The organism is Natronincola ferrireducens, assembly GCF_900100845.1.
GTDB classification, from domain to species: Bacteria; Bacillota; Clostridia; order Peptostreptococcales; family Natronincolaceae; genus Natronincola_B; species Natronincola_B ferrireducens.
This window is the reverse complement of record NZ_FNFP01000003.1, coordinates 1-115,343: the sequence shown is the minus strand read 5'-3', so window position 1 is coordinate 115,343 and position 115,343 is coordinate 1. Positions and strand designations below refer to the sequence as shown.

Annotated in this window: 110 protein-coding genes, 1 pseudogene and 3 riboswitches (1 of these 114 running past the window's edge); of the genes and pseudogenes, 11 read left to right on the top strand and 100 right to left on the bottom strand. The window is 34.2% G+C overall.

The features are described 5' to 3' along the window. From grdD to BLS22_RS08840, 10 genes are all read right to left on the bottom strand, one after another. Positions 1-158: the 5' end (the start) of a glycine/sarcosine/betaine reductase complex component C subunit alpha gene (gene grdD, locus BLS22_RS08885; RefSeq protein ID WP_090553393.1), read on the bottom strand. Its footprint begins 1,030 nt before the window's first position; 158 of the gene's 1,188 nt are visible here — the first part of the coding sequence; the start codon lies at positions 156-158; its stop codon lies off the left edge, out of view. Positions 159-170: 12 nt separating this feature from the next. Further along, positions 171-1,709 carry a glycine/sarcosine/betaine reductase complex component C subunit beta gene (gene grdC / locus BLS22_RS08880; RefSeq protein ID WP_090553392.1) on the bottom strand — a complete coding sequence of 513 codons (1,539 nt, stop codon included), beginning with the start codon at positions 1,707-1,709 and terminating at the stop codon, positions 171-173. Positions 1,710-1,795: 86 nt separating this feature from the next. Continuing rightward, positions 1,796-3,106 (bottom strand): glycine reductase complex selenoprotein B, encoded by a 1,311-nt coding sequence (grdB, locus tag BLS22_RS08875; protein WP_090553391.1) that lies wholly within the window; start codon positions 3,104-3,106, stop codon positions 1,796-1,798. A 40-nt stretch (positions 3,107-3,146) separates the two neighbouring features. Then, positions 3,147-3,623, bottom strand: coding sequence for a glycine/sarcosine/betaine reductase complex selenoprotein A (gene grdA / locus BLS22_RS08870; protein ID WP_090553390.1), 477 nt, complete (start codon positions 3,621-3,623; stop codon positions 3,147-3,149). 79 nt (positions 3,624-3,702) lie between these two features. After that, complete coding sequence (locus BLS22_RS08865) at positions 3,703-4,989, bottom strand: glycine/sarcosine/betaine reductase component B subunit (RefSeq protein ID WP_090553389.1); 1,287 nt, start codon at positions 4,987-4,989, stop codon at positions 3,703-3,705. A gap of 77 nt (positions 4,990-5,066) precedes the next feature. Beyond that, positions 5,067-5,384, bottom strand: a complete 318-nt coding sequence (gene trxA, locus BLS22_RS08860; RefSeq protein ID WP_090553388.1) for a thioredoxin TrxA — start codon at positions 5,382-5,384, stop codon at positions 5,067-5,069. Positions 5,385-5,411: 27 nt separating this feature from the next. Then, positions 5,412-6,359, bottom strand: a complete 948-nt coding sequence (gene trxB, locus BLS22_RS08855) for a thioredoxin-disulfide reductase (RefSeq protein WP_090553387.1) — start codon at positions 6,357-6,359, stop codon at positions 5,412-5,414. Positions 6,360-6,438: 79 nt separating this feature from the next. After that, on the bottom strand, positions 6,439-6,819 hold the full coding sequence (locus BLS22_RS08850) for a GrdX family protein (RefSeq protein WP_090553386.1): 381 nt from the start codon (positions 6,817-6,819) through the stop codon (positions 6,439-6,441). 156 nt (positions 6,820-6,975) lie between these two features. Further along, positions 6,976-7,053: riboswitch (glycine riboswitch) on the bottom strand. Between the two features lie 3 nt (positions 7,054-7,056). Continuing rightward, positions 7,057-7,158, bottom strand: a riboswitch (glycine riboswitch). Positions 7,159-7,275: 117 nt separating this feature from the next. Further along, positions 7,276-8,121, bottom strand: a complete 846-nt coding sequence (locus tag BLS22_RS08845; RefSeq protein WP_090553385.1) for a DegV family protein — start codon at positions 8,119-8,121, stop codon at positions 7,276-7,278. Positions 8,122-8,275: 154 nt separating this feature from the next. Further along, positions 8,276-8,746 (bottom strand): tRNA (cytidine(34)-2'-O)-methyltransferase, encoded by a 471-nt coding sequence (locus BLS22_RS08840; protein WP_090553384.1) that lies wholly within the window; start codon positions 8,744-8,746, stop codon positions 8,276-8,278. Between the two features lie 350 nt (positions 8,747-9,096). Between BLS22_RS08840 and BLS22_RS08835 the strand changes: the two genes are divergently transcribed. Continuing rightward, positions 9,097-9,906 carry a YfjL-like protein gene (locus BLS22_RS08835; protein WP_090553383.1) on the top strand — a complete coding sequence of 270 codons (810 nt, stop codon included), beginning with the start codon at positions 9,097-9,099 and terminating at the stop codon, positions 9,904-9,906. 38 nt (positions 9,907-9,944) lie between these two features. Here the strand turns inward: BLS22_RS08835 and BLS22_RS08830 are convergent, their stop codons facing one another. From BLS22_RS08830 to BLS22_RS08820, 3 genes are all read right to left on the bottom strand, one after another. Next, a complete protein-coding gene (locus BLS22_RS08830) occupies positions 9,945-10,424 on the bottom strand; it encodes a QueT transporter family protein (protein ID WP_090553382.1) in 480 nt (159 codons plus the stop codon). Between the two features lie 208 nt (positions 10,425-10,632). Beyond that, positions 10,633-11,298, bottom strand: a complete 666-nt coding sequence (locus tag BLS22_RS08825) for a peptidoglycan recognition protein family protein (RefSeq protein ID WP_090553381.1) — start codon at positions 11,296-11,298, stop codon at positions 10,633-10,635. Positions 11,299-11,444: 146 nt separating this feature from the next. Beyond that, positions 11,445-11,639 carry a small, acid-soluble spore protein, alpha/beta type gene (locus BLS22_RS08820; protein ID WP_244269514.1) on the bottom strand — a complete coding sequence of 65 codons (195 nt, stop codon included), beginning with the start codon at positions 11,637-11,639 and terminating at the stop codon, positions 11,445-11,447. Between the two features lie 293 nt (positions 11,640-11,932). Between BLS22_RS08820 and BLS22_RS08815 the strand changes: the two genes are divergently transcribed. Further along, a complete protein-coding gene (locus tag BLS22_RS08815; protein ID WP_090553379.1) occupies positions 11,933-12,781 on the top strand; it encodes a DegV family protein in 849 nt (282 codons plus the stop codon). Between the two features lie 13 nt (positions 12,782-12,794). Here the strand turns inward: BLS22_RS08815 and BLS22_RS08810 are convergent, their stop codons facing one another. Then, complete coding sequence (locus BLS22_RS08810) at positions 12,795-13,727, bottom strand: DUF362 domain-containing protein (RefSeq protein WP_090553576.1); 933 nt, start codon at positions 13,725-13,727, stop codon at positions 12,795-12,797. Positions 13,728-13,920: 193 nt separating this feature from the next. Beyond that, positions 13,921-14,757, bottom strand: coding sequence for a Cof-type HAD-IIB family hydrolase (locus BLS22_RS08805; protein WP_090553575.1), 837 nt, complete (start codon positions 14,755-14,757; stop codon positions 13,921-13,923). Positions 14,758-14,918: 161 nt separating this feature from the next. On the opposite strand from BLS22_RS08805, the gene BLS22_RS08800 reads away from it, so the two are divergent. Beyond that, positions 14,919-15,329 (top strand): transcriptional regulator PerR, encoded by a 411-nt coding sequence (locus BLS22_RS08800; protein WP_090553378.1) that lies wholly within the window; start codon positions 14,919-14,921, stop codon positions 15,327-15,329. A 24-nt stretch (positions 15,330-15,353) separates the two neighbouring features. Here the strand turns inward: BLS22_RS08800 and cobD are convergent, their stop codons facing one another. The 38 genes and pseudogenes from cobD to BLS22_RS15680 form a co-directional block, all read right to left on the bottom strand. Next, the gene (gene cobD, locus BLS22_RS08795) at positions 15,354-16,436 is read right to left on the bottom strand and encodes a threonine-phosphate decarboxylase CobD (RefSeq protein WP_090553377.1); all 1,083 of its coding nucleotides are present in this window, start codon (positions 16,434-16,436) and stop codon (positions 15,354-15,356) included. Position 16,437: 1 nt separating this feature from the next. Then, positions 16,438-17,388 (bottom strand): adenosylcobinamide-phosphate synthase CbiB, encoded by a 951-nt coding sequence (gene cbiB, locus BLS22_RS08790; RefSeq protein ID WP_090553376.1) that lies wholly within the window; start codon positions 17,386-17,388, stop codon positions 16,438-16,440. A gap of 3 nt (positions 17,389-17,391) precedes the next feature. Then, positions 17,392-18,918, bottom strand: coding sequence for a cobyric acid synthase (locus tag BLS22_RS08785; RefSeq protein WP_244269513.1), 1,527 nt, complete (start codon positions 18,916-18,918; stop codon positions 17,392-17,394). Positions 18,919-18,922: 4 nt separating this feature from the next. Continuing rightward, a complete protein-coding gene (locus BLS22_RS08780; protein ID WP_090553375.1) occupies positions 18,923-20,185 on the bottom strand; it encodes a heme ABC transporter ATP-binding protein in 1,263 nt (420 codons plus the stop codon). 13 nt (positions 20,186-20,198) lie between these two features. Beyond that, complete coding sequence (locus BLS22_RS08775; RefSeq protein ID WP_090553573.1) at positions 20,199-21,239, bottom strand: FecCD family ABC transporter permease; 1,041 nt, start codon at positions 21,237-21,239, stop codon at positions 20,199-20,201. 186 nt (positions 21,240-21,425) lie between these two features. Then, complete coding sequence (locus BLS22_RS08770; RefSeq protein WP_090553374.1) at positions 21,426-22,400, bottom strand: ABC transporter substrate-binding protein; 975 nt, start codon at positions 22,398-22,400, stop codon at positions 21,426-21,428. A 22-nt stretch (positions 22,401-22,422) separates the two neighbouring features. Continuing rightward, positions 22,423-23,034 (bottom strand): alpha-ribazole phosphatase, encoded by a 612-nt coding sequence (gene cobC, locus BLS22_RS08765; RefSeq protein WP_090553373.1) that lies wholly within the window; start codon positions 23,032-23,034, stop codon positions 22,423-22,425. 174 nt (positions 23,035-23,208) lie between these two features. Continuing rightward, the gene (gene cobS / locus BLS22_RS08760; RefSeq protein WP_090553372.1) at positions 23,209-23,952 is read right to left on the bottom strand and encodes an adenosylcobinamide-GDP ribazoletransferase; all 744 of its coding nucleotides are present in this window, start codon (positions 23,950-23,952) and stop codon (positions 23,209-23,211) included. Further along, entirely contained in the window at positions 23,952-24,497 is a 546-nt protein-coding gene (locus BLS22_RS08755) for a cob(I)yrinic acid a,c-diamide adenosyltransferase (RefSeq protein ID WP_090553371.1), read from the bottom strand. The genes cobS and BLS22_RS08755 overlap by 1 nt, the downstream gene beginning before the upstream one ends. Positions 24,498-24,510: 13 nt before the next feature. Then, positions 24,511-25,074 (bottom strand): bifunctional adenosylcobinamide kinase/adenosylcobinamide-phosphate guanylyltransferase, encoded by a 564-nt coding sequence (cobU, locus tag BLS22_RS08750; RefSeq protein WP_090553370.1) that lies wholly within the window; start codon positions 25,072-25,074, stop codon positions 24,511-24,513. Positions 25,075-25,174: 100 nt separating this feature from the next. Further along, positions 25,175-25,352: riboswitch (cobalamin riboswitch) on the bottom strand. Between the two features lie 99 nt (positions 25,353-25,451). Then, a complete protein-coding gene (locus BLS22_RS08745) occupies positions 25,452-26,597 on the bottom strand; it encodes a CAP domain-containing protein (protein WP_090553369.1) in 1,146 nt (381 codons plus the stop codon). 297 nt (positions 26,598-26,894) lie between these two features. Further along, entirely contained in the window at positions 26,895-28,199 is a 1,305-nt protein-coding gene (locus tag BLS22_RS08740; protein ID WP_090553368.1) for an esterase/lipase family protein, read from the bottom strand. Positions 28,200-28,285: 86 nt separating this feature from the next. Then, positions 28,286-28,810 (bottom strand): methylated-DNA--[protein]-cysteine S-methyltransferase, encoded by a 525-nt coding sequence (locus tag BLS22_RS08735; RefSeq protein ID WP_090553367.1) that lies wholly within the window; start codon positions 28,808-28,810, stop codon positions 28,286-28,288. Then, the gene (locus tag BLS22_RS08730; RefSeq protein WP_090553366.1) at positions 28,803-29,498 is read right to left on the bottom strand and encodes a DUF2225 domain-containing protein; all 696 of its coding nucleotides are present in this window, start codon (positions 29,496-29,498) and stop codon (positions 28,803-28,805) included. The genes BLS22_RS08735 and BLS22_RS08730 overlap by 8 nt, the downstream gene beginning before the upstream one ends. A gap of 103 nt (positions 29,499-29,601) precedes the next feature. After that, positions 29,602-31,077, bottom strand: a complete 1,476-nt coding sequence (locus BLS22_RS08725; protein ID WP_090553365.1) for a VanW family protein — start codon at positions 31,075-31,077, stop codon at positions 29,602-29,604. Between the two features lie 132 nt (positions 31,078-31,209). Next, complete coding sequence (locus tag BLS22_RS08720) at positions 31,210-33,168, bottom strand: cell division protein FtsA (RefSeq protein ID WP_090553364.1); 1,959 nt, start codon at positions 33,166-33,168, stop codon at positions 31,210-31,212. Between the two features lie 98 nt (positions 33,169-33,266). Continuing rightward, positions 33,267-33,926: an endonuclease III gene (nth, locus tag BLS22_RS08715; protein ID WP_090553363.1), complete on the bottom strand. Its 660-nt coding sequence runs from the start codon at positions 33,924-33,926 to the stop codon at positions 33,267-33,269. A 15-nt stretch (positions 33,927-33,941) separates the two neighbouring features. After that, complete coding sequence (locus tag BLS22_RS08710) at positions 33,942-34,223, bottom strand: DUF503 domain-containing protein (protein ID WP_090553362.1); 282 nt, start codon at positions 34,221-34,223, stop codon at positions 33,942-33,944. A 36-nt stretch (positions 34,224-34,259) separates the two neighbouring features. Beyond that, positions 34,260-37,325 carry an efflux RND transporter permease subunit gene (locus BLS22_RS08705; protein ID WP_090553361.1) on the bottom strand — a complete coding sequence of 1,022 codons (3,066 nt, stop codon included), beginning with the start codon at positions 37,323-37,325 and terminating at the stop codon, positions 34,260-34,262. Next, positions 37,312-38,427, bottom strand: coding sequence for an efflux RND transporter periplasmic adaptor subunit (locus tag BLS22_RS08700; protein WP_090553360.1), 1,116 nt, complete (start codon positions 38,425-38,427; stop codon positions 37,312-37,314). The genes BLS22_RS08705 and BLS22_RS08700 overlap by 14 nt, the downstream gene beginning before the upstream one ends. A 122-nt stretch (positions 38,428-38,549) precedes the next feature. Then, a complete protein-coding gene (locus BLS22_RS08695; RefSeq protein ID WP_090553359.1) occupies positions 38,550-39,737 on the bottom strand; it encodes a glycine C-acetyltransferase in 1,188 nt (395 codons plus the stop codon). Positions 39,738-39,885: 148 nt separating this feature from the next. Further along, complete coding sequence (locus tag BLS22_RS08690; protein ID WP_090553358.1) at positions 39,886-42,231, bottom strand: Lon protease family protein; 2,346 nt, start codon at positions 42,229-42,231, stop codon at positions 39,886-39,888. A gap of 91 nt (positions 42,232-42,322) precedes the next feature. Further along, positions 42,323-43,405, bottom strand: a complete 1,083-nt coding sequence (queG, locus tag BLS22_RS08685) for a tRNA epoxyqueuosine(34) reductase QueG (protein WP_090553357.1) — start codon at positions 43,403-43,405, stop codon at positions 42,323-42,325. A gap of 87 nt (positions 43,406-43,492) precedes the next feature. Then, positions 43,493-44,035, bottom strand: coding sequence for a signal peptidase I (lepB, locus tag BLS22_RS08680; RefSeq protein WP_090553356.1), 543 nt, complete (start codon positions 44,033-44,035; stop codon positions 43,493-43,495). A 45-nt stretch (positions 44,036-44,080) separates the two neighbouring features. After that, a complete protein-coding gene (locus BLS22_RS08675; protein WP_090553355.1) occupies positions 44,081-45,007 on the bottom strand; it encodes a DMT family transporter in 927 nt (308 codons plus the stop codon). Positions 45,008-45,019: 12 nt separating this feature from the next. Continuing rightward, positions 45,020-45,499, bottom strand: a complete 480-nt coding sequence (locus BLS22_RS08670; RefSeq protein ID WP_090553354.1) for a DUF456 domain-containing protein — start codon at positions 45,497-45,499, stop codon at positions 45,020-45,022. A 145-nt stretch (positions 45,500-45,644) separates the two neighbouring features. After that, complete coding sequence (locus BLS22_RS08665) at positions 45,645-47,342, bottom strand: nucleoside kinase (protein ID WP_090553353.1); 1,698 nt, start codon at positions 47,340-47,342, stop codon at positions 45,645-45,647. 180 nt (positions 47,343-47,522) lie between these two features. Beyond that, positions 47,523-47,951, bottom strand: a complete 429-nt coding sequence (locus tag BLS22_RS08660; protein ID WP_176762111.1) for a CBS domain-containing protein — start codon at positions 47,949-47,951, stop codon at positions 47,523-47,525. A gap of 116 nt (positions 47,952-48,067) precedes the next feature. After that, positions 48,068-48,589, bottom strand: coding sequence for a signal peptidase I (lepB, locus tag BLS22_RS08655; protein ID WP_090553351.1), 522 nt, complete (start codon positions 48,587-48,589; stop codon positions 48,068-48,070). A 90-nt stretch (positions 48,590-48,679) separates the two neighbouring features. Then, the gene (gene ytxJ, locus BLS22_RS08650; protein ID WP_090553350.1) at positions 48,680-49,036 is read right to left on the bottom strand and encodes a bacillithiol system redox-active protein YtxJ; all 357 of its coding nucleotides are present in this window, start codon (positions 49,034-49,036) and stop codon (positions 48,680-48,682) included. A 468-nt stretch (positions 49,037-49,504) separates the two neighbouring features. After that, positions 49,505-49,774 (bottom strand): IS66 family transposase zinc-finger binding domain-containing protein, encoded by a 270-nt coding sequence (locus tag BLS22_RS08645; protein WP_090553349.1) that lies wholly within the window; start codon positions 49,772-49,774, stop codon positions 49,505-49,507. Between the two features lie 123 nt (positions 49,775-49,897). Next, on the bottom strand, positions 49,898-50,095 hold the full coding sequence (locus BLS22_RS08640; protein ID WP_090553348.1) for a hypothetical protein: 198 nt from the start codon (positions 50,093-50,095) through the stop codon (positions 49,898-49,900). 43 nt (positions 50,096-50,138) lie between these two features. Next, positions 50,139-51,152, bottom strand: a complete 1,014-nt coding sequence (locus BLS22_RS08635) for a sensor histidine kinase (protein WP_090553347.1) — start codon at positions 51,150-51,152, stop codon at positions 50,139-50,141. Further along, the gene (locus BLS22_RS08630; RefSeq protein ID WP_090553346.1) at positions 51,149-51,820 is read right to left on the bottom strand and encodes a response regulator transcription factor; all 672 of its coding nucleotides are present in this window, start codon (positions 51,818-51,820) and stop codon (positions 51,149-51,151) included. The genes BLS22_RS08635 and BLS22_RS08630 overlap by 4 nt, the downstream gene beginning before the upstream one ends. Positions 51,821-51,918: 98 nt before the next feature. Further along, positions 51,919-53,943, bottom strand: coding sequence for an ABC transporter permease (locus BLS22_RS08625; RefSeq protein ID WP_330386496.1), 2,025 nt, complete (start codon positions 53,941-53,943; stop codon positions 51,919-51,921). Next, the gene (locus BLS22_RS08620; protein ID WP_090553344.1) at positions 53,924-54,691 is read right to left on the bottom strand and encodes an ABC transporter ATP-binding protein; all 768 of its coding nucleotides are present in this window, start codon (positions 54,689-54,691) and stop codon (positions 53,924-53,926) included. The genes BLS22_RS08625 and BLS22_RS08620 overlap by 20 nt, the downstream gene beginning before the upstream one ends. A 127-nt stretch (positions 54,692-54,818) precedes the next feature. Continuing rightward, entirely contained in the window at positions 54,819-55,109 is a 291-nt protein-coding gene (locus BLS22_RS08615) for a transposase domain-containing protein (RefSeq protein WP_090553343.1), read from the bottom strand. Between the two features lie 39 nt (positions 55,110-55,148). Further along, positions 55,149-55,352: pseudogene (locus BLS22_RS15680) on the bottom strand (IS66 family transposase); the annotation flags it as partial. A gap of 245 nt (positions 55,353-55,597) precedes the next feature. On the opposite strand from BLS22_RS15680, the gene BLS22_RS08605 reads away from it, so the two are divergent. Beyond that, positions 55,598-56,083, top strand: coding sequence for a hypothetical protein (locus tag BLS22_RS08605; RefSeq protein ID WP_090553342.1), 486 nt, complete (start codon positions 55,598-55,600; stop codon positions 56,081-56,083). Between the two features lie 25 nt (positions 56,084-56,108). On the opposite strand, the gene BLS22_RS08600 is transcribed toward BLS22_RS08605, so the two are convergent. The 22 genes from BLS22_RS08600 to BLS22_RS15115 all read right to left on the bottom strand — a co-directional run bounded on the left by BLS22_RS08600 (position 56,109) and on the right by BLS22_RS15115 (position 73,409). Continuing rightward, a complete protein-coding gene (locus BLS22_RS08600; protein WP_090553341.1) occupies positions 56,109-56,816 on the bottom strand; it encodes a PrsW family intramembrane metalloprotease in 708 nt (235 codons plus the stop codon). Positions 56,817-57,354: 538 nt separating this feature from the next. Beyond that, positions 57,355-58,080 (bottom strand): glucosamine-6-phosphate deaminase, encoded by a 726-nt coding sequence (gene nagB / locus BLS22_RS08595; RefSeq protein ID WP_090553340.1) that lies wholly within the window; start codon positions 58,078-58,080, stop codon positions 57,355-57,357. 325 nt (positions 58,081-58,405) lie between these two features. After that, the gene (locus BLS22_RS08590; RefSeq protein WP_090553339.1) at positions 58,406-58,981 is read right to left on the bottom strand and encodes a manganese catalase family protein; all 576 of its coding nucleotides are present in this window, start codon (positions 58,979-58,981) and stop codon (positions 58,406-58,408) included. Positions 58,982-59,001: 20 nt separating this feature from the next. Next, the gene (locus BLS22_RS08585; protein WP_090553338.1) at positions 59,002-59,259 is read right to left on the bottom strand and encodes a spore coat protein CotJB; all 258 of its coding nucleotides are present in this window, start codon (positions 59,257-59,259) and stop codon (positions 59,002-59,004) included. Further along, a complete protein-coding gene (locus BLS22_RS08580; protein WP_090553337.1) occupies positions 59,256-59,453 on the bottom strand; it encodes a spore coat associated protein CotJA in 198 nt (65 codons plus the stop codon). Before BLS22_RS08580 ends, BLS22_RS08585 begins: the two co-directional genes overlap by 4 nt. A gap of 193 nt (positions 59,454-59,646) precedes the next feature. Beyond that, positions 59,647-60,753 (bottom strand): tRNA 2-thiouridine(34) synthase MnmA, encoded by a 1,107-nt coding sequence (gene mnmA, locus BLS22_RS08575; RefSeq protein WP_090553336.1) that lies wholly within the window; start codon positions 60,751-60,753, stop codon positions 59,647-59,649. A gap of 300 nt (positions 60,754-61,053) precedes the next feature. Then, complete coding sequence (locus tag BLS22_RS08570) at positions 61,054-61,668, bottom strand: DUF3298 and DUF4163 domain-containing protein (protein ID WP_090553335.1); 615 nt, start codon at positions 61,666-61,668, stop codon at positions 61,054-61,056. Positions 61,669-61,861: 193 nt separating this feature from the next. Next, complete coding sequence (locus BLS22_RS08565) at positions 61,862-62,041, bottom strand: MarR family transcriptional regulator (protein WP_090553334.1); 180 nt, start codon at positions 62,039-62,041, stop codon at positions 61,862-61,864. 208 nt (positions 62,042-62,249) lie between these two features. Next, positions 62,250-63,833 carry a DUF4179 domain-containing protein gene (locus BLS22_RS08560; RefSeq protein WP_090553333.1) on the bottom strand — a complete coding sequence of 528 codons (1,584 nt, stop codon included), beginning with the start codon at positions 63,831-63,833 and terminating at the stop codon, positions 62,250-62,252. A 5-nt stretch (positions 63,834-63,838) separates the two neighbouring features. Then, positions 63,839-64,423 (bottom strand): RNA polymerase sigma factor, encoded by a 585-nt coding sequence (locus tag BLS22_RS08555; protein WP_090553332.1) that lies wholly within the window; start codon positions 64,421-64,423, stop codon positions 63,839-63,841. A 192-nt stretch (positions 64,424-64,615) separates the two neighbouring features. Next, positions 64,616-64,837 carry a YdbC family protein gene (locus tag BLS22_RS08550; RefSeq protein ID WP_090553331.1) on the bottom strand — a complete coding sequence of 74 codons (222 nt, stop codon included), beginning with the start codon at positions 64,835-64,837 and terminating at the stop codon, positions 64,616-64,618. Positions 64,838-65,003: 166 nt separating this feature from the next. After that, positions 65,004-65,780, bottom strand: a complete 777-nt coding sequence (gene aroF / locus BLS22_RS08545; protein ID WP_090553330.1) for a 3-deoxy-7-phosphoheptulonate synthase — start codon at positions 65,778-65,780, stop codon at positions 65,004-65,006. After that, complete coding sequence (folK, locus tag BLS22_RS08540) at positions 65,770-66,255, bottom strand: 2-amino-4-hydroxy-6-hydroxymethyldihydropteridine diphosphokinase (protein WP_090553329.1); 486 nt, start codon at positions 66,253-66,255, stop codon at positions 65,770-65,772. The genes aroF and folK overlap by 11 nt, the downstream gene beginning before the upstream one ends. Further along, positions 66,248-66,613 (bottom strand): dihydroneopterin aldolase, encoded by a 366-nt coding sequence (gene folB / locus BLS22_RS08535; RefSeq protein WP_090553328.1) that lies wholly within the window; start codon positions 66,611-66,613, stop codon positions 66,248-66,250. Before folB ends, folK begins: the two co-directional genes overlap by 8 nt. Position 66,614: 1 nt before the next feature. After that, positions 66,615-67,466 carry a dihydropteroate synthase gene (folP, locus tag BLS22_RS08530; RefSeq protein WP_090553327.1) on the bottom strand — a complete coding sequence of 284 codons (852 nt, stop codon included), beginning with the start codon at positions 67,464-67,466 and terminating at the stop codon, positions 66,615-66,617. Positions 67,467-67,482: 16 nt separating this feature from the next. Further along, positions 67,483-68,049, bottom strand: a complete 567-nt coding sequence (gene folE, locus BLS22_RS08525; protein ID WP_208974685.1) for a GTP cyclohydrolase I FolE — start codon at positions 68,047-68,049, stop codon at positions 67,483-67,485. A 20-nt stretch (positions 68,050-68,069) separates the two neighbouring features. After that, entirely contained in the window at positions 68,070-68,888 is an 819-nt protein-coding gene (locus BLS22_RS08520) for an aminotransferase class IV (RefSeq protein WP_090553325.1), read from the bottom strand. Between the two features lie 46 nt (positions 68,889-68,934). Then, complete coding sequence (gene pabB / locus BLS22_RS08515; RefSeq protein WP_090553324.1) at positions 68,935-70,305, bottom strand: aminodeoxychorismate synthase component I; 1,371 nt, start codon at positions 70,303-70,305, stop codon at positions 68,935-68,937. After that, positions 70,296-70,895 carry an anthranilate synthase component II gene (locus BLS22_RS08510; protein WP_176762128.1) on the bottom strand — a complete coding sequence of 200 codons (600 nt, stop codon included), beginning with the start codon at positions 70,893-70,895 and terminating at the stop codon, positions 70,296-70,298. Before BLS22_RS08510 ends, pabB begins: the two co-directional genes overlap by 10 nt. A gap of 269 nt (positions 70,896-71,164) precedes the next feature. Then, complete coding sequence (locus tag BLS22_RS08505; RefSeq protein WP_090553323.1) at positions 71,165-71,644, bottom strand: HD domain-containing protein; 480 nt, start codon at positions 71,642-71,644, stop codon at positions 71,165-71,167. Positions 71,645-71,797: 153 nt separating this feature from the next. After that, the gene (locus BLS22_RS08500) at positions 71,798-72,943 is read right to left on the bottom strand and encodes an efflux RND transporter permease subunit (RefSeq protein WP_244269511.1); all 1,146 of its coding nucleotides are present in this window, start codon (positions 72,941-72,943) and stop codon (positions 71,798-71,800) included. 115 nt (positions 72,944-73,058) lie between these two features. Continuing rightward, entirely contained in the window at positions 73,059-73,409 is a 351-nt protein-coding gene (locus BLS22_RS15115; protein ID WP_244269510.1) for a HAMP domain-containing protein, read from the bottom strand. A gap of 306 nt (positions 73,410-73,715) precedes the next feature. On the opposite strand from BLS22_RS15115, the gene BLS22_RS08495 reads away from it, so the two are divergent. Both BLS22_RS08495 and BLS22_RS08490 read left to right on the top strand, forming a co-directional pair. Beyond that, positions 73,716-74,015: a hypothetical protein gene (locus tag BLS22_RS08495; protein WP_090553322.1), complete on the top strand. Its 300-nt coding sequence runs from the start codon at positions 73,716-73,718 to the stop codon at positions 74,013-74,015. 159 nt (positions 74,016-74,174) lie between these two features. Further along, on the top strand, positions 74,175-75,302 hold the full coding sequence (locus BLS22_RS08490) for an amidase domain-containing protein (protein WP_090553321.1): 1,128 nt from the start codon (positions 74,175-74,177) through the stop codon (positions 75,300-75,302). Positions 75,303-75,589: 287 nt separating this feature from the next. Here BLS22_RS08490 and BLS22_RS08485 read toward each other — a convergent pair whose 3' ends face one another. The 14 genes from BLS22_RS08485 to BLS22_RS08420 all read right to left on the bottom strand — a co-directional run bounded on the left by BLS22_RS08485 (position 75,590) and on the right by BLS22_RS08420 (position 94,518). Next, on the bottom strand, positions 75,590-77,083 hold the full coding sequence (locus tag BLS22_RS08485; RefSeq protein WP_090553320.1) for an aminotransferase class I/II-fold pyridoxal phosphate-dependent enzyme: 1,494 nt from the start codon (positions 77,081-77,083) through the stop codon (positions 75,590-75,592). A gap of 448 nt (positions 77,084-77,531) precedes the next feature. Beyond that, the gene (locus BLS22_RS08480) at positions 77,532-78,926 is read right to left on the bottom strand and encodes an MATE family efflux transporter (RefSeq protein WP_090553319.1); all 1,395 of its coding nucleotides are present in this window, start codon (positions 78,924-78,926) and stop codon (positions 77,532-77,534) included. A 71-nt stretch (positions 78,927-78,997) separates the two neighbouring features. Next, positions 78,998-79,447 carry a MarR family winged helix-turn-helix transcriptional regulator gene (locus BLS22_RS08475; RefSeq protein WP_090553318.1) on the bottom strand — a complete coding sequence of 150 codons (450 nt, stop codon included), beginning with the start codon at positions 79,445-79,447 and terminating at the stop codon, positions 78,998-79,000. A 228-nt stretch (positions 79,448-79,675) separates the two neighbouring features. Next, complete coding sequence (locus BLS22_RS08470; protein WP_244269509.1) at positions 79,676-81,055, bottom strand: MATE family efflux transporter; 1,380 nt, start codon at positions 81,053-81,055, stop codon at positions 79,676-79,678. Positions 81,056-81,211: 156 nt separating this feature from the next. Then, positions 81,212-81,550, bottom strand: a complete 339-nt coding sequence (locus BLS22_RS08465; protein WP_090553317.1) for a glutaredoxin family protein — start codon at positions 81,548-81,550, stop codon at positions 81,212-81,214. 73 nt (positions 81,551-81,623) lie between these two features. Next, complete coding sequence (locus BLS22_RS08460) at positions 81,624-82,511, bottom strand: cell division protein FtsX (RefSeq protein WP_090553316.1); 888 nt, start codon at positions 82,509-82,511, stop codon at positions 81,624-81,626. 1 nt (position 82,512) lies between these two features. After that, positions 82,513-83,187, bottom strand: a complete 675-nt coding sequence (locus tag BLS22_RS08455) for a cell division ATP-binding protein FtsE (RefSeq protein WP_090553315.1) — start codon at positions 83,185-83,187, stop codon at positions 82,513-82,515. 24 nt (positions 83,188-83,211) lie between these two features. After that, positions 83,212-84,333, bottom strand: a complete 1,122-nt coding sequence (locus tag BLS22_RS08450) for a coiled-coil domain-containing protein (protein ID WP_090553314.1) — start codon at positions 84,331-84,333, stop codon at positions 83,212-83,214. Positions 84,334-84,496: 163 nt separating this feature from the next. Beyond that, on the bottom strand, positions 84,497-86,683 hold the full coding sequence (locus BLS22_RS08445; RefSeq protein ID WP_090553313.1) for a DNA gyrase/topoisomerase IV subunit A: 2,187 nt from the start codon (positions 86,681-86,683) through the stop codon (positions 84,497-84,499). A gap of 297 nt (positions 86,684-86,980) precedes the next feature. Continuing rightward, positions 86,981-88,498, bottom strand: coding sequence for a PDC sensor domain-containing protein (locus tag BLS22_RS08440; RefSeq protein ID WP_090553312.1), 1,518 nt, complete (start codon positions 88,496-88,498; stop codon positions 86,981-86,983). A 27-nt stretch (positions 88,499-88,525) separates the two neighbouring features. Continuing rightward, complete coding sequence (locus tag BLS22_RS08435) at positions 88,526-88,927, bottom strand: hypothetical protein (RefSeq protein ID WP_330386505.1); 402 nt, start codon at positions 88,925-88,927, stop codon at positions 88,526-88,528. Positions 88,928-89,028: 101 nt separating this feature from the next. Next, positions 89,029-90,450, bottom strand: a complete 1,422-nt coding sequence (gene nhaC / locus BLS22_RS08430) for a Na+/H+ antiporter NhaC (protein WP_244269508.1) — start codon at positions 90,448-90,450, stop codon at positions 89,029-89,031. Positions 90,451-90,694: 244 nt separating this feature from the next. Then, complete coding sequence (locus BLS22_RS08425) at positions 90,695-92,101, bottom strand: sigma-54 interaction domain-containing protein (RefSeq protein ID WP_090553310.1); 1,407 nt, start codon at positions 92,099-92,101, stop codon at positions 90,695-90,697. A gap of 437 nt (positions 92,102-92,538) precedes the next feature. After that, positions 92,539-94,518, bottom strand: a complete 1,980-nt coding sequence (locus tag BLS22_RS08420; protein ID WP_090553309.1) for a toprim domain-containing protein — start codon at positions 94,516-94,518, stop codon at positions 92,539-92,541. Between the two features lie 430 nt (positions 94,519-94,948). Between BLS22_RS08420 and BLS22_RS08415 the strand changes: the two genes are divergently transcribed. After that, the gene (locus BLS22_RS08415; protein WP_176762110.1) at positions 94,949-96,013 is read left to right on the top strand and encodes a 4Fe-4S dicluster domain-containing protein; all 1,065 of its coding nucleotides are present in this window, start codon (positions 94,949-94,951) and stop codon (positions 96,011-96,013) included. A gap of 238 nt (positions 96,014-96,251) precedes the next feature. On the opposite strand, the gene BLS22_RS08410 is transcribed toward BLS22_RS08415, so the two are convergent. From BLS22_RS08410 to BLS22_RS08400, 3 genes are all read right to left on the bottom strand, one after another. Further along, complete coding sequence (locus BLS22_RS08410) at positions 96,252-97,226, bottom strand: D-2-hydroxyacid dehydrogenase (RefSeq protein ID WP_090553308.1); 975 nt, start codon at positions 97,224-97,226, stop codon at positions 96,252-96,254. Positions 97,227-97,607: 381 nt separating this feature from the next. Further along, complete coding sequence (locus BLS22_RS08405; RefSeq protein ID WP_090553307.1) at positions 97,608-99,512, bottom strand: YgiQ family radical SAM protein; 1,905 nt, start codon at positions 99,510-99,512, stop codon at positions 97,608-97,610. A 19-nt stretch (positions 99,513-99,531) separates the two neighbouring features. Beyond that, the gene (locus tag BLS22_RS08400) at positions 99,532-99,801 is read right to left on the bottom strand and encodes a hypothetical protein (protein WP_090553306.1); all 270 of its coding nucleotides are present in this window, start codon (positions 99,799-99,801) and stop codon (positions 99,532-99,534) included. A 378-nt stretch (positions 99,802-100,179) separates the two neighbouring features. Between BLS22_RS08400 and trmB the strand changes: the two genes are divergently transcribed. Further along, positions 100,180-100,821, top strand: a complete 642-nt coding sequence (trmB, locus tag BLS22_RS08395; protein WP_090553305.1) for a tRNA (guanosine(46)-N7)-methyltransferase TrmB — start codon at positions 100,180-100,182, stop codon at positions 100,819-100,821. Positions 100,822-100,897: 76 nt separating this feature from the next. Next, entirely contained in the window at positions 100,898-101,596 is a 699-nt protein-coding gene (locus BLS22_RS08390) for a helix-turn-helix domain-containing protein (RefSeq protein ID WP_090553304.1), read from the top strand. 169 nt (positions 101,597-101,765) lie between these two features. Here BLS22_RS08390 and BLS22_RS08385 read toward each other — a convergent pair whose 3' ends face one another. Next, positions 101,766-103,295, bottom strand: coding sequence for a methyl-accepting chemotaxis protein (locus tag BLS22_RS08385; protein WP_090553303.1), 1,530 nt, complete (start codon positions 103,293-103,295; stop codon positions 101,766-101,768). Between the two features lie 309 nt (positions 103,296-103,604). Here BLS22_RS08385 and BLS22_RS08380 point away from each other — a divergent pair, with 309 nt between their 5' ends. After that, positions 103,605-105,869: a PAS domain S-box protein gene (locus BLS22_RS08380; protein WP_090553302.1), complete on the top strand. Its 2,265-nt coding sequence runs from the start codon at positions 103,605-103,607 to the stop codon at positions 105,867-105,869. A 102-nt stretch (positions 105,870-105,971) separates the two neighbouring features. Here BLS22_RS08380 and BLS22_RS08375 read toward each other — a convergent pair whose 3' ends face one another. The 6 genes from BLS22_RS08375 to BLS22_RS08350 form a co-directional block, all read right to left on the bottom strand. Then, on the bottom strand, positions 105,972-106,238 hold the full coding sequence (locus tag BLS22_RS08375) for a hypothetical protein (protein ID WP_090553301.1): 267 nt from the start codon (positions 106,236-106,238) through the stop codon (positions 105,972-105,974). Between the two features lie 81 nt (positions 106,239-106,319). Further along, positions 106,320-107,366 carry a C39 family peptidase gene (locus tag BLS22_RS08370; protein ID WP_090553300.1) on the bottom strand — a complete coding sequence of 349 codons (1,047 nt, stop codon included), beginning with the start codon at positions 107,364-107,366 and terminating at the stop codon, positions 106,320-106,322. Between the two features lie 266 nt (positions 107,367-107,632). Further along, positions 107,633-109,480, bottom strand: coding sequence for an asparagine synthase (glutamine-hydrolyzing) (gene asnB, locus BLS22_RS08365; protein ID WP_090553299.1), 1,848 nt, complete (start codon positions 109,478-109,480; stop codon positions 107,633-107,635). 14 nt (positions 109,481-109,494) lie between these two features. After that, a complete protein-coding gene (locus BLS22_RS08360; protein ID WP_090553298.1) occupies positions 109,495-111,084 on the bottom strand; it encodes a Mur ligase family protein in 1,590 nt (529 codons plus the stop codon). Positions 111,085-111,142: 58 nt separating this feature from the next. Then, positions 111,143-112,327, bottom strand: a complete 1,185-nt coding sequence (locus BLS22_RS08355; RefSeq protein WP_090553297.1) for a carboxylate--amine ligase — start codon at positions 112,325-112,327, stop codon at positions 111,143-111,145. Positions 112,328-112,815: 488 nt separating this feature from the next. Beyond that, entirely contained in the window at positions 112,816-114,222 is a 1,407-nt protein-coding gene (locus BLS22_RS08350; protein WP_090553296.1) for a hypothetical protein, read from the bottom strand. A 489-nt stretch (positions 114,223-114,711) separates the two neighbouring features. Here BLS22_RS08350 and BLS22_RS08345 point away from each other — a divergent pair, with 489 nt between their 5' ends. Beyond that, positions 114,712-114,966, top strand: a complete 255-nt coding sequence (locus BLS22_RS08345) for a TIGR03905 family TSCPD domain-containing protein (protein WP_090553295.1) — start codon at positions 114,712-114,714, stop codon at positions 114,964-114,966. Positions 114,967-115,064: 98 nt separating this feature from the next. Here BLS22_RS08345 and BLS22_RS08340 read toward each other — a convergent pair. Further along, the coding region (locus tag BLS22_RS08340) for an IS3 family transposase (protein WP_143011270.1) at positions 115,065-115,343 on the bottom strand (279 nt) is incomplete at its 5' end.

Here is a 115,343-nt window from a genome sequence, read left to right as displayed (position 1 = left end):
ATTTCTGCTGCTTTTACCAGGTTGTCTATCCCATGTTCACTACCAAGGGTAGTTAGACCTATGGTTATTTTTTTGCTGAATTCCCCGGTTTCGATGGCGTCAGCTATGTTGCTGAATACTTTGCCGATCATTTGTTTTACTGCTTTATTTTCTGACATTGTATTCACTCCTTATTCTGCTAGTAGGTGGCTAGCAAAGTTTCTCATGGCTTCGGCGATCATAGTTTTGACTTCTGTCTCTGATATGCCTGCTGTTTCTGTGGCCTGGCCTTGATTTACTTCCATGATAATGGATACTCCGTCAAATTGGTTGGTCATCCTAGCTAAGAAGAGACTACCTTTTCCTACAATCATCGCTCTTTGGATTTCTTGATTTAAGAAGGCCTCTCTTGCATGACCCAGGTAAGGTACACCACTTGGTATATGACCCTGGGTTGGTGCCCACCCCGGCATACCATGTTTTTCTCCAAAGGTTGCTACGTCTTTTCTATCCATTTCTCCACGTTTTACTCCTAAGGCTGCGATCATTTTGTAATTCGCTTCTGGTACGTCTCCTGCTCCTGCCGGTTTGGTAATATCTGGGTTCTGCATTTCTACCGAGTATTTGTCTACATCGGTGATTTTTAAGTTCCCTTTATCTAATGGTGCTGTAATAAGGGATGTAATGACGGCTTGAGGTGAAGATCCAGTTCCTACTGTATGTCTTCCTAATAAATCAGTTCTTAAGATTGGGCTCACACCATCGTTTTTGCTTACTAATACGGCAAAGCCCCCTATTACATCTTCAAGAATTGGCATTTCTTTTTTTACGTGGTCTTTGCCATTCATACCTAGCTTTGCTGTTGCCCCACCAGCTACCACCACAACGTTTTCATAGGCTCCTGATTTTACTAGAGCCGCTGCTTCGATCAATGCATGGGTTGGTGCTGCACAGAAGGCTCTTGTATCGGAACCGGTGGCGTTTACTGCCCCTGCTACTTCTGCAATGGCTTTTGCAAAGTTTCCTCCACCCCTTTGGTTCATATCACCACAGGCTTCTTCAGAGCATTCAATAACGTATTGGATTTCTGTTACATCTACATTGTTTTTGTCTAATAGATGCAGGAACGATAATACTCCCGATGCCTTTACTACTAAGTTTTCAAACATAATATGAGCGTTTAGATTGGGATCTACTTCATGGGCTCTTTTTACACAGCCTACGATTTTATCATCTTGGTAGATGGCTTCAGCATGATATTCGTTAATGGCTTTTTTAATTTCTTCTAAATCTTCTCCTTCTTTTAGCTTATCCATTAACTGTGGTGTTATTAAAGGATGATTAGCTAATTTTGCTTTTATAGTAGCTGTAAAGCTTTTTTCTAGCTTTACTAAGTCAAAGGCGTCTACGATTTTCAGCAGACCTATAAATTCATCTTGGGGCATAATTTCACCGAATTTACTATATCTATCAGCCCCTTCTACTTTTTTGTCATACCATGGCATATCATAATTTTTTAAGTGTTCTGGTTTGATTTTTCCAATGTAGACTTGGTTTGGTGGATAGCTTACTACATCTTCATATTTTCTTATGTGTTGTGGTAATTTTTTTAGGTATTCTGATTCTGGATTGGATAATTTTTCTGTTGTCTGGGTTGTTCCATTGTGCAGAATCATATCTGGTGTGTGGACCAGTACATAGGATGTCGCTTTTACTACTGCATAGGACATGGGGTTACACCTCCGTAATTTTTTATTATGATTTATTATTTAGTATCAAAGATGCCAGCTGATCAAATCAGCTGGCAAATTCAATTTTAGTCTTCAAAGACAGTTTGACCATCTACCTCTGTAGTTAGTGCCCTTAATGCTTTATCTACGATTTTTCTTCTTAAGGTTTTTTCATCCTTTGCATCCAAAGCAGGGTTGCCTAATGGATGGGGGATAGCTATAGCTGGTACAATCCTATTTGCACCAACCGTCAAGGATATAGGCACTACTGTACAGATATGAACTACTGGTAAGCCAGCTCTTTCAATTTCTTTTACCATTGTTGCACCGCAACGTGTACAGGTGCCTCATGTAGAGGTTAGGATAACAGCTTGCACACCATCAGCCACCAATTCCTTTGCAAATTCTGCTGCAAAGGCTTTGGAACTAGCTACAGATGTACCGTTTCCTACAGTGGTGTAGAAATATCTGTGTAGTTCTCCTATAACCCCTTCTTTTTCTAAATCCCTTAGTACGTCTACAGGTAATACTCTATCAGAGTCTTGATTGGCATATACTGGGTCATATCCACCATGGGCAGTTTCATGATCAGCCTCTGTTAAATCCATAAAGCTTCCGATATCATATTTACCATATTTAGATGCACTTGAAGATTCGATTTTGTCTGGGTTGCCCTTTGGTACAATACCACCAGATGTTACTAAAGCAATTTTTGCTTTTGCTAAATCCTTAACAGCGGGATTTGCTTCCACCCGGTCAAAGTCTGGCATTGGATACTCGGTAACGAATTCCCCGCCCTTTAACTTTTTGATTAACATATCAACGGCTCTCTTAGAACCTCTTTCGGAAGCAAAGTAATTTTTTCTGATTCCTCTTGACATGTATTTGTCTTCTTCTGGGGAGCCTATTTCTTCACCTTTTAATAGTTTTAGAGCAAGTTTTACCATATCAGGAACTGCTTTTCTCATAGCTGCCGCAGAGTTTCCTGTTTCAATGATATAAACACTCTTTTTAAACATATCTGCACCAGGATTTTCTGTATACATACCTGTAATTACAGGAATACCTAGCTGATCTTGAACTTCCTTAGCTATCGTTCCACAAGCTACACCATATCTTCCAGCATTGAAGGCAGGTCCTGCAATAAATAGATCAGGTTTATGTTTTTTTACCATATCAAGAACTTCAGCTTTAGCTGTTTCTAAGTTTTCATTGAAATAAGAGTCGCCACATATTATTGTTGCCACGATTTCTGCTTCTTCCTTTAAAGCAGTATTTAGGGCCATACCAGGTCCTACTACACCTTCTCTTAATTCAGGTTTGATATCAGCCTTTTCTTCTCCACCGATTCCAGCAAAGAATTGGTTGATATAATGAACGACTTTCTTTTTGCTCATACTTTCCCCCCTCTCTAAATTTTTACGGGAATTTTATTGACTAATCATTAAACTTGCTATATTCGCTTCTAATTCCGTTCATTTCTTCTATAATACCATCAACATCAAGCACCATTTCCATCATGCCGATTTGATCGTCATATACTGTAGCATCTACCTCATCTTTAAATTGAGGCTCTACTGCATGATATACTCGAAGTCCTAACTGGACTCCTGCCAATGGACCTGCAAAGGTTGGATCTCCAGCTGTCACAGTTTCAGCAGCCAAGCCTGCTGCTTCTGCTTCTGCTGCTCCTAATAAAACTACAACATTTTCAGCGCTGTATTTTTCTGTAAGATCCTTAACTCTTTTTTGGTTTTCTAGGTCCATTGCTCCTGCGGCGGTTCAGACAAAGCATTCAGTTGAAGAGAATACTACTTCTGCACCAGTGCCTTTTAAGCACTCCTCTATGGCAGGACCAGGGATTCCATCTCTATCACCGATGATGATAACCTTTTTGTTATCAAAACGTCCCATAATATCATCCTTTCTATATATTATATTTGTAGAATTTTATCCTAAGGTAATTTTTTAAACAAATAATCTTATAAAAAGATTAGTAGCCTTTGGCTGTGAGATTTCCAAAGCCTGTCTCATTTGTAGCACCTGTGATTGCTTGTATTTCTACTTCGATACTACCATCAGGTCTTAAGCTTCCATCAAAACCTCCAGCAATAACATTAGTATATTGTGTAGTACCAATGATTTTCTTCATTGGAGGTAAAACAATGGTTTCATTAGCATTCCCATTGGTTACAACTGCATCCGCCTTTGGATCAGCATCTGCTAAGGATTGAGATGCACCATCCCTACCTGCATATTCATCTGTAACAATAACAGTTTTAATGCCTTCATTTTCAATTTTTTTACAGTTCATAATTAAGTCAGTATCTGGATTGCCGAAGCCTTCTTGTGAAACAATAACAGCATCTAATCCTAAATACTTACATAACTTAGCTGTCCAGTTTGAAGATCTTTCTTTGTCGGCTAGGTAAACATTTTCATTGGTAATAATAACACCAACAAAGTTGTATTCTTTACCATGTTTTTCATAAAGGTCTTCAATAATTGAGTTGTTTTGATGTACATAAGTTGGGTTTTTATCACAAGCAGATACGCAGTTACCACTAATAATAGCACCATCCATTACTTCTGTTGGATAAAGAATTGTTGGCACAATTTTCTTTGCATCTACTCCATATACATAGGTGTCATGTAATAACCCTTGGGTTTGAAGCATATATACATATCCAACCTTAGGTAGATCAGGATATTTCTGAATAGATTCTAAAAGAGGCTCTGTTTCATAATATTTCATTTCGTCTGGTTCAAGATTTTTAGCAAATTCACCAAGGTATTGAGCAGCCTTTAAACCTATCATTCTTACAGCTGCTTCATGGTCATGTTGCTTAATACCTTCTACAGGATCTGCAACTATAACAACATTGTGAAGTTGAGAAAACGGAGTATACTCTGCTCCTGGTCCTGTCATGTCAATGATTCCTTCTTGGAAACCAACAATTTTCCCAGCGGTAACAACTGCTACATTCTTTAATGCATGTGTACGACCAGTCCCAACAGTGTCTACTTTGCTTATTACTCCAGGGAATATCCCTCCTGGACCCTCCACCTTAACTCTAGGCTCAATTACATCTTTTACAGGTGTAATTCTTACCTCTTCACCTGGATGAGCTAACTCAATTTCTAAACTTTTAATACGCTCATCTCCACCAATGGTGTTTAACATTTCTTCTTTGTTAATGTAGAGAATAGAATTTTCTATCTTAGTTGTGTCACTAAATTGCACATCTTTAATTAATATATTTCCTAACTCTAATCGCACAAACTTCACCTCCCTTTTTTATACAAGGCCTATAGCCTCCCAGCTCGTTCTAGCTATAGGCCAAAACAATTACAGCGTTATATATATTTCTTAATCATCGTCTCTGTATTGGCTTTGTTGGCTTCGTCCTTCGTTACTTCTTCTACCTTTTCTCCACCTTTGTAAATAGCAATAGTTGGAAGGCCTAATACTTTTTGTTTAATAGCCAGTCTTCTAGCTTGGGTTGTATTGAGTTTAACAAATTTAACCTTATCCCCATAAACTCCTTCAAGTTCCTCAATATCGGGCATTAAAGCTTTACAAGGTTCACATCCATCACTCCAAAAATCAACCAGTACAACACCTTCTGCTTCTAGCACTTCTTTATCGAAAGTATCCTTATCAACTGCTAACATCCATCTCACCTCCTTAAAAATAAAGTTTTACTCATGGAAAGTATTTTCAATATATTTTTCTGCTTGGATAGATGCAATAGCACCATCAGCCACAGCAGTTACTACCTGTCTTAAAGACTTTACTCTAATATCTCCAGCGGCAAACACACCAGGTATATTGGTTTTCATATTATCATCGGTTATTAAATACCCTACTTCATCCATATCTAACAAACCTTTAAATAGCTGGGTTTGAGGGATATATCCCACGAATACAAAGATACCAAATGTACCGTCTTCCTCATCAGCATGATACTCTGTAGTTTCCCCAGTTTTCAGGTTTTTGAAAACAACAGATTCTACCAATCCATCCCCTTTAACTTCTGTTATTGTAGTATCCCATATGAAGTCAATTTTAGGATTTTTGAAGGCTTTTTCTTGAATAGATTTTGCAGCCTTTAACGTATCTCTTCTATGTACGATAGTAACCTTTCTTGCAAACTTAGTTAAATGAATGGCTTCTTCAACTGCTGAATCGCCACCCCCCACTACAAATACTTCTAAATCTGTAAAGAAATCTGCGTCACATGTAGCACAATAGGAAACTCCTTTGCCTGTTAACTTCTTTTCACCAGGTACATCTAATAATCTTGGGCTAGCTCCTGAGGCTACAATTACAGCCCTAGCTTGGTAGGTTTCTTTTTCTCCTACAACTACTTTAATTTTATCTTCAAATTTTACTTCTTTAATTGCATCTTTTTTTATTTCTGCTCCAAATTCCTTACATTGCTCCACCATTCTAGCAATTAGAGATGGTCCTGTAGCATTTTCAATAGAACCAGGATAATTTGCTACTTCATTGGTTGTCACGATTTGTCCACCTGTCTTATCCTTTTCTAATATTAAAGTAGACATCTTTCCTCTTGCAGCATACAATCCTGCAGATAATCCTGCTGGACCAGCCCCAATAATGATTACATCATAAATTTTATCCATATTTTTCACTCCTTATGTGTTTTTTACTTATATATTTTATAAATTTTTATAAATAAATTTTATTATTAAAACATTTCTTCTAATACAACATACTTTGTAATCCACTATCTAGCAATCTATAGTCAATCTCACTAAAGTCCTTGAGAATAGCCTGTGACCATTGGGGTGTCTTTTTCATTGTTTGAAACTTTTTCGCTGTTTGAATACTATCCTCAATAATCATGATGGATTCCATATTCATTTTTCCCTTTATGTTAGAAATTAATGCACTTTTATAGGGGGTTTCATTGGGTTTAATGCTCCCCGACAATGGGTGTGTTAACAGTTCATGACCTTTATGTATAAAATCCCTTATTGTGATTAAAACCTCCATATAGGTTCCGTCGATAAAGACTACTTCATAATCGTTGCTATATTTTTGACGAACCTTAGGGTTATTGGTTATTATAATTGGCTTCAAAGTGGGACCTCCATCATTTTTATACTTTTTATGCAACTTTTTTTAGTTTATGTAGATATATTTTTTTCATGTGCAAAAGAACACTTTTTATGGGGTTTAAATGAACAAAACAAAAACAGAGATAATTTATGCCAACGCCCTGTTGTCACAAATGACCTCTGTTGATTTACCTGAGAGATTCTTTCCTTATAAAAAAAGAAATTGCTCCTTCGGTGCTATAATAGCTTTCCAGAGAACTGTCCAAATACGGTCCTTTTGCCTGAGATATTCCCTAAGAAATGGCGAATTTCTTAGCTTCCTCCTTCGGCGCCCTTGTTGGGTCTCTCCCGCATTCTTCATTCAGATATGTTTATTTATATTTTAAATAATTCCATACTTCATAATAAAATTTTCCTATTATATTCATTATAATAATAAACATTTCCACAATCAACAGTTTTTGGTAAATTTTTTAGTTTATTTCTTAGAATAGAAAATAGCCAAAGTTCCTGGACCTGCATGAGTTCCTATGGTACAACCAATCTCAGTGATAATAACTTCTTTCGGATTAAGCTCTTTTTCAACAGTTTCCTTTAATTCATCTGCTTTTACAGGTGTATTAGCATGGGCAATAGCTACAGTTTTCTGTGAAAAATCTCCACCTCGGTTTTTGGCCAGCTCTACCATTTTCCCGATCACCTTTTTGGTGCCCCTTACTTTATCTAATGATTCTACTAGACCATCCTCCACTGTTAAAATAGGTTTGACATTTAAAATAGTGGCTATAGTAGCCTTCATAGGATTTAGCCTGCCCCCCTTTTTTAAGTATTCTAAAGTATCCACAGTAAAGATATGATCGATATTTGATTTCATTTTATCTAGCTTAGTAAGTATTTCTTCCCTAGTCCCACCTTCTATAGCCATTTTGGCAGCTTCATAAACAAAGAATCCTCCCCCAAAGCATAATCCCATTGTATCAAAAACATCTATTTTATCGGTTTCTAATTCTTGCTTTGCTAAAACGGCTGCTTGATGGGTACCACTGGCTTTAGAAGAACCATTGATACAAATGATTTCCTTTCCTGCCTCTAGCACTTCCCTAAACACATTCATAAAGGTATTTGGTGTTACCTGGGATGTTTGGGGAAGTTCCTTTACTTCTGTGAGCTTTTTGTAAAATTCTTCTCCAGTTAAATCTACCCCATCTCTATACTCACCGTCTTCAAAATGAATGGTCAGGGGTATTACAATAATATTATACTTATCAACAAGATATTTAGGAACATCTGTCATACTATCAGTTATAATTTGAATATTATTCATTTTCAACCTCCTTATCTATTACTTCTTTACAAATCAAGTCAAGGGCAATTTATATTGAAATAATATGTTAAGTATTTATTTCAACATAACATACTTTTTTCCTTCTATCTTTCTTTGTGCTGGTGAATTGATTGAATCTTCACACGATATACCTTTATCGCATTTTGGGATAGTTCCATTGTCGTAAAACCTCGTAAACTCCAATGGCTACTGAATTAGATAGGTTTAAGGAGCGAGCCTTTTCTATGTTTAGCATAGGTATCCTTATACATGTCTCTTTGTTCTTCTCTAGAATATCCTTTGGTATTCCAGCGGTTTCCTTTCCAAACATAATAAATACTTCTTCTTCATAGGTTATATCGCTATGGGCTTTTTCAGCCTTTGTAGTGGCATAATAAACCTTTGCATTGGGATTTTTCTCAAGAAATTCTCCATAACTATCATAGTATCTAAAATCCAGCAGATCCCAATAATCTAAACCCGCCCTTTTGACAGCCTTTTCATCCAAAGAGAATCCCATAGGTCCAATAATATGTAATACAGTATCAGTAATAACACAGGTCCTTGCAATATTTCCTGTGTTTTGTGGAATTTCAGGCTCTAATAATACTACATGTAGCTTCATCTTTTGTCCTCCTGGCTATACTTTATTTTACTTTTATTACTTATATATTATTACATTATATACTTCTTTTATATCATAAAATAGTCTTGTTTTATACCTCTATAAATAAAATAAGACCTAATTTAGGGGCAATTTTACTTAAATGTAGACCAGCTATTACATCCTTGAAGAAAATTGTTTTGTATGCTAGCATATTAATATATCTAATGCATCTTATGGCACACTAAAATGTTTTGGCCGAAGGATTACAGCAAAATAATTTCCATATCCACAGCACTTACAATACTCAGTGTAGTTATAGCAGCCCTAATAAAATTTGCATTTAGAAAATTAGAAAAGAGGCCGTTTAAATGAAAAACAATAAATCAGCTTTGAAAATAGTTGCTCTACTAGTTGGAATATGTCTAATTGGTGGAATACTGTTTATTGCAAATGCTTTTGTAGGTAATCCAATCTCAGCTGCTTTAGCCAACAAAGCTATAAGAGGTTATGTAGCAGAAAATTACTCATCTTTAGACTTGGAAATCGGAAAAGCTCGTTATAATTTTAAGTTTGGGGAATATATGGCAAGGGCAAAATCTACTACAAGTATCGATACCCATTTTGCTATTTATTATCGAGATGGTAAGGTACACCGGGATGATTATGAAGCCTCTGTCTTAGGAAAATACAATACCCTTAGTAGATTGGAGGATGAGTATTCAGAGCTTATCATACCAATCCTATCACAAGTTCCAGGACTTGAAGACAATAGGGCTAGGGTTTTTGTTGAAAAAGAGGAATATGAAAAAATAAATGAGGCTATTGAGCTTGACATGAAGCTTGATAAAGTTCTGCCAATCGATATGCAAGTTGCCCTTAGAGGAAATTTAGATAATATCTCTCTAGATAACATAGCAGGTATACTAGAAAATGCCCATAAGGTATTACTTGATCATGGCTGTTTCTTTACAGGATACGATGTGTTTTCAGAATATGATGGCGTGCTTGTAATGATTAACGACGTTACGCCTTCTGATATTGAAGGCGGTGAGCTTAAAAAGTTATTACAGGAGGCACTTGATTATGAAGATGATGAATTTGATAAGGTCATAGAAAAAGATGGTGAAAAGCCTGTGCCGGTTAAAAGAATAAGGGTATTTATTAAAAATGATAAGTAAAACAAGTATAGAGGGGTCCATCACCCCTCTATACTTATTTATCTAAAAATCTTATCTTTATATTTTTCTAGAATATTCATTAATGGATATCCTAATCCATAGCATGCTACTATCTGTCCTAACCCAACCCATCCCATAATAGGGAGTAATGGCATCTCATCTGGAGTGCCTAGGAAGATAAAATAAAGCATAGCCCCAATAATTACTGCATTTACTAATACTGGTGGTAGAGGCACCAAGGCTTTTTTAGGCATCCTATAGGAAAGATATGCAGCCATGAAGGTTGCCAAGCTTCCAAATACGATGTCTATCATGCCGTAGGGGCCTATAATATTTGATACAATTACACCTATTGTTAAACCTGGAATGGCTGCGGCAGTGAAAAATGGTAGCACGGTTAATGCTTCAGCTATCCTCACCTGCACCATACCATAGGCAAAGGGTTTAAATACCTCCACCATCACAACATAAATGGCTGCAATCATGGCAGCTTGGGTTAAAAACTTTGTTCTTTTCATTCGTTTTCCTCCAAATCCATAGTTTTGTTTAAAGTCAGGATGGTTGCGAACTGACCTTTATATTTTATGAAGTTTGTATCCTTTAACAGATATTGATGTTTCATAAAATACAGATTTAATTAAACCATATATAATCATCCTTTGTCAACATAGTCATCTGTAGGGAGAATTATAAATTGAAATTGAACTTATTTTTACACGCCCCTAATTATTCTCCCTTTAACTTTTTCATTAAGTCCTGGTGTACATTTTTTAGTAATAGGGTTACCCCCCATACTGGCATAGGGTCATTTATTTTTTCTGTCCACCCTTTGAGGTCATTTAAAAGCCCCTTTTCTGCCAAATATTCAATTCCTTCTAATTTCCATTTATCTTTTGTATCTAACTCTATATCCTTTCTTAAGTTGTTTAAAGTCATTTCTACATCTTTTAAAAATTTATCCCATGTACTTAATAATCTCCTGGGACATTCTTTTCCACTCCAGCTTTTATGCGTTCTTAATCTATCAGCGCCCCAATTTCTGTCATTTAACAGCTTTGCAATAAATCCTACTGCATGTTTATAGGTCTTTTCTTGATCACCGGATTCACAAATTTCAATTCCTATACTAGTTCTATTTCCCTCTGCAGTTCCTGTATGCCAAGCTATCTCCTCCTCTGGAATAATGGCAATTGCTTCTTTGTCATCCACTGCATAGTGAAAGCTGGCTTTGTCAGGTCTCCAAGCCACATAATCCCGTTCATTTTGAGCAGTACTATTGGGATTAGCAGTATTATGAACAGTAATCCACTGGATGTCACTAGAAGTTCCTGGTCTATTGGGACTATCTACAGGAACATAATCTACTTTTAACTTGGGTATAATTCCTATCATTTTCTTTTCCCCCTTAATTTTTTTATTAAATTAAATTCATAATCGTAAAGATAATTAGTATCATCTTCTTAAATTATTATTCAATTGAAAAGTTAAAGGTGCAAAAAAAAAGGTAGACAGTACTACCTTTAAAACCATAAGAGTTTCTATTTTTTATTGATTAAATTTTTTTCCCCCATTTCAATTAATCGTCTTGTCATAAGACCACCAATAGCGCCTCCATAATAACCTATTACTCGAGAAGGTAGATCACCTTTATCGATTCCTAGTTCTTTAGCTATTTCATAATTTTTAGCAACAGACTGTTTTCTTTCTTCCTGTTTGATTATTTTTTTATCCACAATATATCACCTCTATTATAGTTTATGTTCTCTTGGGTCTATCATACAATACAATATAAGGATGGTTAGAGTTGCAGATTTTTAATTGTATTTGTAGTATGATATAATCAAAATAGAAGAAAACCTTACTTTGTAAAATTTGTTAAATTATAATAAATTATGAAATATTGTTTTATGGTTTTAAATTAATTATAAAATGAGATTTAATTCAAAAGAGTTTTTGAAGATAATAGTATTTTTTACAAACTATTATTATTGTAGCAATATGTTACTTATCTTTTAGGAGGGATACAATGAGGAATGTACAAATTATTACCGATAGTACCAGTGACCTTTCTTTAGAGCTTCTCAAAACAAATAATATTGATGTTGTGCCTTTATATGTGGTCTTTGAAGAACATACCTATAAGGATGGGATAGAAATTACAACAGAGGATTTATACAAAAAGGTCAATGATACAGGAGAACTCCCCAAAACTTCTGCACCCACCCCAGGTGATTTTCATGAAGTATTTAAATATCATATTGAGCAAAATAAAGATATTTTGTATATGGGATTATCCTCCCAGCTTTCAACAACTATACAAAACGCTAAAATTGCTGCATCAGAGTTTCCTGAAGGAAGAATAGAGATTATTGACTCCCTCAATTTATCTGCTGGTATAGGTTTGTTAGCTTTAAAAGCTGTCGATTTAACTAAAGAGGGATTAAATGTTCAACAGATTGCTGCTAAAATTCGTGAACAGCTTCCAAAGGTAAAAACCTTTTTTGCTGTTAACACATTGGAGTATCTGCAAAAGGGTGGTCGATGCTCTTCAGTTCAAAGCTTTATAGGCAACATGTTGAAGATCAGACCTATTTTAAAGTTAGTAGATGGAAAAATTATTCTTCATCAAAAGACCAGAGGTAAACGAGAAAAAACCCTTAATGCATTAATTGAAGAAATTTTGAAGGATAAAGATCTTATAGATTTAGATAGAATGATTGTTAATCATTCTCTAGCTCCTGAAGATGCAGTTTATTTAAAGGAGGAACTTGAAAAAGCCCTTTCTATAAAGGAGATAGTATTCTTAAAGGCCGGATGTGTTATATCCAGCCATAGTGGTCCTCAAACAGTAGGGGTTATGTATAATGTTAGATAGTTCTATTAATTCATCATTGACCTCCATGAATATTTTTTATAATATTATTTTGATCCAAAACAATCTCTTGACCATAGGCTGCTTTAGAAAATAGCTTTTCTGACTCCTCTAAAGTAAGTCCCCTTATGGTCATATTTGTTGGATCTGCTTCTCCTATGCCCTCTTTGTACAGTTGATAGATATATTGAACAGCTTGAGGTAAAAATCCTAAAAGTCTAGCACCTATGGCATCAGCTGCCACTGCATCTGTTGCTGCTATTATTAACCCTTCCGTGTTCACTGCTTTCCCATCAGAGGGTCCTGTACCTATCATGGTTTTATCTAGGCTTACGAGGGCTAAGTCAATAGGAATTTTTTTTGCCATAGCTACAATAAAGCCATGTAAATCCTCATGTATGCCTAACTTTTTTTTAGGAAACCCATGGATTTCAGCAGGGGGCCAGCCTAACGCAATGTTTTTTATTGAGGCACTGATGGTGGCCTCCTCATGCTGTTTCAACTGGGTGAAGCTTATGAGGACATCGATATTTTCTAAGAGATTATTAATCTTTGTAGTTTTAATAATCCTATGGTCTAACGCTAGCTCTGTATAGGGACCATAGTTTAAATCAATGAATTCTACCTTCTCCGTCTCAATAACTTCATGATAACCTACTGTGTTAAATACCCTTAGTGTATCATCCCCACCAGACCCTGTAGCCACAATAATACTCCCAGGATTTTTGGTTTTTACATATTGTATTAGCTTTTTTAAGCTTTGGGGCCCTACAACCGTAGCAGTGTAGGGGGGGTTTGCCTTTACCCAATTGGGGGTAATTACTACTCTGTCCCCTTCCTTTAAAATGTCATCTATAGGCAATAACTGAAGGGCCTCTACTATGGAAAGCTCCTCGATTTTATTATGGGTGATACTTACAATTGGTTCTTCTACTCTTCTTTTCCTCATATACCTTCCTCCGCCTAAGCTTTTTACTATATTTGTTCCCATTAGCTTTCATCTTATACCCTTCTAAAGCTTTTATAGATATGTAAAAAAACGCAGCTCTCAAAAGAACTACGTTAGTTTAATCATTACTTATGATTACTATTTTTTTACTTGGCAACATTAAATCATCATTTTAAATATTATTCACTTTACCTTAAGGACTTTCCTGCCCAAATACAAGTCTTCTAATTCCTTCAGCTACTCCATCCTTATCGTTGTCAGCCGTAATATAACTGGCCTGTTGTTTCACATATTCCTCTCCATTTCCCATTGCTACAAAGGTTTTTACGTAATCCTTCATAGATAAGTCGTTATAATTATCCCCAAAGGCAATAATTTCTTCCTTAGATATATTTAAAATTTCTCCTAGTGCTTTAATGGCTTGTCCCTTCGATACACCTTTATTCATAATCTCTATATTATCGTACCAAGACTTATTGATTTCTATAGAAGAAATTTCTTCAATGCTCTTTTTCACCTTTGCCAGCTTTTCTAAATCTTCATCCATGATTATCATCTTTAATACTTTTATATCATTTTCCTGTAAATATGTCATTGTATCATCTAATCTTATTATTTGTATTTGATTTTCTCTCTCTTGCTTTAGATTCCATTCATAATATTTTCTAGCACTATATTTTAATTCTTCAATATACATCTTATCCTGGCCATAAAACTGAAAATAAATTTCATGATCTTTGCATAATTTAGCAATTTTTATTACATCTTCTTGCTTCATTGGATTACAGTAAATCACTTTATCTCTATCATCATCCCGTATAAAAGCTCCATTACAGGCAATGATAGGGGTTGCAATTCCAAGTATTTTTGCATAGAACCTTGCTGATGTATAAATTCTTCCAGTAGCAATGGCTACCTTTACTCCCCTTGCCATAGCCTCCTTCAATACTCTTTTATTTTCTTCACTTATATCATGTTTGTTACTTAACAAAGTTCCATCCATATCTACTACAATTAATCTATAGTTCACACCATCACTCCTCAATCTTTTCTATCCCCTTTATTCATGAAACTATTTATTCAAAATTTTTTAAAATAATCAATTTCATTAATTGACAAATTATTAACATTATTTTATAATGGAAATAGAATATTAAATAATAATTTGTTTATATTAGGGGGAATTGGTTTATGGATAATCTTGTAAAAATATTAAAGGATAATAAATGTAAAATCACACCACAACGCATTGCGATATATCATGCTGTCAGGGATAGTAACGATCATCCAAATGCTGAAGCCATCTATAAGAAGCTTGCCCCTACCTATCCTACTATTAGCTTGGCTACCGTCTATAAATCCTTAGAACTTTTTGCAGAATTAAAGCTCATTCAAGTCATTAATATTGGGGAAAACAGCTTTAGATATGATTCAAACACCTCCTGTCACCCCCATGTTGTTTGTAATCAATGTCAAAAAGTTGAAGACCTAGATAATGAGTTTTTTCAACATCTTTCTGGAAGGGTAGAAAGCTTATCTAATTATAAAATTACCAATCAACAGCTTTGTTTTTATGGTACCTGCTCTGATTGTCCATCTTAAACACTTGTTTTTTCAAGTGTTTTTCTATTGCTTCATGACTTCCATTAAAGTTTTTGTAAAAATTTCATTATGTATTCTACTTTTAACCGCTATTCTAAAAAACTTTTTATCAAGATTGTCAAAGGTACTACAATCTCGAATCAAAATATTTTTTTCAAGCATCCTTTGTTTTAGTTGAGGAACGTCAAAACCAGCAACTAAAATTTTAATAAGAATGAAATTAACAGAGGGGGAAAATACCTTTAATCCTTCTATTTTCTTTAATTCTTCTACAAACCTTTTCTTTTCCTGCTGTAACCATTGATGGGTTTTTTCTACATAGGTTGTTTCCGACCGCAACACTTCACCAAAATACCCCGCAAAGGTATTTAAGCTCCAGGGCAGCATTCGTTGATGAAGCTGTTCTATAAGTCCACTATTCCTACAAACCCCAAAGCCTAATCTCAAGCCAGGAACGCCATAGAATTTTGTAAATGCCCGTACAATAATTAAGTTTGTGTAATCCCTATACTTGTCCAGCATACTATAACACTGTTGATCCTCCACAAAATCCATAAAAGCCTCATCTATAATTAAATAAGCATTTACTTCCCTAGATTTTTGCAGAATTTTTTCTAAACCTTTTGTTGTAATCAACCTACTGGTAGGATTATTGGGATTGCAGAGGACGATTAAGTCAATAGAATCATCTATTTCCTTTATAAATTTATCTATATCTAAATCAAAATTTTCCTCTTCCTTCAACTGATGTTTTACAATAGCAGTATTACAGGATTTCAATGCCCTCTCATATTCACTGAAGGTAGGGGCCAGTAAAATACTTTTTTGGGGTCGTAGTGTATGGATACTATCAAAGATGATTTGTGCTGCACCATTACCTACAAAAATATCCTCTATGGAAAGGGAATAGTATGTAGCAATTGCATACTTTAACTCATGATAATAGATATCTGGATAATGCTCTAGATCATTTATCCTATTGGTAATCAGTGTTTTTAAAGTAGCCGGTACCCCTAAGGGATTAATATTTGCACTATAATCTAAAAGGCTATTCTTATCTATATTACATTTTCTTTGAATTTCAAATAGATTTCCACCATGTAACATGTTATAAATCCCCCATCAATATTTTTATTATAACAAATAAAACAATAGCTGTTCCAGAGGTCCAGTACATTAAGTCTATGGTTTGGAGAATATAGGTTCTATTTAGCTTTTCATGAGCCTCTCCTATAGTAGGCTTTTGGACCTTTTGCCCAAAATATGTATTTTCTCCACCTAGCTGTATCCCCAATGCCCCTGCTACTGCAGCTTCAGGATAACCAGCATTGGGACTACTATGTTTATTGGCATCCTTCATTACTGTATTTAAAGCCCTCCTATAATTTTTTCTCCTAAAACCCGCAGCTATTACAATGAATATAGCTGTCAACCTTGCAGGAATATAGTTCACTACATCATCTAGTCTAGCAGAAAACCTTCCAAAATACATATATTTGTCATTCCTATAACCCACCATAGAATCCAAGGTATTGATGGCCTTGTAGGCCATAGCTAAGGGTACTCCCCCTAAGAAAAAATAAAACATAGGAGCAATGATGCCATCAGAAATATTTTCCCCAATGGTTTCAACGGTGGCCCTTACAATTTCCTCTTCCTCTAAATCCTTTGTTTCTCGTCCTACAATATAGGATAAAGCTGTTCTTGCAGATTCTATAGGACTGCCTTTTAATGCCTCATAAACCCTTCTAGTCTCTTTGTCCAAGCTCTTGGTGGCTAAGGTGGTATAACCTAGAAGGATAGAAAGGATAATTCCTAAATATATATTATAAATGTAGGCTAATTTAATGATAGTAAAGGTTATTGTATAGCTTACTGTAACAATGATAATCGTAAGAAGGATTCCCATGATAAATTGATGTTTTTTACTTTTTTCTAAATATAATAATTTATTTTCTAAGTAGGTGATAAAACTCCCAATAAATCGCACCGGATGGGGAAAGCCTTGAGGATCTCCTAGGAATAAATCTAAGATGTAAGCACTTAATAAAATCCCCATCTCCTATTCCTCCATAATTTCATATATTTTATTCATATCTAAATTTTCCTTCACCAGCTTTGCTAGTTTGTCATACTCTTTATTTTTAAATTCCTCAAAGGTCATGGGTTGTGTTGCTGAAGGGGTAAGCCCTTTTTTTGTTAGAATATTGGAGATCATCCTTTGGGTAAAAGCTACTTCATCAAATATACCGTGGAGATAGGTGCCAAAAACCCTACCCTCTTTATCCACAGCCCCATCCTTGTATGCAACTGTTTCCCCCAGCTTTTTATCAATGGTTACCAAAGCTTCTACATCCTTACCTAGCTTTGTTCTTCCCATATGGATCTCATAGCCCTTTATTGATGTGTTTTTACAATGCTTCATCAATCCTTCATCTTCAAAGGTAACCCTTCCCTCCACCTGAGTTGTAACTTTTTCTCCCTCAAAAATAGTTTCTACATCCAATAAACCTAGACCTTTTATCTCTGTGATACTACTTTCAACTCCTAATGGATCTTTAATCTTTTGTCCCAAAATTTGATAACCGCCGCATATGCCAAATACATTACTCCCTTCTTCATAAGCCCTTAAAATCTCCTTTTCCAAACCGCTTTCCCTTAAGTACTTTAAATCAGCAATGGTATTTTTTGATCCAGGAATAATTAGGAGATCAGGGTTACCTACTCTATCCCCACTTGTTATATAACGGAGATAAACATCTGGTAGGGTTTCAAAAACATGAAAATCCGTAAAGTTAGAAATATGAGGTAGTTGAATAACTTCTACAATTACCTTTCCTTCCTTATTGCTCTCCCTAGTAAATCGTTGTGTTACGCTGTCTTCATCTTCAATATTTAAATCTCCATATGGAATCACCCCTATTACTGGGATTCCTGTCAAATCCTCCAGCATTTTTAATCCAGGCTCTAGAATTCTTTTGTCACCACGGAACTTATTAATGATAACCCCTTTAATTCTTTTTCTCTCCTCCTCCGTCAACAGCATAACGGTTCCATAGATGGATGCAAAAACCCCACCTTTGTCAATATCTCCAATTAGGATAACAGGACTATCAGCTATTTCTGCCATCCCCATATTAACAATATCCTTATCCCGCAAATTTATTTCTGCAGGACTCCCAGCCCCTTCAATAACAACAATATCATTGCTATTAATGAGACCATCATAAACCTCTTTAATCATTTCCCGGAGTTGAGGTTTAAATTCATGGTATTCTACAGCTGTCATATTTTTATATACTTTCCCTTTAACAATTACTTGAGCATAACTATCCCCCGTTGGCTTTAGTAGAATAGGATTCATCTTGGCGGAGGGCTTTATCCCTGCTGCCTCAGCTTGAAATACCTGAGCCCGTCCCATTTCTAAACCTTCTTCTGTAATAAAGGAATTTAACGCCATGTTTTGGGATTTAAAGGGTGCAACCCTGTATCCCTCCTGATGAAAAATTCTACATAATGCTGCCGTCAATAGACTTTTCCCCACAGAAGATGCTGTCCCCTGTAGCATAATACTCTTTCCTTTATTCATTGTCTCACTCCTCTAATTTTTTTAGTAACTTATCCTTTGAAGTTAACACCTGTAACCCTTTGTTCAGTAAATTTCCAAAAAGTATTTCTCCTTCTCCATCGGTATAATCAAATTTTTTATTGGATTCATAAGCCTTATAAAAATATACGGGTTTTTCCGTTTCTAGCTGCCTCTGGATTATTGATAAATTTTTAACATTGCCTTTTCCAATAGGAATACTTGTTAGAATGGTTATATCAGCCTTCTCTGCCAGCCTACAGGCCTCCTCAAAGGCATCATCACTTATAGGGGAAAAAGGGCTTTCTTCTGCCATTTCTAACCCTAATATATTTGCTATCTCCCAATCACTATCCCCAATATTGACAACCCCTATAGACATAGTATATCCCTCATCATAAAGACTTTGTATAAGCTCCTTACCTACTCCACCACCACATACAATGTGAAGTTTTTTTTCTTTTGTTTTTCTTTGATAAGAAGTCTTAGTTGTTGATAAAGGTAGTACCTGGAGGGCTCCTGTATAAACATTTCTATCAACAATCATTTCCATATTATAGGCCTTCTTTAAATTCTCCACAGTAATAACTTCTTCTGTTTTCCCCATAGTGATCCTGTTGCCTTCATGTAGGAGGAGAATTTCCTTACTGTATCTAGCCGCAAGGTTTAAATCATGTAGTACCACTACAATGGTAACGCCCTTTTCTTCATTTAGTTGCCTTAAGAGATCCAATACTTCCATTTGATGATGGATATCTAGGGCTGAAGTAGGTTCATCTAACAAAATAATTTGTGGCTCCTGTGCTAGGGCTCTAGCTATAATAACCCGTTGTCTCTCCCCACCACTAATTTCGTTAATTGACCTCTCCTTTAAGTGCCATGTATTAGTTAACTCCATTGCTTCCTTTACAATTTGAAAATCCCTTAACCCCTCCCTTTGAAACCTTTTGAGATGGGGATGTCGTCCCATAAGAACAATATCTTCTACAGAAAAATCATAAGCTACCTCCGTGCTTTGATGGACTACTGCCATCTCCTGTGCTAAGCTCTTGGCAGCATAATCCCTTAAATCTTTATCCCCCAAAAGTATATTGCCTCTATGGGGTACCAGATTTTTAGCAATGATTTTTAACAATGTAGACTTCCCCGAACCATTTGGCCCGATAATACTGGTAAAGGCCTTCTCTTCGATTTTTAAGTTTAGTTCCTTTAAAATTGTAGTTTCGTTATACTTAAATATAATATCCTTGACTTCAATAGATTTTCCCATAAAATCACCTTATCTATATCATTTTCTTGGTTGTTCTTAGTAAATAAATAAAGAAGGGGCCCCCTGCTAAAGCAGTAATAATTCCCACTGGAACTTCTGTTGGTGAGATAATGGTTCTAGCAAAGGTATCAACAATAATAAGAAAAATTCCTCCCACCAATCCACTGGCGGGCATAAGAATTCTATTGTCAGCAGAAATCATCATTCTAGTCATATGGGGAATAATCAATCCCACAAATCCAATAATGCCACTTACAGAAACAGCTACAGCTGTGATAAAAGCACTGGTGACTAAAATAACTTTCTTGGTTTTTTCTACCTCCACCCCCATGTTTTCAGCAGTTTCTTCCCCCAACAGCAATAAATTTAAATCCTTTGCGAAAATATATAAAATTATTGTGCCAATAAAAATTGGTAAAAAAGCTATTTTTACATGATTCCAGCCTCTAGAAGCAAAACTCCCCATTGTCCAGAAAACGATGCTGGTTATATCTTTAGAGGAAATCACCATGATAAAGGACATAATAGCAGTGAAAAACTGTCCAGTTGCAACCCCTGCCAGCAGTAGCGTGGTAACAGGTACCTTGGATTTTATTTTAGCTAAGTTATAAACAATTAATGTTGCTACTAAGGCTCCTCCAAAGGCAAATACAGAAATAAATCCCATCCCTAAAAAAGCTGTATTAAGCTTTAATAAAATTGCAATAGCTGCCCCCAACGCCGCTCCAGATGATGTTCCGATAATAAAGGGATCTGCCATTGGGTTTTTCAGCATACCTTGGAAGGCAACCCCCACCACTGATAGACCATAACCCACCAGAAAGGCCAGTAATATTCTTGGAAGTCTAATACTGGAGATAATAGTAATGTGGGGTGCAGGAACTCCTGATAAATCTATACTGTTTCCTATGGAGGGGATATGGGATAAAAATATTTTAAAGCTATCTATTATCCTAACATTAGCAGCTCCTACTACGGAAGCAGTTACCATCACCAGGATTAGCAGTAGAAATAATCCAATAAATACTTTATAGGTGTTTCTCTTTTTTTTCATGTTTTCCTCCATAAAATGAGACTTAATCATTAAGTAGATAACCGAAGGTTTGATTAATAACTTTCCTGTTGGTCTCTTAGTGAGTTCATTCAGAGGGGGTTTTTCCTGCCACTGAATTGTAGAACAAGTTACTACATCAAAGGACAAATGAATTCCCGCCTAATTGGGCGGGAATGGATTCATTCATTAAAACAATTGAGGGTGCAGGGCCTTGGCTATCATTTCCAACGCCTCTACAATTCTAACCCCTGGTCTAGAAACCACATTTGGCTCCAATAATTCTATACGATTGTTTTTAACTGCATCTATTTCACCATAACCAGGTCTACTGGTTATTTCAGCAATTCTCTCGGCTTTATCTTCCTCTGTCATGTCAAAAAATTCTATATAGTGGCTGGCAGGTATTAAATATACCTCTGGATTTCTTTCTACTAGAGCTTCTTCACTGAAGATGGGATAAGCCCCTTCGGCATCCTTTGCAACATTTTCTCCCCCAGCTAAAGTAATTAGCTCATCCATAAAAGACCCAGTACCAGCTGCCATCAAAGGCTCATGCCAGATTTCATAAAATGCACTAACAGTTTCTTGTTCCTTTACCTTTTCTACAATACTATCTCGTTTCGCAGTTAACTCCGCTACAACAGTTTCAGCCTTTTCCTCTGTACCCATCATCTCTCCAGTGATAGTAATAGCACTAAAGACTTCATCAATGGTTTCTGGTTCAAACCTAGCTATAGTAATTCCTGCAGCTTCTATTAGCTTGATGGCTTCCTCATCTCCATCTCCATAAATAAATAAAATATCAGGAGATAACTCAATAATTTTTTCAGTATTTAAGTTTTTATACCCCCCTATCTTCTCTTTATCCAGGGCTTCCTGGGGATAATCACAATAATCTGATACAGCAATAATATTATCAGCTAAACCTAAAATAAATAATGTCTCCGTCTGACTTGGGGAAGCTGAGATAATTCTCTCGGGTTTTTGATTGATGGTTACTGTATAACCTAACCCATCTACAACCTCCCTTGGAAACCCTTCACCTTGTTCTTCATCCTCTACAGCTTCACCTTCATTTATTGGTGCTTCTACTGTACAACCTACAACCATGAATGCAATTAACAACATCCATGCAATCCATACAATTTTTTTTTGTTTCATCCTTGTTGTCCTCCTTCAATAATTATATATCATTTAAATGACAAGTGTCATTTAAAGCTGTTAACACACAAAAATCTCCATGTTTTTCAATAATACTTATACTGCAATGGTCTACTTTAAAATTCCAATGATAGCTTATGTTTCCAGTAATAAGATGGGCAACCATACTTCGAATTACACCGGAATGGGCAATAATGGCGATGTGCTTTTCTCTATGCTGATGGAGAATCTCCTCCAGAGCATTTACCACCCTTTCATGCATTTCCTGTAAACTTTCTCCATCTGGGAATTTCACCCTCACATAGTCATTTTCTAGTTCTCTATAGACTTCAGGGTAGTTTTTTTGAATTTCTTCTATGGTCAACCCCTCTACTCTACCAAAATTTAATTCTCTCAGGCTTGTTATTTCATGGATAGGATAGTTCTTATCTCCTTTAATAGCTTCGGCTGTCTCCTTTGCTCGCCTTAGATTACTGGTATACATTACATCGATTTCTATGTTTTTAAATGCATTGGTTAAACGTAATGCCTGGGATTTTCCTAATTGGTTTAGGGAAACATCCGTCCATCCACAAAATCTTCTATTGGCATTTTCTTCAGTTTCCCCATGTCTAATTAAATACAGCTTTGTCATAATTTCACTCCTATATTTAAGGTTAAGGTTGAGACTGAGGTCTAACTATCCTAAGGATAAACCCTTCTTCACCTTATACCTTTAAATCATTCTCTACATCCAGTAACAGAGAATATTAAATATATAGTTATATATATTTATCTTTTAAAACTTATTAATACAATGGAGATCATATTAAAATTGTAGGTTTAAAGTCTGCAACACTAAGATATAGAGTATATACAAAATCTCTGTCAATTCACATAGGCCCCCCAATGTATCCCCTGTCATCCCATGGATTATTTTCTTGCTATGGTTTTTAAATAGGCTAGCAAAAACCCATGCTATGACTATGAAAAGAAAGGACTTTTTATCTATAAGTGTAATCAATACTGTTATGATGATGGTATAAATCAATTCCCTCTTGGTGGTTCTGTTTATAAATATATGTCCTAACCCCTCCTGGCGGCCATAGGGCACTTTATAGCAGCCATAAACAAGAGCTAACCGTCCAAAAACCGGCATCAGCATGATGGTGATAAAACCTACTTGCTGGGAAAGGCTAGCAATACCAAAAATCTTGATGGTTAAACAAAAGAAAATAGCTACAACGCCATTTGTTCCTAAACGACTATCCTTCATAATCTCTAGGATTGTTTCTCTGCTACGACTACTGTAAAAGCCATCAAAGGTATCTCCTAAACCATCTAGGTGCAATCCTCCCGTGAGGGCAACATAAAAAGCTATCACTAGAATACTAGCCACAGTAGGACTTAGTAGATATAATAAACCTCTATAAACAGCTGCCAATATTAAACCCAGTACCAATCCTACAACAGGAAAATAAACAATACCTTTTTCAAAATTTTTATCGTAGGGTGGATTTTGTATGACTGTTATTCTTGTTAAAAACTGTAGGATTAGTAGAAATCTTTGCATTAGCTTTCAATTCCTTTTCTAGCATAAATTCCTTTTTCAAAGGGGTGTTTAATCATCCTCATCTCTGTTACATAATCTGCAAGATTTATTAATTCTTCTGGAGCATTCCTTCCAGTTAAAATCATTTCTATGTGATCAGGTTTATTATCAAGAATTTCTATTATTTCTTCTACAGCTATAATTTTATTGTAAAGTACTGCCATAATTTCATCCAATATGATTAAGTTATAATTTTCTTCATCTAAATGTCTTTTTATTGTATAAAGCCCCTCTTTAACACTATTTTTTACTTCTGCTTTTTCCTCTTCATTAAGTTGAAAATAAAATTTGTTCATAGCGGCAAATCGTATTAATTGAAAGTTAGGGGCAAGTCTTTCTATGCTATAAAGCTCTCCCGTATCATCTCCCTTTAAAAATTGAACCATCAGCACCTTTAATCCCCCGCCAGCCGTCCTAGTCCCCTGACCTAAGGCTGCGGTTGTTTTACCTTTCCCATCTCCTGTATAAATATGTATTAAACCCTTTTCTAGCTTCTTTACCACCATATTATCCTACCCCCTATTTTATTTTATTAGGTATACCACAAACTACAAAATACACCTCTCCTGCTTCCTTTGCTATATATTGGTTCATCCTTCCTGCTATATCACGAAAAATTCTAGTCATTTTATTTTGAGGAACAATTCCCAATCCTAATTCATTTGTCACAAAAACAGCTGGAATTCCAAAGGATTTCACAGTTGTAATCAATGCCTTTATTTGTTGCTGAATATTTTTTTCCACAATATCTATTTCATTGGCTGTAGCTTCATCCCAGTTTATAGGTTGTTCCAACATTAGATTGGTTATCATAATGGTAATACAATCTAAAAAAATCCCTGCCACCTTTCCCCTATAATCCTCAATTCCTTGATGAAGATTTCTATATCCCTCATAGGTAACCCAGTTGTTAGGTCGACCTTGTCTATGCTTTTTTATCCGATCCTTCATTTCTTCATCAAAGGCTTGAGCAGTAGCTATGTATAGAATCTCACCATCTATATTGTTTAAAATAGATTCCCCAAAGTTACTTTTTCCACTTCTAGCTCCACCAGTTACTAAAGTTAAAAAATTATTATTCATAGTTTCACCCCAATTATTTCAGTAAAATAGAAAAGCCCCTACTCTGGGTAAGGGCTAAAAATCAAAATGCTATTGATTTTAAACACGCCTTCCCACCGAAGGTTTGTTTCACAGTTTGGCAGGTCTCCTGACTCGTGACTCCTCTTACTAGCAACACCTTCCCGAAATTCTCCAGTGGTATTTGTTGTTTTCATCCTCACTTACAGTAGCGGGGGCTGTAGTGGCATCTCACCACTTTCCCTATTAAGCTTCTAAGCACCAAGCATTAAATTATTTAATTTTAATCTATACCCATCATATCAAATTCTTTATAAGGTGGCAACAGCCTATTGGGGATCAATAGAAAATCTTTCGTGTAAATTTTTCCTATATTTTACTTATCTTGGTGTGTAAAAATTTTGAGTATAGTAGATGGTATATTCTCCTCCAAAATACACCCCCACTCCTAATCTTTTGAAATCACCTAATATACTTTCCCTATGACCTATGGAATTCATCCAGTTTTCATGGGCAAATATGGCGCAGGTTTGACCAGCTGCTATGTTTTCCCCAGATCTTTGCCAATAAATTCCTTGAGCTTCTATTCTATCGGAAGGACCTTTACCGTCTGGATTATCGTGACTGAAAAAGTTTCTTTTTGCCATATCTTTACTATGACCTCTAGCAGCAATTCTTGCAGTGTCCTCCCATTGGAGGGGTGGTTTTCCAAATCTCACCCTTGTGGCATTGGTAAGATCAAAGACCTGTCTTTCAAAACTTTCTCTTAACTCTTCACTAGGCTCTCCATAAAATCCCTGCAGACCTTTTTCTATATTTTTATCTATCAACTGTATAGCCGTTACCCTATATTCATTATGGAGATCATAAAAAATTGTTGCATAATAATTGTCTACTAAATAAGTATCACTTTCTTCAGGATTGCTTAGATAATAAAAGGTGTTTCCTTTAATTAAATATTCAAGGGGTTCTCCTAGGAGGTTATTAACAACTTCTTTATTGCTACCCACTTGAATTCCTCTTCTTGACTGCCATGCAGGGGAATTAGTATATACACCTACCACCTTTTCATCTTTTATACCTATTTGAATGTACTTACTATAATCTTCATTATATATATACCAGTCAAAACCATATTTACTTAAATCTTTACGGTTAGGTTGTCCAAATAATTCTATAACCTTTTCTACAGAATCACCTATTTCGATATCTAGTACAACAAACTCCTTTTCAGTATAGGATTGTACCACTGAAGAATTGTTGTCCTTTTTTCCTATAAAATCATTAATATTTATTATGAAATTAGCTATAATCGTCCTCCAATTAAGGTCTATATTGTTGAGTATGGCTGTTTTCTGAGCCATAGCCTCAATACTGTTATTGTATATGTAGGATATTTTTTCACCTGAAATATTTCCCTTTAAGCCTTCCCTTTGAATTGTTGTATTTATAAGGGATGTATTTCTATACATGGTAATTAACCATAGTATAAGAATCAACATCATAACCCTTTTAAAACTTCTCATAGGCAAAACCTCCCTTTATTCTATTGGTTTTTTAAAAATATCATTAGTAAATACTATTATATCACATTTGTACCCCCTGAATAATCGTTGATTTGTTGATAACATCGAATACTTTCATAATAAAATGTGAATTTCGGTTTTATTTCTATAGTATATAAGAACAAACTGCATCTTATCCATATTTTGCATTTTTTGTTTTTTGTAGAGAATATATGGGCTATAGTATTGCTATTATTATATAAAAACCTGTGCCTCAAGCCTTCCTTGTCATGATAACAGGGTCATAAATATGACCCCTTAAGTAATTTCAAATTTAATGGTATAATTTTGTTGATGGGCTTTGATTTCCATCTCTTCCTGTAATTTCTTTAAATCTTTAGCCATAACTGTCATATGAATCTTCTTGCCTTCTTCATTATGAAGCTTCATTTGATAGCTTCCTTTAGGTACATCCTTTAATAAAATCCACTGATGATTGTTAGGATACTTTTCATGCAAATGGGGGTATAATGTTGTTAATTGCTGATTTTGAAGCTCCATAATCCTTTGTCCTTCTTGGATAACAACAATATTTGCAGAACCTGTTAATAAAATATGAAGGGTTGTTTCTTCCACCCCTCCTTCATCTTGTTGTTTATCTTTAGTTTCTAATCCATAGATTTCCTCTATACAGGAATAAGCATGTTTAACAATATCACGATGATTAAATTCTAAATATTGATCATGAAACCCTTCTAATTCTCCGCTTTTTACTGTTACTGTTCCATCACCCTCTAAAGTTTCTACTACATCTAAGATAATTTCTTCGTAACCGTTAAATAATCTTTCTTTATCTATCATAATATACTCAGAAGTGGAAAAATTATGTCCAATTATACAACAGGTATAATTAACCTTATAGGGGAGCAAATGAAGGGTTTCATTTAAATGATCTAATAAATAGTTTTTATACCTCATATAGTAGAGCGGTACTGTCCTCCAGCTTCCATTCCCATCTTCATAGCATAGAATAGGGCCATAATCTAGTGAGGGTATTAGTTCTCCTATAGAGGGAAAGGTTTCTTGAATTTCTTCAAGACCTTCTGTACCAAAAGAAACATCCATTAGTTTTAGTAAAATCCATAAATAACCCCTTACTATTAAATTATAAAAATGATTTCCTCCTCTTTTAGGCTTTAACCTCCCAGTAGACCATAAATAATAGGCATCTACACTACCTTTATTAGGTGTGGCTATCATAATAAGCTTATCAACATCATCTTGGTAGTTTCTTCCCTGAATATATGTTCTTGCCACAATACCTCCCATACTATGACAAATAAAATCCACCTTATTATCAGGAAATTTTTCCTTTACTCTATCTAACATAGGCTTTAAATAGGTATCTACAATATAATGATTCTTCTGCCTCCAGTCATAGTAACAAATAAATAGATCTTCATTTATGCGGTATCCTGATTCCTCTAGTTGAGAAATCAGAGGCTCATAGACCCAACGGGCCATCCCAAAGCTCCAATCTCCTGTGCCATCAATAATATCATTGCCCATTGATCCCATTAAACCTGGGATAAAAATAATAGGCTTTTTTAATGGGTTTTGCAATATTATCTCCTCCTATCTATCTGTTTAAAGCTCTACTATAAATTTATGCAGCTGGTGGGAAGGAGAATACAAAAAAAGTGGCGAATTTAAATTCCCACTTTTTCCTTTACTATTTTAACACCTTCTAATGCTAACAATTTTTTCTTTAAATCCAGTCCTCCATCATAGCCCACCAAACTTCCATTGACTCCAATTACCCGATGACAAGGAATAATGATAGGAATTTTATTTTTTTTATTAGCCAACCCTACAGCCCGTCCTGCTTTAGCATTGCCAATTTCTATAGCTATATCTTTATAGGCTACTACTTTTCCATAGGGAATCGTTAATAGGGCTTCCCACACCCGTCTTTGAAAACTAGTCCCCATTATATCTAAAGATAGGTCAAATTGTCTCCTTGTACCTTGAAAATATTCTGTTATTTGTTGTATAGGAAGATGATTTTTTTCCTCATTATAAACAATTCTACTATTAGAAAAATCTTTTTTTAGTTCCCCAATAAAATCTTCTTGTGATTCTTCAAGTCCTACAGCTACTAATCCTCTTTGGTTGGAGGCTATGTGAACAGTATAGTCTAAAATATTTTTGGTGGCATAATAAAGGTTATGCATTGGCCTTAACCTCTTTTTCCACCCGTCCTTCTTGTCTCGCCACTTGCCACTGTTCCCTAGCCATCAATTGAATTTGTCTTTTTTTCTTAATATCTGGATTGTCCAAAGCCTTAGCATACCATTTCACTGCTTCCTGGGGTTTATGTAGCTTTCTATTTAACTCCCCAACTAGATAAGCCAAGGATACTTCATCTAACCCTGCAATAGGTAGGGGTTCACTTTGATAAGCAGTCTCAAAAGAGCTTAAAGCAAATTTCAAAAACTCTATTTCTTCTACTTCACCGGTTTCTCGATAAAGCCAAGCCAGTTTAAGGCACAGTCCTCCTATATAACCCCTTGACTTCTTTAGTAATTGTCCAATAAATAAAGCTAGTTTATAGGCTTCTTTTGCTTCTTCTACTGTTCTTACATCTCCGTAATCCCTTTGCTTCCATTTTGCCATTATATTTTTTTGTAAAACATCTTTTTGGACCTTGCTTAGTTCAACATATTCACTTTCTGTAGCACTAAAGCCACAATTAGGACAAATCCATACATGATAGTAGATAGGATTAACTTCCTTGTAGCTTACATAAAAATCTGAATGTCTTTCTATAACCTTTAAGCCTCTTGTCCGCACCTTCTTTGTAGTGAAAGTATTATTACAACAGGGACAGCTTATGTTTTTGTCGTAAAGTAAGTGTTCCATATGCTTCCTCCATTTTTTTATATTGTCGGGTCTATTAATATCATACACTTTATGGAAAAAATGTCAAAGCCCTTCACTATTTCATGAAGAGCTTTAAGGCATGCTAATTTTCTTCTCCTTCGATGGCCTCCTCTATTAAAGATTCTTCCTCTACAACCGATTTTTCTTCTGTTGCATTATCTTTTTCAGGTTTCTCAGGGGTTTGAGCTTCAGCTACAGGCTTTGGTTTCGTACCTTCAATAATTACTCCATTTACTGGAGTATAGTAATCTCTTGATATATGCTCTCTTTTTATCTCTCTACCATTTTGGGTATAAATCTTATAGGTATTGACCCGATAACCCTTTTTAGGTTCTTTTTCAATAATTTGCTCTCCTAATAGTAGGTTGGCATCCTTTTTAACCTCAACCTTTGGCTCAATCACCTCGACTACTTCGGAGGTCAGATTTATAACAATATTTTCTTCTCTTTTCCCATAAATTTTTGTGAACAATCTATCTCCTGTTACGAAGCTTTCTATGTAAATAGGACTTTCCATATTGTTGATAAATTTAAAGTCTATATAATTAAAGAAAACAGTGGCATCATGACCTAATGGTACATAACCTACAGGCAGAGAATGGTTCCTACGCTGGGTTATTTCTAAGTTTCCCCTTACAACAGCGTTATAGAGGGTTGTGGATACTTGACAAATGCCTCCCCCGATTCCAGGTTCTAATTGACCATCCACGATAACGGGTGCTTCTTGATACCCCCCTGATACATCTCTTGGTCCCGTCTGTTGATTAAAAGAAAACTCTTCTCCTGGCATAATCAACGTTCCATCAATACTGTTGGCGCCTATACGGATATTATGATTTCTTCCCACCTGCTGCAAATTAAAGGTGGTGCTAAATTCTCCTATTACTTCTCTTATATTTTTCAATTTTTCCTCTGTAACCTCAGGAACAACATACGTGATTGGTATACTAATATCTTCTTGACTAAAATTATAAATTCTACTTCTAATTTTTTCTTGAAGAATATGTCGCTCCACAACTTCTCCAACTACTTCTTTATTAATATGAAAGGTGCCCTTCTGTCTTTTAATAGTAGCATTTTTAGGTTCTTGATTAATATCCTCCTCTATTGTATCAAGTACCTGATTCAATAGTTCCTCATCATAGGAGGATTTTAATCGAATAGTGATAGGATGATTTTTATAATGATAAATTTCTCTTATTCGACGAACTAAGTTTCCTTCCCTACCTAACCGATAGGCCTCCGTCACTGCATCTTCATATAGATAGGTATAACCTAAGTCTTTATAGGCCAACTGTCGGTTATAGTTTTCATGGGTTAAATTTACTTTAAAGCCTGTAAGTTCCCCTTCATAAATGGTTTTCACCTTTTTTATAGCATCTTCCTTAGTTAATTCACTTACATCTACAGCTTCAATATATACTTGGGAATAAACTGTATTTCTATTTAATAATAAAAAGGCTAAGGTGAAAAAGGCTATTAAACTAGTTGTGATTATCATACCTATTATCCACAATAAAAACTTTTTCTTGCTTGTTGTTGTGACAGTTGGATCCATAACATCACTCCTTGATGCAATTATACTCTTACCCTTAACAGTACACAATAAGTTTTTTGTGTGTGAAAAATTCCCTATAATAAAATATATGATTATTTTATTAATCTTTTTTTAAAAATATTACCTATTGTGTTATTCCCAGTAAACCCAAATATCATCCCCCTCCTGTAAAGGATCTGTATAATTGGCTACTCTGTTGTTATGTTTCAATACTAGTTTTCCCTTTACCGCTGTCCGGTCAAAGTCAACATAGTTAAAAACATCTACAAATATCAGGTTATCTTTTGTAGTAGGGAGAGTTAAGGGTTCTCCATTATAAATAATATCAATCCCAGTTTTATCTGTTTTTTCTTCTTGTTCCTTGCAGGGATTATCTTTTCTTTTATCAACAATAATTTCACTTTTCTTGGGAATTTTATTGTCTATACTTACTTTATCTCCATCTATATAAATAATATGATCTTGAAAGGATAGGTTTAGAAAAACACATAAGTCCCTAACAGTATCTATTGTTTTATAGGTTATCTTATCCTTTTCCTTTAGGAAATCTTGTGGTCTGCCCTCCATGCCATTAATTTTTATGTCATAAAATTTATTGATTTTTTCTCCATTAACAAGAAAAGTCTCTTGAAAGTTGATTACATCCTGTAGTTGACAAGCAGCATCCTTTCCTACTGTAGCCAATTCAATAGTGATTTTATCATTATTATCTATAGGTGTATCTAGATGCCCTTCTTTATCATTTACAAAAATCTTTGCTGGCTCCCCATATTCTCCATAGATGTACTTGTCTTGACCATTTAAGGTAATCTCCAGTCCTCCTCCCTTTTTAGGAATAAGATCCCTTGGATTGAAGCCTATAGAAATCAAGGCATCACTTACCTTAAGGTTTTCCGTCTTAAATAAATTAACTTTTTTATTGTTTATCTTTACCTCAATAAAATCAGTAGATTTATTTTTTATTGCCTTTACCATAATCCCTATAGGAGTTATTCCTTCAGGCCCCTGGATGACTTCTGTCTCCCATTGTAAATTAGAAATAGTTTTGATATCCCTCACAACTACCCTTTCTTTAGGTAGGGTTAAGTAGTCTGCTATAAAGGTAGTAAGACTAGGAATTTGACTGCCTCCACCAATTAAGAATATAACACTGGGGGATTTACCATTTTGCATAACAATACCATCAGCAATTTCCTTTCCTACTAATTCAATGGACGACTGAATTTTATCAAGGATTTCTTCTGTATCCATTTCATAGGAGATACCTATAATATCTGTAAAGCTTTGTTTTCCTCCTTTAAAAAGATTACACTTTAATTTCTCTGCACTATCAAAGTCCAATAAAAGTTGTCTTGCAAGTTCTTCTGTAATCTCATCCCCAGCAGTAGAAGTCATCTCATAGGCTATAACCGTACCATCCTTTGTAATGGCTATATCGGAGGTGCCTGCCCCAATATCTACCAAAGCAATATTTAGTAATCTCATGTTTTGTGGTACAGCCACTTCAATAGCTGCAATAGGTTCCAGTGTAAGATAGCTTACCTCTAATCCCACCTTCTCCATGACTGTATAAAGACTATCGACTACGATTTTAGGTAAGAAGGTGGCCAAAATATCTATTTTTAGTTTTTTACCCCTATGACCTATAGGATTTGTAATTAAACCATCATTTAAATAGTAATTTACAGGAGTATGTCCTACACAAAAATAATTTCTTGTTTCTTCATCTCCTATCTGTAACTGTTTTTGGGCCTGTTGAATCCCTTCAATTTCTACACTATTAACCAAATGTCTATCAATTTCCTTATACTCATCTATTTCTTTTTCTATGGTGGTTTCAAAGGTTTTAAGTGCCCTCCCAGCAGCAGCTAGAGCAACCTCCTTTAAGGAAAATCCTATTTTCTCCTCCAGCTGTGTCTTTACTTTTTCTACAATTTCTATTACTCCTTCAATATCATGGATTTGTCCATCATATATTACTCTTTTTTTATGAAATTCTGTAACAGCATGGTGGATAACAATTGTATCCCCCTGGAGGGTTCCTAAAAGACCTACAATACTTCTTGTGCCAATGTCTAGAACAAATATCATTCTACTACATCCTTTCTTCTCATCCTTTGTATGTATATGGTTAATTCTCTGTAGAAACCCTTTTTTCCTTTTAAAATGAATAAAGATGTCTAAAAAAATTAGACATCTTTGTTCACTAAGCTTTTATAGTATACACACTGTCGGGTTAAAGGACATTTTTCACATAGAGGTTTTCTTGCCTTACAAATCCTTCTGCCATGAAAAATCAGCCAATGATGGGCCTCAGACCATAGGTTTTGAGGAATATTTTTCATCAACTGTTCTTCTGTTATTTGAACATTGTCTCCATTGGCAAGGCCAATTCTATTGGACACTCTAAAAACATGGGTGTCCACTGCTATAGCATCCTGTCCAAAAACATTGCTAATCACTACATTGGCAGTTTTTCTCCCCACCCCTGGTAGTTCCATCAATTCTTCTCTAGTTTGAGGAACTTCACCATCGTACTTCTCAAGAAGTATTCTGCAGGTTTGTAAAATATTTCTGCTTTTATTTCTATAAAACCCACAGCTTCTTATCCATTCTCCTAGCTCCTCCTCCGTCAGTTGAAGATAATCCTCTGGCTTTTTGAAGACTTTATACATTTCCTTAGTAACTTCGTTCACCCGTTTGTCGGTACATTGGGCTGCTAATATAGTAGAAATTAGAAGTTCTAAAGGATTATTAAAATTTAATTCTGTATCAGCATCTGGATAGGTTTCCTTTAGTATATTCAAAACCTCAGTTATTACCTTTTTGTTTAGCATCTTTTTCTTCATAAAAGTTTCCTTTCTCTAGAGTATTTCTACTTCACACTCTGTAATATCTAATCTTCCATCCTTTTCGATAAAATTTATAACATGATGGATCATTTCGTCTGCATGCTTTCTACTATTGGTGACACAACAAAACCCAATCTCCCCAATCTGCCATTTGTCTTGGTTTCCTATCTCAGCAATTGATACATTAAACCGTGATTTAATTCTTTCTATCAGACTTTTAAGAATTTGTCTTTTTGCCTTTAGTGATTGGGCTTCATACATAATAACCTTTAATGAACAAATGCCTATCATCATTTTTTCACGTCCCCTGCATTTGATTTTCTATATATATTATACTTTTTTAATATATATAGCAAGATCATCTAGGATAGAATATATAATTGGTAGGACAACTAAGGTTAAAGGTGTGGCTAATCCTAATCCACCGATCACTACTGTTGCTAAAGGTACTTGAACCTCAGAGCCTTCTCCTAAACCTATTGCCAATGGCAGTAATCCCAGTACAGTTGTTAGGGTAGTCATCATGATAGGTCGAAGACGGGTAGTGCCCGCAACAACAATAGCTTCCTCCGTTTCCTTTTTGCTTCTCTTTAAAACGTTAATGTAATCAATTAAGACAATGCCATTGTTTACCACAATCCCAGACAAAACAATAGCACCTATAGCAGCTGGTACACTTAAAGGAATTCCTCGAATCAAAAGTCCTAGAAGACCTCCTGAAAAGGCTAAGGGAACCGCCAACATCATTATAAAAGGGTGCAAAAGAGATTGAAATTGAGTGGCTAATATCATATATACCAATAATATTGCCAAAATAACAGCTAAAATCAAATTGCTATAGGCCTCCTCTAACTGCTCCCTTTGTCCTCTAAACTGATAACTATAGCCAGCGGGAAGTGGGTAGGTCATTAATTTCTCCTGAATATCTTTGATAACACTATTCATATCTCTGTCAATAATAGAGGCTTTTACAGTAATAGCTCGAACTTGATCGGATCGTCTTATGGCATTAGGCCCCTGAACAACCTTAGTATTCACTAATTCCTGTAGGGGGACCGTTTCTCCTAATATAGTAGGTATAGGGGTTTGAAGGAAATTACCTATACTGCTCTTCAAATAATCCTCTCCAGTAATAATTACATCATGCTCTCTGTCATTTATTTTAAGTTTTGTTACTGTCATACCATGAACAAGATTTCTTACAGTGGATGCCATGTGTATCCCTTGAAGGCCGTAGGCGGTAGTAACATTACGATCAACATGTAATTCTAATTGGGGTCTTCCCTCTGTAAAATTCCATGTAACTTCCCTAGTTCCTTCTATGGAATCTGTTATCCGTATAAAGTCCTCCCCTATTTCTTTTAATGTTTCTATACTATCTCCTTTTATCTGTATCTCTACTGAATCTCCTCCAAAGCCCATACCTACAAAGGAAGCATTAGATAGAGATATATCTCCTCCAGGTATTTTTTGTAAATCTTGACGGATCTTGTCCATAATATAGACGGTTTCATTCTTTCTTTTATCATAGGGCTTTAACCGCACCTCTATAGAGGCTCGATTTGTTCTCCCACCATAGCTGGCAAAATAATCATCGCCACCACCAATATTCATAAAAATCATGTCAACATCTTCATAGCTCCTTACCACCTCTTCTACGTCATTAGCCATAGCTTCTGTAGCTTCTAGGCTACTGCCATGGGGTAGGGAAATATTAATCATGAAGTTTCCTTCATCAAACTCTGGAAAATATTCTGCCCCCACCCATAAGAGGGAGGTAATGGATGCTAGGAAAATTAATCCTGTTATGATTAAAACTATACCCCTATGTCCTAAGCTCCACTTCAATAAATCCCTATAATAACAATAAAATCCACAATTCTTTTTCTCTCCATCCTCTAAAATTGTATTTACCTTATATTTATCCTTCTTAACCTTTAGGATTTTAGAAGCTAACATAGGTACTAAGGTTAGTGATACTCCTAGAGAGGCCAAAAGGGAAAAAGTTACCGTCAATGCCAGTTCCTTGAAGATTTCTCCCGTCATGCCCTCGACGAAAACAATTGGCAAAAAAACTGCTACTGTTGTAAAGGTAGATGCTGCTACCGCCATAGATACTTCTTGAGCTCCATAAATGGCAGCATCCTTAGGACTATAGCCCTCTTCACGGAATCGATATATATTTTCCAATACAACAATACCATTATCCACCAGCATCCCGATACCTAAAGCAAATCCACCTAGGGATAATAAGTTTAAGGTTACTCCTGTAAAATACATTAAGGTAAATGTAGCTATTACAGCTATAGGAATGGCTAATGCAATAATCAATGTATTTTTAAAGCTTTTTATAAATAAATATAGAATTATCACTGCTAACAGTCCACCAAAAACTGCTGTTGTTCCTACATTTCTAATAGACCTTCGTATAAATAAGGATTGATCTAATACTCCTTCAATCTTTATATTCTCCAATTCCTCTTCTAATTTAGCTATTTCCCTATGTATCCCATTGGCCACCTGTATTGTATTATAGGTGGGCTGTTTTTGAATTGTCATTCGTATACTGGGTTGTCCATTAATTTTCGCAATTTGTAGGGTTTTAACATCTTGAAAATCAACCTTTGCTACATCCTGTAATTCCATAGTTGTTCCTGATGGCAGAGGAATAGGTGTTTTTTTTATCTCCTCTAAACCTCTAAATTCTCCTACAGTTCTAATGGTCAACAGCTTTTTATCATCTTGAATTTCTCCTCCAGGAAGATTGATATTTTCATTCCTCAGGAGACCTCCTAATTGCTGTTGGGTTATGCCATAGGTTGCCAGTTGGAAAGGGTCAACCTTTATATTAACAACCCTTTGTCTGCCACCTGTAATACCTATCGAGGCCACTCCTTCTAATCTCTCTATCCTTGGTTTAATTCTATATTCTACAACCTCTTGAAGCTTTTCTAAATCATCTCCTGTAATTCCTAAAACCATTATAGGAAGGGCATTAGGATTAATCTTTAAAACAATGGGCTCCATAGCATCTTCAGGTAAATATCTTTTAATAAAATCAATTTTTTCTCTTATTTCTAAAGTGGCAAAATCCATATCTGTTCCTTGATTAAACTCTACAATAACAATGGACATACCCTCCATAGAAGTAGATTGAATATGCTTTACATTATGGGTGGTAGCCACTGCCTCTTCAATCGGTTTTGTAATAAGGTTTTCAATTTCATAGGGGCCAGCACCAATATATTGGGTATTTATAACTGCAACAGGAATATTCATACTAGGTAGTAGATCCATAGCTAACCTTGATAAAGACACTGCCCCTAGCAATAAAGTCATAGTAACAATCATTAAAATAGAAATAGGCTTATGTACAGCCCAACTAGAAATTTTCATGATTATCACTCCTAACTACCGTCAATAATGTATTTTCATCAATATAGTGCTGACCCTTTACAATAACCCTATCCCCTTCCCCTATGCCCTTGACTACTTCTACCATTTTTCCTCCATCAATTCCTAATTCTATTTGTCTTTTTACAGGACGTTGATTTTCTTCTATAAATATGATAGGGGTGTTGTCTTCAAAAACAATTGCTTCTTTAGGAATCAGCAAAGTATTATCCCTTCTTTGTCGTTCTATTATAACTCTGCAGAAGCTTCCAGCTAACAATCTGCCATCTCCATTATCTACATTAATTTGTATGTAATATAAATTTGTTCTAGGATCTGGAACTTTACTAATCATGGTGACACTTCCAATGTTTTTATCTTCTGCTACGTCTATCGCTACCTCTTGACCTATCTTTAGACTATTTAATAGTTCTTTCACTACATAAAGTTCTAGCTTTAATAGATTTGTGTTGCTAATTACCATAGCAGGCTGGGTCTGGATAACCATTTGATTTTCCTGTAGGTTTGTCTGGGTAACAACCCCATCTATAGGTGCATAGTATTCCATCTCATCCAACTGCTCTAAAGCAGTAATATAAGCTAACCTTGCCTGTTCCAATTGTCCTTCTAAAGCTACTAAAGAGGTATCCATCAAACGATTATCCATAGGGCTTGGTGTTTCCTGCACTCCCCAGAAACCTACGGGAACAGTAGGTATAATAGGTTTTACTGCTTCCATCTCCTGTTTTTGAATCCGATAGTTTTTTTGCGCCTGCCCATAGGCCTTTCTTGCAGCCTCCACCTGTCTTCTAATAGGCGTTTTATCTAATTCAAATAAAAAATCCCCCTCTTGTACTGTATCTCCGACATCAACGGTTAATTTTGTAACTTCTAATCCGGGAGTTTTAGGAAAAATCATTATATTTTTTATTGGTTGTAGTCTTGAACTTATCGTTATTTCTTCAGCAATGTTGCCTCTTTTTACTGTAGATACCTCTACTGCTACTTTTCTTTCTTCTTCCATGACATTATCATGTCTGCATCCCCCTAGGAATATTAATAGAACTGTTGTAATAATTATAATACAGTCTCTTTTTCTCCACATAAAAAAACCTCCAAGCAATTACCACATCATAAATTATTTATAATTTATGATGTGCAATTACTGGGAGATTTAAACTCACTATATAGAATTGATTTTTATAATTTTTTACACGACTTCAATTGTTATAACAACTTCATCTCTTCTCCAACTTTTTTAAACACATCAACAGCACGATCTAATTGCTCTTTAGTGTGGGCGGCTGTTACCATACATCGAACTCTACCGGTGCCCTTAGGTACAGTAGGAAATACGATACCAGATACAAAGACACCATTTTCAAATAGTTTTTTACTAAATTCCATTGCTTTCCCCTCTTCTCCTATAATAACGGGAGTGATAGGTGTTTGACTGTTACCAATATTAAAGCCTAGTCTACTGATTTTTTCTTTAAAATATTTTGCATTATCCCACAGTCTGTCTGTATATTCAGTGGTACTCATCAATAATTTAACGGCTTCGATAATAGCTCCAACTGCTGCTGGAGGTAAAGAGGTACTAAATAGTAGAGGTCTTCCCCTATGACTTAACCACTCCTTCATGGTATTGCTTCCAGCTACATAACCACCAATAACACCAATAGCCTTTGACAGGGTTCCAATAGTAAAATCAACTCTACCATGAAGATGGAAATGATCTACAGTACCTCTACCGCTCTCTCCAAGTACTCCAGAACCATGGGCATCATCTACATAGGTCATAGCACCATATTTTTCTGCTAGGTCCACAATCTCAGGTAATGGAGCTATATCTCCATCCATACTGAACACACCATCGGTAATAATTAATAGGTTTCTATACTTATCTCGATTGTTTTTCAATACCTCTTCTAAATGATTCATATCAGCGTGCTTAAAGACAGTTTTATCGGCTCGACTTAACCTAGCCCCATCAATAATACTTGCATGATTTAATTCATCAGAAACAATTAAATCCCCCTTCTCTGTAACAGCCTGGATTGTGCCGGCATTACAATTAAAACCCGATTGAAAGGTCATAACAGCTTCTTCTCTTTTAAATTCTGCCAAAATCTCTTCTAATTGTTCATGGAGGTCCATATTCCCAATAATTGTTCTAACAGCTCCCGCACCAACCCCATACTTTTCAACGGCTTCTACAGCAGCCTTCTTCAGCTGGGGATGATTGGCAAAGCCCAGGTAATTATTGGAGGATAGGTTGATAACCCTCTGTCCATTTAAAACAACCTCTGCTTCATTGGCTCCTCCTAAGATAGGGAGTTTTCTGTAAACCCCATCATTTTTTAATTCTTGAATTTTTTCTTTAAGGAAATTTAGTTCATGTACATTTGACATTACCATGCCCTCCTAATAATAATTTTGCTAATTAAAGAATACAACATAGACCTGTACTTTTCCTGCTATATAATGAAAGTAGGAATATTTTCATTTTTCCCTACTTCTTAAAATTTAAAACAAAAAAAATGCCTCAAAATCAGAGGCATTACTCTTTATCTATCGTTTCCTTATAATGTGTTAATTTTTTGCGAACTTCTTTATAAACAATTTCTATAGCTTCATCAGTCATAATTTCTATCCCTTCATTAACGTGCTTTATGGCATATACGTGGAAATCTCCCTTTTTTATGGATTCTACTACTTCATCACATAGCATTAAGTTTTCAATGTTTTGATAGGGAATTATTACACCCTGATTTTTTGTAAAACCTCTTTTTTTACATAAACGGTAAAAGCCCTCAACCTTTTCTGTTACTCCCCCTACGGGCTGGATATAGCCCCTCTGATTTACAGAACCGGTAACAGCTATATATTGCTTTATGGGTATCCCGGAAATACTTGATAATAAAGCATATAATTCTGCACTAGAGGCACTGTCACCATCTACTCCACCATAGGACTGCTCAAAGCAAATTCGGGCTGAAATACTTAAATTCATATCTTGAGCAAAGTTTTGGATTAAAAACCCCGTTAAAATCATAATTCCCTTGTCATATATGTCACCACTCATGTTGGCTTCTCGTTCAATATTGATGATACCTTCTTTCCCCATTCCACAAGTAACCGTAATAACACTGGGCTTACCAAAGGTATAATCCCCTACATTAATCACGGATAGACCATTAATAACACCAATTTTTTTCCCTTCAATATCAATCAAAATCTTCTCTGTCTCAAACATTTCCTCTACTCTACTTTGGTACTTATTTAACCTATTCCATTTTTCATGAATAGCCTTATCTACATGATTTCCTGTAACAATCCTGCTATTTTCCAATTTAGCCCACTGATCTGCCTCTATGATAATCTCTATAAGCTTATTAAATCTGGTAGACAATTTTTTTTGATTTCCTGTTAATCTCGAGCTGTACTCTATTAACCTAGCTATACCTTTAGTATCAAAATCCTTCATCCCCTCAGATTTTACATAGGAACTTACAAAGGCTGCCATTTGTTTTTCATGTTCAATACTTCGTTGCATTTCATAATCAAAGTCCACTAGAACCTTAAAATACTTTTGAAAATCTTCATCATAGTGACATAAAAGATGATATAAGCTTCCACTTCCAATTAAAATAATCTTTAAGTCAATAGGAATGGGTTCCAATTTCAATGAGGCAACATCTACTATCCCCAGCTGACTACCCATATTTTCTACAGTAATTTCCCTGGTATGGAGTATTCTTTTTAGAGTTTCCCAAGCATAGGGATTTGTCAACAACTGTTTGGCCTCTAAAATTAAATATCCTCCATTTGCTAAATGAATAGCCCCTGGTTTGATATGGAGAAAATCTGTCCTCAATACACCATTAACATTTTCATATTCTATCTTTCCCGTTAATCTGTTTAACGTAGGATTAAATTCCATCACAACAGGGGCACCTTGGGTTTCTTCATTGTTTACCAATAGATTTACCTGATACTTTTTAACAAAACCTGGATCCTCCTTTTTATCTGCTAGATGCTGGTCTTCATCTTCATCATTAATAAATTGATAAATGTTTTCAATTAAATCCTTTTCTACTTTACCCAGGTATTCTGTTACTCTTTCACACGTTGTGTATTTTTTAACTAAATCATGGATCAAAGGCTTTACAATAAACAATCCCACCTTCATCTCCAATTGTAGTAGCTTCTTTTTAGCAAAACCTTCAAACTTTTTAATTTTTAAAACCATGTCTAAAGCCTTATCTTGTATTTCTTCCAGTTGTTCTTGAAGCTTTTTACCATCCTCTTCATTCAACTGTTTTATGGCTTCATCCGACATCTCTTCCCCATCTCTTAAGGGAATAAAAATAAATCCTGTGCTGGTGCTTTTTACAGCAAATTGTTTTTTATGAGCAAACTCCGATAAGTCCTGTAATAGTTTGTTTTTATACTCTTGATATTGTCGAATAATTTCATTTTTTCTTCGGTCATAATCTTCGCTATTAAAGACTTGAGGTACTTGAATTAATAAATCTTGTATTAATTCCTCCATATCCTTCTGAAATTCCTTACCCATTCCAGCTGGTAGATTTAATGCCAAAGCTTTACCATTACCCTCGAAGCTATATACATAGCACCAATCATTAGGAACATCCTTTGTTTTAGCAATTTTTTTAACAATTTCTTGGGTATAGGTGGTTCTTCCTGTACCTTTATAACCACTAATATATATATTATAGCTTCGATGATGGATCTGTAAGCCAAACTCCATAGCTGATTCGCCCTTTTTTTGCCCTATAATTCCCTTTACAGCCTCTACTTCAGCAGTTGTAATAAAATTAAGATTCTCAATATCACAATATTTTTTAACATGTTCATGCGATAACTTCGGATAGTTTTTCATCATGGTTCCTCCCTTCAAGCAAATAACGCTTATTAACATACTATTCAGAAGGGAGTTTATATTCCACTGATTCTTTTAAATTTTATTGAAATTAGAAACCATCTTTTTCATATTCTTTAGCTTGCTTTAATATTTCATAAGCTCCTTCAGGATCTAGCTTATAAATTCCCCATAAAGCATATTTTCTAATCTCTGGCCTAGGGTCCTTCAGAAGGGGTAAAAGATAAGCAATCCCTTCTTTATCCCCATGGTTTACTATAGCCACAATTGCGTTTCTTTGAAGAATCTTCTTCCCCCGCCATCCCGCTGAGGTTTCACCATAGGTTTCTCTAAACCTTTTATTAGACATATTCAATAATTCTACTAAATCTGGTTTTACAAACAAATCTTTAGGCACAAAATGATTTTGTGATCCTTGTTTAACTTTTCTATTGTGGGGACAAACTCCCTGACAAATATCACAGCCATAAAGATTTTTCCCTAATAATTTTCTATCCTTTTCATCGATATTTTCCTTTTGCTGTAATAAGTTAGAAATACAGTGTTGGGCATTAAATCCATAAGGTTTTTCAATAGCTCCCTTAGGGCAATGTTTAATACATAAGTTGCATCTCAAACAGCTTTTATTTTCCAGAGGTTTGTCCTCCTGAAAGGCTAGATTGTTTATCATATAACCAATAAAAAACCATGAACCATAGGTTTCATTAATTAAAAGAGAATTATAGCCATACCATCCTAGCCCAGCTCGATAGGCCACATGTCGATCCACTAGTGGACCAGTGTCTACAAAGCTTTTATATTGAAAGTCTTCTCTTTCTTCTTTTATGAAATCCCCGATCCTCTCTAGCTTTTCCTTAAGAACATAGTGATAATCCCTTCCCCATGCCGTTCTAGCTAATTCCCCATAGAACTTAGGAATTTTTTTCCCCTGTAGCTTTTCATCATCTAAATAATAGGAAACTCCTATGACGATAATAGATTTAGCATTTTCCATAGTTTTTTTAGGATTTATCCTTAATTCTATGTCTTCTTCTTCAAAACCCGAAAGATGCCCAGCCTGTTTTCTCTTCTCTAAAATATCCCGAATATCCTCAAAGGCTTCAGCATTGGTAAATCCTATGAGATCAACATCAATAAGCTTAGCATATTGAATAATCCTATCCTTTAGTCCCATTAACTAACCCTCCATTCAAATTTACAGCTTAAAATGAGACTTAAAACAATACAACACAAAAAAATGAAGAGATAATGTTATTATCTCCTATAAATAGGGTTCTTTAAAGATTTTTATTGAATTGAGGGGCCATATTCTTAGGATCACCCGTCCCTCAATTTGTTGCTTTTTAATACAGCAGAATCTTCTGCTATCATTGCTGTTATTTCTATTATCCCCCATAACAAAAACCATATTCTCTGGTACAATGCCTTTTGTTACAGGATAACTCCTGTTGATATACTCTTCATCACAAATATAATCTTCTGCAATCTTTCTTCCATCTATATACAAAACTCCATCTATGATAGAGTATTTATCATTTTCTATAGCCACTACTCTTTTTACAAATAGATCATCTCTTCCACTCTCCTTTGGAGGAGAAAAAATAATAATATCTCCTCTTTTCGGATTGTTACGGAAATAGGGAAGCTTCACAAAAACTAATTGATCAGAATCAGACAGTGTAGGCCACATGGAGGGGCCTACTACAACAGCGATACTAAAAATCAATAAATCTATTACGATAACTAGGATTAGTATTATAATTATGGTTTTGAATAAATCATTCTTAAATCTGATTTTCTTCATCCCATCACATCCTTGAGTATTTTAACATACTTTCCTGAAATCTAGTTATCCCTGGTTTGGTATATCCCCAGAGGCGGGTATTTTAAGCCTATGTTCCTTAACAGCATTGCTCATAAAAATATACAATCCTGTTAAAATTAAACTTCCGCTAACAATCTGCCAAGGTGTAGGTACTTCTTTTAACAGTAGCATAGCTAAAGTTGTTGCCCCTATAGGCTCCCCTAGCATTGCTGTGGATACCTTGTTGGCTTCAATGTATTTTAAAGACCAATTAAAAATCGTATGGCCTCCTATGGTACAGACAATGGCCATCCCCAGAAACAGACCATAATCTCTATAGCTGTAGCCTGTTAAAGGTAGCTTCAAAAGAAGATTGATGATCACTAGAAGGAGGGTGCAAATTCCATAAACAATAAACCCATAGGTTAATGTAGATACTTTTTTTCTTACTCCTCTACCTATAATAATATAGAGGGCTCCAAAAAATCCTCCTAAAAGGGCCAACATATCCCCGTATAGGTGATCCCCCCCTGTCTGGAAATCAAAAATTCCCATAATACTGCTACCTATAATGGCTAATATCATTCCTGTCATACTTTTTTTGCTTAATTTCTCACGGAAGATTATATAGCCGATGGTGGCAGTGAAGATGGGCTGTAATCCTACCAGCACTGTGGAGGATGCTACTGTTGTATACTGTAGGGAAGTAATCCATGTAATAAAATGTAGGGCTAAAAATCCTCCACTTAAACAACATAGAGCAAAATCCCTTGATTCAATTTTTTTCAGTTCCTCCTTACCCTTCATAAGGACAGCAGGAACAAATAATAAAAAGGTAATTAACATTCTATACATAGCAATAATGTTAGAAGGTGCTGATGTATTTCGAATAAATATTACTGAGAAGGAAACACTAACTACGGCTATACACAACAGAAAATATACCTTTTTTATCCTTTGATTTTCCTCCATTATACTCCCCCTCTAAAGAATTAAATAAAGAAACATCCCTACCATGACTGCTGTCACTATTACTTTTACAACAAGACTTGTTAGATATCCGATAACCCCCGCACTTCCTGCCTTTAGGGCTTCTATGAATTCCTTCCCTGCCAGCAGTTCTCCCAAAACTAGACCTGCTACTTGCCCAACTATGAGTCCTATAACATTCATAATAGCCAGTCCTGCAAACCCTCCAACAAACATACCTATCATTCCCCAAATAGATACCTGGAATCTTTTGGCAGTAATAAAGGAGGCTAAGTAGTCAGCGGTTATGGTGATCAAGGTCATAATAGCAAATAATACAATCCAATAAAGGGAGACTACAGCAAATTCCGTAGCAAAGCCATAGATTGTGATTCCTAACAATACTAAAATTGGCCCCGGTATAATTGGCATGAAAATTCCTACAACACCTAGTATAATCAATGCAAAGCTAACCACCATATATGTGTTTTCCATCTTTATCACCTATATTTATATAATTCTAATAGATTTATATGAATCCTTTATTTCCATTTATATTATTTATTATATTTTATGCAGGGGCCCTTAGAAAATCCTTTTAAGATTAAGTGAAAAAAAGGGAGAAAATTTTTCTCCACCTTTAATCCTCCAGCTTCTCATCACTATGAAAGCTGCTGCCGCTTATAAATTCTCTTAAAATCGATGTTTTAGGTATATCCTCTTCATTTTCTAAAGCAACAAAATAGCTTAGAAATTTCATCAATCGTTTTGCTTCAGAATAATAAGGACTTGTGCTATCCACTTGCCTTAACAAAGGTTCCACATATTTTTTTAGTACGCTTAGTTCATAAAAGAGGGCTGAATTAAATATAGCATCTGCTCCTTCTTGAAAGGGAAAAATATTTTTTTCCTCCCCCTGTCGAACAGAGTTCCACATAGATAATGTTTCTTCTGCATTTTTAGAGCGATATTTGCTATCCCTGACAATTCTTCTAATAAGCCTTGTATCAGTAGTTGGAATTCTATTGTGTTCATCTACATTTAGCTGAGTTAAAGCGCTGATGTAAATTTTATATTTATTTCTTCTTGGAATAGAAGAGGTTAATTCATCATTTAAACCATGGATTCCCTCCAGTATAATTGGTTGATCTGGTTTTATTTTGATTTTATGACCTTTGTATTCTCTTTTCCCCGTATGAAAATTAAAGGTAGGGACTTCTACTTCCTCTCCCCTTAAGATTTTTTCCAAGTCCTCATTAAAAAGCTTTAAATCAATGGCATGCAAAGCTTCAAAATCATACTGACCTTTTTCATCTAGGGGGGTATCTTCCCTGTTAACAAAGTAATCATCTAAGGAAATAGCCACTGGTTTGATACCATTTACCTTCAATTGGATCATCAATCTTTGAGCAAAGGTGGTTTTTCCGGAGGATGAAGGTCCAGCAATAAGTACTACACGTTTTTCATGGATATTCTCTGCAATACCGTCCGCCAGTTCAGCAATCTTTTTTTCATGGAGGGCTTCTGCAATTCTAATGAATTCCCCTTCCCTTTGGGTAACGATTAAGTCATTCAAGGAGGCAACATAATCAATTTCTAGAATTTCTCCCCATTTTTCCGATTCTCTGAAAATTTTAAATAGCTTTGAATGTTCTTCAAAAGCTGGAATTTCTCCACCATCTTCATATCTTGGATACTGTAGAATAATTCCAGGAGAATAATAATGCAAATTAAATTCCTTTAAATATCCTGTTGAAGGTACCATATAGCCATAAAAATAATTTTTTAGCCATCCACATTGATAGATGTTGATATAGGGTTTTTCACGATATTTTAACAATCGTACCTTTCCAATTTGTCCATAATCTCTAAAAATATCCTTTGCTTCATCTACAGGTACCCTGTTTTTTTCAAAACGCACATCCTCTTCAATAATCTCCTGCATTCTTTCCTTAATTCTTGCTGTATCCTGTGGATCAATTGGTCTTTTATAATGAACTTCACAGTATAATCCTTTGCTAATAGAATGTTCCACAGAAACTTTACACCCTGAATAAAGCTCCATACAAGCCCTAATAAATACAAAGGATAAACTCCTTTGATAAATTCTAGAACCAATAGAAGATGATATATCAATAAATTTTACTTCGCAATCTTCGTCTAATGTATGTTTGAGTTCTTTTAATTGATTATCTATTAATGCTGCAACAATTAAGTACCTGGTATTAGGTTGAAAATCCTTTGCCAGTTCTTCTAATGATACGCCTTGTTGATATTTATATGGTCCTTCATTGTTAATGGTAATTGCTATCATGCTTTCCATTTTTTTATTACCCATTATTCAAAGTCCCCCTATAGAATTTTATAGTGCTCTTACTCCCCTATTTATTATATACTTTTTTTCCCTTTAATATCAAATGAAACCGCAGAAAAATAAAATGGATTCCAAAGAAATTTAGGGTCTATAAATTTAATAAGCCTCAGCACCACTTTTGGTCCTGAGGCTACTTCTTTTCTTTTACATCATAGGTCGACTTGGTAATGAAATATCACTTAAAGCCTTACCTGCATCATCTACATAAATATTTCTTACAGCCAAATCCCCTATAGATACCAGTCCTACAAGTTCACCATTTTCAATAACTGGTAGTCTTCTAATTTGATTTTGTGCCATTAATCTTGCTGCTTCATGGGCATGCTGCTCAGGAGAAACGTAAATCAATTCCTTTGACATAATACTTTCTACATTATCCGAGGCCTGAAGCCCATCAACGATTCCTCTTACTACAATATCTCTATCGGTAACAATTCCTACCACATGATTTTGGTTATCACAGATGGGTATAGAGCCTACATTAAGCTCCTTCATTTTTTTTGCTATTTCATCAATTGTTGCATTTGTATTGACAGCTGAAACATGATTTGTCATAATATCTCTTACCTTCATAATCTATAACCTCCTAAACATTTTCTAAATATATCTTGCACCATTTAAGAGGTTTTTATAAGTAAAAACAAATGCTAATTTCATTAAATATAAATTAGCACACATATAATAATCTATTATTTTAGAAAACCTATTTTATTGAATGGGTATAACCTTAAAAATGCCTTCCCAATAATATCCTCCATATGTACTAAGCCCAATGAATTATCCCTACTGTCTAAGCTGTACATTCTATTGTCCCCCATAGTAAATATGGCGCCTTGTGGAATCACCATATCTATATTACCTTCTGTGTAGGTATCTATTAAATAAGGTTCCTCTAAAATTTCTTCATTAATATATACTTTCCCATCAGTAATTATAATTTCTTCTCCTGGTAGTGCAATAACTCTCTTTATTAATAACTTATCCTTTCCACTGGCTGTCTTTAAAGGAGATTTAAATACAATAATATCTCCCCGCTGTGGTGTGCCTTGCTTATATAATAGACGATTTACAATTAAAAAGTTATTTTCGTCTAATGTGGGTATCATGGAGTAATTCTTTACAATTGTTGGCTTTATAAAGGTTGTTATAATTAATGCAATGACTAATGATAGTACAATGGTCTTAATCCACTCTAGGATTTCCTTCTTCATCTGTTGTCCCCCTGTCTACATTTGGCAATTTATCTCTTTAACTATTTTAACACTGTCCTTTTTTAAACGCAACTACATATTCCTATGACTTCAAATTGAAATATATTCATCTACTACTTCAATTAAATTATCAAAGGTTATGTTGTTTTTTTGGTCGTCCCATACAACTTCTTCATCCATAATTAACATAAGCTGGGGAACTTCATGGCTTATTTCTAGTTTCTCTTCTATCTCTTCTGATATTTCCACACATTCTCTAACATCTACCATTGTAAAAAGTACATCTTCTTCACTTTCCTCAACAAATTGTAGATATTGTTGATAAGCTTCTTCACTTTCAGATACTACTTCATCATGCTTAAAAATAAAAACTGGTTTTTTGTTGGATCTTTTAATAAACTTATCTAAATCATCTAACGTCATAATTTTTTTTAATCGTCTTGCCATGGTTTACCCTCCCCAAAATTATTTGTTACCTGAATTCAAGTGCTTTATTGATTTTACTAATTGTATATTACTGGTTTAGTCATATTATAACTGCTAACACAAATATTATGTAATTAAATTTATAATTGCTATAAAATAAACGTTAATTACCCAAGTTTTGTACAAATACCTAGGCTGTATTTTTAAAAATATGGAAGCTTAATTTAACATACTTAGGTTATCATGCTTAAACAAATAATTTTGCCAGTTCTCATAAACTATGATAATACCAGTACTTAGGAATAAGGTTTTAATCTACCAATAACGAAAATTATAACTTATCCACATTTTTGAAAAATATATAATCTCCTATTGGTTATAAAAAATCCCCTGAGAAAACTTAAATTTAAGTCCACAAAGGGGATTTTTACGCTGTTTTTAAATAGTTTTTTAGTGATTATTTTACTCATATATAGACAAATTATTTCATTAGAAGTAAGCGATTAATAATCCCATGTATATACTAGACGGGGATGCCATAGAATGTTGAAGAAGTGGAGAATCTATCTTTACTTGTTTAAGATAAGCTCTTTCTTCTTTACGACAGGTTCTATACTCCCAATTTTCTTGATAGATGTGTACAATTTTCATTGTTGCAGGGATATATTCAATTTCACTACCCATGTATTTCTTTCCTGCATAATGTAATTGATCTCCATCAACTTTACAGATCTTATCTTCATGGGATAATGTGTACATTTTATCTTCTTCTGGAAGATTGATAAGGAATTTTTGTCTGGAATATCCTTTTGGGGTTTGTTTCTTTGTAATTACAGGTTCAATCTCCTCTGGATCTACTTCTGCTACCTCTGCTTCATCAAACTAGCCAAATTCTAATCCTTCTAAAACTATTTGACCTGATAATGCTGATGTCTTTTCACTTTTTATTCCAAATAACTTTTTTATCAAATAGTCAATCTGCTCACGGAGAATTTTAGAGTCAGCATTTAACTCTTCGATGGTTTTTCTAAGGGATGCAATTGTTATATTCTGTTCTTTGATTACATCTAGTTTATCCATATTATCAATTTAAGATTATACAATCTTAAATTATGCATATATTCTACAATAATTTATCATATCTGCTGCATGGGAATATAATTGTTACACTTGTACCTATTCCTATCTCTGATTTTAAATGTATTTCCAACCCTAACTTCCTACAAAGATTTTTACATAAATAAAGACCAATTCCTGTACTTTTTCCAAACCTCCTACCATTTTCTCCAGTAAAACCCTTTTCAAACACTCTGTTAATATCCTTACCACTAATCCCAACACCATTATCCTCTATGGTTAATATAATTGAGTTTTCTTTTTGTTGACTATAAATACTTATTCGAGCATCATTTTCTTTTGAGTATTTTATAGAATTAACTATTATTTGATTTATAATAAATTCAACCCATTTTGCATCAGTATAAACTTTATGATCAATATCTTTTAAATCTAACTTAATTCTTTTATTTATAAAATCTCTATAATTTCTTTTAATTACAGCATTAATTACGTTACTTAATGTAAATTCTTTTATTATATAATCCTTACTAACATTATCACTTTTACTGTAATATAAAGCTTGTTCAACAAATCCGTCAATCCTATCTAACTGTATATCAATCTTCTTGGTTATATCATTTGAATTGTTTTCAACTAGTAATTTTGCAGAAGCTATTGGAGTCTTTATTTCATGAACCCAAGTTTCTATATACTCTCTATATTCATGCTGTATATCCTTATAATACTTAACATTTTCATGCATATCTCTAGCAATTTCCTTTAACACTTTATTAAGTATTTTCCCTTGAATAAAGTTAGGTTCATTAAGTACTTCTGGCAATAGATATTTTTTATCTAATTCCTCTATAATCCTATAAATTTCATCATAATATTTCTTATGCCTCATCATATCCAAAACTATGTATAATATTAAAGGAATAAACCAAATACAAAATACCATAAAGATAATTACAAGATCTACATTTGTAATAGCCATTGTTATGGCTACTACAATAAATAGCACTAAGTTAATAGCCAAAAATAATAGCTTATCTTTTAAAAACTCTATTATACTCATGGCATAATATACCCTAATCCTCTTTTAGTTTGTATTGGATTATCCATACCTATTTCTCCTAATCTATTTCTAAGCCTAGATATATTAACTGTTAAAGTGCTATCATCTACAAAATAATCGGACTTCCATAAATACTCCATTAATGACTCTCTTGAAGCAATAGTACCTTTATTTCTTATTAAATAAGAAAGAATTTTAACTTCATTTTTTGTTAACTCTAAAGATTTATTATTGTATTGTATTGATGCATTTGAAAGGTTTAAGCTTAAGTCATTATAATTTAAAATATCTTGAGGCACTGTATTACTATATGTTCTTTTCAATATAGAGGATATTCGTGCTAATAAGATTTGAGTATTATAAGGCTTTGTAATAAAATCATCAGCACCTAAATTCATACTCATAAGCTCATCCATATCGCTATCTCTACTTGTAACTATTATTATAGGAACATCGGATGTTTTTCTAATTTCTCTACAAATATAATAACCATCAAATACTGGTAAGTTTATATCTAATAATATTAAATCTCCTTTTTCTTTTTGTATTATCTCTATTATGTTATCAAAATCTGTTGGGGCTACAATATTATATCCGTATTTAGTTAAAAAGCTTCCTAGCTCCTCTCTTATAAATTTATCATCTTCAATTATTATTATTTTTCTCATACAAATCTTCCCTCCCTTATTATATTACCCTAAGTTTAATAAAAAGAAATGTAGTTACAGTAATAAATATTAATTTTACTGTAACTACATTATTAAAGCTAGATATTATTTTTAACTATGTTTTTATACCCTGAATATGTTGCAACAAAGTAACCACCATAAATTAGTACTAATATTAATGATGTAATTATTGAACTGGTAACTATGTTAGCTTCATTAAACATTGATATAAAATCATTTGCTACCTTTATTCCAACGATAGAATGTACTAATGCTAATAAAATTGGCAATGAGAAGTATACTAAAGTCTGAGTAAAGATTGTTTTCTTTATCATATCTTCGCTAGCACCAATTTTTTTAATAGCTTTATATCTATCAATACTATCACTAGCTTCTGACAATTGTTGAAGTGAAAGTACTGCCATGCTAGTAATTAAGAAAACTAACCCTAAATATATTCCAACGAATAGTATTGTTGTTGTTAGACCTTTATTTTGATTGTAAATATCAATTTTTGTATATCCATTAACAAATCCAATATTTTCTAAATTAATTTTACCATCTCTGAAATCTTCAAATAATTTATAATACTTTTCTTCACTCTGCTCTTTATTATTATCTGAATAATTTATATTTAAAACATACTCTGTAGCATTATAATCATTTACTAACTTATCATTAACCACTAATGTTGGAAAAACACTAGTAAATGTATCTGTAGAGAGATTATCTGTTATTAACTCTTTATTTTTAATTACAAGCTCTTTTTCTCCAAGTTTAACACTATTATTTTTATTTAAAAATTCCTTTAAAATAGGTTCAACTTTACCTATATTGCCTAATAACAATGCTTCATCGTCTCTCAAAATTACATTTTTTTTGTTCTGTATATTTAATATATCATTATACTCTGATAATTTTACTATATCCACATTATAGCGTAGCTTTCTTAGCTCAGACTTGCTTTTTTCGCTAAGACCATTTCCGAACATGTCCAAAGGTGTTTGTTCAGATTTGTATATGGCATACTCTGTATATTTTTCGTTATTATCAAATTTAAATCCAATATTGTTTAAGCTTTCAAGTATACTAATTGCTTTTTCATCTCCAAATACAATATTCCTTGCACTAGCATCAAAAGGTGTGGCTTGTTCTAAACCTGCCTCAAGACTACTTTTAAAACTTATACCCGTAGATAATATTCCAATTGTAAAAAATAGCATTAAGCATATTATTGACATAGATAAAAAGTTTGTATTTACCTTACTGTTTAGCTGTTTTACTATAAATATATTTAAATCTTTAAAGTATATTTTTTTATTTCTTTTTGTTATAAATAATATAAAGCCTGCTAAACTAAAGAAAAATAATATAGTTCCAATTATACCTAATATTATTGAAATTAAAAATTTACTATTACTTACATCTAATCCTACTTCTAATATTAATTTATATGCTACTGTAAGGGATACTACACACAATAAAAATCCTATTAAGTACACTATTGGATTTTTAAATTTTATATCTTCATTTTTTCTACCAGCTATCAATAAATCTATTATTTTATATTTTGAAATAACAAAAGTATTGAATACTATAACAAGTAAAAACATTATTCCAAAATAAAATATTGTCTTTCCCATAGCTGCTGTTGAAATTATAAAGCTATATTCACTCATACCAACTTCAAATAGCTTTGAAGTAAGTACTGAAAGACCTTGTGATACTACAATTCCTATTAACAATCCACTAACTAATGATATAACCCCTACTAAAATTGTCTCTGTTACTAATATTCTTGAAATCTTAGACTTACCCATTCCTAAGGTCATATAAATTCCTAGTTCTTTCTTGCGCTTTTTAATTAAAAAGTTATTTGCATATAATATTAAACTACCTAGTATTACAGATACAAATACAGATACATAACCTAAAATATCAATTAACATATTTGTATATTGTTTACCTGATTTTTGCATTTCAATTATAGCACTTTGAGATTCTATTGAGTTAAAGCTATAGAATATACATACTGCTAATGTAAGTGTTAAAAAATATATTGCATAATCCTTAAAGCTCTTTTTTACATTTCCTACTGCAATCTTAGAATACATTGTTGTCATCACCTCCAAGAAGAGTTATAACTTCAATAATTTTGTTAAAAAACTCTTTCCTTGTATCCTTACCTCTAATAATTTCTGTAAATATCTGGCCATCTTTAATAAATAATATTCTGTGAGCATAGCTTGCTGTAAAGGCATCATGTGTAACCATTAGTATTGTAGCATTTAAATCTTTATTTAAGCTTTCAAATCTTTCAAGTAATAGCCTAGATGATTTAGAATCTAAAGCTCCAGTTGGTTCATCAGCTAAGATTAAGGATGGCTCTGTTACTATGGCTCTTGCTGATGCTACTCTTTGCTTTTGTCCACCAGACATTTGATACGGATATTGATTTAATACTTGTTCTATTTCTAAATATTTAGCTACAGACTTTATTTTACCGTCAATTTCTGAGCTTTTCTCACCCTTTATAGTTAAAGCTAAAGCTATATTTTCATATGCTGTTAAGGTATCTAAAAGATTAAAGTCTTGAAATATAAACCCTAATTCATTTTGTCTGAACTTATCTAGGTTTTTTGCCTTTAATCTTGTAATATCCTTATCATTTATTGTTATCTTGCCAGTAGTAACATTATCAATTGTTGATATACAGTTAAGCAAAGTAGTTTTTCCACTACCTGAGGGTCCCATTATCCCAACAAATTCACCTTCATCTACTCTAAAACTTATGTTATCAATAGCCTTAGTTACATTATCCTTATTACCATAATACTTTTCTATCTTCTCCACATTTAATATGTTTTTCACTTTTAAATTTCTCCTTTTCCTTTATAATATTTATAAATCCTATCCTTTTTAAGTCAAATTTTTAAAAATTGTTTCTTTGAATCTTATGAACTTATTATATAGTTTCGATAAATTCTTTGAAATTGATTCACGTTACACTAACATTACATTCTTGTAATATTAATATTTTTATAATTTTCCAAACAAAAACTTCAAAAAATAAAAAAGTCCTTGATATCATAGTAAGATTGATATTTTCAAGGATTTTATATCTTGTTTTGCATATTTCCTGGACCTTTGGGTCCCATGGAAGCAGATTATCTAGTAGTGCCTTATCTTTTTGAAATGGCATTTTAGGAAGAGTAGTAAGTAGAAGTTGTAAATATTTATATGGATTTAGGCCGTTAGCTTTTGCTGTTTCAACTAGACTATATACCATTGCATTGGCTGTTGCTGCTTTTGGATTTCCTGTAAATAACTAATTTTTTCTTCCAACAGTAAATGGCCGTATACTGTTTTCTTGTAGGTTATTGGATGTTTCACAATTACCATCCTCCAAGTATACCATTAACCCAGATTGTTGATTTTTTATGTATTCTGCTATTGCCTTTTTATTTCGCCCTACTGTATCAACATAATATCCTTTGCACCTAAAATGTCTGTTTCCATATTTGTAATTTAATTTTGGTTGGTCAGACCTAACTTTATTTTACAACAGGAGGTTTTCTTTTTTCTACTCACCGCTGAAAGCTCTTTAGAACCACCCGCATAGCAGGTGGTTTTCTTTATACAATAAAAGTAATACACCAAAAGATAAATACTCTAAAAAATTTGTGTTAATATTTACATGCATCCTTTTATTGAAAACCCTACCGAAATTGTGATATCCTTAGATATATAATGATTAAGTAAAAGGGTGGTAAACAAATGGAAAAAATTAAAGATATACTTCATGATTTCAGTGATGTTTTTATTGCTTTATTTATCGGCCTCCTGATGATGGGCGTAGTGGCTTGGAACTTAGGGAATTGGTTTGATAGTGACAGCAGGGTTATAGCTATGGATATTGAATCTCAATTAGAAGAACCGTCTAATGAAAAAGGTGAAACAAATGAAGAAAATTCTGACGGTTCCCCAGTAGAAGAAGATTCTTCTCTGGAGGAAGATGAGGAGGAAGAGGAAGTTATAGAGGTTACAGTAGTTAGCACTAAAAAAATTACCATTCCTAGTGGTACAACCGGTTCTGGCGTCGCAAAAATACTTCAGGAAAATGGATTAATTGAAGACACCAATGACTTTATTAAAACAGCTGAAGATTTGGGTTTAACTGCTAGATTAAAGTCTGGAACCTTTGATATACCATCTAATGCAACAACAACCAAAATAATAAATATTATAACAGGAAACAGATAGAGAAGCGAACTTCGCTTTTCTTTTTTTATTCCTTATCATCTATAATTCTATTAAATTGATCATGACTATGTTTTGTATATTTGTTTAATCGTATTAGGTTAAGACGCCATAGATAAATGACGTAGGGAATAAATAAAACCATTAAAATAGGGATTTGTGCCATCAAAATAAAGTTGAAAACTCCATGAAATGCCATTGGAGTTAAAAGGGACCTAGAAAAATATTTTCTTTTTAATTCTTCTTCTTCCGTATATTTTGCTAGTGATAAATAATACCCCATTGTTACTGCAAATAACACATGGGCTGGTACAGAGAGAATACCCCTCATAATTCCTACATAATAGTTGGTGCTAAATCGAAATACTACATACATAATATTTTCAACTGTGGCGAATCCCAATGCAGAAAAGCTACAGTATATAATCCCATCTAATTTTTCGTTAAAGTGTTTACTTCGATAGGCAGTGTATAGAACAACGGCCCTTTTAAAATATTCCTCTGTTAATCCAGCTATAATAAAGGCCGTGAAGGCTGCTCCCAATAATCCAGTAAATATGTTGATGGTCAAAAGTATTCTTTGAACAATTAGAACTGGAATTACCGACAATGCTCCCAGTATAAATACTTTAAGAAGTAAGTGTAAGGGCTCTCTATCATATCGATCTGCTAAATATAAAGCTATAGCAATTGCAATACTAGGTGTAACTGCTATAACAAATAATCTTGTAACCATGTGCTTCACCTTCCCATCTTATCTTGTATCTTAATTATTAGTATTATATAAAATCTAACATCTATCCAATTAGTTTCTTCCTACTATGACAAAATCAGGGTTGCTTTCTTCATTATTGCATCTATCTGGCCTATCTATACTTGAAAACTTAAAGTATTGAACTTCCTTCTAAGTTAATAGGTTTCTGTCATTAACTCTAATTTATATTAAAACATATATAAGAACTTATTCCTATTTCAAATGTCTAAAGAAATTTTTTCCCTTATATTCTATTCATTAAATCACTGTAATTTCCTTGAGGGAATCTTCAGGTTTTAAGAATAACTTTCCATACTCTGTATTTCCTATAATAAAAAGGAGAATCCTTTAGGGCAAAATGGATTCTCCTTTACATAAAATCATTTATATTATAATTTAAAATTTATACCATTGTCATTTTTAAAATAGTGAGCCATTGTTGATTCTTCAATAATATTTCGTCAATATAGCTTAAACGGTTTTAATTAATGACATACTAAGGGAAGTAAATTTTACAGTATTACAGATACGATGCTGCCTCTTTATCTATGATAAATGTTATTTGAGGGTGTAGCTGTAAAATAGATGCTGGTACTTCAGAGGTGATTTTACCTTTAATTGCTTTATATATAATTTCTGCCTTTGTTCTACCACTGGCAAGTAAAAGAATATTTCTTGCCCCCATTATTGTTTTAATTCCCATACTAATTGCCTTAGTAGGCACTTCATCTAGGGACTTAAAAAACCTTGAATTGGCCTTAACAGTATTTTCGTCTAACTCTACTAGATGAGTGATTGCTTCAAATTTTAAGTCAGGTTCATTAAAACCTATATGACCATTTCCTCCTATCCCTAATATCTGTAAATCAATTCCACCAGCTAATTCAATGTTTTTTTCATATTGAACACACTCTTTTTCAATATTTTCTGCCATCCCATTGGGAAGATGTATGTTTTGCTGCTGAATATTAATGTGTTTAAAGAAATTCTCCATCATATAAAAATAATAACTTTGTGGATTTGATTTGTCTAGCCCATAGTATTCATCTAAGTTAAAGGTCTTTACATCAGTAAAATCTACATCTCCTTCTTGATAAAACCGTGTCAGATTCTTATACATACCTAAAGGGGTATCTCCTGTAGCTAACCCTAAAACACTGTTAGGTTTTAAAATAATTTGACTGGCTACAATATTGGCTGCTTTCCTACTCATTTCTTCATAGTCGTTTACAACTATTATTTTCATGTGTACTTACTCCCTTCTACATTTTTCATAGGTTAAGATACTATACTGTTTTTTAGGTGCAAATTTACCTTCATTTAGAATTTTAAAATAATAATCCTTCCTACCACTCTTTTTATAATTTGATTGTTTTTTAATTGCTTGATTTTAATTTTATCATATATTGCACTTTAAAATAAGTGTAATTTGTGTAGGTTAGCATCAAATATTTAACAGCAAAAAATAAATATTTGATACGTTTTTTATGTGTGAAGTCCTCCTTCATCATTTACCTTAATACTTGCTTATAATAGTGTGCTTTAAAAAAGATCAGGAAAATCCCTGACCTTTAATAAACTTTTTTCGTCTGCATATATTCCTGAACAATTCTCAAGGCTTCACCAAATCTTTGGTAGTGTACAACCTCTCTTTCCCTTAAAAATCTTAATGTATCTTTGACACCCGGGTCATCAGTAAGCTCTAGTAAATGCTCATAAACAGCTCTAGCTTTTTGTTCTGCTGCCATATCCTCATGAAGATCTGTTATAGGATCTCCGTGGGCTTGAATGTAGGTTGCTGTCCATGGAACTCCATTAGAATCCGAATAAAATAAAGCGCCATCTCGAATTGCATAGAAGGAACCCATATCCGCTGCTTTAAAATCTTCAGGTTTCGCGTCCTTCGTCAATTGATAAATTAGGGTAGTAATTACTTCTACATGGGCTAGCTCTTCTGTACCTATATCTGTTAGTAATCCTTTTGCTTCTCTTGTTGGAATTGTATATCTTTGGTTTAAATATCTTAATGCTGCAGATAATTCCCCATCTGGTCCTCCATATTGTGTAAATAAATATTGTGCCAACTTAGGGTTGGGTCCACAGGTAACCTTTACAGGGTATTGTAATTTTTTTTCATAAATCCACATATACCTTCCTCCTTATGCTCCTAAAATTCTTCTTCCCATGGCCAAGGGGTTTCTATCCATCTCCAAGGGTATTGGCTTTGTGAAAATCCAAAATTCAATAAGGGTCCATAGGCCAATTCATACTGCTGTTTTAACATCATCAATTCTGCTGCATATTGATTAAATTGCATCAACGCCCTTTGATCCTGTGGATGGGTATCTAAATATAGCTGTAAATCTGTGGCTGCAAATTCTACTTCCTGTATCCGCTTCATCAATGCTATTCTTTCATGCATCATTTTTCATCCCCCCATAGTTTTTCTTTTGGTACATAGGGCTGATATAGTTCTGGGAACAGGGTACCCTTTATCAAGGCTTCCGTCAGGGGATATTCCATCATATAGGTTTGATAGGGTACATAAGCGTGGGCTAGCATAACATACATTGGCATAAAAGGTATAGGATATATACCATAATAGGGTGTATGCATCATATAAAATCTCCTCCTTATTTAAAAATTCACAAGGAATTTCCTGTAATAACATTGTATTCTACTAACAAGATTTTGGTGTTTTTCTTGTCATAAATTCTTTTTATTTTGCATATATTAAATAATTGGACAAAAAAACAGAGGTTTATCCCCTGTTTAAGGTATATCTGTAGACTCTGCAGAAATTTGAATTCTGTTATATTTCTATTTTACTTAATGCCTTATCAATGATAGCTCCCCCTAAACAAATGTGATCCTCATAAAATACAACAGCCTGACCTGGGGTAATGGCTTTTTGTGGTTCTTGAAAGATCACTCTACAACTATCTTCAGACAAGAAATGAATTGTTACCTTTTGATCTTTTTGTCTGTAGCGAAACTTAGCTGTACACTCTAATCTAGCAGGGGGCTTTTTCTTGCTAATCCAATTTAAATCACTGGCCAATAATCCGTAGGAATAGAGGGCTGGATGATTTTCTCCCTGCACAATATAAAGGATATTTTTCTCCAAGTCCTTATCTGCTACAAACCATGGTTCCCCTGTACCACTCCCTCCGATACCTAACCCCTTTCTCTGTCCTAAGGTATAATACATTAATCCTTCATGTCTCCCCTTAACTTCTCCTTCTAGGGTTTGAATTTCTCCAGGTTGAGCAGGTAAATATCTACTTAAAAATTCTTTAAAGTCCCGCTCTCCAATAAAACATATCCCTGTACTATCCTTTTTCTTTGCCGTAACCAAACCCTTTTCTTCAGCAATTTTTCTTACTTGCTTTTTATCTATATCGCCTATAGGAAATAATGCTTTAGAAAGCTGATATTGGTTTAATGCATTGAGGAAATAGGTTTGATCCTTATTGGTATCAATTCCCCTTAGAAGTCGATATTCCCCGTCATAATAGTCCACTTGAGCATAGTGACCTGTTGCCAAGTAATCGGCTCCTAACTTAAGAGCATGGTTAAGAAAAGCTTTGAACTTTATTTCCTTATTACACATCACATCAGGATTAGGTGTCCTACCCTTTTTGTATTCATCCAAAAAATAAGTAAAAACTTTATCCCAGTATTCCTTTTCAAAATTCACTGTATAATAGGGAATATCGATTTGGTCACATACTCGTCTCACATCTTCATAATCCTCTGTTGCTGTACAATAGCCAAACTCATTGGTTTCATCCCAATTTTTCATAAATATTCCTATAACATTATAACCCTCTTCCTTCAGTAATAAAGCTGCTACAGAGGAGTCTACACCACCGGACATGCCAATGATAACTTTCGTATCTTTTTTTTGTTTATCCATAGCTTTACCTTCCTTTTATCTAAAGTTGATTTTTTTGTATATATAAACTATTTATATCTTATTGTATCTCCATCCCTTTATTGTATTCTTTTTGGTATTCAAGAAAAAATCTCTGTTGCGTTCTATTGTTAATTTTAGATTAGGCTCTGTTAAACGCTATTGTTGATTTCCACATTTTATCAATTCTTCAATGCTGTCATAGTTTTATTTATACAATATCAACATCTATCTTTAACATAGTCTAAAAAACTGCTATTATATAGCAGTTTTAAGACGTTTATGATACTGATTATCTAGACTTTACTCCTTAAGAAAGGCATTAATTGGACTTTTTATATCAATCATTTCTGTCAAAATATCATAGGAGATTTTAAATTCTGGTATACCATAGGCATAGGGTGTATATTCATATATTTGGAAAAATATAGTGATTCCTTCCTTGGTTAAGTAGAAATCTTGTCTTTTATCAATTGTTTCAAATTCTACCAATAAGGGAATATCCTTGGTTACAATTTCTTCCTTGACGATTTCATTGATTTTATCGATATAGTTATTGTTTTGTAGAAATAAATCCTTTAGTTCGTATAACTTCCCCCTCTTGAGATCTATATTGAGGGCCTTCACTGCTTTTAGTCCATGGGCAGCCCCTTTAGAGTAGGAATGAATGTTAAGAAGTATACTTAGAAGGTCTTTATCATTGACTTTTACTTCATAGTCCCCCCATATCTCTATTGTATAGTCCTCTTCATAGCCTTGTTCTACAATCATCCTGTATATTTCTTCCTGAATCAGTTGGTTTATGGTGTCCTCTGCTTCTTTATTCTCTAAGTCCGTAATTTCTGGGTAAGTCAAACCTATTCGATATCTTATTAGCTTTTTTTGAATTATCCTTGCCCCAAGGACTTCCCTATTCATTCAATCAACCACCCCTTGCTTTTTAAGTCCCAATTCCTTAAATTTCTCTATATTTAGTATAGTATTCAGTTAAGTAGGATAGTGTTACGAAAAATTTTACTCAATAACACTTAAATGAGATAAAATGAATAGCTTTTGTATAAATAAAAAAAGAGCATCTACTTCAGATAGGATAGATGCCCTTTTATAGTAATTATTTGTTTATCGCATAAAAACATCTCTTGGGAGACATAATTTTTCCTTCTTTTTTTAATTCCTTGATTGCTTTATCTGCTTCCTTTTTATCTAAACCCGCTGCATCTGCAATCTCTCCAGGCCTTAAGGGTTCTTCAGATTTTGACAAAATATCTAATACCTTTTCATTTGAATTCATGTTAATATCCTCCTTGGTATCTATTTAATATTGTTAGCATATAAGCTTTATAGTAGATTTATACCATAAAAAATACCCTTTAAACATTTTTTTATATCCAATAACAACAGCTGCTATCACTTCCATCAATTAAGATGTTTTGATGAATTCAATTCCTATACAAGAAAAGGTCAGAACTGTAGTTCCCGTCAATTCCAATCTTCTTCCTTTACTTCAATTTTATTGTAACCCTTTCATCCGCAAACCTAGTCTCTTTATAGCCTCTTATCACCAAGTCAGTTGGGATAATTTCAGGTGGACCCCATAGCTCTGGAGGTAAGTTTTGATAACTTGATCTTCTTTCTAGAATAAAGCGGGTTTTGGTTGTATAGACCTTAGGGTTTTCCATCTCCATTAAATAATAAAAGTAATTATTATTGTTGCCTTGTACTTGATTTCCCTCCCTATCTACAAAGTAAAACTCCTCCCAATCTCCTTGATGCCAAACTGACATACTGTGGTTTGTTCTAAAATCCACTTCTAAGCTTTCATAATTTCTACCTTCTAAAGTTTCTAAGACAATTACCTCTGTTCTATCCTCTCCAACAATCACATCCTCTATAATAATTGGACTACCTTTATATTCAAATTGTTGGGGAAAGGATTTATCTATATTAATTTCAAAGGATTCATAGGCGTTGGCCTTTACATGAACATGATATCCTCCAACGCTTATTTCTACCTCCTTAGGATTATCTAAATATATAGTATCGAATTCCATCCTATGTTGGGCATACCTTCCTTCAATACTACTGCTGTAGCCGCCGAAAAATCTACTTTGATACTGTTTGCCATTACTAATAAGACGGATGTCGGAGAAATATTCTAAAGTATATTCCCTATTTTGTTTAGGATCATAGCTGTAGGTTAAGAGGGTGGCAGTGGGTCCTACAACCAATTCCTCTATTAGTAGAAGGTTACCGTCAACCTCTACTTCTTGATTGATTGGATGGGTTGTTATATCATACTTTGTGACAGGTATTTCAAAGCTCCAATTTCCTTCTACTACCTCATGTGAATCTGTTAATGTATTTTCAAGGGCTGTTATATTCAAAGAAAGGGTTGATTCTTTTTCTTTTAAGGGACCTAGATTTAATAAAAACCTTCTTTTATGCTGTTCCTCTGAATGTAGGGTTAATAGAGAATAACCAATCTCCCGGAATTCCTCAGGAATATCTTCATCATACTCAAAGCTTCCTTCAAATCTAGTACCATTCCTTGTAGTAATATAAGGATTTGCCCCTTTAAGGTCTTCTATCTCTAAAAGAATAACCGTTTTAATATCATCTGCCAAAATACTTTCCACTGTAATGCTGATATCTTGATCTACAGCCCTTAGATCCACCTTATCTCCATAGCCTTCATCCAGCAATTCATATACCGAACGACTTTCCCTAATACTTAAATCCCTCCACCAGTTTAGTAATCCAAACCCTTCTGTAGCAAAGGCCGTTATAACAAAGAGGGTAAGTAGAATGGCTACCATAATGGCTGTTCTTCTTTTTCTAGGAGGTTTAAAGGTTGTTTGGGGAGATGGCTTCACTTTATCTTTTATGCCTTCTATAAAATCCTCTGGGGCTATAATTTCATTGCTTTCTTCTTTTATATAATCTATAGCAGCCTTTAATTCCTCTAACTCTCTTTTGCAGGCTTCACAGTCCTCCATATGTTCTTCAATAATTTTTTCTTCTTTGTTGCTCATCCCTCCTTCTAAATAATCTATAAGTTGATTTTTTATCCTCTCGCAATTCAATCTATTTACACCTCCTTATCCATACCTACCTTTAACATCTTCAATCCTCTGTAAATTCTAGACTTTACTGTTCCTATTGGTATTTCTAATATTTTACTAATTTCCTCCTGGGAATAGCCACTTATATATTTGAGAATGATAGGTTGCCTATATATATCTTCTAATTGATCTAACTTTTCCTTTAATTCTATATTGGCATCTATCCCAGGGCATTCTATATAGGTATTCCCTCCACTGTTTGCCTCATCAACTGTATCTACAAAGACTTCTCTTTGTCTTTTTCTTAAAAGACTTTTACATTCATTTAAAAATATTGAGGTTACCCAGGTTTCAAAATATTTTTCCTCCCTTAATTGATGGATATTTTCATAAACCTTCATGATGGTGATTTGAAATACATCTTCTATGTCATGATGGTTATATAGATAGGACCAAGCTATTTTATAATATTTGTTCTTTCTCATCTCCATCCAAAGAAAAAAATTATTTAACTGGTTCTTCTTAATTTCTTTAATTATTGATTTGGTTGCTGTATTTTTATCCCTGTTTTTTATATTGATAATATTGGTAAGTAATTGATTGATTGCCACCTCTTCACCACCTTTACATTAATTAGAGTTATTAGAAGGTAAAAAAGTTCCCTTAAAATATTTTTTATTGAAAATTTGTTTTCTTTTTTATTTCTAATAAAAATACCACAAGAAAGCATTGTCCCTTGTGGCGTTTATTTCTCTATACAAATTGTCTTTTAGATAATCTTATTAAAGACCTTTCTTTTTAATCTATAAATCCATATTGTTTAACAGGTCCCTTAACTGCCTAAGCTCATCCTTTGTTAGGGTAATTCCCTTACCCATTTTTTCGTTTTCCGGTGCCCAATCCCGAAGATCGTATTTAGCCTCTCGGTTATTCCAGCTAATGAGGTTGAGCTCTTTGAACCATCCTTTATTTGATTCTGATAAAATCCCAATCTTCTCTATAATATCATATTTAATCTCTGCCATATTCCCCGTCCTCCTTCTTCTTGATTATTTGGCTATGTTAAAGATAGATGTTGGTATTGTATAAATAAAACTATGACAAAATTCAAGGGTTTATAGAATGTGACAATCAACAATAACATTTAACAGACCCTATGTTTAAAGAAAAAGCCATGTACTATACATGACTTTATTTATTTCTTCGTAATTGTCTATACTCTTCAAATGTCAGGGATTGGTGGCCATCACTTAAAGCACAGGGGGGATTTGGATGGACTTCTATCATCAGGCCATCAGCTCCACATGCCAAAGCAGCCTTTGACATAGGCTCCACCAATTCTCTAATCCCTGTGCCATGGCTAGGGTCAACAATAATTGGTAACCCTGTTTCCTTTTTCATAATAGGGACAGCAGCTAAATCTAATGTGTTTCTTGTGTAGTTATCATAGCCCCTAATACCTCTTTCGCATAGGATAATATTTTTGTTTCCATGAACAGCGATATATTCTGCCGCCATAATCCATTCTTCTATGGTGGCACACATACCTCTTTTAAGCAGGATAGGTTTATTTAGGCTCCCTATTGTCTTTAAAAGGGAATAATTAAACATATTTCTTGATCCTATTTGGATAATATCAGCATATTCTGCTACAATGTCCATATGGCCTTCATCCATTAGCTCTGTGACAATGGGTAGACCTGCAGCTTCACCAGCCTCTTTTAGATACTCTAATCCCTCTACCCCTAAACCTTGAAAAGCATAGGGACTGGTCCGAGGCTTAAAAACTCCTCCCCTTAAAATATCCACACCTATCTCCTTTAATGTTAATGCCGTCTCCATAATCTGTTCCTTTGATTCTACAGAACAAGGTCCCGCAATATAGACAGGAGGATGATTGGTACCTATCTTTAAATTTCCTATTTCTACTACAATTTTTTCTCCAGTTAGAATTCTTCTATCCGCCATAATGAACCTTCCTAATTCCTTGAACTTCAAGGTTTTTAATGATTTGTTCTATTTCCATCCCATTGATTTCAACATTTGGTGCAATCTCATATAATGGAATCATCACAAATACCCTTTCCTTCATTCTAGGATGGGGTAATGTTAATTTGTCATCTTCAGCAATAAAGTCCTCATAGAGTAATAGGTCTACATCAATCGTTCTTGGACCCCAACGAATGATTCTTTTTCTTTTTAATATTTCCTCAATTCCATTACAATATCCAAGTAAATGATGGGGTGATAATGTGGTATAAATCTCAACCACCGCATTTAAGAAAGTATCCTGCTCAGTATAGCCCACTGGATCTGTTTCATAGTAGGAGGATACTTTAGTAATGATGATGGATTTATGTTGTTTTAGCATCTCAATAGCTTGATCTATATGCTGTTTTTTATCTCCTATATTACTCCCCAGCCCTAAATATACTTTAGCCATTATTCCTTCTCCTTATTTCTACACCAAAGTAGTCATAGATACCATTTACTGGAGCCTCTGGTTTTCTAATGGTTACAAGAATCTCTCTTACCACTGGAAAATCCTTTAGGACAGTGGCAGCAATCCTTTCTGCTAAAGCTTCAATTAATTGAAATCTTTCATTTTCCACAATGTCCTTGGTGATATTGTAGACATCAGCATAGTTTACAGTATCTTTTACATCATCCGATTCCCCTGCCGCTTGTAAATCTACATATAACTCAATATCTACAAAAAACTTTTGTCCCAGTCTATTTTCTTCAGGGAGTACCCCATGATACCCATAAAATCCTAAATTTTTTAAGATAATTTTATCCATACTACTTCACCCTCACAATGGCATCAGTAACCATTACTGTCCTTAAGTTTTCTACAATGTCATGAACCCGTAAAATGTCTACACCTTGAATAATCCCCATAACGGAGGTTGCTAGAGTTCCCTCTACTCTTTTTTCAGGAGGTAAATCTAAAATCTTTCCTATCATTGATTTTCTAGAGGTTCCTAACAGGATAGGATAGCCTAATGCATTTAATTCTCCTAATCTAGCCATTACATGGATATTTTGCTCTGGTGTCTTACCAAAACCTATACCAGGATCTAAAATAATATTTTCATCTTTTATTCCAGCCTTTTTAGCAATGTCTATAGACTGCTTTAAGAAATCAGCAACTGCCTCCACAATGTCCTTATCATATTCTGTGCCTATTTGATTATGCATTATAACAACAGGTACATCATATTTAGCAATGACATGGGCTATTTGAGGTTCCCGCTGTAATCCCCATACATCATTAATCATATGGGCTCCTGCCTCCAATACCTTTTCAGCTACGTCTGCCTTATAGGTATCGACAGATATTGGTACATCTATTTCGTTTGCAAGTCTTTCTACAACCGGAAGAACCCTCTTTAATTCTTCTTCTCCAGTAACCTCTTGGGCTCCTGGTCTAGTAGACTCTCCCCCTACATCTATGATATCAGCACCCTCTGCCACCATTTTTTTTGCATGAATCACAGCTTTTTCAATATCTACATAGCTTCCACCGTCAGAAAAGGAGTCTGGGGTAACATTGAGAATTCCCATAATGTAGGTTTTAGACCCTAAATGTAAAGTGTGGTTGCCACATTTGACTTCTACTTTTCGATTTGGATAGTATTGAATATTTCTCATAAAATAACCCTCCAATTTAACTGCCAAATTGAATTAATGACATGGCTTCTGCCCTTGCTTTTGCATCCTTTTTGAATATTCCCCTCACAACAGAGGTAACAGTTTTAGAGCCTGACTTCTTTATTCCCCTCATGGTCATACACATATGCTCTGCTTCTACTACTACAATAACACCGTAGGGATCTAACTTATCTACAATTGTATCAGCTATCTTAGAGGTTAAACGTTCCTGTAGTTGGGGTCTTTTGGCAACAGTATCTACAACTCTAGCTAATTTACTTAATCCCGTAAGTTTGCCGTTTTTAGGTATATATCCTACGTGGGCCTTACCATAAAAAGGAACTAAATGATGTTCACATACAGAATAAAAGGGAATATCCTTTACTAATACTAACTCTTCATGCTTCTCATCTTGAAAGTATATATCTAAATGTTCCTTAGGATCCATCTCTAATCCTGCGAAGATTTCTTCATACATTTTAGCAATACGTTTAGGTGTATCTATTAGGCCTTCTCTATCAGGATCTTCTCCTATCGCCTCTAGTATATCCCTTACTGCCCGCTGTATTTTTTCTTTGTCCATCCTTCTCCCTCTTTCATTATTTATTGTAGTGTAGCTATATAACATTCATATTCCTGCCTGAGGATTTGGGTAATACTACTATTTTGTAAAGATAATTGTTTTCCTTCTATCTCAACTACTGGCATGATTTCCAGTAGAGAATTCGTTACAAAAACTTCATCTGCCTTTAATAAGTCTACCTTAGTATACTCCCCTACTCTAACCTTTAAGGGGAGCATATTAGCAATTTCTAATATCTTTCTTCGCATAATCCCATCTAAAATACCACAACTTACAGCTGGGGTATAAAGGACCTGATCCTTCACAAAAAAGATATTGGATAAAGCACCTTCACAAATTTTTTCGTGAACATTGGTAAATATTACTTCATTGTAGCCTTTATCCATAGCCTCTTGTCTTGCCAACAGATTTTCTAAATAATTGTTGGACTTAGTATAGGTCAGGATAGAATAAGGATTTCTTCTTATATTGGTAAAGCAAAGCTTAAAACCCTGGGAATAAGCTTCTTTTCTATAGGGATTTCTTCTTATTGAGAGGATAATATCCTCTTTCTCTTTATTTTTTACACAGGATATTTTTAGAACACCAGATGACAGCTGATTTGCTTCTTTTATTTCGTCAAACCATTTCTTCAATAATTCTTCATCAATGTCTCTATAAATTCGAAGTTCCCTACACCCATTCTTCAGTCTCTGTATATGTTCTTGAAGAAAATATATCCTTCCCCTGTCGTATTTTATTGTTTCAAATACACCATACCCATAGGCAAAGGCCTCTGCCATAGGAGACAGTACAACCTCTTCTTCCTTTATCAATTGTCCGTTGATAGAAATATACATCCTAAAATCACCTTTGTTTTCCAAAACCTATAAGGGCTTGGTTATACTAGCTATTTAAAGCTTGAATTAACGCTCTTGCTTTATGGAGGGTTTCTTCATATTCCATCTGAGGATCAGAGTCCCATACAATTCCTCCACCCACCTGAAAATACGCCTTATCATCTTTACATACTATTGTTCTTATAACAATATTTAAGTCTATATCACCATTTAGTCCAATGTAGCCTATGGAACCAGTATAAATATTTCTTTGGGTAGGCTCCAGTTCATCAATAATTTCCATAGCCCGTATTTTAGGAGCTCCAGTTATAGACCCCCCAGGGAATGTAGCTCTAATACAATCAATGACATCGCAGTCCTCCCTAATCTCACCCTGTATAGTAGAAACCAAGTGGTATACTGTTGCATATTCTTCTAAATGAAATAACTCGGTTACCTTTACTGTGCCAGTTTTAGATACTCTACCCAAATCATTTCGTTCCAAATCCACAATCATCAGGAGTTCTGCCTTATCCTTTTCACTGGTTAATAAATCCTTTCTGTTCACCTGATCTTCCTCTGGTGTATTTCCCCTTGGTCTAGTTCCTTTTATAGGTCTGGCTTCCATAAGACCTTTTTTGATTTGTATAAATCGTTCAGGGGAGCTACTAACAATATGGCCTTCCCCAAAATCAATAAAGCTTGCAAAGGGAGCAGGATTAATAGCTCGAAGTTTGCCATACAACTCATAGGGAGTTTCCTTCATATCACACTGAAATCGTTGGGTTAGATTGGCTTGATAAATATCCCCTGCCTTAATATAGTCCTTCACTTTATTAACAGCTGCAATATATTCTTCTTTAGTGAAATTAGATCTTAATTCCACTGGCTTATCTAGCTTGTCAATCTCTATTGTAACACCTTTAATCTCTTCTTCATAGATTATATTTGATATTTTATTAACAATATTTTGAGGATCTTCCATTACCCCTACAGCTGCTATATAAACATCTTTGTTCCTATGATCAATGATAATAACTCCATCATAAAGACCAAAGAAGCAATCGGGAATATCTACATCGTCTATTGCAATCCTTGGAAGCTTTTCAATGTGGTGACACAAATCATAGGATAAATAACCAACAAACCCTCCTATAAATGGAAGTTCACTGCTGTAATCCATCTGATATTTTTTATAGATTTCCTTTAGTTTGTCAAAGGGATTACCGTAATAGATTTGACGTCGATCCCCTTCTAAAATGTCTATTTTATCATTTTTACTTTTAAAAACTACACAGGGATCAAAGCCTATAAAGGAATACTTCCCTAACTTATCATAATCCATCCCACTATCTAGAAAAAAACTATAGGATCTGTCTTTAAAAATAGTGTATAGTTGAAAACTATCTAATGAAGTATTTATCTTTTCTATACGCATTTTTTCACCTGCTCATATTGTTTTCGTGTCGCTATTAAAAAATTATTTAAAAGCTCCATCCCCATCTCTGTAAGAATGGCTTCTGGGTGAAATTGTACTCCTTCAATCATATATTCCTTATGCCTTATTCCCATTATCTCGCCTTCATTTGTTTCTGCAGTAATTTCAAAGCATTCGGGTAGACTTTCCTTTTCTACCACCAAAGAATGATATCTGGTAACCTTTAAAGGGTTTTTTAATCCTTCAAATACCCCTTGGTTGGTATGATGAATAGGATGTACCTTGCCATGGACTGGCTCTATAGCCTTAATAACCTTACCACCAAATACTTGTCCTATTGTTTGGTGCCCAAGACATATCCCTAAGATAGGTATCTTTCCTTTAAATCTATGAACTACATCTATACATATCCCTGCTTCATTAGGCGTACATGGTCCAGGAGACAGTATAATTATTTCAGGATTTAAAGTCTCGATCTCATCTAGCGTAATACAGTCATTTCTATAAACTAAAATTTCTTCCTTTAAACAAGATAAATATTGTGTCAAATTATAAGTAAAGGAATCATAGTTGTCAATCATTAGTATCAAATTCCTCACCCCTTTATTTTTTATAAGAGTAACTACAAATTTCATCAACTTTCTCCAACTAAATTATACACGTAGTTGAAGGAAAACGTCAAACCAAAATCCTGAGAAGAAAGATATAAAACAAAGTTGTTTTATAATAAATTCTCTAATGCTAAAGGATAAAACCTTTGAAAACACTAGTTTGCACAACTGAATTTACTGTGATTTTCAAAAAGATAAATTTTTAACAATTTATTGCCAAATATAGATTTATATAGTAAAAAATACCTTCAATATTTAAAACTAGGCTTTTTATGTTGGTAAAATCTTTTGCAATCATCTATCGCTATACAATCTATGCATAGGCGGGATTGCTTGTCCCCTTCATATAGGGCTATATCTAATGATGTTTTCAAATTTTCTCCTTTTCGATGTTTCCGAATAGCCTCTACAATAGCTGTTACTTCTTCTTCTGTAAAGCTACATTCCTCTAATATAATTTTTGCTATTTCTCCACTTATGATGGCATGATCACTTCCATCAATGTACTGTTTCCATCGACCAATGTCATGGAGAAGGGCTGCGGCATACAACTGTTCCTTTTCTACCTCCATGTTCTTTTCCAAGGCTATGATATATCCTACCCTTGCTACATCTAAAAAATGTTGAAGATTATGGCGACAGAAGGTGCGATCTTTTTCTGCTGTTATATTTTTTTTAAGGTTTACTTGATATTGAGGATGCTCCATAATTTTATTGACTCTTTCCATTCTTCTAACCTCCCTGTCCTCTAATACTACTATACCTATTTTTCATAGGGTTTTGCAACCTTTAATAATCCCCTACCTAAAAAGAAAATCCACCAGCAGTTTGTGTATCTTGTGGTGGTTCTCTCGAATTTCTATCTATGAAAAAGAATGTTTTTAACTTGTAGCTTCTTCTTTGGTTCTTGTAAATTTATTTTTTGCAGCTGTTGCAAAATCATCTGTTAACGTATAAACCACTGGTATCAGTACAAGAGTCAATAGGGTTGATAGTAATAGCGCTCCTATAACCACCGTAGCCATAGGAGATTGAATCTCTGCTCCTTCTCCTATACCTATGGCTACGGGCAATAGTCCTAAATCAGTTGTTGAAGTAGTCATCATAATAGGTCTTAGTCTTATAGGTCCCGTCGTTGTGATAGCAGCATTCCTATCCTTCCCTTCTATTCTTAGAGTATTAATATAGTCTACCAATACAATAACATTGTTTACAACAATCCCTGCCAACATAATTATCCCTATGGTTACCTTTAGAATCTTAGAGGAAAGCATGGGAATCAAGGTCAAGGATACTAGTAGGGACGCCAAAAGCGACAAAGTAACTGTCATGGCTAGCTCTCTAAAAATTGTAGAGGTTATACCTCCAACAAAAGTGATTGGAACAAACACTGCTATCGTCGTTAAGGTAGATGCTGTAACCGTTACCCCTACCTCCGATGCCCCTTTAATAGCAGCTTCTTTTCTAGAGTATCCTTCTGTTCTAAATCTATAAATATCTTCTAGCACAACAATAGCATTATCCACCAGCATACCTATTCCTAAAGCCAAGCCCCCTAAGGTCATTAGATTTAAAGTAATATTATTGAAATATAACAATATAAAAGTGGCAATAACGGAAATAGGGATAGAGGTCCCTATAATTAAAGTAGTTCTAATGTTCCTTAAAAATAGGTGCAGAATAGCAATAGCTAGTAATGCGCCAAAAACAGCATTTTTAAACACATTATCGATTGCCTGAGTAATAAAAGTAGACTGATCCAGGACCGTATTAATTTCTATTTGAGTATATTCCCTCTGTAAATCTTCTATTTCAGCATGAATTAAATTTGCCACCTGTACAGTATTACTTAAAGATTGTTTTTGTATAGCTACATTGATGCTATTCTTCCCATTCACTCTTGAAATTGTATTTATATCCCCATGGGTTAACTCTACCTCAGCAACTTCCTTTAAGGGAATGATACTGCCAGTAGGTAGAGTTAGTGGCATTTCTTTAATTTCATCTATAGAACGAAATTCCCCCATATTTAACCCATATCCTTCTAATCTCTGTTCATTGGTTTTAATTTGTATCTCATTGGTGTAATCTCCAGATATGTTTACAGAAGCAACACCATCCCTAATTCCTTCAACATATCCTTTATATAGTTGTTATGGGTGTTTTTAAGTCATGGGATATGTTAGAAAAAAGTTCTTTTCTATTTTCTTCATATTGTACCTGTATACCTATGGAGTTCTTTAATCTTTTTCGCATCTCTTCAAAGGCATAGGATAGTTCCCCTATTTCATCTTTAGCATTGAATTTTATCTCGAAATCCAATTCCCCCTCTCGTATCTTATTGGCTGAATCCTTCAGCTTATTTAATGGTTTAATGATGCTCCCTGCCACAATATAGTAGGCCCCAGCAAATATACCTACTATAATCGTTAAAACAATAGGTACCAAAAGCATAGCTATATAGGATAGCACTAGTCTGAATTTTATGGACATCCCTGATGTTTCTCCTTCCCTACGAAAAAATTGCCGATTGTTTTCTGCATTTTATTTTCATGACTCTATTATATATAATGACTCTAAACTCCCTATAAAGTATTTCTTAAATTTCTATAAAATCTATGATTACCTCTCCATAATTTCATAAATATTTAAGATTTTATTTATCTATAGTTTAGAATTAACGGTTATAATAAGTATATGTAGTAAATCTAGTATAACCTATATAATTCCTCTAGAAAACTGAAGATTGTAGTTTTCTAGGGATTTTAAATTTTGGAAATCTTATGGTGGAGGTGGATTATGATGGATTTGATTACAAGTATGTTTAGATTTTTCCTAGTTTTTTGGATTGTTAGAGTTATTTTAAATACTATTCTTACGTTAAGATTTAGAAAAAGACAAACAGAAGAAACTATAGATCCTATAAAAAAATTCCCTGAAGAAGATCAAAAAGAAGTAGCTGTTGAGATGGTCTTTGATCAGATTTGTCAAATCTATGTACCGAAAACCAAAGCCTATCAGATTGTAGAGGGTGACATAATCCATTATTTTTGTAGTTGGGAATGCAGGCAAAATTGTATTGAACATATGAAAAGCTAATGTACTTCTTTCCTAATCCTCATAGTTCCTATATCTATGAGGATTTTCTATATTTTTTTCTTATTTAAAATAATTTTAGATAATAAAAATTGATGACTTAGGGAATAGGACTTGGTTTTTTTACATATATTCCTATGAGTAAGTTTTGGAGGGAATAACATGGTAATTATCCTTAGATTACGAAAAGTTAAAATTATTCTGTTGCTTATAGGCTTCTTAATAATTAGTGGAGTAGGTCTTTATTTATGGGGTCAACTTAATAAAACCTCTTCTGTGTTTATAGATGAAAATTTAAATAATAGGTTGACACTAAAGATGCAGCAAGTATTTCATCAGCGAAATAAAGCTCTATTAGAAGGGGATGTAGAACTTTTAAGCTGTCTCTATGACAAAGATGTGAGAAATGGATTATGGGCCTATGAACACGATTTTAAAAAAATGAAGTACTTCCATAATTGGTCTGATAAGCAGGGGGTAGAGTTTAAAAATATTAATTCTCATGTTGTGGTAAAAAGTGTAAAGGAAAAGGGGGATGGTTTTGCCATAAACCTGGCTGTTTCCACAGAGTATCAGTATGTATATATTGATACACCTGAAGTATATAATTCCTTCAGAACCGGCACATACCATTCGTTAGATTTGATGCCAAAGGAGGATACATGGGTTATTACTAGGGAATGGTATACAGATCCCTTCGCTGATTCTTTAGATTTAGATGAGATTTCGGAAGAAACCATAAGACAGCTTATCCTATCAGGGGAGCCGAAGGATTTGTCAGACCTCAGCGAAAAGCGGATAGCTGTCGTGGTCTATGCAGATCAATACTGTGGTGCTGCTGTATTTCCAGAATTTGGTTATAGATATAATTATAAGTATAAAAATTATAATTATCAAGGAGGGGACTGTGCTAACTTTGCTTCCCAAATATTATATGAAGCTGGAAAATTTAAAAAGAATTCCACATGGAATTATGAGAAGGGGGCAGGAAGTAAGGCTTGGGTAAATGCCCGTGCCTTCAACAGCTACATGAGGAGTAGTGGCAGAGGTTCTGTCATTGCTCATGGGACCTATGATAAAGTCTTGGCATCTTCCTATAAGCTTTTACCTGGGGATTATATAGCCTACGAGAAACAAGAGAAGGTTACCCATATCTCTGTTGTTACTGGATTTGATTCAAAGGGTTATCCTTTAGTGAACTCCCATAACTCAGATCGTTACAGAGTTCCCTGGGACTTAGGCTGGAGTAATAAAGGCATAAAATTTGGGTTAGTAAGGGTTCATTATTAATACTATCATTTATAATTATCTCTATTTTTCATAGACTCTGTTAAAAACTACTGTTGATTTTAGCATTGTATGAATTCTTGCATTCTGTCATCCTGAGGGACCCGAAGGATCTAAGACTCTTCCCTATGCTCAGAGTGACAATCACTCCGTATCTTGTCATGACTCTATTCATACAACCTCAACATCTATCTTTAACATAGCCCTTCCATAAATAATCCAAATTTACCTATATACAATATAAGGAGCGGTTTTGATAGTATATCTATTAAAACCGCTCCTTTTTGTCCTTATGCAGATGTTATCATATTTAAATGACTATCGTCACTTACTATTTTGATAAAGTTAACCTCTGGATCATCGGTTCCTTGAACATACAGTCCCGCATCTTTAAGGGTCTCTATATATTCCACAATTTCATCAGTAATGATTTCACCAGGACAAAGCACTGGAATTCCTGGAGGATAGGCCATTAAAAATTCTCCACTAATTTCCCCCACACTATCTGCTAAAGCCACAGAAACAGTATTGCCATTAATAGCATCTCTTGGAGATAGGATTCTTAAGGGAATCTTAGGAATATCAATGATGTCTATTTTATTTCTATTATCACTACTATATATCTTGCTTATTTCCCTTAGGGCAGATAGTAATGCATCTATTTTTTCCCGTGTATCTCCTATAGAAAATACACAGAGGATGTTATATAAATCCGACATTTCCGGCTGAATAAAGTACTTTTCAGCAAGAATCCTTTCAAGCTCATGACCGGAAATACCAAGGTTTTTACATGTAATTGTTATCTTTGTTGGATCAAAGTCGTAGGCACCTTCTGTCCCTATAATCTCTTCCCCAAAGCAAAGGAATCCATCAATATTGTTGATTTCCTTTCTAGCATATTTAGATAACTCAATGGTTTCATCTAATAGTTCTTTTCCCTCAGTTGCCATTTGCATTCTTGCAGCATCTAGAGAAGCTAAGAGAATATAGGATGGACTTGTGGTTTGTAGTAGACTCATAACCGTCTTAACCCTGTTGACATCTACAAATCCTTCCCTCACCTGTAGCATAGAGCTCTGGGTTAAAGAGCCAATGATTTTATGGGTGCTTTGAGCACATATATCTGCACCTGCATCCATAGCCGATATAGGAAGTTTGTTATTAAAATGTAGATGTGGTCCATGGGCTTCGTCCACGATTAAGGGAATACCATAACTGTGGACAATATCGGCGATCCTTTCAATATCTGTTGAAACCCCATAATAGGTTGGGTTAATAATTAGAACAGCCTTAGCATCTCTATTTTGCTCTAATGCTGTTTTAACAGTTTCAGGAGTAACATTAAGGGCCACTCCTATATTCCTATCAATTTCCGGTTGCATATATACGGGCATAGCACCACTTAATATAATGCCAGCAGTGACTGACTTATGCACATTTCTAGGAACAATAATTTTATCTCCTTCTTTGACAACACTCATGATCATAGCCTGAATAGCTCCTGAAGTGCCATGAACGCAAAAAAAGGTATGGTCAGCATTGTTTGCATCAGCAGCAAGCTGTTGAGCTTCCTTTATGACACCAGTTGGTTTATGAAGGCTATCAACCTGTTTAAATACAGTAACATCAATTGACATTACATTGGTTCCAATAAAGTCCTTAAACCTGTCTACCATTCCCTGTCCCTTTTTATGCCCTGGTACATGGAAGGGTATTGTATCATTATTTACATACTCCAATAGAGCATCAAATAATGGAGTTTTTGTTTGATCAAATTTAAACATAAATCAACACCAGCCTTTCCTTGTTTTAGTTCAAGAAAAAAAGCCCCTACTTCGTTGCATTAGTTTTGGGCTTTTGCAGAGCGCTCATCAGGCTTTTATTATTTGAATTTCTTAAACAATTATAAGACAAATTTTTCAAAAATACAAGGTTATTTTTTTATATTTTTATCTCATGGGTTTATGGCCTCAAAGCCAGGTATTTCCTTAAGTTTAATGATCAACAATTCAAGTTTTATTCATTAATTGTACAAATTTATTAATATTTTCCTCTAAAATATTTAAAGTATCCTTATCTGTATTGGCCACCCTCTTTGTTATGAATCTATGTGAAAAATTGTTTTTTAAATATAAACTCTCCTACCAAGTGTTTCTTTGACTAAAACCTATCCTTGAAGATTAATGAAATTACTCCACTATTATGGAATTTTAAGATGTCAGCTTTATAAGTCTAATTTTCTTCCCTTGGATTTAGAGGATACCCTTTATTTATAAAGCTTCTCTGGTGTTGTCTCCCTAAATTCTTTAGTTCCATCCTAATCGAAATGCCTGTTAAAATTGATGAAACCAAATCCGCCAAAGGTATTGCCATTAAAGCACCATCTAAACCAAAAAATCTAGGTAGTATGAGTAGAGCTGGTATTAAAATTAATACTTGTCTTGATAAGCTCAGAACTGCAGCTTGTTTTGGCTTACCCACTGCTTGGAAGTAATTTGCAGAAATAATTTGAAATCCTATTATGGGTAAAAATACCATTGCTATTTTTATTGCCCGTGTTCCAAAGGCAATTAGTTCTGCATCCTCAGGGTTGAAAAATGCTACTATTTGTTGAGGGTACAGTCTAGTTCCAATAAATCCTAAAAGTACAATAATCGTTGCACCTAATATCCCTAATTTTAATGCTTCCTTTACTCTATCGTATTTTTGAGCCCCATAATTATATCCAATAATAGGCTGTACTCCCTGGTTGATCCCAAAGATAGGCATTAGAATAAGGACCGTAATACTATTTACTACTCCCATGCCAGATATAGCAATATCTCCACCATAGGTAGTTAATGTTCTGTTCATGATTACATTCAACAGACTGGCCGCCAGTTGCATGGCGAAGGGAGCAGACCCTAGTGTAATAATTTTCTTTATAGTAGCAAAATCCAATTTTAAATTTTTAAGACGAACCTTCAATGTACTTCTTCCTCCAAGGAAATGATAAAGGACCCATATTGCCGATGCCATCTGGGAAATAATAGTAGCTAAAGCTGCACCTTGCATTCCCCAGTTAAAGACAAAAATAAACAGAGGATCTAGAGCCATATTTAATAATGCTCCTATTAACATGGTAAGCATAGCAATCTTAGGATTTCCTTCAGCACGAATAAAGTTATTCATTCCAAATCCAATGGATTGAAATACAGTACCAAGCAAAATAATCCGCATATATTCCTTTGCATAGGGTAAAACTACTTCACTTGCTCCTAAAAGCTTCAATAGAGGATCAATAAAAATCAAACCGATTGCCGATACGAAGAGAGATATGATAATTAATAAAACCATTGCATTACCCATAATCAACTCTGATTCTTCCTTCTTGTCCTGTCCTAATCTAATAGAAATTAGGGAGGTAGCACCAAGTCCTATCAGCATTCCACATGCCATAATAAATATCATAATCGGAAACCCAATAGTAATTCCTGCAATTCCTAAGGAACCTACACCATTGCCAATAAATATTCTATCTACTACATTATATAAAGCATTTACCAGCATACCTATTATAGCTGGAACAGAAAACTTTAATAACAATTTCAATACTTTTTCTTCGCCTAGTTGTTGTGATTTATCCATAATTTTTCTCCTTTAACATTAAGAACCATTTGATTCATGTTCTCATCTTCTTTGTTTATATGATTAGTGTATTAACCTTCATTAAAATTATTAATAACTTTTATAAGATACTCCCTTAATTGTTCCACTTCATCTTTTTTAAAGCCTTTAAATGTTTTCCGAACCACCTTATTTCTAATCTCCATTAGTTCTGGAAGAATTTGTCTTGATTTGTCAGTTAGTATAATCAAATGAGATCTTCCATCGGAATCGTTTTGTTGTTTTTTCACCCATCCCTCTTTTATTAAACTTTCAATTACCCTTGTAATAGCAGGTCTTTCTACACTCAGTCTTTCGGCTATAAGGGCAGGTGTAGTCTTATTTAGTGAAGGTGATCTATTTTCTTGGCATTTTATATCCATTAAAACTCCCCATTGTGACGACGTAAGTTGATATTCCTTTAAATAACTATTAAGCTCCCACTTAATTAAATGAGCAGCTTTATTGATAAGGTAACCTAAATTTCCTTCCTGGTTTTGCATTTTTTCCTCCTAAGTCACTTTTGATTAACATGTTAACTATAATTAGTGTAACCATTTTAGTATAACCATTATATTTAGTATAGTCAATAGTGATTTTTTTCAAATAAACTCTACAGACAAAAAATAGATCTAATCTCCCTCTTTTTAAGGAGTAGTTTAGATCCCTTAAAAAATTAATAACCCTTGAATTCCTATTGTCTCTAAAACAGCTACTATTTAACCTGCAGGTTAAATAGTAGCTGTCTCTTGAGTTGCATATTTGTAGGATTGTCTCCTCAACAGAATTATGAACCAAATCGATAATACAATTCCCTTTAATACACTACTGATACTAATGCTCCACCATACCCCATTTAGCCCCAGGAGACTACTGGAAGAAAGAATCAGGGCCCCAGGTATTCTAAGGGCATTGAAGAAAATCCCTACAATAGAGGGAGGTACTGTTTTGCCCAATCCATTAAAAGCTCCAGCTGTGGCAATCTCAATACACATAAAAAGTTGGGATAATCCTAAAATCCGTAAATATACTATACCATAGGCTAATGCTTCTTCCTCTTGGAGAAAAAAGTTGAAAACTGGTCTAGCACCAAATATCAGTAGACAGGTTGCACCTATTCCAATCACTCCAACAATCCTCAGAGCCACATAATATCCCTTCTGAATTCGATCCCACTTATTAGCTCCATAATTTTGCCCTACAAATGCACTAAGGGCCGTCGAAAACCCTCCTGCTGTCATCCAAGAAATGGCCTCGATTTGAGAGCCTATCTTTTGAACAGCAATAGGCACTGGACCCCATTGTGCAATGATCCTTGCAATAACCATTGCAAAAATAGTAAACAGTCCACTTTGTAAAGCCGCTGGTAACCCTAATCTTACAATGCTCTTTATATGGGTAAAATCAGGTTTCTTCAGGATATAAATTTTACAAAACAACTCTCCTTCAACTTTTCTAATATTGTATAAAAAAAAGCAGGTAACGATAGATTGAGCTATCACTGTCGCTATGGCAGCTCCCTTCACCCCTAATGCTGGAAACGGTCCTAGTCCATGTATCATTATGGGATCAAGAATCATATTTACCGCTAATCCAATAACATTAAGGGCAAATGGTAGTCTGCTATTTCCATAGCCATTTAAAATTCCAGTAAACACTGGATTAATAAAGTAAAAACTCATTCCTAAAGATACAATAACTAAATAAGATTTAGCCATTTCTGTTATTTCCACATTTCCTAAATTAAAAAAGCCTATTAAAGATCTTCTGAAAACTATTAAACCAGTTCCATAAAGCAAAGCTAAAAAAACTACTAACTGCAGAGTATGGCGAATGTAGCGTTTAGCTTCTTTCATATCTTGTCTTCCCATAGATTGAGCCACACCCACTTCAGCTCCAATCTTAGGGATAAGAATAAATGCAAAGGCTAACCAAGTAAAAAAACCTGCAGTTCCTACAGCTGCCACTGCATTACTCCCTATCCTCCCAATCCAAATCATATCCGTCATATTATAAGCCATTTGAACAAAAGATGTTCCCATAATAGGTAGTGCTAATTTTATTAAAGCTTGTGAAATACTACCTTCTATCAATTGATTGCTTTTTCCCAATTTAAGTCCCTCTCTCTCCTAGCCATCCCATCAATTTATAAGCTAGTTCTAGTACTTTTATTATATATACTTATTGTTATCCTCTAAAATTCATTTCCTATATTCATCTCTACAACCATACATTGATAAGGGTTAATGAGGCTCTCCAAAAGGATTTTAAGTTGATATCATAAACTGATAACTACAACTTGGACAAGTCACCCGAATTTTTCCCTTGTTTTTAGGGAGCCGCATTCTCCCATCACATTTTCCACAACTAATGACAATATAGTTCAACAATACTTCAATCCTCTGTTTATCTAAGCCAACTACTACTTGATCTCCAATTAAAAAAGCCGGGACACCCTTTAAATTTAGCCGCGAAAACTCTGCTCTTGCCAAAACATTCTCATTTATATCCCTTTCTTCAAATACTATGCCCCTCTTCGAAAGATACTCTTTCGCAGTACGACAGTGGGGTCATGTTTTGCTTGTAAAAACAATTACTTTTTCCATATTTTATCTCCTTCTTAGTAGATTTTTAAGGGGTTGAAAAGCGATTTGTAAAACTTACCATATATCCATCATCTTAATGATTCTTTGCTGATGACAGGCCCAATAGACTTCCGATAATTCCTAAGATTGTACTAAGGAACATCATCAATATCACCAAATCTAGTGTCAATACTTCACGGGATGGCATGGGGATAAAGGGTAGGGGGCCTGCCACCTGAAGATAAAGATATTTCAAGGCTAATGATGCTAAAACTACCGCCACCATCCCTCCTCCTAGGGTTAACAGTAGTCCTTTTAACAAAAATGGAAAGGCAATAAAAGCTTCAGGGGCTCCCAGTAATCTTAAGGTATTTATTTGCTCCCTATTATTATATATTTCTTGCCTAATAATATGGGATATGATAACTAAGGTGGAAATCCCTACAGCAGCTACAATCAAGTATCCTAACAACCTCAATACCCCTGTAATATTTCGGAGACGATCCAAAACTTCTCTGTTATCCCTCACATGTTCAATATCCCCTATAAACTGTAATTCCTCTAGAACTGCATCCATTTCCTCCAGATAAATTCTTATCTCAATGAAGGGACTAAAGGGATTATCATCAAAAAATTCTAAGACACGGGCTTCTTGCCCTAGTATTTCCACCATTCTACCATAGGCTTCTTCTTCATCAACCACTCGAGCTTCCCGTACACCCTCTATGCCATTGATACCTTTAACCAACTGTGAAACCCTTGTATTATCTATACTTTCATGAAAGTAAGCATTTATTTCTGCCTCCCCCTGCATAACCTCAACTACTTCATTGCTTATCCACCATCCTAAAATCACCATGGTAAGAATAAAGAAAATAAGTCCTATGCTGACAAGGGAAAAAACATTGGACAGTAGGTTTAACTGCATCATTGTTTTTACTTCTTTTAAAAAATAGCCCGTATTATAAACTATATTTTTCATTTTAAGCTTCCCCCAGCCTTTTCCAGTAAATGTTTCCCTCCTCCATTTGAATAAACATAGCATCTTCTTTCCCATCAATCAAATGGGTTGCATGGGTGGTAATGATTACTGCCGTATTTTTATCTTTAAAGGAGGTTAAGAGTTCTAAAATCTTTAAGGCATTCTTCATATCTAAATTCCCTGTGGGTTCATCTGCCAATATTATTGCTGGCTTCCTAGCCACCGCCCGTGCTATCGCTACTCTTTGGCACTCTCCCCATGATAGATTGTCCACCAGTGAAAATGTTTTATGCTCTAACCCCACCCTCCTTAGGGCAGTACTGGCACTTTCCTTTAACTGACTGGGAGGTATATCTAAAAACCGCAGACCTAACATAACATTTTCAATAGCAGTTCTCCCTTTTATTAGCTTAAATTCTTGAAAAACTGGTCCAATAGACCTTCGTAATTGTCTAATTTTCTCAACCTGCCCCTTCATCATAGGTTGCCCCAGTACCCTTAGTACACCTTCTGTTGGATACTCCATCCCCATAAAAAGCTTTAATAGGCTGGTTTTTCCCGAACCACTGGGCCCAGTGATATACACCATTTCTCCGGGCTTCACCTGTAGATTAATATTTTTCAAAGCCTTTGTTCCATCAGGATAAATCAAACAAAGTTCTTTTGCTTCAATCATTTTTAGTTCCTCCCCAGTATTGTATTAAAATAAAACTGGTATAATGATTAATTCCAAATGGCCTTCCATAATTTCTACGGATCGTAGGATATTATCACCTATCAATGGCCTAAGATTTAATGCTAAATGACCCTCCCGGAATAATTCTTCTATCGTCCCAGCTTCTAGTGGCATGCCATAAAAACTTCCTTCTTCAGCTTGGAATTTTAAAGTATGTCCTCCCTCTATTATAAATGTTCCTGCTACAATGAGGTTTTTTTCAGGTAATGCTATTTCAATTTTCTCTGGATGTAAGCTAAAAATCATTTTAGGTAAACGGGGTTGTCCTATAACTATATCGTTAAGGGTTTTCTCATCTAGGATTCCCTTAATCCTTAGGAAAGAAAAAGTTGTTTTTAGGGCATCTGCAGGTAGATTGTCCTCCTGGATAATACGAGAAAACTCCCTTGCAGCTTCTGAAAATAATGGCTTTATCTCTTCCCACACCTGCTGTATATTCATCAGATGTTGAAAATAATATTCTTGTTCTTCTTCTAAAGCTATAAGATACTTCTCCATATCCTCTTTTACCTGTAATTTCTTTGCTAGAGATGTCCTTAATTTCTCCTGTTTTTCCTCCATCATCACAAGCTTTTCGGTTAATTTCATTCTTTCCATGATCAGATTTTCGTTACTCTCCTCCAGTGAACCCAAAAGTTCTCCTGTGTTTCGAGTAATATCCCGTAGGATATTTAACCTCCTAAGAAAGGTAGTAAGGTTATCGGAATCTAAAATTATCTCCAAATAAGACCCTGGTCCCCTTCTTTGATAACTCTTAAGGACTTGCTTTAGGTCTTCTCGTTTCTTTTCATAGGCTATTTCTTCAACAGCAATCGTCGATTCCAGAATTGTAATTTCTTGATTGATTACTTCTATATCTTCAATAATCTCTGTTTCCTCCCTCTCTACCTCTTTTATCTCCTGCACTAGACTAAAGAGATTTTGAAGAATTTCTTTTTCTTCCTCAGAAATTCCATCCAACTTTTGTTGAATTTCCAAAAATAAATCTGTTTGGCTAACTGCTATACTTGAAAATACAAACCCAAAGAAGAAAATAAAAAATAAGCTAAAACCTAAAAACAGTTTTATCTTTCTTAACTTAGACATACACCTCCCCCTCTCTGGACCGGAAAATAATTTCTTAAAATTCATTATAATCTAATTTTACCAAAATAATGTTTATACTAAAATCTTTTTTTACAATGATAGTACTTATAAATAAAATACTACTAAGTAATCAAATGAAAAAAGGGACTATGTGTCCCTTAACTTATATAAACTTTAAATTTTCCACGCCTCTTTCAAGCAAATCCTCCTTCTTCAAGAAGGTGCCAATAGCTGGTATATTTCCTCGGTAATAATCCACGTCTGCAAAATCCACTTCCTCTAAAGTCTTGATTGTCGATAATGTACTATCTTTTTTAGACTTCAATACTTGTATTCCAATAGAGTTTCTTGTGGTTTTTTCATTAATTTGTTTGGTATCAAAAACCAAGATTTTTTTAATACTACTTACTGCCACTAGTTCCTTATCTTCTTTGATATGCTCCATGTACACCAATTGACTTTCAGAGGAATAGGCATTTGCCAATTGCTTTCTATTTGTCTTTGTTTGATAGCTTTCCATAGGAATTTTAGCACATTTGCCACTACTATAGAAAAATAACATGTGGCCCTTATAGTCATCAGTAGCAACCATATAAATGATTTTTTCATCATCCTCTAGGGCTAAAAGGTTCTTTAAATAATCTCCTAAGCTACTTGTCTTTTTATCCTCCAACTCATGGCATTTTATTTTATAAACTATGTGTTTATTTGAGAATAGAAGTAAATCTGACTTGTTGGTTCCTTCCACTTCTTGAACAATAAAATCATTGTCCTTTAACTTATGACCATTGCTACTACTTCTTAAGGATGCTAACGATATCTTTTTAAGATAGTTTTCATTGGTTAAAAATAATTTTATGTTATAGTCCTCAATAAAAAGCTCTTCTGTAACTACTTCTATGTGTTTTTCTTCAATAATTTCTGTTTTTCTAGGGTTTCCATATTTTTCGGATACTTCCTGCAACTCCTTAATAATAACTTTCTTAATTTTCTCTTCATTTTTCAAGATAGCATCTAAGGTTTTTATTTCTTTTTCAAGGGTTTTGATGTCCTTAGTTTTATTTAAAATATATTCTTGATTAAAGTTTCTTAACTTAATATCTGCAATGAACTCAGCTTGAACCTCGTCTATTTCAAACCCTTTCATAAGATTGGGAACAACCTCTTTGTCCTTTTTTGTGTCCTTTACAATTTTTACTGCTCGATCGATGTCCAGGAGAATTTTTTCCAAACCCTTTAATAGATGTAATCTTTGGTTTTTATGATGGATATCAAAGGTTAATTGTCTTTTAACACATTGAATTCTAAACAGGGTCCACTCTTTGATAATGTCTTTTACTCCTAGAACTCTTGGGTTACCATTAATCAAAATGTTAAAGTTACAGCTGAAGGTGTCCTGTAGAGTTGTCATCTTGTATAATCTATTCATCAAGTGTTCAGGATCTGTATTTCTTTTTAAATCTATGGTGATCTTTAGACCTTCTTTGTCGGTCTCATCCCTTATATCATTAATATCCTTAATTTTCCCTGCCTTAACCAGTTCAATAATTTTTTCTATAATAGCTTCTGTGGTGGTGGTGTAGGGAATTTCATAGATTTCTATACAATTATTTTTCTTATCATATTGATATTTTCCTCTTAAATGAAAGCTACCTCTACCTGTAGTATAGATGGTATTCAATTCTTTTTTATTAAGGATAAGCTGTCCCCCCGATGAGAAGTCAGGAGCTTTCAAATATTGAGTTACTTCCACCTCTTCATCCTTGAGGAATTCAATTGTTGCTTCACATACTTCCTTTAAATTAAAGCTACAAATAGAGCTTGCCATACCGACAGCTATTCCCATATTAGGATTTGCTAAAATATTGGGAAAGGTAGTAGGAAGCAGTTTAGGTTCTTCTATTGTATTGTCATAGTTAGGTACAAAATCCACTGTATCCTTATGAATATCCTTAAAAAACTCTTCACAAATTCCTTCTAATTTTGCTTCAGTATATCGTGGTGCTGCATAGGCCATTTCTTTAGAGTAGTTTTTCCCAAAATTACCTTTACTATCTATAAGGGGATGGAGAAGGGCTTCATTTCCTCTGGTTAATCGTACCATTGTCTCGTAGATGGCAGCATCTCCATGGGGATTTAATTTCATGGTTTGTCCAACAATATTTGCCGACTTGGTTTTTGTTCCCTTTAATAGTCCCATTTTAAACATAGTATAGAGTAATTTACGATGGGATGGTTTTAATCCATCAATCTCAGGTAACGCTCTAGAGACAATTACACTCATGGAATAGGGCATGTAATTTTTTTCTAAGGTTTCTATCACATTTAGATGAGTTAATTTAGACTGCATATGTACCGACTCCTTTTGTTTTTTAAATATAATTTCCTATAAATTTGTCCATTAATATAATTGTTCCATAAGTATAAAAAATAAAAGTCTTATATAAATTAATATTTTTTACTCTGATCCCATGATAATCATTAATTAACTAATAAACATTATCAAAAGAGAGCAGGATTATGCCAACTACTATTGTAGCCTATAGTCAAGAAAGTATCGATCTCTTGCAAAATGTAAATTATACAATTAGTAAATCACACTTTAATTATCTTTGCATAATAGTAGAAGGGGATAGTTCTTTGTTTGTTAGGATTTAAATCTTGAAATATATGAGTTTAATTCTTCTCCTAACTCAGCTAGACATTGGCTTGCTGAAGCAATTTCCTCCATCACAAGCCTTTGTTTTTCTATGGAAGAGTATACTCCATCTGTTTCTTTAGATTCAAAATCTTTTAAGTCCTTTAAGTGATTATATTGTTTTAGTATTTCCTCAAGTAAAAACACTATCTCTCTACCCTTATCGTCTATGACATTTGAAAGTATATCTTGGTCTATCTTTTCTTGTAAAGAGTTAAGTAAAAGACTGATGTCCTCTATTTTCTTTGCTTCAATTCCTTTGATCTCTGTAATCGAATGGGTTATTTCTGCCATATTGTCTATGTCTTTACTAGTCTTTAAAGAAATAATTGCTAACTCATCGGAAAATATAGAAACTTTAGCTGTAATAGTTTTTAAATCCTCTATGAACTCTCTTAAACTATCAACTATAAGCTGAAACGATACAAACATTGTCCCAATTTCATCATTCTTGCTTTTAAATTGTTGTTTTGGTTCTTCAGTTATATCCCACTTTGCCATTGTCTCTATATAATTCGCTGCTTCTTTTATAGGTTTTGCTATTGAATTTCCCAATACAAAAGTAAGTCCTACAGATATTGTAGTTAATATCAAAGTTAACAAAATAGCGTTTTGCACTATTCTATTTAAAGGACTCATTACGGCATCTTCTTCTATAGCCAAGCCAATATGCCAACCACTGAAGCCTAATTTTGTGTAGGATATAAATCTTTTTTCGCCATCATAGTCTAAAACCCTGTTAAGTTTTCTATCACCAATAAATACCTCTTCGTACCCATTAATAAAAATAGAATCTACATTTGTCATTCCTTTATTTGGTAAAAAAAGGAATTTGTCGTTTGGATGAGCAAGGATATTTCCATTATTATCAGCTATAAAAGCATAGCTACCTTCCATGGGCCGCGATTGATCCATTACATTTCCTAAGTGTTCCATTCCAATATCTGCTCCCAGTACTCCTATTAGTTTTTCTTTATGCCATATGGCTCTTGATAAAGTAACAATTATTCCCCCATGATTAGCATCAACATATGGTGAAGATAAGAAAATTCCATCATTCTCAACTGCATTTACGTACCACTCTCTCTCTTGGACATTGTAATCTTTATCAGGTATCCACCAACCCTCACCTGTTATAAAGGAATTGTCTGGATAAGCAATATAGTACTCTATTATATCTGCATTGTTCTTGTTTTTGAAATCTAAGTAGTTGATTAAAGAATCATTCCCAGAATAATAGTTTCTGTATATAAGCTCACTGTAGAGTTCCTCCATTAATCTTGTTTGAAGGATAAACCAACCTTCTATATCATTTGCATGCTTTCTTGATATTTCATCTAACCTTCCAAAGGTTTGAACTTTTATATTATCTGATACAATTGAATATCCTATAAAAGTTGTGCACAAAATACTCCCTATACAAATTAGACAACTCAAAAGAATAATTCTTGTTCTTATACTTTTCATCCTTACCCTCCAAGACCTTTTGAAAAATTATTGTGGTTTAATTTTAACTTTAATGTCTGTATGTTTTTTCAAAAATAAATTGATTTCATCAATTTGCTTGTTGTCAACTTCAACTTTTCTTGCAAATTCGTCTTTCATGAAAAACAAAATTCCCTTAGACCCATGAATAATTATATCAACTTCTTTAACACTTTTTAAGTCATACTTATCGGTTTGTTTAAATAAAAAGCCAGTGTATGTACTCACCAAACCATCTGGTAATAAGAATACTTTCTTGTTGTAGGTTGAGTAAAACAATAATAAAATTCCAATAAGCAAATTTATTATTGATAAATTAACTATACCAGTAATAATTAAAATTCCTCCTAGAATTACACTCATAACTTTATAGACTCTATTATTTGGATTTGTTTTGGATATGTCAATCATCTCCAAGTACCACACCCCCTGTATCTATATTAGGCTTTAAAACCATTATATCTTAAATCTAGAAAAGCCCCAACTACTTTGAGGCTTTTCCTGAGATTTATTTATGAATTAACAACTTCTGGATTTTGTTCTTTTTTATAAAATACTGAAATTCCAAGATATGCAAATACTATTGCTACTATTGGATTTATAAGATTCATAAAAGCAAAAGGTAAATAAGAGAAGGTAGCTACACCTAAAGTGGCTGCTTGATAGGCCCCACAACCATTCCACGGGCAAAGGGGAGACCACATGGTACCACCATCTTCAAGGGTTCTTGATAAAAATTTGCGATCTAGATTAAGTTTATCAAAAGCTCCTACATACATTCTTCCAGGTACAATTATTGATAGATACTGATCTGTAAGAATAAAATTGCTCAATATCCCAGTTGTAACTGTTAATGTGACAAGACCTCCAACAGTCTTTACTCTATTCACCAATCTGCTTAAGATGACATTCGTAAATCCGCCTCTTTCCAATATCCCTCCAAATGCTAACGCAAAAATAATCAAAGATATTGTCCACATCATTGAATCTACACCACCTCGATTCAATAATCTGTCTACTACAGAAACTCCGGTGTCAGCTTCAAATCCGTAATGGAAATTCATCAAGACTTCTCCAATATTTCTTCCTTGGAATATAATACCAAACAATCCACCTAAACCAGCTGCAGATAGTAGAGATGGTATACTGGGAACCTTTTTGATCGCTGCAAAAATAACAAATAATGGAGGAATTAAAAGCCATAGGTTGATATTGAAATTATCCAATATGGTCATTCTAATTAATTCTACTCTTTCTGGATCATAGTCCCCCCCACCAACTGTAATGCCAATAATTGAGTAAATCACTAAGGCTATTGCAAAGCTTGGTATAGTAGTTCTCATCATGGAACCAACATGTTCATATAATGGTGCTCCTGCTGTTGCTGCGGCGACGTTTGTACTATCAGACAACGGAGACAATTTATCTCCAAAATATGCTCCAGAAATAACCATACCTGCTGCTAATGCAGGATTTATGCCTAGTCCAACAGCGATACTCATAAGAGCGATACCTACTGTTCCTGATGAAGTCCATGAACTTCCTGTTGATAAAGATACTATTGCACAAAGAATTGCTCCTGTGGGAAGAAACCACTTGGGAGATATTATTCCAAGACCATAGTAAACCATAGCAGGAACAGTTCCAGCAGATACCCATGTACCAATAAGCATACCTACAATCATGACAATAATAAGTGCTTCTAATGCTCGATGGATACTTTCCAGCATACCACCTAAAATACTGGACCAAGAATGTCCTACCCTATATGCCATTATAGCTGCAATAATAGAGGCTAAAACAATCGGAATATGTGGCTCCAATTCATACTTTAAAATTCCCACAATGATGATTATCATCATGGCAAAAATTGGAACAAGGGCTTCCCACAGTTTAGGTGTCCTTATTTCCCTCATTTTTTTAATTGCTTTCATATTATTACCTCCCATCTTTTAATTACTTGTTTTTATTGCAAAAACTATGCCATTATACCACAATAGAACAATCCTTTTAATCTAGCATTTTACAGTGTCTTAGAGTATTTGTGTTTGCATTTTTAAATAAATAGACAAAATATTGTCAATTTTTTAAACTAATTTCTTTAACATGCTATAAACACAAGATCTTTCTTAAATAGAATAAACGCCAAATATTTAGCAATTGCTAATATTTTGGCGTTTATTCTATTGACATCTTTTTAATTTTATACTGTAATGTCTGTCTCTTAACTCCTAATAGTTTTGATGCTTCTGTTACATTTCCATTGGTAATCTCTAAAGCTTTTTTTATTATCCTTCTTTCAAACTCATTTATCCTATCCTGATAAGTTGTTTCATTTAAATCAAAGTTAATCTCAGAGTTAACCAATACCTGTCTGGACATAGCCTCTGGAATATGTTCTATTTCTACTTGCTTGGCACCATAAGCATCCATTAGTATCAAACTAATAACATTTTTCAATTCTCTTACATTGCCAGGCCAGTGATAATCCCTGAAAATTTTCTTCACTTCAACAGATACTTGTGGTTCAAGTACTTTAAGGGCTTTACTTTCTCTTTTCATAAAAACTCTAGTCAAGTAATCTATATCTGATTTTCTTTCCCTTAGGGGAGGTATGTTTAGATAAATTGGTCCTAAACGGTAATAAAGATCTTCTCTTAGTCTACCCTCTTTTATTAATTGCTCAGGTTTCTCATTTGTGGTGCAAATAACTCTTACATTTAAATCAATATCATTTTTACCTCCTACTCTTCGGATTCTCTTTTCTTCCAATACTCTTAATAGCTTAGCTTGCAAGTAGGTAGGTAAAGAATTTAACTCATCAAGCAGTAAAGTTCCACCATTGGCTTCCTCAAATAATCCAGGTTTTGTTATTGCTCCTGTAAAACTTCCTGCCTCTGTTCCAAAGAAAATAGATTCCAATAGGGTTTCAGGTATAGCTGCGCAATTTTGAGCAACAAATTTATTATGATTTCTTTTGCTGTTTAAATGAATGCTCTGGGATAGTATCTCTTTGCCTGTTCCAGTTTCTCCATAGATTAGTACATTGTAATCTAGAATAGCCATTTTTTTGGCTTTTTCCAACAATCCAATCAAATCTTTTTCTATTGTTAAAAAATCTTCAAATCCATAATACTTATTTCTTGGCAATACTTTGATGAGTTTGGATCCCAAGCTATTTGTATCAGTTTTGCTTATACGATCCAATAAATCTCCAAATGAATCTTTCGTCTTAACATACTCAATGGCACCAATAATATTTCCCTTCTCTATAATGGGGATATTTGTGACTACTAGGTATATACTTTCTCCATTACTTTTAAAGTGAACTTTTGTCTTATTTTTAATTCTAATTCTACTTCTCATGCATTTTAAAAGAGTGCTTGTATACTCTCCTAATTCATCATGTAAATCCAATAAATGTTTCCCAACTGCTTTGGTAGGATGAATTTCAAATATTTCCCCAGCTTTTTCATTGCAATATACTATTTTCCCATCTTTATCAATCACTCTAATGCCTATATCAATATTCTCAATAATATTATTATAAAGAAAATCACTGTCGGCTTTATCTATAGGAATCACTCCCTTACTTGTATGATAAGTAGTAAGTAATAATAAATTACCAGGTGAGAAATCTTTTCCTGGTAATTTATTGTTAATGATTAGTATGTGAATTTAGTTTTAGATGTTAAGGGTTTTAACCCCAATATTTTTATGGCTTCAGCTGGAGTTACAACTTTACAACTCTTTTGTTAAAAAATCCATATCTCATATCTTGTACAAATAATTGTATATGCTCTAAAGAGATTTCTTCTGCTACCTGTATTCTTATTGCACAGGACATATTCATTCTATTTTCATTATACCACAAACTATTTTTATAAAAAGTATTATTCTATTAATTTAAAGGAATGTCCAATCCACACCTTAAGTGACCATCTAAAGAATTTCAACCCCTACACATCCATCAGATGTAACCTGCCAACCGAAAAATGCAAACCCCTATAAAAGCTTAAAATTTAAATCACATCAGATTCATCAATGTACTTATATCCATGCTCTGAAATATATTGTTTTCTGCCTGCTAAGTTATCTCCTAAAAATAACTCAAAGGCTTCCTTTGTAGTTCGAGCTTCGGCAGGAGTGACTTTAATTAATCTTCTTGTTTCTGGATTCATAGTGGTTTGCCACATCATTTCAGGTTCATTTTCTCCTAGTCCCTTTGATCTTTGAATTTTATAATTTTTCTTTAGTTTCTTTATAATTGTGTTTTTTTCCCCATCAGAATAGGCAAAAAACACATTATTCTTGCTATCGGTAATCTCATACAGTGGTGATTCTGCAATATATACATAGCCCTTTTCTATCAAGGTGGGAGTAAGGACGTAGAGCATAGTTAGAATTAAGGTCCTAATCTGGAATCCATCTACATCAGCATCTGTACAAATAATGATTTTATTCCAATTAAGTTTTTCTATATCAAAAAAGCTTAAATCATTGTGTTTGTTTTTTATTTCAACACCACAGCCCAATACCTTCAAAAGATCTACAATAATATCATTTTTAAATATCTTTTCATAATCGGATTTTAAGCAATTTAATATCTTTCCCCGAACAGGAATAATTGCTTGAAAATCTGCATCTCTTCCCATTTTTGTTGACCCTAAAGCCGAATCTCCCTCCACAATAAAAAGCTCTCTTTTTGTTATATCCTTAGTTCTACAATCCACAAATTTTTTTACCTTGTTGGAAAAATTATCAACACCCTTACTTAATTTTTTCCTAACATCAATTCTAGTGAGTTCTGCCTTTTCTCTACTTCGTTTATTCACCAGCACTTGTTCTATAATCTTTTCTAAATCCATTTGATTTTCTATAAAATAGATTTCTAGCTTTTCTTTCAAAAAGGCAGTCATGGCTTCTTGAATAAATTTATTAGTAATAGCTTTTTTTGTTTGATTCTCATAGCTTGTTATGGTGGAGTATGTATTGGTAACTAAAATAAGACTATCTTTAATATCTGTAAAGGTTACCCTTTTCTCATTTTTTGTATATTTGTTTTTGTCTTTAATAAAGCTATGGATTTGGGAGGAAAAGGCACTATCAACAGCCTTATCGGGAGATCCTCCATACTCTAAAAAGGAAGAGTTGTGGTAATATTCAAGAACTGTATTTTCATTATTGAAGACAAAGGCCACTTCAATTTTAAGCTTATACTCCTCTTTATCTTCCCGATCCCTACCCTTTGTCTCAATTTCAAAATATTGAGGTTCAGTAAAACTCTTGTCCCCATTAACCTCCTTGACATAGTCTATAATGCCATTTTTATAGTAGTACTCAAAGGTTTCCTCAGTTTCTTCATCATACAGTTTAAAAGTAATACCCTTATTTACAATGGCCTGTCTTTTTAGGGTTTCTTTAAAAAAACTTAGGGGAATATCAATATCGTTGAAAACATCAAGATCAGGCTTCCATCTAATGATAGTGCCAGTATGTAAATAATCAAATTTTTCCTTGATTAATCCACCAATATTATCTCCCTTTTCAAAATGAAGCTGATATTTGTGACCATCTCGATAAACCTCCACATCCATATATTCCGATGCAAATTGTGTAGCTGCAGTACCCAGGCCATTTAGGCCAATACTGTACTGATAATTACTACCAGAATTGTTATTGTACTTGCCCCCGCCATAAAGGATTGAAAATACAATCTCCCAATTATACTTTTCTTCCTTTGTATTATACTCCAAAGGGATTCCTCTACCCCTATCCCTTACTTCTATGGATTTATCCTTGTAACGGAATACTTCTATTAAATTTCCAAAACCCTCTTGGGCTTCATCTCTAGCATTTGCTACTATCTCCACAAGAGTATGACGACACCCTTCTATACCATCACTCCCGAATATTACTCCTGGTCTAAGCCGCACTTTATCCTTTTCTTCTAAGGTTGATAAGCTATCGTTACCATAATCCTGTTGATTTTTTATAGTCATTTTTGCCCCTCTTTTCTCTTGTAAATACCATTTATAATCATATCATATAAAATGATATGCTATCTACATATCTTATGGCCTGTCTTTTACTATCTATTAAACATTTAAAACTTTTTTCCTTCTAATCCTTATAATTAAATATTTTCTCTATTGAACAGTATATCAAAGGCATCAGTGCCGAACAAGTGTTTTGCAAGAACTTTTAAAAGCATATACTTGTTTGTAGATATAGGCTTATAGAATCAACATTTCTCCATTCGTTTTTCTAAGCGGGATGTCTATGATCTTATGTTGATAAAGATATTCTTTAATATTTTTATCCATTAACTTAATTATATCATTGTAGTTACCTTTATTCTTAAATGTAGCAATACTACTATTTAAATAGTATACTAAACTTATGGATATTTGATTTTTAGGGGGGACATAAATGAAAAGAGTTGATGAAAGAGATACAATGTTTGCTAGAGTAGGCTATGAAAAAGGAACTAAAGCCTATGAAGATTACTATAGGAAGAATCCAGATAAAAAAGCTATCGATGATAGTATAAGAACAAGACCCCATCTCTGTAGTGAAGGTACCATGACCTACAACGCCCTGAACTCTCCTATGGCCGGTGCCGCCTTTGACTTTTTAGGAGATATAAAACATTTATGTGAAGGTCCTGTTAATCCAGAAAAGGTTGAAGGTAATACAAAAATTATAACAAAACGGATAAAGGGTTTAGCTAAAAAATATGGAGCAAATCTAGTAGGAATAACAGAACTTAAAGATTATCATTTTTATACCCACAGAGGTAGACATGCAGAGGACTATGGCCAACAAGTCCAGCTAGATCATAAGTACGGTATCGTTTTTGCCGTTGAAATGGATAAGGATATGATCAATAGGGGCCCTATGATTGCAGAGGTCATAGAAACATCTAAATGCTATGTAGATGCAGCTATAATAGGTATGATCCTCAGTTATTACATACGAAGCCTAGGCTATGAAGCTAGAAATCATATGGATGCCAATTATCTACTGATGCCTGTTTTAGTAGCTAAAGATGCTGGTCTAGGTGAAATAGGTAGAAATACGATACTTACCACTAAGGAATATGGTTCTAGAATTAGACTTGGGGTAGTGACTACAAATTTAGAACTTGAAATTGATGACCCCATCTCCTTTGGTCTTGAGGATTTTTGTAGACTCTGTAAAAACTGTGGTCTTACATGTCCTTCTCAATCCATATCCAATGAAACAGAAAAAGAAACTAATGGAAACTTAAATTGGGTTATTGATCAAGAAACCTGCTATATTAAATGGAGGTATTTGGGTACTGATTGTGGTATGTGTATATCTAGCTGTCCCTTTAGCCAAGAAATGGAATCCATTAAAAATATAGATACTTTTGAAGGCAATGATGCCCTCATAGCAGATGTGCTTAGTGAGTTTAGAAAAAAATATGGTAAACGACCCTTCGTACCTGGAAATCCCGATTGGTTACGCTAAAAGAAATGCAGAGGGATTGGTTTTCCCAATATCTCTGCATTCCCTACAATAGATCCCATCCCCTGATGAATTGCTTCTTACCGACTTGAGAAGTCCTATTGCATCATATTGCCTAAAGGTTGTAGTACTAATACTTGCCAAATTTATTAGCTTTGATACTATATACTACTTCTTTATTGAATAAGTATAAATTCTGAGAGAATATTTTCATCATAAATCACAACAAACTTATATGTAACTACAGATTAACAACATTTATGGGGTTTTGTAATAAGAACTTTTCTAAATTGTCTACAGCTATATCCATCAGACGTTTACGGGATTCATGAGGGGCCCATGCAATATGGGGAGTGATAATACAATTTTTAGCTGTCAGTAAGGGATTGTTATTTTCAATAGGTTCTGTTGATACTACATCTACTGCTGCACCCGCCACCTTGCCATTGTTTAAAGCTTCAGCTAAGTCTTCTTCTACAATCAAGGGTCCCCTAGAAGTGTTTATAATCATCACCTTATCCTTCATTTTTGCAATTGTATTTCTATTAATGATACCTTGGTTGCTTTCAAATAAAGGACAATGCAAACTAATAACATCTGACTCAGACAGCAGTTCATCCAACTCTACATACTTTAATGTATCCCTCTCTAGTTCTTTGTTTTGATAATTATCATAAGCTAAAACCTTCATGCCAAAAGCTTCAGCAATTTGTGCCACTGCTTGACCTATTCTGCCAAAACCTATAATTCCCATATTTTTTCCTGCCAGCTCAATTAGTGGATAGTTCCAAAAACACCAATCCTGGTTATTGGTCCATGCTCCTTTTTTAACTTCTTCACTATGATGTCCTACATGATGACATAATTCCAACAATAGTGCAAAGGTCATTTGTGAAACTGCTGTTGTGCCATAGGTAGGTATATTGGTTACCACTACACCTCTTTCCTTTGCTGCATCTATATCTACTACATTATACCCTGTTGCTAGAACACCTATGTATTTTAAGTTAGGCATTTTGTCTATAGCATATCTTGTTACTGGAGTTTTATTTGTAAAAACAATTTCTGCATCTCCAACTCTTTCAACAACCTTATCCTGTTCCTTTAAGTCATAGGAGGTACGATCATAAACAGTTACATCACCAATTTTTTCTAACTTCTCCCAACTTAAATCTCCAGAATTTAATGTATATCCGTCCAGTACAACAATTTTCATATTATTTTCCCACCTTTATGTCTTTTTAAAACTTTTAAAAATCAGTGGTTTTACCAGAAGTCGATTCTTAACATCTAGTACGCCCATTGTATTTTCCCCAGTATTCTCTATTCCCTTAAAAGGGGTTTCCATAGTTTGACTTAATTCCTATTACTAATGGGCTACAGTTCCTTCTCCACCGTCTACCCTTAATATCCTTATATTCTCTGCATCATGATGGATTTTTCCTATTCCCCTTTATAGGAATCAGAAGCTATAACTACCTTCTCATCTCTCCCTCTTTCATCATCAGCTCTTTCCCATAATCTTTTAAACAATGATTTATGAAAAAGTTTTATTCATCCCAAAATGCTAATTTATAGCCTTATCTTATTTGGAGCTTTACTTCTTTCTACCCCTAGTTTTTGTTTTTTTATCTAGCCTTTTGTTGTTTTTTGCTTGATATGTTCCTCTGCTATTTTCCTTTGATTGATTAGACTTATATGGGTCTACCTCTTGTCTTGGCCTTATTAAACAGTTTTTGCCGAAGCCGATTAAATCAGTTCTCCCGGCTTTAACCAAAGCTTCATAAACCAACTGATAGTTTTGGGGCTTACGATATTGTATTAAAGCCCTTTGCATAGCCTTTTCACGGGCCGACTTAGGTACATAGACTTTTTTCATGGTTCTTGGGTCTAACTCTGTATAATACATGCATGTAGATAATGTTCCTGGGGTTGGATAAAAATCCTGAACCTGTTCAGGCATATGTCCTAAGTCCCTAAGATATTCTGCCAGCTCAACAGCTTCCTTTAGGGTTGAGCCTGGGTGACTTGACATAAGATATGGAATAAGAAATTGCTTCATCCCTAAATCTTCATTTATTTTATGGTATTTTTTTACAAACCTATCATATACTTCTTTTGTGGGTTTCCCCATCTTTTCTAATACACCAGAGGATATATGCTCTGGTGCCACCTTAAGCTGGCCACTAATATGATGCTTACATAGCTCTTTAAAAAACTCATCATTCTTATCATGAATAAGATAATCATATCTTAATCCAGAACGAATAAATACCTTTTTAACCTTGGGAAGCTTCCTTAAATCCCTCAACAGCTTTAGGTAATCCCTATGATCTATCTTAAGCTGTTTACATGGATTAGGAAACAAGCATTGTTTATTTATGCAAACTCCATGTTTTTCTTGTTTTTCACAGGCCCTATGACGAAAATTGGCGGTGGGACCTCCTACATCATGGATATATCCTTTAAAGTCAGGCTCAGCTACAAGTTTTTTTGCTTCAGCTAGTATTGAGTCATGACTTCTCGATTGTACTACCCTTCCTTGATGAAAGGTAAGGGCACAGAAGTTACAGCTTCCAAAACAGCCCCTATTACTGACTAGGCTAAACTTTACTTCTTTTATAGCCGGTATTCCGCCTTTTTTCTCATATATAGGATGATAGGTCCTCATATAGGGTAAGGAATAGATATTATCTAGTTCCCCTTGTTCCATAGGTTCATGGGGAGGATTTTGTACGACATAAAAACTATCATAGGGCTCCACCAAAGGCTTTCCTACTATAGCATCCATGTTGTTATATTGTAGCATAAAGCTTTCTATAAACTTTTTCTTAGACTTGATTATTTCATCATAATGGGGTAAAATCACTGGCTTATAGGGTCTTTGCTTATCCTTGGTTTTATATACAGTTCCTTTTATAAAGGTTACTTCTTCTACCGGGATACCACTTTCTAAAGCCTCTGCTATTTCTACTATTTGACGTTCTCCCATCCCATAAACGATTAAATCAGCTTTAGCATCTAAAAGTATGGATTTTCTTACCTTATCTGTCCAATAATCATAGTGGCCAAATCTCCTTAGGCTAGCCTCTATTCCTCCTAAAATTATAGGAACATCCCTATAGGCCTCTTTAATTCTATGGGAATATACAATAGACGCCCTATCGGGTCTATACCCCCCTTTCCCTCCTGGGGAATAAAGGTCGTCAGTTCTCTTCTTCTTCCCTACTGTATAGTGATTTACCATGGAGTCTATGTTCCCAGCAGTAACTAAAAAGCCCAGCTTTGGCTTGCCAAGAGCCTTAAAATCCTCGACACTCTTCCATGAGGGTTGGGCTATGATACCCACCCTATAGCCTCTATTTTCTAAAACCCTTCCTATGACTGCTGCTCCAAAGGATGGGTGATCTACGTAGGCATCTCCAGAAATCAGGACAAAATCTAGTTCCTCCCACCCTCTTTCCTTCATATCCTTTTTATTTATGGGTAAAAACTTTATCATATCTATCATTCCTTTAGCATTATCTATTGCCTCGCAAGCTTTTAATTTGATTCTGGATATATTTTATATCATAGGAACTAAAATTCTTTTTTCCATTTACAATGATGGCTTTATCATCTACCCTATGTTTGATAGTTAAATACTTCTTTTCCTCCTCATCATTTACTTTTTCACTACAGCTGTCATATACCTCATATTTCCACTGTCTTCCTTGTTGGTAAATAATAAAGTTTAAAATGCCTGCCTCCAAGTCCTCCTGTAGTTTTTCGGCTAATTCTTTTAATCTCATATAACTTGTCCTCCTTATGATCTGTATTTATTCAAACAACTTTCCTATATATTTATGGATTTGAAATATAGTTTATCTATTTATTTCTTTCAACACTATATAGTATATCCTAATTTTATTATTCGTTGTTATGTTTATGGCTATCATACTCATTACTTATGGTTACTTTAACAGATTTTCTTTATTGAAGCAACAATTCCTCTAGTTCTTGTTGCTTTCAGCTCCTTTTATGTTAATGTTCACCTGAAAAAAACTTTTTTAATCCTTGATGAAGATGTATCTTCCCAAACTGCAGAATGAGGAAAATGGGTACATGATTGACTCCAATCATGGTATAATAAAGCATATCAAATACAAATAAGGAGTTTAAAAGAAGAAATGAGAAGAAGAAAAAAACCAGGAGCTAAGGAAAAATTACTAAGTCATGAGGTTTATTTATGTAACCAGCCTGAAGAATATAAAGGCCAATGGGAGCATTATTTTATTGAGAAAAAAAATATCCATGTAGAATTAGGAACAGGTAGGGGCCAGTTTATTACGACCCTGGCTGAGATGAATCCTGATATCCATTACATAGGTATTGAGATAAAAGAGGAAGTCCTTTTAAAGGCTGTAGAAAAGGCGGAAGCTAAAAATTTAAAAAATATTGTATTTCTTTGGTATGACATTAACAAAATAGATGATATTTTTGACGAGGGTGAACTAAGCAGAATCTATATTAATTTTTGTGATCCTTGGCCTAAGAAGCGGTGGGAGAAACGAAGGCTTACCCATAGAAATTTTTTAGAAAAATATAGGTCTATTCTTACAAGGGATGGAGAGATTCATTTTAAAACCGATAATGAAAAACTTTTTGAATTCTCTTTAAATCAATTTTCTAATAGTGATCTTCTCTTAAGGAATATTAGCTTTGACCTTCATCATAGTGAAACAAAGGATTCTGTTACTACAGAATACGAAGATAAATTTTCTGCCATGGGAATGAAAATCTATCGATGTGAGGCATTAAAACGAATTTAATATTTTGAAATATCTATGTATAATCTATATTATAGCTGGAAAGTTACCTTTTTATTATTACATAAGGAGTGAAAATATGAGTCGAGTAGGAAAAGCTATTCAACAACAAAGAATGAAAAAAGGAATAACCCCTAAACAACTGGGAAAAAAATGTGGTGTATCTGAAGCTTTTATTTTAGATATTGAGGGTGGCAAAAAAATTATCAATGAAAAGCTTTTAGCACAAATCTCTAAGGTTTTAGGTGGAAATTTAGAGGAAAATATGGTGCTAGAAGCACCTCCTCAAGAAAAGAAAGAACAGGAAACACTAGAAAAAAAGCCCCAGAAGTTTATGGAAACTACTTCCTCCAAAAGAAGGGAGGTAGAACCCTTAGCCCAATGGGGAGAAGCATTGTCTAATATTATCAAACAGATCCCTATTTATGATATGGCAATGGTTGATAGAAAGGGATATAAAAGCTTTCCCATTATTGATAAGAAGGTGGAGGGCTTCCATCCAGATAAGTTAATCTATATCCAATTAGAGGATGATACCCTTTCTGAATATAGAATGAAAAAGGGGGACAGATGTCTAATCTACTTAAACCACGAGCCGATGAATGGTACCTTTCAATTGGTGGAATATGATAAAAAGACTTATTTAAGAAAAGTAAAAAGAGTAGAAGGCAATAAGATTAAATTGATTAAAGGAACAGCAGATAGCCAAGCAGTTATTAAAGAAATGAAGGACATTAAAATATTAGGTAAATTGATTCGGGTAGAAATTGATTTTTAATTTTTAAAAAACTAATGTGTAAAATAGTTTACGTATTTTATTATAGAAAAAAATTAACTCCTTCCTGGTGGGATTTGAAGTAATATGCCAGGAAGGAGTTGTCGGTATACTATTGGTATAACTGCCCTTGTAACATTAGATGTTCTTTGGAACCAATGGGTTTAGATTTTTAATGGTTACAGTTGTGATGATTTTCGTCACAGCCATAATGAGAATCAGTACCTTCTGATTTTCTAAAAAGATGAATCCCTTTTTTTGTTTCTTCTTCTACTACTTCTATTATCCTATCAAGATACTTGAAAACCTCTTGGGAACACTTTTCTGCTCCATGATACAATTGTTCAACTTGGTTTCTATTCTTATCTTCAACAGCCTTAAGAAGCTCTTCCCCTAATTGATGGAGTTTTTTATGGACTCCGTCAATTCTTTGCCACTCCTTTAGTATAGATGGATGTGTTACCTTTATGGCGTCATAAAAATGTCCAAAGGCACACTTTGAACCGTTAATCTGTATAGGATAGGTTCTCATCTCTTCAGCAATGGTTTTTAGGGTTTTCATCCACTCCAAGTGACTTGTTTTTCCATTATTAAGCTTATGCAAAAATTCTTCATTACTAATTGCATTGCTACTTCCCTGTAGGGCACCCATCATTTCTTTTACTGTGGCTGAGAGGGTATCATCAATTGTAGATATTTCCTTAGCATACTTAGCACTTGCTGAAGCATCCTGTTGAATAATCAAAGTCATCTCACTAAGTTTTTCTGCATCCTGACTGGATGAATCCATAGCTAAATTTATTTCTTCTGTGGCCTTTCGTATACCAATCATAGATTCATTTATAGTTTTTACATCATTAATTGTAGCTTGAAGCATGTCTACATTTTTTTCTGTAGTTTTTGTGATACCATCGATCTTATGACTCATATTTTCAGTAGAATCAATAGCATTTATCATACTTTGCTTTCCTTCTTTTGCAGCAACTTGAATATTTTCCACAAAAGATGTCATGCCCGAGAGCTGTGTTTTCGTATCATCTGCCAGCTTTCTAATCTCTTCTGCTACAACTGCAAATCCTCTACCATGCTCACCAGCCCTAGCTGCTTCAATAGAAGCATTAAGGGCTAGAAGATTTGTTTGTTCAGCAATGGCTCCCACTCCCTTTACAATGTCATTTACTTTATTAGCCATATCCACCAATTGTTCTATCTTTTCATTCATAATTCTCGCATCTTTTATAACATTTTCCTTTAATTCGTTGACTTCTTTTATTTCTTCTAAGCTTGTATAGTTACTTTCTACTAAATTTCTTGAGGAATCCGATAGCTGGTTTAATGTTTCTGAGGTCATACTTACTGTACTTCCTACTTCATTCATACTGGCGGTGGTCTGTTGTACTATGGCTAAATTTGATTCACTAAGAATTGCCATTTCCTTAGCAAAACCGATAAGTTTCCTTGAAATGTGAGCCATATTAACATCAAAGCTGCTTAGAAGGGTTGATACTTCCAAAACGTTGTTGGCGGCCTTTGCCATCTGTTTTTCGTTAGAAAATAATTTTTTGAAATAATTTAAAAAAGTAACATGGATAGGATATTTAACATTAGGTTCTTCAGCTGATTGACCATTCATTGCTTTTTCTACGTATTTTATAATCTCTTCAGTTTCCCTACAGGGTTTTTTGCCAAATCCTTTTAACATATTATTTCCCCCTCTTATTTTCAATAGTTTAGCATTAAGCTATATTTTTTGAATCTTTAAAGCTTTGTCGAAATAACTCATATACATTGCTACATTTTACCATATGATGTAAAATCTTTCAATCCTTATACTGATTTATACATAATATATTTATTCTGCTGATTACATAGAAAAAATAAGGAAATCTATATAATTTAGTTTTTTATGTTTAATCCAGCAATTATTTAAAGGTTTTTAAGGAATAGATGTAGAATGAATTTAGGAAATAGAAGCTGTTTTTAAAATAGAAGTGAGAGGTGTTCTTTATTTATGGATAAAAATACTAAGTCCTATATGAAGCTATTTGATGATGCACTAATTGGAACTTTTTGCAGTACCCTTGATGGAAAATTTTTGTATGTAAATAAAGCCTTTTCCAACATATTAAAATATGATTCTCCAGAGGATGTCATCCACTCTGTTAAAAATATCGAAGGTGAAATTTATGCAAAAAACACCCACTGGCAATTACTTGAGGAAATTGAAGGGGATGGAAAGCTTTCTAATTATCAAGTGCAATGCTATTGTAAGGACAGGAGTATAATAACTGTCCTTTTAAATATACATATAAAAAAGGATAAACAAGAAAATACCCTCTATCTTGAGGGGTTTATCCATGATATTACCCCTTTAAAGGAAAAAGAAGAACAACTGAAAAAAAATGAACAGATGCTACAGGAATTAAATGATGAGTTAGAATCCGCCCTACAGCAATTAAGTGCAAGTGAAGAAGAGTTATGTGATAATTATAATCGCTTAAAGGAGAAGGAAGCTGATTTGGTCTATCAAAAAAACTCCTTTGAATGCCTTTTTAATAATTCTCTGGATGCTATCATTCATTTTGATGAAAATAAATATATTATAAATGTTAATCAACAATTTATTGAGTTGTTTGGCTATACCCTCCAAGAACTCAAGGGAAAATATATAAATGATATTATTGATCCCTTTAGTCAAGTAGAATATTATCTTACTTACGCTAATTTAGAGAAAGGTGATTGCAAGTTTAGAGATACTCTACGATATGATAAGCATGGCAATCCCATTAAGGTCTTTGTTAAAGGGGTACCCATTGTTATAAATAACAAAGTGGTAGGAGGCTACGCCATCTATACCGATGCCAGACCTATAAAAGAAGCAGAAGAACAAATTAAAAAACAGCAACAAAGATTGGAATTTCATTTTAATTATTCTCCAGATGCTATTGTCTACCTTGATATGAACCACAATATTCAAGAAATTAATAAAAAGTTTACAGATCTATTTGGATATTCAGCAAGTGAGTGTATAGGAAAAAACATTCAAAACCTAATTATAGGTGAAGAATATCTTGAAGAAAGTCAATTAATTAATGATTTGATCCACAAAAAACAAACAGTGGAAATAGATACTTTCAGAAGAAGGAAAGATGGTATCTTTATTGATGTTTGTGTTCGAGGGGGCCCAACAATTGTTGACGGACAAATTACTGGCTATCACGTTATTTATACGGATATTAGAACCCGAAAAGAAGCAGAAGAGAGAATAAAATATTTAAGCTATCATGATAATCTTACGGGATTGTATAACCGAGCTTTTTTTGAAGAAGAATTAAAACGTCTAGATACCCAAAGACAGATGCCTCTAGCTGTTATTATTGGTGATGTAAATGGTCTAAAACTGACAAATGATGTTTTCGGTCATCTACAAGGAGATAAGCTTTTGGTCAAAACCGCAGAAATTCTAAAAGAGGCTTGTCGTAGGGAGGATATCGTATGTAGATGGGGTGGAGATGAGTTTGCTATTCTACTAACCCAAACAGATAAGGAAACTGCTAGAGTTATTTGTCATAGAATTTATAGTTTATGTAAACAATCGGATACTGAACCAATAAATATCAGTATTTCACTAGGCTATGCTGTGAAATACAGGTCAGACCAATTTATGACAGATATAATTAAAGAAGCTGAAGAACAAATGTATAGAAATAAGTTACTTGAAAATAAAAGCACTAGAAGTAGTATTATACTTTCTCTACAAAAATCATTGTATGAAGGAAATTATGAAACAGAAGAACATGTGGAACGTATGAAGCTATTAAGTATAAAATTAGGTAAAAGCTTAAATCTCGATAATGATAAAATTAGCGAATTAGGTTTGCTGGCCATATTACATGATATTGGTAAAATAGCTATATCTGATACAATTCTTTTAAAACCTGGGAAACTGACACCAGAGGAATGGGAAGAAGTAAAGAGACATTGTGAAATTGGTTATAGAATTGCTCAAACATCCCCAGAATTAACTCATATCGCTAAGTACATTTTATTTCATCATGAAAGATGGGATGGTAAAGGGTATCCTCGAGGATTGAAGGGTGATGAAATTCCATTATTATGTCGAATTATTGCAGTCATTGATGCCTATGATGTAATGACTCATTGCAGCATTTATAAAGAATCCCTTTCCCACAAGGAGGCTTTAGATGAGATACTAAGATGCTCAGGTAGTCAGTTTGACCCTGAAATTGTCACCAAATTTATAGGAATCTTCTAGTAAAACCCCGCAAGCATCTAAAGCCCGCTATTTTACAACAAGCCCTTCTGCATTATCTTCAGAAGGGCTTGTCTTAAAAAAACAGTAAATTTAATTTAAATTTTATGCTCCCTCTTCTATAGTAACTTTGTTTTTCTCAATTTTAATTTCTTTAGAAAAATTTTTTTGATTGCTTAGGAGATTAACTTCCCACCATATTTTACCATCTGAGCATTCTCTTGTAACACACTTTTTAAGTTCAGCTCTTGGATACTTTCTCTTGACATATTCCATTTCCTCATTAGATAATCTTAACTCTCTAAAGTAAACTCCTGCTCCAAAGGAATCCTCAAGAAATTCTTCAAGTCTTTTAATTTCATTTGGCGTCATACTATCCCCCCTTTAGTTATTGATGGTTCCTATCCTTTATGGAAATTTATTGTATAACAGCTATTGCTTCCACAATTGAAGCTAATCTTCAACCAGCACCACTGCATGACCTCCTAATGCAAAATAACTATCAAAGAAAACATCTGCATTGTGGATTACTTGACCCTTTAAGGGATTCATTATATATACATTGCTTTCATCATATCCCCTTAGGACAACGGCGTGTAGATTAACTGGTGCAATAAATTCTTCTTCACTATTAGAAAAATACCAAGAATAATTTAACCTAGGAGGTGACAGATCAAGGGTTACCCATATAACTACAGGTCTTCCCTTATCCAGCTGTTGGATAATTTCATCCCTTGTACTTCCACTGATATTGATAGCCCTTTTAAATCCTCCAACATCATGGATATACTGATTAGCCGCTTCTACAATTGGAGGGGCATAAACAAAGAAACCACTGGCATGGCTAGGATCTCCAGCAAATGCCTCGTAGGGATTAGCTCCATAAAGCCTGTCATTTTTTCTGTAAAATGGTTCCATTGGTAAATAACCTTCAGACATTTCTGTTTTAGATATCCCATAGCCATAGAAATTCAGGACCGCTGTTAAGGAAGTGATTTCACATCCATTTGGTAACTCTGGCTTTTGCATAAGGACTTCCACTGGAATATCTACTTCAGTGATGATGATATCATTGGTTTCTGTCCTATAAATGTCCTTCACATATTCATTGATATTATTTTCAATGACTAAGACATGATTTTCTTCACCAATTTCTATATCAATTATTTCATTGCTTAACCCATAGGCCTCTGAAATTTGAACCTGCTCTATTCTATAGCTGGTGCCATAATCTAGGGGCTTAGAGGATGCTAAACCATCTTCATCGGTAACAAGACTTTCAATAATTTCTCCTGATTCTACAGCAGTGATGATGAATTCAGTATTTTTTATAGGCCATTGTTCTTCTCCATCAATATTGATAATTGTAATAATACCCTGTTGGTTTTCCTCTATAATATCCTCTGGATCTCCACTACTTCTAAATCGATTGTTTATCACAAAAAGGAATGCTGCAATGATTATTATAAAAAACAGTATAGTTCCAAATCTTTTTTTCATTTGTATCCCCCTATTTTAGATATCAACATCTCCCTCAAAAAACCCCACTATGTTCCTTAAATAGTGGACAACAAATGCCCTAGTCAATAGTATTTATGGCCTTCTATATAAAATGAGCCTTAATTGAGGAGAAATTTCTGTTCCCTTCAATTGTAGCTCAAATTATTTGACGGATGCAGTCCTTAATCCCCACTGTATACAGGAAGTAATTAGCACTACATTGAAATTAAAATGTTTAGTGACTTTTAATTAATTGAGTATAATTATTATAATTCCACAAAAAATTTCTTATACCATACAAGAAATACATAGGTTGTCCAAATATATCTAGCATAATTATTTTTACCGGTATAATGTTCTTCAAGAAACTTTATAAGTTCATCAGTAACAAAGAATTCCTTTGCTATATCCGATTCAAACATTTCCTTCACGATGTTGTAGTATTTTTCCTCCCTTAACCAATATCTAACTGGAACAGGAAACCCTACCTTTACACGATTTGCCCATTCATCTGGGAGAACTTCCTCAGAAGCCCTTCTTAGGGCATATTTTGTATCCTTTCTGTTGACCCTTAGATTTCTAGGTATTTCTGAAGCTAAAGCCATAACTTCCTTATCCAAAAATGGTACCCTTAATTCGAGGGAATGGGCCATACTCATTTTATCAGCCTTTAATAGAATATCCCCCGGTAGCCAAAGGTGAATGTCAAGGTATTGCATTTTGGTAACATCGTCTTTTCCCTTAACCCGATTATACACTTGTTTTGTAATACTTTCAACAGATGGACCGTTTTTATACTCATCCCGTAAAACCCTTAAAGCATCTTCCTCCTCATAGACCTTGGCCTGTCCAATAAACTTCTCCTCAATGGTCTGTCCACCCTTGACTAAAAAGTTGGTTACTCTATTTGGAGGCAGGAGGCTACATACAGATGCAACTGTACGACGAATAAAATAGGGTACTTTTTCATACTGTTCTAATTTAGCCGACTTCTGATACCATGTATAGCCGCCAAATATTTCATCAGCCCCCTCTCCTGATAAGACCACCGTTACATGCTCCCTGGCTAGCTTCGCTAAATAGTACAAGGGTACTGAGGATAGGTTGGATTGGGGTTCATCCATATGATACTGGATGGTTGAGATCATGTCAAAGCATTCATCAGCATTCATAATCTTTTTATGGTTTTCTATCCCTAAAATATTCGAGAGATCTTTTGCTAAGTTTGTCTCATTAAACATTCCTTCATGGTCTTGAAAGCCTACTGAAAAGGTCTTGTTTGGCTTTAATAATGCTGTAATATAACTGGAATCTATTCCACCTGACAGGAAAGATCCTACCTTCACATCACTGATTCTATGGTAGTTAACGGATTCCTGTAAAGTCTTTTTAATTTCCTCCACATAGTATTCTAAACTATTTTCTTTTTCGTCATACTTTAGCTCCCAATAGGGCTTTATGTCAATTTCACCCTTTTTGTAGATCATATAATGGGCAGGCCTTAGCTTGTAAACCCCTTTGAAAAAGGTTTCATCCAAAACAGAATACTGAAAGGTAAGATAAGGCTTTAATGCATCCTTATTCAGTTCTTTTATAAAGGCTGGTTGCTTTAAAAAGGCTTTTATTTCTGAGCCAAATATAAAAGAGTTATCTGATGTATTTTGGGTATAGTAGAGGGGCTTTATGCCAAAAATATCCCTTGCTAAAAGCATGGTTTCATTTCTTGTATCCCATATAGCAATGGCAAACATCCCTCTAAGCTTCTTTAATATATCTACACCATACTCCTCATAACCATGAATAATTACTTCACTATCAGAGTTGTTTTTAAATATATGACCCTTCTCTATTAAGTCATTCCTTAATTCTTGAAAATTATAGATTTCTCCATTAAAAACCATTACACAGCTTTTATCCTCATTATACATGGGCTGACTTGCTTCCTGGGATAAATCAATAATACTAAGCCTTCTAAATCCTAATGTTACCTCATCATCTGTAAAGAAATCACCACTATCAGGGCCCCTATGGAGGATAGCCATCATCATATCATTTATTGTTTTAACCTTATCTAACTCTGGGCCAGCAGAGGCAAATCCAACAAAACCACACATTTTATTACCCCCATTTAATTAGATTCATTATCTTGAGAAATGTTATATACTGTCAAATCATTGGAAATACCAGCTACTCTATTGCGTAGAGGGTAAAATAGCTTTTCTACTGGATATTCAGCTTTTTTCACATGTAGCTGCTGTAGTGCAATCTCTGCCCCATAATCCATTCCCTGACAGCCCGCCAATAGAATAAGATCCCCCTCCTCAGCCTTCGAAAGGGCATGGGCTATAGCATCCGTCAATTCATCATATAGGTTGACTTTTATATTGGCCTCAGACATTACCTCTTGAAATACATGGAGTTCCTCATCTGTAACCTTATCCTTAGATGTTACATGGGATACGCTCTTGGTTGCAATGACCTCATCAAAACCAAGCCTAGAACTCCATTTTACAATTGCTTCAGAATTTTCTCTGTTAACTGTAGGACCCCTCTCGCCTCTAATAGCATAGACCAAATGTAGATTTTTATAATCCATATAGTCTAACGTTTGTAAAGTTACGTTGATATTACCAGGATTAGCAAAATGATCATCTATAATCTTAATATCATCTTCAAAGATGAATTCAAATCGTCTTTCTACCCCCGTAAAGGTTCTCAAGGTTTTTTGTATTGTGTCAATAGGTATACCACAGAGCAATCCAATTGTTATCGCCACCATGGAGTTGTATACAGAATGTAAACCAGGAACAGATAACTCTATATCAAATTCTGTCGGTGAGTATTCAATGTCATGGACCTTAAAAGGCTTTAAGATTTCTACTGTAAATCTTCCTCTACCGGTGGATAAATCCAAGTTTTTGCAGTGAATATGACCTTCTCTACTGCCAACCCCAAAGGTTATAACCTGTGCCTTCGTATGATCAGCAAGAACCGCTGAATAGGGACAGTCTAAATTAAGGACAGCAATACTACTTTCCTTTGCATTTATAACTAAGCTGGATTTAAATTCATAATACTTCTCAAAGGAACCGTGGGCATCAATATGTTCCCTACTTATATTGTTAAAGCTGACAATATCATAATCCACTTCTTTTATCCGATGCAGCTCTAAAGCAGAAGAAGAGACCTCCATGGTTACATGAGAGACATCCCGTTCCACCATTTCATTTAAATAACATTGTAAATCTAAGGATTCTGGTGTTGTCAACTCAGCAGGTATAGATTCATCATCTATTTTTATAGAAACAGTTCCTATCAATCCTGTTTTCAATCCATGATTTTCTAAAATAGCATTGGTCATATAGGAAGTGGTTGTTTTGCCATTGGTGGCTGTAATACCTATCATTTTCATAGCTTTAGAAGGATTGTTATAAAAAGCTGCTCCTAATTGAGCTAAGGCAATTCTACTATTTTCCACAAGATATTGGGGTATATCGATTCCCTCTTGAAATTCTTCTACTACAGCAGCTACAGCTCCCTTTTCCACTGCTTGAGAAAGATATTTATGTCCATCGGTTTTATATCCTTTAATGCAGACAAAAAGATGTCCTTCACCAACCTTTTGGGAATGATATGAAATACCACGAATAATAAGGTCTTTTTCATTAGAAGCTTCTAAAACCCCTATTGAATTAAGTAGTTTTCTTAGTTTTACCATTTGTATCCCTCCTTCTATTTATCTCTAATAGAAATTTTCTTACTATAAGTTTCTTGTGTTATCTTCTAGTGATTTTTTTCAATATTTTACCTGCAAGGTTTTGTAAAAATGCAAAACCAGGTGCTGGATCATTCCAATCCCAAATTGCGTAGGCCTTTGGTTTAAATAAAGATGCCAGTACCTCCCACAAGGTAAGTTGTCCAGTTTTGATATAATCTTTAATTGCCAATAAATCCTCAAAAGCATACCAAAACACGATGTTTGTATCTTCTGTAATAGCCTTGGGCTCTAGGGGTTGTCCTGTTAATTCTCGGTAGGTTATATAGGGCATATTTAAACCCACCTTATATAACATATTATTAAAGTTGGTAATTCTCACATTTATTTCTATTAGATAAAATTCTCCAGTTTCTTCATCCTTTTTGAATTCTATTTCAGCAAACCCTTTATAGCCTACCTCTTCTAAAAATTTAGCCCCAATTTCATAAAGCTCAGGTACATGTTTTTGTCCCGTATAAACAGAGGCTCCAAAGTTGATAGGATATTGACGATACTTTTGACAGGTGGTCCAATGGGTTACTTTAGCCTCTTGATTTAAATAGGCGTCAAAAGTATACATATGATCATCAAAGCCTGGTATAATCCTTTGGACAATTACTTCTAAGTCGGCGTCTTGGGCCTTTTCTAAGGCTTTTTCTAGTTCCTCTTTATTATGAACCTTAAATATCTTTCTTCTAAATTTCGCCACAAAGGAGGCTGAATCAACAGGTTTAACAATACAAGGAAATTTAATCATGCTTTCTACTTTTTCAAAGAAATTCTCTTCATTTACCCTAACTGTCTCTGGTACAGTCACACCTTTTTCCATAGCTAATCGGTGCAAGGTTTCTTTATTCATAAGCTTTGTATATAAGCCTTTGTCAGTTTGAGGAATAAGGAAACATTCCTGCAGCTCTGATAAGTATTCATCAACAATCTCAACATATGCATCGTGACAGGGAATAAGCACTGGAGGAGAACTTTGTCTCTTGGCATAATCCTTTAAAAACCTAATAAACCCCTTTGGATCTTCTTTATAGTGGGGAGAAATAAGCCTTTCAGAACAATATTTGGATTTAGCACCATAGGTGTTTTCTTCAGAGTAGTCTACAGCTACAGTGGTTATACCATGCACCCCTAAACATCGAATGGCACTTAAACCTATATAATAATTGGATCCTAAAATTACAGCTTTATTATTCATGACTATCACCTCGTATATTATTGCATTTCCAAAGTTAACTCATATATATATCTATATTGACACAGAAGTTAGGAGTATGCAATACTTATTAGATTGTTTTAACCTGGTAACAATATGGGTCATATGGTTTTTTATGTATACTTCAGCAGTCTTCATAAGCCTTTATGATTTTTTTAAAATCTATAATAATAATATCTTATAAAAATAGTCCCTTCAGGGAGATGTATTTGGCTTATACACTGAATTATAGCCAAATAAATATTTTTGTAATCTTATAAAAATATAACTCAAATGTTTAGGAGAGATTTAATTATTTAAATCGGATAAGGGGGGTATTATTGTCTATTCTGTATTCATTTTTTCTAAGCAGCCTAATAAAATGAATTCTAATTTTGGGGAAGTATTTACCTCTACTGAAGTGTAGCCCAATTTAATTTCGCCATATAATATTTAAACTCCCACTTATTATGAAGTAGGAGTTTAAATATTTATTCTTTGGTTTTATATAACTTGAATACTCTAATAATTACTCCAACAATAAAAAGTCCTATTGCTATCATCACAAAAGGGGTGAAATATCCAAAACGACCCTTCAAATGTCCTCCAGCCTTATCCAGTAATGTGATTGTCTCGTGGGCGTAGAGGGTAAAGGATAAATCCTCATCAGGTAAATTCGGTAATGTTGCTGTATATACCTTATCTTCTCCCTTTTCTAGCTCTATACTGCTCTTCACAATATAAGGAGCTTCTTTTGGTGGGATAACTTTGATATTTAAATTTTCAAAGTCACGCCAGTTTTTAGCAGGATTTAAAATATAATCAAATGAGTATAGGGGCTTTACTGTTTGGGTTCTATCCATTGTTCCTGTTGTCTTATAGCTTACACTTACTTCTTTTTCACTATTTTGAGGAAAATCAACAGTGTAAACAAGGGTTAATATTCGCTGGTAATTTTCCTCCCCCATAAAGTCATGTTCAGAAGCATAGGCCATATTTCGGGTGAAGTGAACATCCAAAGCCTTCCCATACACATTGTACAGCTGGGTGTCAGAAATCATAGAATGCCTTTCTTTATGGGAATTCTTTTTTATATAGTCCATAAAATATGGTTTAAATTCCACCTCTTGCGTAGCTATTTCATAGGTGAACAAATCAGTCTCTATCTTTAATTCTCCATCTGTAAAAGCACTTATCTGTAAATCAATATCTTCACCTAAAACAAAAATTTCTAAAGTTTCAGGACTATAACACCAAGTAGCAATTTTTGTTTTTTCCCTATTCCATTCATACCGATTAAATCCGTTTGTAAGGACTTTGGTTGTTTCAGCATCAAAATTAAAATCAACTACAAAGTTTATTCTTTGGTCAGTAGTTGGTTTTACCTCAATAATGTAGAGCTTACCCTTTTCGTCCTCTGCAAAGTTATCGGCCCTGTAGAACTCATCGGTGATGTTTTTTATAGTTGTGGCAAAATCAAAGCTTACTTCCTTATCCTGTTGAAGGGAATTTCCGTAGCTGTTAACCACATCTCCCACATAAATTTCATAGGACAGTGGCTCTTCACCAGCGGTTATAGCAATGTCCTCAGGGGAAAAGCTATCAAGCCTTCCTACAAAAGGAAAAGCCATCTGTACCGATTGCATGTCATTTGTTGGATTAACCATTGTATAGGCAGCAGTGACTCTTCCAATAATGGTATGGAAGGACTCACTATTATCAGAAAAGTCAAAAATAAGATTTTCATTCCTTACCATAATTGGGGTGTTCTCTTGAATTGCCATGCTATCTGAAGCCGGGTATCCTTGCCAAAAAACAGGTCCAGAATTGGCAAAGACCATAGTAGAAAAAGACACCATAAGGATAGCATATACAATACTTTTTATCAACTTTTTCATTGAATCCCCTCCTAGTAATTTAGACGTTGTTGAAGAGATTATAGTTCCTTTCATTAATTAATTGATGCATCCCTTTTTATATCCTTATTTCTAAGGAATTCATTATAGAAAAATTCAAAGTTACTTTATATAATTTCTTCTCCCACCCATGGATATCCTTCTATTTCCTTTATATGTAACAATTATTTATACTAGATGAATTTTCTATATTGTTCTTATTTGAATTATGCGTCTATTCCTATTCCTTATTAGCAAATCCAATTTCATACTCTTTTCTATATCAAAACATCATTGACAAAAGATACATAATTCATTAATATTTTAATGGAATGGATTTTTTAAATAATATATAAAAATTATTTTCCTTTTAGATATAAAAGTAGTTTAAATTCTTTTGATATATTTCAATAAGTCCAAGGTCCATATCTTTCAAAGGAAAACTGTTTTTCATAAAATCATTTCATGACTAAGTTAGAAAGGGGTTTCATTATGTATTCATTTACACCTAGAGGAGTATGTTCACAACAAATTAATTTTTCTATCAATGATGGTATCGTAAAAGATGTAGTTTTTTACGGGGGATGTCCTGGTAACCTGAAGGGGATTAGTCAGCTAATCCAAGGTATGCAGGTAGAAGAAGCAATTAGTAAATTAAGAGGCATTACCTGTGGAGGAAAACCCACATCTTGCCCCGATCAACTGGCGATGGCCCTAGAGGCAGGTATGAAAAAGGAAGCTGTCTAAATTTAAGAAAGGATACGGGGGAAGATAAATAGCTTATCTTCCCCCGTATCCTTGAACTGCACCCTGTCAAGTAGACAGTGGAAATAATAAAAACTAATCTAAGCGGCCACAGCTCGAAATTCCATCGGGCTAAGGTCGCTTAATTTCTTTTGTAATCTCTTATGATTATAGAAATGAATGTATTCATCTATCGCCTCATTTAGCTCTTTGAAGGTATTGTATTTATTGAGATAATACTTTTCACATTTTAGAGTTCCAAAAAAACCTTCCATTGGCCCATTGTCAATACACTTTCCTACACGTGACATACTTTGCGTCATTCCTGCTGCTTCTACCTTATGTTTAAACCCATTTGAAGTGTATTGGTATCCACGGTC

Excerpts from the sequence above, each read along its gene's own strand:
- grdC (WP_090553392.1), bottom strand. The coding sequence starts at position 1,709 with ATGTCCTATGCAGTAGTAAAAGCGACATCCTATGTACTGGTCCACACA.
- trxA (WP_090553388.1), bottom strand. The coding sequence starts at position 5,384 with ATGTTAGCAGTTGATAAGGATACTTTCGATAAAGAAGTGCTAGAAGCA.
- trxB (WP_090553387.1), bottom strand. The coding sequence starts at position 6,359 with ATGGATAAAATTTATGATGTAATCATTATTGGGGCTGGTCCAGCAGGA.
- BLS22_RS08845 (WP_090553385.1), bottom strand. The coding sequence starts at position 8,121 with ATGAATAATATTCAAATTATAACTGATAGTATGACAGATGTTCCTAAA.
- BLS22_RS08840 (WP_090553384.1), bottom strand. The coding sequence starts at position 8,746 with ATGAAGCTACATGTAGTATTATTAGAGCCTGAAATTCCACAAAACACA.
- BLS22_RS08835 (WP_090553383.1), top strand. The coding sequence starts at position 9,097 with ATGAAAAACAATAAATCAGCTTTGAAAATAGTTGCTCTACTAGTTGGA.
- BLS22_RS08830 (WP_090553382.1), bottom strand. The coding sequence starts at position 10,424 with ATGAAAAGAACAAAGTTTTTAACCCAAGCTGCCATGATTGCAGCCATT.
- BLS22_RS08825 (WP_090553381.1), bottom strand. The coding sequence starts at position 11,298 with ATGATAGGAATTATACCCAAGTTAAAAGTAGATTATGTTCCTGTAGAT.
- BLS22_RS08815 (WP_090553379.1), top strand. The coding sequence starts at position 11,933 with ATGAGGAATGTACAAATTATTACCGATAGTACCAGTGACCTTTCTTTA.
- BLS22_RS08810 (WP_090553576.1), bottom strand. The coding sequence starts at position 13,727 with ATGAGGAAAAGAAGAGTAGAAGAACCAATTGTAAGTATCACCCATAAT.
- BLS22_RS08800 (WP_090553378.1), top strand. The coding sequence starts at position 14,919 with ATGGATAATCTTGTAAAAATATTAAAGGATAATAAATGTAAAATCACA.
- cobD (WP_090553377.1), bottom strand. The coding sequence starts at position 16,436 with ATGTTACATGGTGGAAATCTATTTGAAATTCAAAGAAAATGTAATATA.
- cbiB (WP_090553376.1), bottom strand. The coding sequence starts at position 17,388 with ATGGGGATTTTATTAAGTGCTTACATCTTAGATTTATTCCTAGGAGAT.
- BLS22_RS08785 (WP_244269513.1), bottom strand. The coding sequence starts at position 18,918 with ATGAATAAAGGAAAGAGTATTATGCTACAGGGGACAGCATCTTCTGTG.
- BLS22_RS08780 (WP_090553375.1), bottom strand. The coding sequence starts at position 20,185 with ATGGGAAAATCTATTGAAGTCAAGGATATTATATTTAAGTATAACGAA.
- BLS22_RS08775 (WP_090553573.1), bottom strand. The coding sequence starts at position 21,239 with ATGAAAAAAAAGAGAAACACCTATAAAGTATTTATTGGATTATTTCTA.
- BLS22_RS08770 (WP_090553374.1), bottom strand. The coding sequence starts at position 22,400 with ATGAAACAAAAAAAAATTGTATGGATTGCATGGATGTTGTTAATTGCA.
- cobC (WP_090553373.1), bottom strand. The coding sequence starts at position 23,034 with ATGACAAAGCTGTATTTAATTAGACATGGGGAAACTGAAGAAAATGCC.
- cobS (WP_090553372.1), bottom strand. The coding sequence starts at position 23,952 with ATGCAAAGATTTCTACTAATCCTACAGTTTTTAACAAGAATAACAGTC.
- BLS22_RS08755 (WP_090553371.1), bottom strand. The coding sequence starts at position 24,497 with ATGGTGGTAAAGAAGCTAGAAAAGGGTTTAATACATATTTATACAGGA.
- cobU (WP_090553370.1), bottom strand. The coding sequence starts at position 25,074 with ATGAATAATAATTTTTTAACTTTAGTAACTGGTGGAGCTAGAAGTGGA.
- BLS22_RS08745 (WP_090553369.1), bottom strand. The coding sequence starts at position 26,597 with ATGAGAAGTTTTAAAAGGGTTATGATGTTGATTCTTATACTATGGTTA.
- BLS22_RS08735 (WP_090553367.1), bottom strand. The coding sequence starts at position 28,810 with ATGCATAACCTTTATTATGCCACCAAAAATATTTTAGACTATACTGTT.
- BLS22_RS08730 (WP_090553366.1), bottom strand. The coding sequence starts at position 29,498 with ATGGAACACTTACTTTACGACAAAAACATAAGCTGTCCCTGTTGTAAT.
- BLS22_RS08725 (WP_090553365.1), bottom strand. The coding sequence starts at position 31,077 with ATGGATCCAACTGTCACAACAACAAGCAAGAAAAAGTTTTTATTGTGG.
- BLS22_RS08720 (WP_090553364.1), bottom strand. The coding sequence starts at position 33,168 with ATGATATTTGTTCTAGACATTGGCACAAGAAGTATTGTAGGTCTTTTA.
- nth (WP_090553363.1), bottom strand. The coding sequence starts at position 33,926 with ATGAAGAAAAAGATGCTAAACAAAAAGGTAATAACTGAGGTTTTGAAT.
- BLS22_RS08710 (WP_090553362.1), bottom strand. The coding sequence starts at position 34,223 with ATGATGATAGGCATTTGTTCATTAAAGGTTATTATGTATGAAGCCCAA.
- BLS22_RS08705 (WP_090553361.1), bottom strand. The coding sequence starts at position 37,325 with ATGAAAATTTCTAGTTGGGCTGTACATAAGCCTATTTCTATTTTAATG.
- BLS22_RS08700 (WP_090553360.1), bottom strand. The coding sequence starts at position 38,427 with ATGTGGAGAAAAAGAGACTGTATTATAATTATTACAACAGTTCTATTA.
- BLS22_RS08695 (WP_090553359.1), bottom strand. The coding sequence starts at position 39,737 with ATGTCAAATGTACATGAACTAAATTTCCTTAAAGAAAAAATTCAAGAA.
- BLS22_RS08690 (WP_090553358.1), bottom strand. The coding sequence starts at position 42,231 with ATGAAAAACTATCCGAAGTTATCGCATGAACATGTTAAAAAATATTGT.
- queG (WP_090553357.1), bottom strand. The coding sequence starts at position 43,405 with ATGGGACTAAAGGATAGGATTATTCAATATGCTAAGCTTATTGATGTT.
- lepB (WP_090553356.1), bottom strand. The coding sequence starts at position 44,035 with ATGAAGAAAATCAGATTTAAGAATGATTTATTCAAAACCATAATTATA.
- BLS22_RS08675 (WP_090553355.1), bottom strand. The coding sequence starts at position 45,007 with ATGGAGGAAAATCAAAGGATAAAAAAGGTATATTTTCTGTTGTGTATA.
- BLS22_RS08670 (WP_090553354.1), bottom strand. The coding sequence starts at position 45,499 with ATGGAAAACACATATATGGTGGTTAGCTTTGCATTGATTATACTAGGT.
- BLS22_RS08665 (WP_090553353.1), bottom strand. The coding sequence starts at position 47,342 with ATGGGTAATAAAAAAATGGAAAGCATGATAGCAATTACCATTAACAAT.
- BLS22_RS08660 (WP_176762111.1), bottom strand. The coding sequence starts at position 47,951 with ATGAAGGTAAGAGATATTATGACAAATCATGTTTCAGCTGTCAATACA.
- lepB (WP_090553351.1), bottom strand. The coding sequence starts at position 48,589 with ATGAAGAAGGAAATCCTAGAGTGGATTAAGACCATTGTACTATCATTA.
- ytxJ (WP_090553350.1), bottom strand. The coding sequence starts at position 49,036 with ATGGCAAGACGATTAAAAAAAATTATGACGTTAGATGATTTAGATAAG.
- BLS22_RS08645 (WP_090553349.1), bottom strand. The coding sequence starts at position 49,774 with ATGTACACATTATCCCATGAAGATAAGATCTGTAAAGTTGATGGAGAT.
- BLS22_RS08640 (WP_090553348.1), bottom strand. The coding sequence starts at position 50,095 with ATGGATAAACTAGATGTAATCAAAGAACAGAATATAACAATTGCATCC.
- BLS22_RS08635 (WP_090553347.1), bottom strand. The coding sequence starts at position 51,152 with ATGAGTATAATAGAGTTTTTAAAAGATAAGCTATTATTTTTGGCTATT.
- BLS22_RS08630 (WP_090553346.1), bottom strand. The coding sequence starts at position 51,820 with ATGAGAAAAATAATAATAATTGAAGATGATAAATTTATAAGAGAGGAG.
- BLS22_RS08625 (WP_330386496.1), bottom strand. The coding sequence starts at position 53,943 with ATGACAACAATGTATTCTAAGATTGCAGTAGGAAATGTAAAAAAGAGC.
- BLS22_RS08615 (WP_090553343.1), bottom strand. The coding sequence starts at position 55,109 with ATGGTATATAGTCTAGTTGAAACAGCAAAAGCTAACGGCCTAAATCCA.
- BLS22_RS08605 (WP_090553342.1), top strand. The coding sequence starts at position 55,598 with ATGGAAAAAATTAAAGATATACTTCATGATTTCAGTGATGTTTTTATT.
- BLS22_RS08600 (WP_090553341.1), bottom strand. The coding sequence starts at position 56,816 with ATGGTTACAAGATTATTTGTTATAGCAGTTACACCTAGTATTGCAATT.
- nagB (WP_090553340.1), bottom strand. The coding sequence starts at position 58,080 with ATGAAAATAATAGTTGTAAACGACTATGAAGAAATGAGTAGGAAAGCA.
- BLS22_RS08590 (WP_090553339.1), bottom strand. The coding sequence starts at position 58,981 with ATGTGGATTTATGAAAAAAAATTACAATACCCTGTAAAGGTTACCTGT.
- BLS22_RS08585 (WP_090553338.1), bottom strand. The coding sequence starts at position 59,259 with ATGATGCATGAAAGAATAGCATTGATGAAGCGGATACAGGAAGTAGAA.
- BLS22_RS08580 (WP_090553337.1), bottom strand. The coding sequence starts at position 59,453 with ATGATGCATACACCCTATTATGGTATATATCCTATACCTTTTATGCCA.
- mnmA (WP_090553336.1), bottom strand. The coding sequence starts at position 60,753 with ATGGATAAACAAAAAAAAGATACGAAAGTTATCATTGGCATGTCCGGT.
- BLS22_RS08570 (WP_090553335.1), bottom strand. The coding sequence starts at position 61,668 with ATGAATAGGGAAGTCCTTGGGGCAAGGATAATTCAAAAAAAGCTAATA.
- BLS22_RS08565 (WP_090553334.1), bottom strand. The coding sequence starts at position 62,041 with ATGAATTCAAATGAAAAGGTATTAGATATTTTGTCAAAATCTGAAGAA.
- BLS22_RS08550 (WP_090553331.1), bottom strand. The coding sequence starts at position 64,837 with ATGGCAGAGATTAAATATGATATTATAGAGAAGATTGGGATTTTATCA.
- aroF (WP_090553330.1), bottom strand. The coding sequence starts at position 65,780 with ATGGCGGATAGAAGAATTCTAACTGGAGAAAAAATTGTAGTAGAAATA.
- folK (WP_090553329.1), bottom strand. The coding sequence starts at position 66,255 with ATGGCTAAAGTATATTTAGGGCTGGGGAGTAATATAGGAGATAAAAAA.
- folB (WP_090553328.1), bottom strand. The coding sequence starts at position 66,613 with ATGGATAAAATTATCTTAAAAAATTTAGGATTTTATGGGTATCATGGG.
- folP (WP_090553327.1), bottom strand. The coding sequence starts at position 67,466 with ATGAGAAATATTCAATACTATCCAAATCGAAAAGTAGAAGTCAAATGT.
- folE (WP_208974685.1), bottom strand. The coding sequence starts at position 68,049 with ATGGACAAAGAAAAAATACAGCGGGCAGTAAGGGATATACTAGAGGCG.
- BLS22_RS08520 (WP_090553325.1), bottom strand. The coding sequence starts at position 68,888 with ATGTATATTTCTATCAACGGACAATTGATAAAGGAAGAAGAGGTTGTA.
- pabB (WP_090553324.1), bottom strand. The coding sequence starts at position 70,305 with ATGCGTATAGAAAAGATAAATACTTCATTAGATAGTTTTCAACTATAC.
- BLS22_RS08505 (WP_090553323.1), bottom strand. The coding sequence starts at position 71,644 with ATGGAAAGAGTCAATAAAATTATGGAGCATCCTCAATATCAAGTAAAC.
- BLS22_RS08500 (WP_244269511.1), bottom strand. The coding sequence starts at position 72,943 with ATGGGGGAATTTCGTTCTATAGATGAAATTAAAGAAATGCCACTAACT.
- BLS22_RS15115 (WP_244269510.1), bottom strand. The coding sequence starts at position 73,409 with ATGTCCATAAAATTCAGACTAGTGCTATCCTATATAGCTATGCTTTTG.
- BLS22_RS08495 (WP_090553322.1), top strand. The coding sequence starts at position 73,716 with ATGATGGATTTGATTACAAGTATGTTTAGATTTTTCCTAGTTTTTTGG.
- BLS22_RS08490 (WP_090553321.1), top strand. The coding sequence starts at position 74,175 with ATGGTAATTATCCTTAGATTACGAAAAGTTAAAATTATTCTGTTGCTT.
- BLS22_RS08485 (WP_090553320.1), bottom strand. The coding sequence starts at position 77,083 with ATGTTTAAATTTGATCAAACAAAAACTCCATTATTTGATGCTCTATTG.
- BLS22_RS08480 (WP_090553319.1), bottom strand. The coding sequence starts at position 78,926 with ATGGATAAATCACAACAACTAGGCGAAGAAAAAGTATTGAAATTGTTA.
- BLS22_RS08475 (WP_090553318.1), bottom strand. The coding sequence starts at position 79,447 with ATGCAAAACCAGGAAGGAAATTTAGGTTACCTTATCAATAAAGCTGCT.
- BLS22_RS08460 (WP_090553316.1), bottom strand. The coding sequence starts at position 82,511 with ATGAAAAATATAGTTTATAATACGGGCTATTTTTTAAAAGAAGTAAAA.
- BLS22_RS08455 (WP_090553315.1), bottom strand. The coding sequence starts at position 83,187 with ATGATTGAAGCAAAAGAACTTTGTTTGATTTATCCTGATGGAACAAAG.
- BLS22_RS08450 (WP_090553314.1), bottom strand. The coding sequence starts at position 84,333 with ATGTCTAAGTTAAGAAAGATAAAACTGTTTTTAGGTTTTAGCTTATTT.
- BLS22_RS08445 (WP_090553313.1), bottom strand. The coding sequence starts at position 86,683 with ATGCAGTCTAAATTAACTCATCTAAATGTGATAGAAACCTTAGAAAAA.
- BLS22_RS08440 (WP_090553312.1), bottom strand. The coding sequence starts at position 88,498 with ATGAAAAGTATAAGAACAAGAATTATTCTTTTGAGTTGTCTAATTTGT.
- BLS22_RS08435 (WP_330386505.1), bottom strand. The coding sequence starts at position 88,927 with ATGATTGACATATCCAAAACAAATCCAAATAATAGAGTCTATAAAGTT.
- nhaC (WP_244269508.1), bottom strand. The coding sequence starts at position 90,450 with ATGAAAGCAATTAAAAAAATGAGGGAAATAAGGACACCTAAACTGTGG.
- BLS22_RS08420 (WP_090553309.1), bottom strand. The coding sequence starts at position 94,518 with ATGACTATAAAAAATCAACAGGATTATGGTAACGATAGCTTATCAACC.
- BLS22_RS08415 (WP_176762110.1), top strand. The coding sequence starts at position 94,949 with ATGAAAAGAGTTGATGAAAGAGATACAATGTTTGCTAGAGTAGGCTAT.
- BLS22_RS08410 (WP_090553308.1), bottom strand. The coding sequence starts at position 97,226 with ATGAAAATTGTTGTACTGGACGGATATACATTAAATTCTGGAGATTTA.
- BLS22_RS08405 (WP_090553307.1), bottom strand. The coding sequence starts at position 99,512 with ATGATAAAGTTTTTACCCATAAATAAAAAGGATATGAAGGAAAGAGGG.
- BLS22_RS08400 (WP_090553306.1), bottom strand. The coding sequence starts at position 99,801 with ATGAGATTAAAAGAATTAGCCGAAAAACTACAGGAGGACTTGGAGGCA.
- trmB (WP_090553305.1), top strand. The coding sequence starts at position 100,180 with ATGAGAAGAAGAAAAAAACCAGGAGCTAAGGAAAAATTACTAAGTCAT.
- BLS22_RS08390 (WP_090553304.1), top strand. The coding sequence starts at position 100,898 with ATGAGTCGAGTAGGAAAAGCTATTCAACAACAAAGAATGAAAAAAGGA.
- BLS22_RS08385 (WP_090553303.1), bottom strand. The coding sequence starts at position 103,295 with ATGTTAAAAGGATTTGGCAAAAAACCCTGTAGGGAAACTGAAGAGATT.
- BLS22_RS08380 (WP_090553302.1), top strand. The coding sequence starts at position 103,605 with ATGGATAAAAATACTAAGTCCTATATGAAGCTATTTGATGATGCACTA.
- BLS22_RS08375 (WP_090553301.1), bottom strand. The coding sequence starts at position 106,238 with ATGACGCCAAATGAAATTAAAAGACTTGAAGAATTTCTTGAGGATTCC.
- BLS22_RS08370 (WP_090553300.1), bottom strand. The coding sequence starts at position 107,366 with ATGAAAAAAAGATTTGGAACTATACTGTTTTTTATAATAATCATTGCA.
- asnB (WP_090553299.1), bottom strand. The coding sequence starts at position 109,480 with ATGTGTGGTTTTGTTGGATTTGCCTCTGCTGGCCCAGAGTTAGATAAG.
- BLS22_RS08360 (WP_090553298.1), bottom strand. The coding sequence starts at position 111,084 with ATGGTAAAACTAAGAAAACTACTTAATTCAATAGGGGTTTTAGAAGCT.
- BLS22_RS08355 (WP_090553297.1), bottom strand. The coding sequence starts at position 112,327 with ATGAATAATAAAGCTGTAATTTTAGGATCCAATTATTATATAGGTTTA.
- BLS22_RS08350 (WP_090553296.1), bottom strand. The coding sequence starts at position 114,222 with ATGAAAAAGTTGATAAAAAGTATTGTATATGCTATCCTTATGGTGTCT.
- BLS22_RS08345 (WP_090553295.1), top strand. The coding sequence starts at position 114,712 with ATGTATTCATTTACACCTAGAGGAGTATGTTCACAACAAATTAATTTT.